Origin of the sequence: Ancylobacter vacuolatus (assembly GCF_030813595.1) — a bacterium.
Lineage (GTDB): Bacteria > Pseudomonadota > Alphaproteobacteria > Rhizobiales > Xanthobacteraceae > Ancylobacter > Ancylobacter vacuolatus.
Genome location: NZ_JAUSUH010000002.1, coordinates 678,945 through 791,820 on the forward strand (window position 1 = coordinate 678,945; position 112,876 = coordinate 791,820).

General features: G+C 68.3%; 98 protein-coding genes, 1 tRNA gene and 2 pseudogenes (2 of these 101 only partly in view). 62 read left to right on the top strand and 39 right to left on the bottom strand.

What is annotated here, in order from left to right:
• From infB to pnp, 5 genes are all read left to right on the top strand, one after another.
• On the top strand, positions 1-2,455 hold the 3' portion of the coding sequence (gene infB, locus J2S76_RS07165) for a translation initiation factor IF-2 (RefSeq protein ID WP_307058888.1). The gene continues 431 nt to the left of window position 1, outside the view; only the last 2,455 of its 2,886 coding nucleotides appear in the window; its start codon lies beyond the left edge, outside the window; it ends in the stop codon at positions 2,453-2,455.
• 145 nt (positions 2,456-2,600) lie between these two features.
• On the top strand, positions 2,601-3,038 hold the full coding sequence (rbfA, locus tag J2S76_RS07170) for a 30S ribosome-binding factor RbfA (protein ID WP_307058890.1): 438 nt from the start codon (positions 2,601-2,603) through the stop codon (positions 3,036-3,038).
• Positions 3,035-4,060 (top strand): tRNA pseudouridine(55) synthase TruB, encoded by a 1,026-nt coding sequence (gene truB / locus J2S76_RS07175; RefSeq protein ID WP_307058892.1) that lies wholly within the window; start codon positions 3,035-3,037, stop codon positions 4,058-4,060. The genes rbfA and truB overlap by 4 nt, the downstream gene beginning before the upstream one ends.
• Before the next feature lie 202 nt (positions 4,061-4,262).
• Complete coding sequence (gene rpsO, locus J2S76_RS07180; RefSeq protein ID WP_018388643.1) at positions 4,263-4,532, top strand: 30S ribosomal protein S15; 270 nt, start codon at positions 4,263-4,265, stop codon at positions 4,530-4,532.
• A 283-nt stretch (positions 4,533-4,815) separates the two neighbouring features.
• The gene (gene pnp / locus J2S76_RS07185; protein ID WP_307058895.1) at positions 4,816-6,975 is read left to right on the top strand and encodes a polyribonucleotide nucleotidyltransferase; all 2,160 of its coding nucleotides are present in this window, start codon (positions 4,816-4,818) and stop codon (positions 6,973-6,975) included.
• Positions 6,976-7,179: 204 nt separating this feature from the next.
• On the opposite strand, the gene J2S76_RS07190 is transcribed toward pnp, so the two are convergent.
• The 6 genes from J2S76_RS07190 to J2S76_RS07215 form a co-directional block, all read right to left on the bottom strand.
• Entirely contained in the window at positions 7,180-9,195 is a 2,016-nt protein-coding gene (locus tag J2S76_RS07190; RefSeq protein ID WP_307059144.1) for a methyl-accepting chemotaxis protein, read from the bottom strand.
• Positions 9,196-9,352: 157 nt separating this feature from the next.
• A complete protein-coding gene (locus J2S76_RS07195) occupies positions 9,353-10,342 on the bottom strand; it encodes an asparaginase (RefSeq protein WP_307058897.1) in 990 nt (329 codons plus the stop codon).
• A gap of 67 nt (positions 10,343-10,409) precedes the next feature.
• On the bottom strand, positions 10,410-11,729 hold the full coding sequence (gene glcF, locus J2S76_RS07200) for a glycolate oxidase subunit GlcF (protein ID WP_307058899.1): 1,320 nt from the start codon (positions 11,727-11,729) through the stop codon (positions 10,410-10,412).
• Between the two features lie 3 nt (positions 11,730-11,732).
• Positions 11,733-12,965 carry an FAD-binding protein gene (locus tag J2S76_RS07205; protein WP_307058902.1) on the bottom strand — a complete coding sequence of 411 codons (1,233 nt, stop codon included), beginning with the start codon at positions 12,963-12,965 and terminating at the stop codon, positions 11,733-11,735.
• 2 nt (positions 12,966-12,967) lie between these two features.
• The gene (locus tag J2S76_RS07210; protein WP_307058904.1) at positions 12,968-14,389 is read right to left on the bottom strand and encodes an 8-oxoguanine deaminase; all 1,422 of its coding nucleotides are present in this window, start codon (positions 14,387-14,389) and stop codon (positions 12,968-12,970) included.
• A complete protein-coding gene (locus J2S76_RS07215; RefSeq protein WP_307058906.1) occupies positions 14,389-15,885 on the bottom strand; it encodes an FAD-linked oxidase C-terminal domain-containing protein in 1,497 nt (498 codons plus the stop codon). The genes J2S76_RS07210 and J2S76_RS07215 overlap by 1 nt, the downstream gene beginning before the upstream one ends.
• A 303-nt stretch (positions 15,886-16,188) precedes the next feature.
• Here J2S76_RS07215 and J2S76_RS07220 point away from each other — a divergent pair, with 303 nt between their 5' ends.
• Positions 16,189-16,599: a hypothetical protein gene (locus tag J2S76_RS07220; RefSeq protein WP_307058908.1), complete on the top strand. Its 411-nt coding sequence runs from the start codon at positions 16,189-16,191 to the stop codon at positions 16,597-16,599.
• Between the two features lie 72 nt (positions 16,600-16,671).
• On the opposite strand, the gene J2S76_RS07225 is transcribed toward J2S76_RS07220, so the two are convergent.
• A complete protein-coding gene (locus tag J2S76_RS07225) occupies positions 16,672-17,520 on the bottom strand; it encodes a class III extradiol ring-cleavage dioxygenase family protein (RefSeq protein ID WP_307058910.1) in 849 nt (282 codons plus the stop codon).
• Between the two features lie 260 nt (positions 17,521-17,780).
• Here J2S76_RS07225 and J2S76_RS07230 point away from each other — a divergent pair, with 260 nt between their 5' ends.
• Entirely contained in the window at positions 17,781-19,112 is a 1,332-nt protein-coding gene (locus J2S76_RS07230) for a DUF3422 family protein (protein ID WP_307058911.1), read from the top strand.
• Between the two features lie 44 nt (positions 19,113-19,156).
• Here the strand turns inward: J2S76_RS07230 and J2S76_RS07235 are convergent, their stop codons facing one another.
• The 3 genes from J2S76_RS07235 to J2S76_RS07245 are packed head-to-tail and all read right to left on the bottom strand — an operon-like array spanning position 19,157 to position 21,845.
• Complete coding sequence (locus J2S76_RS07235; protein WP_307058913.1) at positions 19,157-20,008, bottom strand: NAD-dependent epimerase/dehydratase family protein; 852 nt, start codon at positions 20,006-20,008, stop codon at positions 19,157-19,159.
• The gene (gene queG, locus J2S76_RS07240) at positions 20,005-21,180 is read right to left on the bottom strand and encodes a tRNA epoxyqueuosine(34) reductase QueG (RefSeq protein WP_307058915.1); all 1,176 of its coding nucleotides are present in this window, start codon (positions 21,178-21,180) and stop codon (positions 20,005-20,007) included. The genes J2S76_RS07235 and queG overlap by 4 nt, the downstream gene beginning before the upstream one ends.
• Positions 21,156-21,845, bottom strand: coding sequence for a glutathione S-transferase family protein (locus J2S76_RS07245; RefSeq protein WP_307058917.1), 690 nt, complete (start codon positions 21,843-21,845; stop codon positions 21,156-21,158). Before J2S76_RS07245 ends, queG begins: the two co-directional genes overlap by 25 nt.
• Positions 21,846-22,026: 181 nt before the next feature.
• Between J2S76_RS07245 and J2S76_RS07250 the strand changes: the two genes are divergently transcribed.
• The 11 genes and pseudogenes from J2S76_RS07250 to J2S76_RS07300 all read left to right on the top strand — a co-directional run bounded on the left by J2S76_RS07250 (position 22,027) and on the right by J2S76_RS07300 (position 30,928).
• Positions 22,027-22,425: a VOC family protein gene (locus tag J2S76_RS07250; RefSeq protein ID WP_307058918.1), complete on the top strand. Its 399-nt coding sequence runs from the start codon at positions 22,027-22,029 to the stop codon at positions 22,423-22,425.
• A gap of 154 nt (positions 22,426-22,579) precedes the next feature.
• Positions 22,580-23,521: a sugar phosphate isomerase/epimerase family protein gene (locus tag J2S76_RS07255; RefSeq protein WP_307058920.1), complete on the top strand. Its 942-nt coding sequence runs from the start codon at positions 22,580-22,582 to the stop codon at positions 23,519-23,521.
• Between the two features lie 231 nt (positions 23,522-23,752).
• Entirely contained in the window at positions 23,753-25,648 is a 1,896-nt protein-coding gene (gene dnaK, locus J2S76_RS07260; RefSeq protein WP_307058922.1) for a molecular chaperone DnaK, read from the top strand.
• A gap of 211 nt (positions 25,649-25,859) precedes the next feature.
• Positions 25,860-27,008 carry a molecular chaperone DnaJ gene (gene dnaJ, locus J2S76_RS07265; RefSeq protein ID WP_307058924.1) on the top strand — a complete coding sequence of 383 codons (1,149 nt, stop codon included), beginning with the start codon at positions 25,860-25,862 and terminating at the stop codon, positions 27,006-27,008.
• 178 nt (positions 27,009-27,186) lie between these two features.
• Positions 27,187-27,822 carry a class I SAM-dependent methyltransferase gene (locus J2S76_RS07270; protein WP_307058926.1) on the top strand — a complete coding sequence of 212 codons (636 nt, stop codon included), beginning with the start codon at positions 27,187-27,189 and terminating at the stop codon, positions 27,820-27,822.
• Positions 27,823-27,859: 37 nt separating this feature from the next.
• A complete protein-coding gene (locus tag J2S76_RS07275; protein WP_307058929.1) occupies positions 27,860-28,444 on the top strand; it encodes an NADPH-dependent FMN reductase in 585 nt (194 codons plus the stop codon).
• A gap of 75 nt (positions 28,445-28,519) precedes the next feature.
• Positions 28,520-29,230, top strand: coding sequence for an orotidine-5'-phosphate decarboxylase (gene pyrF / locus J2S76_RS07280; RefSeq protein WP_307058931.1), 711 nt, complete (start codon positions 28,520-28,522; stop codon positions 29,228-29,230).
• Between the two features lie 24 nt (positions 29,231-29,254).
• Positions 29,255-29,554, top strand: a pseudogene (locus J2S76_RS07285) (DUF1330 domain-containing protein); the annotation flags it as partial.
• A 51-nt stretch (positions 29,555-29,605) separates the two neighbouring features.
• Entirely contained in the window at positions 29,606-29,875 is a 270-nt protein-coding gene (locus J2S76_RS07290) for a DUF1330 domain-containing protein (protein WP_307059146.1), read from the top strand.
• 244 nt (positions 29,876-30,119) lie between these two features.
• Complete coding sequence (gene rpsU / locus J2S76_RS07295; RefSeq protein WP_018388665.1) at positions 30,120-30,362, top strand: 30S ribosomal protein S21; 243 nt, start codon at positions 30,120-30,122, stop codon at positions 30,360-30,362.
• Between the two features lie 101 nt (positions 30,363-30,463).
• On the top strand, positions 30,464-30,928 hold the full coding sequence (locus J2S76_RS07300) for a GNAT family N-acetyltransferase (RefSeq protein ID WP_307058934.1): 465 nt from the start codon (positions 30,464-30,466) through the stop codon (positions 30,926-30,928).
• 27 nt (positions 30,929-30,955) lie between these two features.
• Here the strand turns inward: J2S76_RS07300 and J2S76_RS07305 are convergent, their stop codons facing one another.
• The 3 genes from J2S76_RS07305 to J2S76_RS07315 all read right to left on the bottom strand — a co-directional run bounded on the left by J2S76_RS07305 (position 30,956) and on the right by J2S76_RS07315 (position 32,299).
• Positions 30,956-31,228, bottom strand: a complete 273-nt coding sequence (locus J2S76_RS07305; RefSeq protein WP_018388667.1) for a hypothetical protein — start codon at positions 31,226-31,228, stop codon at positions 30,956-30,958.
• A 168-nt stretch (positions 31,229-31,396) separates the two neighbouring features.
• Positions 31,397-31,804 carry a TIGR02301 family protein gene (locus J2S76_RS07310; RefSeq protein WP_307058936.1) on the bottom strand — a complete coding sequence of 136 codons (408 nt, stop codon included), beginning with the start codon at positions 31,802-31,804 and terminating at the stop codon, positions 31,397-31,399.
• A 51-nt stretch (positions 31,805-31,855) separates the two neighbouring features.
• Positions 31,856-32,299: an NUDIX hydrolase gene (locus J2S76_RS07315; protein ID WP_307058938.1), complete on the bottom strand. Its 444-nt coding sequence runs from the start codon at positions 32,297-32,299 to the stop codon at positions 31,856-31,858.
• Positions 32,300-32,438: 139 nt separating this feature from the next.
• On the opposite strand from J2S76_RS07315, the gene J2S76_RS07320 reads away from it, so the two are divergent.
• The gene (locus J2S76_RS07320) at positions 32,439-32,741 is read left to right on the top strand and encodes a hypothetical protein (protein ID WP_307058940.1); all 303 of its coding nucleotides are present in this window, start codon (positions 32,439-32,441) and stop codon (positions 32,739-32,741) included.
• Between the two features lie 7 nt (positions 32,742-32,748).
• Here the strand turns inward: J2S76_RS07320 and dapE are convergent, their stop codons facing one another.
• The 4 genes from dapE to argB form a co-directional block, all read right to left on the bottom strand.
• Entirely contained in the window at positions 32,749-33,960 is a 1,212-nt protein-coding gene (dapE, locus tag J2S76_RS07325) for a succinyl-diaminopimelate desuccinylase (RefSeq protein WP_307058942.1), read from the bottom strand.
• Between the two features lie 180 nt (positions 33,961-34,140).
• Positions 34,141-34,983 carry a 2,3,4,5-tetrahydropyridine-2,6-dicarboxylate N-succinyltransferase gene (gene dapD / locus J2S76_RS07330; RefSeq protein ID WP_307058944.1) on the bottom strand — a complete coding sequence of 281 codons (843 nt, stop codon included), beginning with the start codon at positions 34,981-34,983 and terminating at the stop codon, positions 34,141-34,143.
• Positions 34,984-35,227: 244 nt separating this feature from the next.
• Entirely contained in the window at positions 35,228-35,941 is a 714-nt protein-coding gene (locus tag J2S76_RS07335; protein WP_307058947.1) for a pyrimidine 5'-nucleotidase, read from the bottom strand.
• Between the two features lie 180 nt (positions 35,942-36,121).
• Positions 36,122-37,015 (bottom strand): acetylglutamate kinase, encoded by an 894-nt coding sequence (gene argB, locus J2S76_RS07340; protein WP_018388674.1) that lies wholly within the window; start codon positions 37,013-37,015, stop codon positions 36,122-36,124.
• Between the two features lie 210 nt (positions 37,016-37,225).
• Between argB and J2S76_RS07345 the strand changes: the two genes are divergently transcribed.
• The 6 genes and pseudogenes from J2S76_RS07345 to J2S76_RS23225 all read left to right on the top strand — a co-directional run.
• Positions 37,226-38,698, top strand: a complete 1,473-nt coding sequence (locus J2S76_RS07345; RefSeq protein WP_307058949.1) for an MATE family efflux transporter — start codon at positions 37,226-37,228, stop codon at positions 38,696-38,698.
• A 9-nt stretch (positions 38,699-38,707) separates the two neighbouring features.
• Complete coding sequence (locus tag J2S76_RS07350; protein WP_307058951.1) at positions 38,708-39,196, top strand: MmcB family DNA repair protein; 489 nt, start codon at positions 38,708-38,710, stop codon at positions 39,194-39,196.
• 59 nt (positions 39,197-39,255) lie between these two features.
• Entirely contained in the window at positions 39,256-41,994 is a 2,739-nt protein-coding gene (gene mutS / locus J2S76_RS07355) for a DNA mismatch repair protein MutS (RefSeq protein ID WP_307058953.1), read from the top strand.
• Between the two features lie 94 nt (positions 41,995-42,088).
• Complete coding sequence (locus J2S76_RS07360) at positions 42,089-42,334, top strand: type II toxin-antitoxin system Phd/YefM family antitoxin (RefSeq protein ID WP_307058955.1); 246 nt, start codon at positions 42,089-42,091, stop codon at positions 42,332-42,334.
• On the top strand, positions 42,324-42,605 hold the full coding sequence (locus J2S76_RS07365; protein WP_307058956.1) for a type II toxin-antitoxin system RelE family toxin: 282 nt from the start codon (positions 42,324-42,326) through the stop codon (positions 42,603-42,605). Before J2S76_RS07360 ends, J2S76_RS07365 begins: the two co-directional genes overlap by 11 nt.
• Positions 42,606-42,635: 30 nt before the next feature.
• Positions 42,636-42,758: pseudogene (locus J2S76_RS23225) on the top strand (hypothetical protein); the annotation flags it as partial.
• A 4-nt stretch (positions 42,759-42,762) separates the two neighbouring features.
• On the opposite strand, the gene J2S76_RS07370 reads toward J2S76_RS23225, so the two are convergent.
• Together J2S76_RS07370 and ppdK are read right to left on the bottom strand one after the other, a co-directional pair.
• Positions 42,763-43,317 carry a cysteine hydrolase family protein gene (locus J2S76_RS07370; RefSeq protein ID WP_307058958.1) on the bottom strand — a complete coding sequence of 185 codons (555 nt, stop codon included), beginning with the start codon at positions 43,315-43,317 and terminating at the stop codon, positions 42,763-42,765.
• A 159-nt stretch (positions 43,318-43,476) separates the two neighbouring features.
• The gene (gene ppdK, locus J2S76_RS07375) at positions 43,477-46,155 is read right to left on the bottom strand and encodes a pyruvate, phosphate dikinase (RefSeq protein WP_307058960.1); all 2,679 of its coding nucleotides are present in this window, start codon (positions 46,153-46,155) and stop codon (positions 43,477-43,479) included.
• 293 nt (positions 46,156-46,448) lie between these two features.
• Here ppdK and J2S76_RS07380 point away from each other — a divergent pair, with 293 nt between their 5' ends.
• The gene (locus J2S76_RS07380) at positions 46,449-46,847 is read left to right on the top strand and encodes a DoxX family protein (RefSeq protein WP_307058962.1); all 399 of its coding nucleotides are present in this window, start codon (positions 46,449-46,451) and stop codon (positions 46,845-46,847) included.
• Positions 46,848-47,028: 181 nt separating this feature from the next.
• On the opposite strand, the gene J2S76_RS07385 is transcribed toward J2S76_RS07380, so the two are convergent.
• Positions 47,029-47,104: transfer RNA gene (locus J2S76_RS07385), tRNA-Ala, on the bottom strand.
• Positions 47,105-47,270: 166 nt separating this feature from the next.
• A complete protein-coding gene (locus tag J2S76_RS07390) occupies positions 47,271-47,672 on the bottom strand; it encodes a TIGR02300 family protein (RefSeq protein ID WP_018388683.1) in 402 nt (133 codons plus the stop codon).
• A 244-nt stretch (positions 47,673-47,916) separates the two neighbouring features.
• Here J2S76_RS07390 and aroA point away from each other — a divergent pair, with 244 nt between their 5' ends.
• From aroA to J2S76_RS07415, 5 genes are all read left to right on the top strand, one after another.
• Positions 47,917-49,281 (top strand): 3-phosphoshikimate 1-carboxyvinyltransferase, encoded by a 1,365-nt coding sequence (gene aroA / locus J2S76_RS07395; protein ID WP_307058964.1) that lies wholly within the window; start codon positions 47,917-47,919, stop codon positions 49,279-49,281.
• Positions 49,278-49,904, top strand: a complete 627-nt coding sequence (cmk, locus tag J2S76_RS07400) for a (d)CMP kinase (RefSeq protein ID WP_307058966.1) — start codon at positions 49,278-49,280, stop codon at positions 49,902-49,904. The genes aroA and cmk overlap by 4 nt, the downstream gene beginning before the upstream one ends.
• 15 nt (positions 49,905-49,919) lie before the next feature.
• Positions 49,920-50,330 carry a carboxymuconolactone decarboxylase family protein gene (locus tag J2S76_RS07405; protein WP_307058969.1) on the top strand — a complete coding sequence of 137 codons (411 nt, stop codon included), beginning with the start codon at positions 49,920-49,922 and terminating at the stop codon, positions 50,328-50,330.
• A 3-nt stretch (positions 50,331-50,333) separates the two neighbouring features.
• Positions 50,334-51,107 carry a precorrin-6A synthase (deacetylating) gene (cobF, locus tag J2S76_RS07410; RefSeq protein WP_307058971.1) on the top strand — a complete coding sequence of 258 codons (774 nt, stop codon included), beginning with the start codon at positions 50,334-50,336 and terminating at the stop codon, positions 51,105-51,107.
• 87 nt (positions 51,108-51,194) lie between these two features.
• On the top strand, positions 51,195-51,494 hold the full coding sequence (locus J2S76_RS07415) for a hypothetical protein (protein WP_307058972.1): 300 nt from the start codon (positions 51,195-51,197) through the stop codon (positions 51,492-51,494).
• Positions 51,495-51,788: 294 nt separating this feature from the next.
• Here the strand turns inward: J2S76_RS07415 and J2S76_RS07420 are convergent, their stop codons facing one another.
• Complete coding sequence (locus tag J2S76_RS07420) at positions 51,789-53,210, bottom strand: ATP-binding protein (RefSeq protein WP_307058974.1); 1,422 nt, start codon at positions 53,208-53,210, stop codon at positions 51,789-51,791.
• Between the two features lie 572 nt (positions 53,211-53,782).
• On the opposite strand from J2S76_RS07420, the gene rpsA reads away from it, so the two are divergent.
• A complete protein-coding gene (gene rpsA, locus J2S76_RS07425) occupies positions 53,783-55,489 on the top strand; it encodes a 30S ribosomal protein S1 (protein WP_026221234.1) in 1,707 nt (568 codons plus the stop codon).
• Positions 55,490-55,626: 137 nt separating this feature from the next.
• Here rpsA and J2S76_RS07430 read toward each other — a convergent pair whose 3' ends face one another.
• A complete protein-coding gene (locus tag J2S76_RS07430) occupies positions 55,627-56,535 on the bottom strand; it encodes a DMT family transporter (protein ID WP_307058976.1) in 909 nt (302 codons plus the stop codon).
• A 117-nt stretch (positions 56,536-56,652) separates the two neighbouring features.
• Here J2S76_RS07430 and J2S76_RS07435 point away from each other — a divergent pair, with 117 nt between their 5' ends.
• Both J2S76_RS07435 and J2S76_RS07440 read left to right on the top strand, forming a co-directional pair.
• A complete protein-coding gene (locus tag J2S76_RS07435; RefSeq protein ID WP_307058979.1) occupies positions 56,653-57,468 on the top strand; it encodes an ArsR/SmtB family transcription factor in 816 nt (271 codons plus the stop codon).
• Between the two features lie 79 nt (positions 57,469-57,547).
• The gene (locus J2S76_RS07440) at positions 57,548-58,111 is read left to right on the top strand and encodes a YqhA family protein (RefSeq protein WP_307058981.1); all 564 of its coding nucleotides are present in this window, start codon (positions 57,548-57,550) and stop codon (positions 58,109-58,111) included.
• A 6-nt stretch (positions 58,112-58,117) separates the two neighbouring features.
• Here the strand turns inward: J2S76_RS07440 and J2S76_RS07445 are convergent, their stop codons facing one another.
• Positions 58,118-58,708 carry a sugar O-acetyltransferase gene (locus J2S76_RS07445; RefSeq protein WP_307058983.1) on the bottom strand — a complete coding sequence of 197 codons (591 nt, stop codon included), beginning with the start codon at positions 58,706-58,708 and terminating at the stop codon, positions 58,118-58,120.
• Positions 58,709-59,052: 344 nt separating this feature from the next.
• Positions 59,053-60,162, bottom strand: coding sequence for a ferrochelatase (gene hemH, locus J2S76_RS07450; RefSeq protein WP_307058985.1), 1,110 nt, complete (start codon positions 60,160-60,162; stop codon positions 59,053-59,055).
• Positions 60,163-60,321: 159 nt separating this feature from the next.
• Here hemH and J2S76_RS07455 point away from each other — a divergent pair, with 159 nt between their 5' ends.
• The 3 genes from J2S76_RS07455 (at position 60,322) to J2S76_RS07465 (ending at position 62,738) form a co-directional block, all read left to right on the top strand.
• Positions 60,322-61,128 (top strand): pyrroline-5-carboxylate reductase family protein, encoded by an 807-nt coding sequence (locus tag J2S76_RS07455; RefSeq protein WP_307058987.1) that lies wholly within the window; start codon positions 60,322-60,324, stop codon positions 61,126-61,128.
• Positions 61,129-61,250: 122 nt separating this feature from the next.
• Complete coding sequence (locus J2S76_RS07460) at positions 61,251-62,105, top strand: hypothetical protein (protein ID WP_307058989.1); 855 nt, start codon at positions 61,251-61,253, stop codon at positions 62,103-62,105.
• A gap of 9 nt (positions 62,106-62,114) precedes the next feature.
• A complete protein-coding gene (locus tag J2S76_RS07465; RefSeq protein WP_307058990.1) occupies positions 62,115-62,738 on the top strand; it encodes a hypothetical protein in 624 nt (207 codons plus the stop codon).
• Between the two features lie 4 nt (positions 62,739-62,742).
• Here J2S76_RS07465 and J2S76_RS07470 read toward each other — a convergent pair whose 3' ends face one another.
• Both J2S76_RS07470 and J2S76_RS07475 read right to left on the bottom strand, forming a co-directional pair.
• Positions 62,743-64,170, bottom strand: coding sequence for a homospermidine synthase (locus tag J2S76_RS07470; protein ID WP_307058992.1), 1,428 nt, complete (start codon positions 64,168-64,170; stop codon positions 62,743-62,745).
• Between the two features lie 200 nt (positions 64,171-64,370).
• Positions 64,371-65,588 carry a polyhydroxyalkanoate depolymerase gene (locus J2S76_RS07475; RefSeq protein WP_307059148.1) on the bottom strand — a complete coding sequence of 406 codons (1,218 nt, stop codon included), beginning with the start codon at positions 65,586-65,588 and terminating at the stop codon, positions 64,371-64,373.
• A gap of 442 nt (positions 65,589-66,030) precedes the next feature.
• On the opposite strand from J2S76_RS07475, the gene J2S76_RS07480 reads away from it, so the two are divergent.
• Positions 66,031-66,789 (top strand): glutathione S-transferase, encoded by a 759-nt coding sequence (locus tag J2S76_RS07480; RefSeq protein WP_370874711.1) that lies wholly within the window; start codon positions 66,031-66,033, stop codon positions 66,787-66,789.
• Positions 66,790-67,263: 474 nt separating this feature from the next.
• On the opposite strand, the gene polA is transcribed toward J2S76_RS07480, so the two are convergent.
• On the bottom strand, positions 67,264-70,224 hold the full coding sequence (gene polA, locus J2S76_RS07485; RefSeq protein ID WP_307058994.1) for a DNA polymerase I: 2,961 nt from the start codon (positions 70,222-70,224) through the stop codon (positions 67,264-67,266).
• A gap of 173 nt (positions 70,225-70,397) precedes the next feature.
• On the opposite strand from polA, the gene truA reads away from it, so the two are divergent.
• On the top strand, positions 70,398-71,150 hold the full coding sequence (gene truA, locus J2S76_RS07490; RefSeq protein ID WP_307058996.1) for a tRNA pseudouridine(38-40) synthase TruA: 753 nt from the start codon (positions 70,398-70,400) through the stop codon (positions 71,148-71,150).
• On the opposite strand, the gene J2S76_RS07495 is transcribed toward truA, so the two are convergent.
• The 3 genes from J2S76_RS07495 to J2S76_RS07505 form a co-directional block, all read right to left on the bottom strand.
• Entirely contained in the window at positions 71,147-71,569 is a 423-nt protein-coding gene (locus J2S76_RS07495) for a RidA family protein (RefSeq protein WP_307058998.1), read from the bottom strand. The two genes, truA and J2S76_RS07495, sit on opposite strands and share 4 nt — an antisense overlap.
• A 147-nt stretch (positions 71,570-71,716) precedes the next feature.
• Complete coding sequence (locus J2S76_RS07500) at positions 71,717-73,051, bottom strand: dihydroorotase (protein ID WP_307059001.1); 1,335 nt, start codon at positions 73,049-73,051, stop codon at positions 71,717-71,719.
• Positions 73,052-73,288: 237 nt separating this feature from the next.
• Positions 73,289-74,392 (bottom strand): sensor histidine kinase, encoded by a 1,104-nt coding sequence (locus tag J2S76_RS07505; RefSeq protein ID WP_370874704.1) that lies wholly within the window; start codon positions 74,390-74,392, stop codon positions 73,289-73,291.
• A 245-nt stretch (positions 74,393-74,637) separates the two neighbouring features.
• Between J2S76_RS07505 and J2S76_RS07510 the strand changes: the two genes are divergently transcribed.
• From J2S76_RS07510 to J2S76_RS07520, 3 genes are all read left to right on the top strand, one after another.
• Entirely contained in the window at positions 74,638-75,453 is an 816-nt protein-coding gene (locus J2S76_RS07510) for a Crp/Fnr family transcriptional regulator (RefSeq protein ID WP_307059004.1), read from the top strand.
• Between the two features lie 83 nt (positions 75,454-75,536).
• The gene (locus tag J2S76_RS07515) at positions 75,537-76,415 is read left to right on the top strand and encodes a TIGR01459 family HAD-type hydrolase (RefSeq protein ID WP_307059006.1); all 879 of its coding nucleotides are present in this window, start codon (positions 75,537-75,539) and stop codon (positions 76,413-76,415) included.
• A gap of 113 nt (positions 76,416-76,528) precedes the next feature.
• Positions 76,529-77,491 (top strand): bifunctional riboflavin kinase/FAD synthetase, encoded by a 963-nt coding sequence (locus J2S76_RS07520; protein WP_307059008.1) that lies wholly within the window; start codon positions 76,529-76,531, stop codon positions 77,489-77,491.
• Positions 77,492-77,516: 25 nt separating this feature from the next.
• On the opposite strand, the gene J2S76_RS07525 is transcribed toward J2S76_RS07520, so the two are convergent.
• Positions 77,517-78,422 (bottom strand): LysR family transcriptional regulator, encoded by a 906-nt coding sequence (locus J2S76_RS07525; protein ID WP_307059010.1) that lies wholly within the window; start codon positions 78,420-78,422, stop codon positions 77,517-77,519.
• 106 nt (positions 78,423-78,528) lie between these two features.
• On the opposite strand from J2S76_RS07525, the gene J2S76_RS07530 reads away from it, so the two are divergent.
• The 7 genes from J2S76_RS07530 to J2S76_RS07560 all read left to right on the top strand — a co-directional run bounded on the left by J2S76_RS07530 (position 78,529) and on the right by J2S76_RS07560 (position 88,537).
• On the top strand, positions 78,529-79,554 hold the full coding sequence (locus tag J2S76_RS07530; protein WP_307059012.1) for a zinc-dependent alcohol dehydrogenase family protein: 1,026 nt from the start codon (positions 78,529-78,531) through the stop codon (positions 79,552-79,554).
• Between the two features lie 88 nt (positions 79,555-79,642).
• The gene (ileS, locus tag J2S76_RS07535) at positions 79,643-82,714 is read left to right on the top strand and encodes an isoleucine--tRNA ligase (protein ID WP_307059013.1); all 3,072 of its coding nucleotides are present in this window, start codon (positions 79,643-79,645) and stop codon (positions 82,712-82,714) included.
• Positions 82,715-82,856: 142 nt separating this feature from the next.
• On the top strand, positions 82,857-83,354 hold the full coding sequence (gene lspA / locus J2S76_RS07540) for a signal peptidase II (RefSeq protein ID WP_307059015.1): 498 nt from the start codon (positions 82,857-82,859) through the stop codon (positions 83,352-83,354).
• An 85-nt stretch (positions 83,355-83,439) separates the two neighbouring features.
• Positions 83,440-84,120: a hypothetical protein gene (locus J2S76_RS07545; protein ID WP_307059017.1), complete on the top strand. Its 681-nt coding sequence runs from the start codon at positions 83,440-83,442 to the stop codon at positions 84,118-84,120.
• 315 nt (positions 84,121-84,435) lie between these two features.
• Positions 84,436-85,827, top strand: coding sequence for a M16 family metallopeptidase (locus J2S76_RS07550; protein ID WP_307059019.1), 1,392 nt, complete (start codon positions 84,436-84,438; stop codon positions 85,825-85,827).
• Positions 85,824-87,188, top strand: coding sequence for a M16 family metallopeptidase (locus tag J2S76_RS07555; RefSeq protein ID WP_307059021.1), 1,365 nt, complete (start codon positions 85,824-85,826; stop codon positions 87,186-87,188). Before J2S76_RS07550 ends, J2S76_RS07555 begins: the two co-directional genes overlap by 4 nt.
• Positions 87,189-87,463: 275 nt before the next feature.
• On the top strand, positions 87,464-88,537 hold the full coding sequence (locus J2S76_RS07560; RefSeq protein WP_307059023.1) for a hypothetical protein: 1,074 nt from the start codon (positions 87,464-87,466) through the stop codon (positions 88,535-88,537).
• A gap of 170 nt (positions 88,538-88,707) precedes the next feature.
• Here the strand turns inward: J2S76_RS07560 and J2S76_RS07565 are convergent, their stop codons facing one another.
• On the bottom strand, positions 88,708-89,406 hold the full coding sequence (locus J2S76_RS07565) for a TetR/AcrR family transcriptional regulator (protein WP_307059025.1): 699 nt from the start codon (positions 89,404-89,406) through the stop codon (positions 88,708-88,710).
• A 574-nt stretch (positions 89,407-89,980) separates the two neighbouring features.
• Here J2S76_RS07565 and J2S76_RS07570 point away from each other — a divergent pair.
• Both J2S76_RS07570 and J2S76_RS07575 read left to right on the top strand, forming a co-directional pair.
• The gene (locus J2S76_RS07570) at positions 89,981-91,864 is read left to right on the top strand and encodes a potassium transporter Kup (protein WP_307059027.1); all 1,884 of its coding nucleotides are present in this window, start codon (positions 89,981-89,983) and stop codon (positions 91,862-91,864) included.
• A 200-nt stretch (positions 91,865-92,064) separates the two neighbouring features.
• The gene (locus tag J2S76_RS07575; RefSeq protein WP_307059029.1) at positions 92,065-93,138 is read left to right on the top strand and encodes a putative bifunctional lysylphosphatidylglycerol flippase/synthetase; all 1,074 of its coding nucleotides are present in this window, start codon (positions 92,065-92,067) and stop codon (positions 93,136-93,138) included.
• Positions 93,139-93,160: 22 nt separating this feature from the next.
• Here J2S76_RS07575 and J2S76_RS07580 read toward each other — a convergent pair whose 3' ends face one another.
• Together J2S76_RS07580 and ppk2 are read right to left on the bottom strand one after the other, a co-directional pair.
• On the bottom strand, positions 93,161-93,766 hold the full coding sequence (locus tag J2S76_RS07580) for a hypothetical protein (protein WP_307059031.1): 606 nt from the start codon (positions 93,764-93,766) through the stop codon (positions 93,161-93,163).
• Between the two features lie 17 nt (positions 93,767-93,783).
• Positions 93,784-94,794 carry a polyphosphate kinase 2 gene (gene ppk2 / locus J2S76_RS07585; protein WP_307059033.1) on the bottom strand — a complete coding sequence of 337 codons (1,011 nt, stop codon included), beginning with the start codon at positions 94,792-94,794 and terminating at the stop codon, positions 93,784-93,786.
• A 170-nt stretch (positions 94,795-94,964) separates the two neighbouring features.
• Between ppk2 and J2S76_RS07590 the strand changes: the two genes are divergently transcribed.
• The 7 genes from J2S76_RS07590 to phoB all read left to right on the top strand — a co-directional run bounded on the left by J2S76_RS07590 (position 94,965) and on the right by phoB (position 101,744).
• Positions 94,965-96,257 (top strand): ATP-binding protein, encoded by a 1,293-nt coding sequence (locus J2S76_RS07590; protein WP_307059035.1) that lies wholly within the window; start codon positions 94,965-94,967, stop codon positions 96,255-96,257.
• Between the two features lie 172 nt (positions 96,258-96,429).
• Positions 96,430-97,473, top strand: coding sequence for a phosphate ABC transporter substrate-binding protein PstS (gene pstS / locus J2S76_RS07595; protein WP_307059037.1), 1,044 nt, complete (start codon positions 96,430-96,432; stop codon positions 97,471-97,473).
• A 145-nt stretch (positions 97,474-97,618) separates the two neighbouring features.
• The gene (pstC, locus tag J2S76_RS07600) at positions 97,619-98,593 is read left to right on the top strand and encodes a phosphate ABC transporter permease subunit PstC (RefSeq protein WP_307059039.1); all 975 of its coding nucleotides are present in this window, start codon (positions 97,619-97,621) and stop codon (positions 98,591-98,593) included.
• A gap of 10 nt (positions 98,594-98,603) precedes the next feature.
• Entirely contained in the window at positions 98,604-99,437 is an 834-nt protein-coding gene (gene pstA, locus J2S76_RS07605) for a phosphate ABC transporter permease PstA (protein WP_307059041.1), read from the top strand.
• An 8-nt stretch (positions 99,438-99,445) separates the two neighbouring features.
• Complete coding sequence (pstB, locus tag J2S76_RS07610; RefSeq protein WP_307059044.1) at positions 99,446-100,267, top strand: phosphate ABC transporter ATP-binding protein PstB; 822 nt, start codon at positions 99,446-99,448, stop codon at positions 100,265-100,267.
• Between the two features lie 26 nt (positions 100,268-100,293).
• A complete protein-coding gene (gene phoU, locus J2S76_RS07615) occupies positions 100,294-101,007 on the top strand; it encodes a phosphate signaling complex protein PhoU (RefSeq protein ID WP_307059046.1) in 714 nt (237 codons plus the stop codon).
• Positions 101,008-101,042: 35 nt separating this feature from the next.
• On the top strand, positions 101,043-101,744 hold the full coding sequence (gene phoB, locus J2S76_RS07620; protein WP_018388729.1) for a phosphate regulon transcriptional regulator PhoB: 702 nt from the start codon (positions 101,043-101,045) through the stop codon (positions 101,742-101,744).
• Positions 101,745-101,765: 21 nt separating this feature from the next.
• On the opposite strand, the gene J2S76_RS07625 is transcribed toward phoB, so the two are convergent.
• Both J2S76_RS07625 and J2S76_RS07630 read right to left on the bottom strand, forming a co-directional pair.
• The gene (locus J2S76_RS07625; protein WP_307059048.1) at positions 101,766-102,869 is read right to left on the bottom strand and encodes a bifunctional transcriptional activator/DNA repair enzyme AdaA; all 1,104 of its coding nucleotides are present in this window, start codon (positions 102,867-102,869) and stop codon (positions 101,766-101,768) included.
• Between the two features lie 69 nt (positions 102,870-102,938).
• Positions 102,939-104,294, bottom strand: coding sequence for a polyhydroxyalkanoate depolymerase (locus tag J2S76_RS07630; RefSeq protein ID WP_307059050.1), 1,356 nt, complete (start codon positions 104,292-104,294; stop codon positions 102,939-102,941).
• Between the two features lie 190 nt (positions 104,295-104,484).
• Here J2S76_RS07630 and J2S76_RS07635 point away from each other — a divergent pair, with 190 nt between their 5' ends.
• From J2S76_RS07635 to J2S76_RS07650, 4 genes are all read left to right on the top strand, one after another.
• The gene (locus J2S76_RS07635; RefSeq protein WP_307059052.1) at positions 104,485-105,861 is read left to right on the top strand and encodes an ActS/PrrB/RegB family redox-sensitive histidine kinase; all 1,377 of its coding nucleotides are present in this window, start codon (positions 104,485-104,487) and stop codon (positions 105,859-105,861) included.
• A gap of 134 nt (positions 105,862-105,995) precedes the next feature.
• Positions 105,996-106,544, top strand: a complete 549-nt coding sequence (locus J2S76_RS07640) for an ActR/PrrA/RegA family redox response regulator transcription factor (protein ID WP_307059054.1) — start codon at positions 105,996-105,998, stop codon at positions 106,542-106,544.
• A gap of 103 nt (positions 106,545-106,647) precedes the next feature.
• Entirely contained in the window at positions 106,648-109,380 is a 2,733-nt protein-coding gene (locus tag J2S76_RS07645) for an HAD-IC family P-type ATPase (RefSeq protein ID WP_307059056.1), read from the top strand.
• A gap of 63 nt (positions 109,381-109,443) precedes the next feature.
• The gene (locus J2S76_RS07650; RefSeq protein ID WP_307059058.1) at positions 109,444-110,451 is read left to right on the top strand and encodes an aldo/keto reductase; all 1,008 of its coding nucleotides are present in this window, start codon (positions 109,444-109,446) and stop codon (positions 110,449-110,451) included.
• 45 nt (positions 110,452-110,496) lie between these two features.
• Here the strand turns inward: J2S76_RS07650 and J2S76_RS07655 are convergent, their stop codons facing one another.
• Entirely contained in the window at positions 110,497-111,378 is an 882-nt protein-coding gene (locus tag J2S76_RS07655; protein ID WP_307059060.1) for a carbohydrate ABC transporter permease, read from the bottom strand.
• Positions 111,379-111,607: 229 nt separating this feature from the next.
• Positions 111,608-112,876 carry the 3' portion of an extracellular solute-binding protein gene (locus J2S76_RS07660; RefSeq protein ID WP_307059062.1) on the bottom strand. The gene runs 9 nt beyond the window's last position, so only the last 1,269 of its 1,278 coding nucleotides appear in the window; its start codon lies off the right edge, out of view; its stop codon occupies positions 111,608-111,610.

A 112,876-nucleotide genomic window follows, 5' to 3' on the forward strand; every position in this document is an offset into this window, starting at 1 on the left:
CCGGCCGCCGCTGCGCACCCAGCCCTCCCCGGGCGCCAATCTGTCTAGTCCCCGTCCGGCGCCGCAGGGCAGCCGCCCGGGTGGCGTGGTGCTGCGCACCCTGACGGAAGAAGAGGCTCGCGCCCGCACCGCCGCCCTCCAGGATGCCCGCATCCGCGAGGTCGAGGATCGCAAGCGCGCCGAGATCGAGGCCGTTCGCCGCGCCGAGCGCGAGGCGCGCGAGAAGATTGAGCGCGAGGCCGCCGAGGCCCGCAAGCGCGAGGAAGACGCGCGCCGCGCCTTTGACGAGGAAGCCAAGCGCAAATCCGAGCAGGAGGCCCGCAAGCGCTTCGGCGAGGACCAGCCTGCCGCCACTTCGGCGTCGGTCGGCAATGCGCCGCGCGCCACGACGCCCGCCAGCCCGTCGGCGGCGCCCGCCGCCCCCGGCGCGCCGCGCGTCGCCACGCCGCGTGGGCCGATGGATGCCGAGGAGGACGATCGTCGTCCGGTCCGTCGCGGTCCCGGTGGCGCCCCCGCGCGTCCCGCCGCCCCGGCCAAGCCGACCCGTCCCGCCGGCCCGGAAAAGAGCCGCGGCCGCCTGACCGTCGTCACCGCCCAGTCGGCCGATGACGAGCGCCAGCGTTCCGTCGCCTCGTTCCGCCGCCGCACCCAGCGCATGAGCGGCCATCGCCATGTCGAGGCGAAGGAAAAGATCGCCCGCGAGGTCATCATCCCGGAGACCATCTCCATTCAGGAGCTGGCCAACCGCATGGCCGAGCGCGCGGTCGACGTCATCCGCATGCTGATGAAGCAGGGCCAGATGGTGAAGATCACCGACGTGATCGACGCCGACACCGCCCAGCTGATCGCCGAGGAACTCGGCCATAGCGTGCGCCGCGTCGCCGAATCCGACGTGGAAGAAGGCCTGTTCGACACCACGGACACCGAAGAGCACCTGGAGTCGCGTCCCCCGGTCGTGACCATCATGGGCCATGTCGACCACGGCAAGACCTCGCTGCTGGACGCCATCCGCAAGGCCAATGTCGTCTCCGGCGAGGCTGGTGGCATCACCCAGCATATCGGCGCCTACCAGGTGACCTCGCCGCTCGGCGGCAAGATCACCTTCATCGATACGCCCGGCCACGCCGCCTTCACGGCGATGCGCGCCCGTGGTGCCAAGGTGACGGACATCGTGGTGCTGGTGGTGGCGGCCGATGACGGCGTGATGCCTCAGACCATCGAGGCCATCAACCACGCCCGCGCCGCCAAGGTGCCGCTCATCGTCGCGATCAACAAGATCGACAAGCCCGATGCCAAGCCCGAGCGCGTGCGCAGCGAGTTGCTGCAGTACGAGGTTCAGGTCGAAAGTCTCGGCGGCGACACGCTGGAAGTCGAGGTCTCGGCCAAGGCGCAGACCAATCTCGACAAGCTGCTGGAGCTCATCACCCTGCAGTCGGAAGTGCTCGATCTCAAGGCGAACCCCAACCGCGACGCGGAAGGCACCGTCATCGAGGCCAAGCTCGACCGTGGCCGGGGTCCTGTCGCCACTGTCCTCGTCCAGCGCGGTACGCTGCGTGTCGGCGACATCGTGGTCGCCGGTGCCGAGATGGGCCGCGTGCGCGCCCTGATCGACGACAAGGGCGCCAACGTCACCTCGGCAGGCCCGTCCTTCCCGGTCGAGGTGCTCGGCTTCAGCGGCACGCCGGAGGCGGGCGACCGTCTCGCCGTGGTCGAGAACGAAGCCCGGGCCCGCGAGATCACCGATTATCGCCAGCGCCAGAAGCGCGAGAAGGCGGCGGCCCGTTCCGCCACCGTCCGCGGTTCGCTGGAGCAGATGATGAGCCAGGCCAAGACGGCCGGGCGGAAGGAATTCCCGCTTATCATCAAGGGCGACGTGTCGGGTTCCATCGAGGCGATCACCTCCTCGCTGGAGAAGCTCGGCACCGACGAGGTGCAGGCCCGCATCATCCACTCCGGCGCGGGCGGGGTGAACGAGAGCGACGTGACGCTGGCCGAGACGGCCGGCGCGGCGATCATCGCGTTCAACGTGCGTGCCAATAAGGAAGCCCGTGACGCGGCCGAGCGTGCCGGCATCGAGATCCGCTACTACAACATCATCTACGACCTGGTGGATGACGTGAAGGCGGCGATGGGCGGCCTGCTGGCCCCGATCAACCGCGAGACCATGCTCGGCAATGCCCTCATCAAGGAGATCTTCGCGGTCTCCAAGGTGGGCAAGGTCGCAGGCTGCCTGGTCACCGACGGTGTCGTCGAACGCGGCCAGCATGTGCGCCTCATCCGCGACAACGTGGTCATCCACGAAGGCAAGCTGTCGACGCTCAACCGCTTCAAGGATGCGGTCAACACGGTGCATTCCGGCCAGGAATGCGGCATGTCCTTCGAGAATTACCAGGACATGCGCGCCGGCGACGTCATCGAATGCTACCGCGTCGAGGTCGTGCAGCGCACGCTCTGAGCGCACAAGGTGCACGCAACGCTTTGGCCGTTCCCGCACGCGGGGGCGGCCTTTCCACGGGAGCGCGCGGTCCAAACCCGTTCGCTCCGGTCGCGGCCGGCCCCGAAGCCCCCAGGTGCGGGCGGGGCCTTGAAGGTTTGAACGCATGAAGAACAAAGCGAGCTCGGGCGGCGGCCCGAGCCAGCGCCAGCTGCGCGTGGGCGAGCTGGTGCGCCACGCCCTTTCCGATATCCTGTCGCGCGGCGATCTGCCCGATCCGGCGCTGACGCGGGTGGTAATCACCGTGCCCGAGGTTCGCATGAGCCCGGACCTGAAGATCGCCACCTGCTATGTCATGCCGCTTGGCGGCAAGGACCCGAAGGCGGCCATCGACGCGCTCGCGACCAATGCCAAGCCGCTGCGCGGCGAGATCGGCCGCCGCCTCGCGCTGAAATCCATTCCCGAGCTGCGCTTCCGCATCGATACGTCGTTCGAGGAAGGCTCGCGCATCGATGCGCTGCTGCGCCTGCCGCAGGTGCGGCGCGACCTCGGCGGCGCTGACGGCGACCCGAACGACCCGAACGACCAAGAGGACGCGGTATGAACGCCCCGCTCGACCCCACCCGCCTTCCTGACGACGCCCCTGAGGCCGACGTGGAGATCGTCGCCGCCCCTCCTGCTGCCGAGGACGTGCGCGATGCCCCGCGCAAGCGCCGGCCCAAGCGGGATGTCGATGGCTGGGTGCTGCTCGACAAGCCGGTCGGCATGACCTCGACCCAGGCGGTCGGGGCGGTGAAATGGCTGTTTCAGGCCAAGAAGGCCGGCCATGCCGGCACGCTCGACCCGCTCGCCTCCGGCTGCCTGCCGATCGCGCTGGGCGAGGCGACCAAGACCGTTCCCTTCGTCATGGACGGGCGCAAGGTCTATCGCTTCACCGTGCGCTGGGGCATCGAGACCGACACGGACGACAGTGAGGGCCAGCCCACTGAGACCTCAGATCTGCGCCCAACGCGCGAGGCGATCCTCGACCTGCTGCCCGCCTATCGGGGCGAGATCGAACAGGTGCCGCCGAACTATTCCGCGCTCAAGATCAATGGCGAACGGGCCTATGATCTCGCCCGCGACGGTGTCGAGGTCAATCTCGCCGCCCGCACCGTCGTCATCCATTCGCTGGAGCTGGTCGACCAGCCGGATGCCGACCATGCGGTGTTCGAGGCCGAATGCGGCAAGGGCACCTATGTGCGCTCGCTGGCCCGCGACTTCGGCCGGGCGCTGGGCGCGCGGGGGCATATCAGCGCCCTGCGCCGCACCCGCGTCGGCACCTTCCCCGAGGAGGAGCTGATCCCGCTGGCCAAGCTGCGCGAAGTCTCCGAGGCGATGGACGATGCGCCGCCGAGCTACGCCCTGCGCCCGGTGGAGATCGGGCTGGAGAGCTTGCCGGCGCTGCGCGTCTCGTCCTCCGATGCCGCCCGCCTCGCCCATGGTCAGCCGATCATCCTGCGCGGGCGCGACGCGCCGGTGCTGGAAGGCCCGGTCGCTATCACCGCCGGCGGGCGCCTCATCGCGCTTGGCGAGGCCGAAGCCGGCGAAATCCATCCCAAGCGGATCTTCCATTCCGGCAAGTGAGAGTGCGGGCGGGTGCCTGCACCCGCCACTAGCACCTGCGGCGTTTTCGTGTATGGTGCGCGCGCGTCGCGGACCCCTCGTCCGCGCGAACCCATTGTTGCATCGACCGTGCTGGACGACATCCCGGCTCGGCCCGCGTCAATGGCCCGAAGCGGCGCGCAAGCGCTTCTTCATCCCCTCCCTTATGGAAAAGGAGTTTCCGATGTCGATCACTGCCGAGCGCAAGCAGGCGCTCATCAAGGAATATGCCACCAAGCCGAACGACACCGGCTCGGCGGAAGTACAGGTTGCGATCCTCACCGAGCGCATCGCCAACCTGACCGGCCACTTCAAGGGCCACGCCAAGGATAACCATTCCCGCCGCGGCCTGCTCAAGATGGTGTCGGCCCGTCGTGGTCTTCTCGACTACCTCAAGAAGACCGAGGAAGCCCGCTACAAGTCGCTGATCCAGCGCCTGGGCATCCGCCGCTGATCTGAGATGCGAGGCTCGCGCCGTGCCGGTGCGGGCCTCGCGTGCTGAAAGACGGCGCGGGCGGATGACCCGTCGCGCTGAAGACGCAAGATGCGGCGGGCATGGGGCTCGCCGCGACCGATAGTGAAGCGGCGCGCCATGGCAGGATCGCCGGAGACTCGTGGCCCGACACCCGTGGTCCCATAATCTTGGTCCCATGGCGCCGCCTTTCTGAAGGCGGCCTGATCGCCGGAGTCTCTAGCCGTCTTGCCCATGGCCCCGCTTCGGAAAGCCAGAGACAGACATGTTCGATATTCACCGCGAGGAACTCGACTGGGGCGGGCGCACGCTCACCCTCGAGACCGGCCGCATGGCGCGTCAGGCCGATGGCGCCGTGCTCGCGACCTATGGCGACACCACCGTGCTCGCCACCGCCGTTTCCGCCAAGTCGGCGAAGCCCGGCCAGGACTTCTTCCCCCTGACCGTGAACTACCAGGAAAAGACCTACGCCGCCGGCCGCATCCCGGGCGGCTACTTCAAGCGCGAAGGCCGCCCGAGCGAGAAGGAGACCCTCGTCTCCCGCCTGATCGACCGTCCGATCCGCCCGCTCTTCGCCGACGGCTACAAGAACGAGACCCAGGTCGTCGTCACCGTGCTCTCGCACGACCTTGAGAACGACCCCGACATCGTGGCGCTGGTCGCCGCCTCCGCCGCGCTCACCCTGTCGGGCGTGCCTTTCATGGGCCCGATCGGCGGCGCCCGCGTTGGCTTCATTGACAATGAGTATGTGCTGAACCCGACCACCGACGAGGTCAAGGAATCGGCGCTCGACCTCGTGGTCGCCGGCACCGCCGACGCCGTGCTGATGGTCGAGTCCGAGGCCAAGGAGCTCTCCGAGGAGGTCATGCTCGGCGCGGTCATGTTTGGCCACCGCCACTTCCAGCCGGTGATCGACGCCATCATCCGCCTGGCCGAGAAGGCCGCCAAGGAGCCGCGCGACTACACCGCGCCGGACCATTCGGCGCTTGAAGCCGAGGTCCGCGCCCTGATCGATGGCGATCTGCGCGCCGCCTACAAGATCGTTCGCAAGCAGGACCGCTACGAGGCGGTTGGCAATGCCAAGTCCAAGGCCAAGGCGCATTACGCCGCGCTGGCCGCCGAGGGCAAGCCGGTGCCGGACGCCCAGGTTCTGGCCGAGGTGCTGAAGGAGCTCGAGGCCAAGATCGTGCGCTGGAACATCCTCGACGAGGGGATCCGCATCGACGGCCGCGACACCAAGACCGTCCGCCAGATCGTCGCCGAGGCGAGCGTTCTGCCGCGCGCCCATGGCTCGGCGCTGTTCACCCGCGGCGAGACGCAGGCCCTTGTGGTCGCCACGCTGGGCACCGGCGAGGACGAGCAGTTCATCGACAGCCTGGAAGGCACCTACAAGGAGCGCTTCCTGCTGCACTACAACTTCCCTCCCTTCTCGGTCGGTGAGACCGGCCGCATGGGCTCGCCCGGCCGACGCGAAATCGGCCATGGCAAGCTCGCCTGGCGCGCCATCCGTCCGCTGCTGCCGCCCGCGCACGAGTTCCCCTACACGCTGCGCGCCGTCTCGGAGATCCTGGAGTCGAACGGCTCCTCCTCCATGGCGACCGTCTGCGGCACCTCGCTGGCGCTGATGGACGCCGGGGTGCCGATGCGCCGCCCGGTGGCCGGCATCGCCATGGGCCTCATCCTCGAGGGTGAGAAGTTCGCCGTGCTCTCCGACATCCTCGGCGACGAGGATCACCTCGGCGACATGGACTTCAAGGTGGCCGGCACCGACAAGGGCGTCACCGCCCTGCAGATGGACATCAAGATCGCCGGCATCACCGAGGAGATCATGAAGGTCGCCCTCACCCAGGCGAAGGACGGCCGCATCCACATTCTCGGCGAGATGAACAAGGCGCTCACTGGCGCCCGTTCCGAGCTCGGCGAGCATGCCCCGCGCATCGAGGTGATCCAGATCCCGGTCGACAAGATCCGGGAAGTGATCGGTTCGGGCGGCAAGGTGATCCGCGAGATCGTCGAGAAGACCGGCGCCAAGATCAACATCGAGGACGACGGCACGGTGAAAGTCGCCTCCGCCTCGGGCGAATCGATCAAGGCGGCGCTGAACTGGATCAAGTCCATCGCCTCCGAGCCCGAGATCGGCCAGATCTATGAGGGCACGGTGGTGAAGGTCGTCGATTTCGGCGCCTTCGTGAACTTCTTCGGCGCCAAGGACGGCCTCGTGCACGTCTCGCAGCTCGCCAAGGAGCGGGTGGCCAAGCCCTCCGACGTCGTCAAGGAAGGCGACAAGGTGAAGGTGAAGCTGCTCGGCTTCGACGAGCGCGGCAAGACCCGCCTGTCGATGAAGGTGGTCGACCAGGAGACTGGCGAGGACCTCGAAGCCAAGGGCAAGCCGGCGGATGACGCCGAGGCTGGCGCCGCCGATTGAGCGCGCCTGCGAGGCGGCGTGCCGCCCCGCTAGAGCGTTTTCGAGCGAAGAGACTACCGGTTCGCGTGAAGAAAACGCGACAAGACAAAGAATTAGATCACTTCACTGTTTCCGTGAAACAGTGAAGTGATCTGGCACCGAATGCAGAAAGGGCGGCCTCACGGCCGCCCTTTTCATTTGGGTGGAGCGACCGGAAGGGGCCGTTCAGCCCGCTCGCACCATGTCGACGAAGCTGTGCACCTCGCGGCGCAGCGTCACCGCCTGCTGGGACAGGTCGCGGGCCGAGGTCAGCACCCGGTGAGCGGCGGCGGCGGAGGCCTGCGCCGTGCGCTGGACGGCGGAGATGTTGCTGGTGACGTCCTGTGTCCCGCTCGCCGCCTGCTGGATCGAGCGCGCGACCTCGGAGGTGGTGGCGTGCTGCTCGGTCATGGCGGCGGAAATTGCGGCCGCCGCGTTGCGCAGCTCGGTGATGGTGTGGCTGAACCCGGCGATGGCGCCCTGCACGCCGCCGGTGGATTGCTGAATACCGGAAATGCGTTCGGAAATGCCGGCGGAAGCCTCCGCCGTCTGTCCGGCCAGCGCCTTCACCTCCTGCGCCACCACGGCGAAGCCCCTTCCGGCATCGCCGGCGCGGGCCGATTCGATGGTGGCGTTGAGGGCGAGCAGGTTAGTCTGGCCGGCAATGGAGCCGATGAGGCCGGTGATCGTGCCGATCTGCTCGGCCGAGGCCTTCAGCTCGTTCATCTGGCCGGTGGTGGCGGCAACCTCGCCGACCGCCCGCTCAGTCATCACGGTGGAATGCTGCAGCCGGTCGCCGATTTCCTGCGCGGCGGCCGAAAGCTCTTCCATCGCCTCTGCCACGGTCCGCACATTGGTGGTGGCGAGCTGCGCCGCCGCCGCGACCGCCTCGGCCTGGGTGGTGGCCTCCTCGGCAGTGGCGTTGAGCGCTTCGGAGGCGGCCTGCAGGTCGCTGGCGGCATTGGCGACCATGTCGACCACCGCCCCCACCGCCGTTTCGAACTGGTCGGCGAGCTGGCGCATTTCCGCGTGCCGGTTCTCGGCTGCGCGCAGCGACAGGCGGTGGGCTTCCTCGCGCAGCCGCTCCGCCTCGCGCAACCCGTCGCGGAAGACGGTCAACGCGCGGGCCTGTTCGCCGATTTCGTCGGTGCGCACGGCATGGGGAATGACGGTCTCCAGATCGCCGGCCGAGACCTGCTCCATCGCCTCGCTCACTTCGCGCACTGGACGGGCAATGCCGAAGAATGAGTAGGCACCGGCTAGCACCGCCGCGAGAATGGCGATGGACGAGAAGACGAGGATGCGCGTCATGCCGTCGCCCAGCGCCTCAGTGGCCAGCGCCTTGGCCTCCTCGGCCTGGCCTCGCGTCTCGCCCACGACCTGGTTGAGCACACGGGTGGTCTCGCGCATCAGCGGCGCGCTGCGGTCATTCACGAGCGCGGCTCGAGTGGCGAGTTCGGCGAGATTGGCGTCGATGAGCTGCTTGTAGACGTCAAAATCCTTGAGCGCGATCTCCACCGTCGCCACCACCTGAGCGTTGTCCGCCAGTTGCTGGCGGACATCGGCGAGGATGTTCGCCACCCGGTTCTGCATCGAGGTCAGGCGCTTGAGCTGCTTGGTGTCGCCCTCCAGCATATAGGTGGACGCGGCGAGGTTGATATTGTCGACCAGCTGTTCCAGCGGCTGCACGTTGCTGGCCATCTCCGTCTGGCCGAGCTCATGCATCTGCCCGACAAGCGTGGAAAAATGGGTGCGCGCCCGCATGGCGAGGGCGGGGCGCTCCTCGACCAGCCGCTGCTGCGTCAGCTCCGACTCGTGAACCTCGTCGGTGACGGCACCGATCTCGCCGAGCAGTAGCTTCAACTTGCGGAAATCCGCCCGGTCGTCCTCATGGGTTTCCAGCTCCATCAGCCGATCGAGCCGGCCCTGCGCCGCCTCAATATCCGTGTCGACGGCGCGGAGCAGCGCGTCATTGTTCGGATTGGCGAAGGACAGCCGCAGCTCGGTGGCGTTGAGCTGGATCCGGGTAAGCAACTGGCTCACGCTCTCACTTTCGCTCAGAATCGCGGCTTGCCGGTCCGAGGCCGCATTGGCTTCCTCGATACTCGACATTGCGTAATGCCGGCTGACCAGCACGCCGCACGACAAAAGAATCAGCAGCACGGACGCGATGCCGAGCTTCATGGCGATGCCCAATCGCATCGTACCCACGGAACACCTCCACAGAGCATTTAACCTGCCGTTAGAGGAGGTCATCTGGCTTGTGTGAGACTTGCCAAGGGACTAGTTGCCAAGGGACTCGCCGGGTGGCCTTTGGCCGGCCGGGTGCTGTCAGCGACGGCGCAATCGCGCGCCGGGCTCAGCCATAAGCGGCAAAGGCGCTAGCGAGTGCCGCGCGGTCCCAGCCGCCGGCCAGCGCCAGGGTGAGCAGCAGGCGGGCCTTCACCCCGGTAAGCAGCCCGGCGCAGAGCACGCCGCGCCCCAGAAGGTCGATCTCCGAGCCGGGATAGGCATAGGTGCGCTCGAATACCGGGCCGGCCAGCGTTCGGCTGGCCAGCACCACCGGCATCCGGGCCGCGACCTCGCCTACGCTCTCGGCGATTGCCGCCGGCACATGGCCCGCCCCGGCGCCCTCGATGACGAGGCCGGCAAAGCCAAGTTCAGGCACCGCCCGCAGCAGCCTTCCATCGTCGCCCATGGCGATCTTGAGCAGCGCCACCGGCGGCAGGGTCCCCGTGCCGGCTTCCAGCGCGGGAAGCGCCGGCCGCGCCACGCGAGCAAGCATCCGCACGCGCCCCTCCGCCACCAGCCCGAGCGGACCGGCCATATCGGAGACGAAGGCGGAGGTGAGCGCGGTGTGCGCCTTGCGCACGAAGCGCGCGGCATGGATCTCGTCGTTCAGCACGACGAGCGTGCCGAGCCCGCGCGCGGCCTCGCTCACGGCGACGAGGGCGGCGGCGTGGAGATTGGCCGGCCCGTCGGCGCCCGGCTGCTGCGGCCCGCGCATGGCGCCGACCACCACCACCGGGCGCTCATCACGCACCAGCAGGTCGAGCGCGAAGGCTGTCTCCTCGATCGTGTCGGTGCCCTGGATGACGATGGCGCCGTCCACGCCCTGGGCGAAGCCGGCGATTATCTCGGCGGCCACGGAGGCGATGTTCTCCAGCGTCAGCGAGGCGCTGCCGACCTTCAGCGGCGAGCGTGCCTCGATGTGCGCCACTTCGGCAAGGCCCGGCACGGCGGCCACCAGCTCGGCGGCCCCCAGTGTCGGCAGGATGCCCCCGCTGGCGCTCGCCGTCATGGTGATGGTGCCGCCGAGGGAAAGGACGAGAAGACGGGGAAGCGGCATGGAAGACCCTGACGAAGCAGCAATGGGGCCGAGATCATAGCCGCCTGCCGCGCCTTCTGTCAGGTGCTCACGCCGCCGCGCGGATCCCCGTCAGCTCGGCCGGCATTGGCCCGCCGGTCGCCCAGTCCAGCAGTTCCACCGTGTGCACCACCGGCAGGTCCGTGCCGCCGCCAATCTGCGTCATGCAGCCAATATTGCCGGCGGCGATCACCTCCGGCTCGGTGCGCTCGATATTGGCCACTTTGCGCGAGCGCAGGCGCTCGGCGATCTCTGGCTGCAGGATGTTGTAGGTGCCAGCCGAGCCGCAGCACAGATGCCCCTCGGCCGGCTCCAGCACGGTGAAGCCGACGCTGGCCAGCAGCGTCTTCGGCGGGGTGCGGACCCGTTGACCATGCTGCAGCGAGCAGGCCGAGTGATAGGCGACGCGGATGCCCGGCGCGATGACCGGGGCCGGCAGCTCCTGCGCGGCCAGGAACTCGCTGACATCCTTGGCCAGCGCCGACACCTTGGCCGCGCGTTCGGCATAGGCCGGCTCGGTGCGCAGCATGTGGCCGTAGTCCTTGATCGTCGTGCCGCAGCCCGAGGTGGTGACGAGGATGGCGTCAAGCCCCTCGCCCTCGATCTCGCGCCACCAGGCGTCGACATTGGCGCGGGCATTGGCCAGCGCCAGCTCTTCCTTGCCCATGTGGTGGGTGAGCGAGCCGCAGCAGCCCCCGCCTATCGGCCGCACGATCTCCACCCCCATGCGGGTCATCAGCCGGATCGCCGCCGCGTCGATCTCCGGCCGCAGCACCGGCTGGGCGCAGCCATCGAGCAGGGCGACGCGGGCGCGGCGGACGCCCTGCGCCGGGAACCGGCGCACGCCCTCATCGGCGGAGCGGGTGGCCGGGCGGGCGGGGGCGAGGCGCAGCATGGCGGCGATGGGCCGCATCCCCGGCACCGCCGCGAACAGGCCGGCGAAGGGCCGCGCCAGCATCGCGCCGCCAATGGCGAGGCGGAACAGCGTCCGGTTCGGCAGGACCCGCGCCAGCAGGGCCCGTGTCAGCCGGTCCATCACCGGGCGATGATAGGTCTTCTCCACATGGTCGCGGGCATGGTCGACCAGGTGCATGTAGTGCACGCCGGAGGGGCAGGTGGTCATGCAGGAGAGGCAGGAGAGGCAGCGGTCGACGTGCTTGACGACCTCGGCCGTCGCCGGCCGGTCGTTCTCCAGCATGTCCTTGATCAGGTAGATGCGTCCGCGCGGGGAATCCAGCTCGTCACCCAGCAGCACATAGGTCGGGCAGGTGGCGGTGCAGAAGCCACAATGGACACACGCGCGCAGCACCTGCTCGGAGCGGGCGGTCTGCGGGTCGGCGAGCTGGGCGAGGGAGAAGTTGGTCTGCATCGCTCACACTCCCGCATACATACGGCCGGGGCTCAGCACCCGGCCGGGGTCGAAGCCGTTCTTCATCCGGGCGATCAACGCGCCGGTGATCGGGTCGAGCGGCTGGAACACCTCCTCGCGCGCCCGCGCTGCCGCCGAGGCGCGGATCAGCGTCGCATGGCCGCCCCCCGCGCCCGCCACCGCCGCGCGGACGCGCGCGCTGTGCGGCTCAGTGCCCGGCACCTCGACCCAGACCAGCCCGCCGGCCCAGTCATAGAGGCAGCGCGCGCCGATCTCGCGCAGCGCAGCGCCCACTGCGGGCCCGGCCATCGGCGCCACCGAGACGCGCCAGATGGCGGGGGCCGTGTCGAGAGCGCCACCCACCGGGAACGCAAACGGCTCCACATCGCGCACCCCCTGCCAGAAGGCGCGCGAGGCGTCGGCGTCGAGAAAGGACAGCGTGCCATGGGCGCGCAGCATCGCCTCCAGCTTGCCGCGCCGGTGGACGATGGAGGGCTTGACCCCCTCCAGCCGCAGCGCCGTCACCGCCACCCCAGCCCCGGCGACGGCCGGAATCCGGGCAGCGAGTTCGGCCGGCGCATGGGCGGCACCGGACACGTCGTAATAGGAGCCGACCGCTGCGCTCATCACGCCGGCGGCGGCAGCGTCGTCGAGGCCGAGAACCAGCAGCGTCTCCACTGTTTCCGGGCGTGGCAGCACCTTGATGGTAAGTTCGGTAAAGGCGGCGAGCGTGCCATAGGATCCGGAAAGCCCGCGCGGCAGGTCATAGCCGGTGACGTTCTTCACCACCCGCCCGCCCGCCTTGAACGCTTCGGCCCGGCCGGAGACCGCGCGCACGCCCAGCGCATGGTCGCGCGCCGCTCCGGCGCTCGGCCGGCGCGGTCCGGCGAGGTTGCAGGCGATCAGCCCGCCCAGCGTGCCCCCGCCCGGCGCCACGCCCAGCAGCGGGCCGAAATCCATCGGTTCGAAGGCCAGCATCTGCTTGGAAGCGGCGACCAGTCCCTCGATCTCCGCCACGGATGTGCCGGCCTTGGCGCTCAGCACCAGCTCTTCCGGCTCATAGAGGGTGACGCCGGAGAGGCCCTTCAGCTCCAGCGTGGCGTCGGTCTGGATGTGTCGGCCGAGGGGCGCCTTGGAGCCGGAACCGGCGACATCCAGCGTGCGGGCGTTGGAAACGGCCCAGCGCACGGCCTCGACCACATCGGCCTCGTCGCGCGGACACAGCCTCTCGCTCATCTTCAGGCACCTCCCGAAAGCGCGGCGATCCGCGCGGCATGCGTGTTGTGTTCCGCCACCACCGCCGGCTGGTCGATCGTCACCACCTCGCCATGGGCGACCACCGGCCGGCCATGGACATAGGTGAAGGCGGCGCGGCCGGGGGTGCAGAACAAAGCGGCGGCTACAGGATCGGAGAGCCCACCGGCAAAGGCGACATCGTCGAGCCGCAGGGCGAAGAAATCCGCGCACATGCGTGGCGCCAGCGCGCCAATATCTGAGCGCCCGAGCACCGAGGCGCCACCGAGCGTGGCCAGTTCCAGCGCCTGCCGGGCGGTCATCCATTCGCCATCGCGCGAGGGATCGGCGGTGGAGAGCGCGGTGTCCGGCCCCTCGGGCGGGCGCAGGCTGATCTGCAGCCGCGCCAGCAGCATCGCCTGGCGCGCCTCGGCGAGCAGGTTGTTGCCGTCATTGGAGGCCGAGCCGTCCACTCCGATCCCGACCTTCACCCCGGCGCGCCGATAGGCCATCACCGGGGCGATGCCGGAGGCGAGGCGCATATTGGAAGAGGGGCAATGGCACACGCCGACCCCGGCGCCGGCGAAGCAGGAAATCTCGTGGGCGTTGACGTGGACCGCGTGGGCGAACCACACATCCTTCCCCAGCCAGCCCAACTCTTCCATATAGGCGACGGGCCGTTTGCCGAAGTGCGCCAGGGTGAAACGCTCCTCGTCGATGGTCTCGGCCAGATGCGTGTGCAGCCGCACACCCTTTTCCCGCGCCAGCGCCGCGCTTTGGCGCATCAGCTCCGGCGTCACCGAGAAGGGCGAGCAGGGGGCGAGCGCGATCTGCAGCAACGCGCCGGGCGAGGCGTCGTGATAGCGGGCGATGACGCGGGCGCTGTCATTGAGGATCGCGTCCTCTTCCTCGACGCAATCATCGGGGGGCAGGCCTCCCCGGGACTGGCCGAGCGACATCGAGCCGCGCGAGACCATGAAGCGCATGCCGATCTCGCGCGCGGCGCCGATCTGGTCGTCCACCGTGCAGCCATTGCGGAACACATAGGCGTGGTCGAAGCAGGTGGTGCAGCCGGACAGGGCAAGTTCCGCCAGCCCGACCAGCGTCGCGGTGCGCGAGGCCTCCGGCGTGCGCGCCGCCCACAGCCGGTAATGAGCGGCAAGCCAGCGGAACAGATTGACGTTCTGCGCGGCGGGCAGGGCGCGGGTCAGCGTCTGGTCGAGATGGTGATGGGCGTTCACCAGACCGGGGAGCACCACATGGCCGGAAAGGTCCAGCACCTCGTCGGCGCTGGCCGGCAGGCTCCCGCTCGGCCCGACCTCCACGATCATCCCGTCGCGCGCAAAAAGGCCGCCGCCGGCGATCTCGCGGCGGGCGCCGTCCATGGTGACGAGCACCGTGGCGTTGCGGACGAGGAGCGTGGCCATCAGAACCGCGGCAGGTCGGGGAAGGGCAGCTTGCCGCCCGAGACATGCATGCGCCCGAGTTCAGCGCAGCGGTGCAGCACGGGAAACACCTTGCCGGGGTTGAGCAGCGCCTCGGGATCGAAGGCGCATTTCAGCCTTTCCTGATGGGCGAGGTCGATCTCGTTGAACATGGAGGGCATGAGATCGCGTTTCTCGACGCCCACCCCGTGCTCGCCGGTGAGCACGCCGCCCACCTCGACGCAGAGCAGCAGGATGTCGGCGCCGAAGGCCTCAGCCTTTTCCAGCTCGCCGGGCGTGTTGGCGTCGTAGCAGATCAGCGGGTGGAGATTGCCGTCGCCGGCATGGAAGACATTGCCACAGCGCAGGCCGTATTTCTCCGACATCTCCTCCATGCGCTTCAGCACCAGAGGCAGCGCCTTGCGCGGAATGGTGCCGTCCATGCAGAGATAGTCCGGCGAAATCCGCCCCACAGCCGGGAAGGCCGCCTTGCGCCCGGCCCAAAAGGCGACGCGCTCCTCCTCGCTGGTGGAGGCGCGCAGCGTCATGCAGCCGAGCCCGTTGCCGATTTCGGCGACGCGGTCGATCAGATGGTTCACCTCGGCTTCCGGCCCGTCCAGCTCGACGATCAGCAGCGCCTCGACATCAAGCGGGTAGCCGGCGCCGAGGAACGCCTCGGCCGCGTGGACCATCATCTTGTCCATCATCTCCATGCCGCCGGGAATGATGCCGGCGGCGATGATGGCGGCGACGCAGGCGCCGGCCGCCTCGGAAGAGGGAAAGCCCAGCAGCACGGCGCGCGCCGTCTCCGGCTTCTTCAGGATGCGCACCGTGACTTCCGTCACCACGCCGAGCAGGCCTTCCGAGCCAACGATGAGGCCGAGCAGGTCCAGCCCGCCGGAATCGAGGTGCTTGCCGCCGAGGCGGATGACCTCGCCCGTGATCAGCACCATCTCGACGCCAAGCACATTATTGGTGGTGAGGCCGTATTTCAGGCAGTGCACGCCGCCGGAGTTCTCGCCGACATTGCCGCCAATGGTGCAGGCGATCTGCGAGGAGGGGTCGGGGGCGTAATAGAAGCCCTCATGCGCCACCGCTGTGGTGATGCCGAGATTGGTCACGCCCGGCTGGGCGACGACGGTGCGGTTGGCGAAGTCGATGTCGAGGATGCGGTTGAACTTGCCCATGCCGAGCAGGATGCCGTCTTCCAGCGGCAGCGCGCCGCCGGACAGCGAGGTGCCCGCCCCGCGCGGCACCACGGGAATGCCATTGGCATTGGCATAGGCCAGCACCTTGGAAACCTGTTCGGTGGTGGAGGGCAGCACGACGACGAGCGGCAGCTGGCGATAGGCCGTCACCCCGTCGCTCTCGAAGGGGCGCATCTCGGCCTCGGTGTCGATCACCCCCTCGCCGGGGACGATGGCGCGCAGATCGGCAATGATCCGGGCGCGGCGGGCCAGCACATCGGCCCTCGGCGCCGGCATGACGAGACCGGACATGGCGCTCCTCCCAAAGAACGTCTTTTGCGACCGGAACGGGCGAGGTCTGGGCGAGGCCAATGCCGGTCGTTTACGATTTCGAGCCATTCTAGGGAAAAGCGAGGCGCCTTCCTATGGTAAAAAAACTAGACCAAGGATGAATGTTGCGTGTTCTCCCATCGCCAGGGGAGCGCGCGCGTCGGCGCGGCCGCTTCTGTGCGCGATCCAGTCCTTGCGCGCGATCAAGGCAGCGCGCACCTCTAGCACCTAAGGCCAATGCCAAAGGCCGCGCATCACCGCCCGGCCAGGAACAGGGAGACGCGCATGAACGAGGTCACAGCCGGCGCCACCACACGGGCGCTCAGCCGCATCCGCCTGCACCTCGCCCGCTCGAAGGAATTTCCCGAAGGCAGCGCCCGCCATGGCTACGAGTTCATCGCCCCGCTTGATGACGAAGGCCATATTGACGCCGAAGCGTGGAAGGATCTGCGCCCCGCCTGCACCGTCACCCGCTTCTGGGCCAATGAGGCCCCCGAGCATGGCCGGCTGGTGCACCGTGCCGGCGGCGTCGGCGGGTCGAGTTGGGTGTTCGACTATGAGGAGGACGCGAGCGACGACGACGAGACCGGCTATCGCTTCGGCGACCATGCCTTCGTGCCGGGCGAGTATGTCTCGCTGCGCGACGAGGACGGCGACATGCACACCTTCACCGTATTCTCGGTGGTGCCGGCCTGACCGCAGGCCCTCAAAAGGCGACGGCGCGGATGCCCTCTCGGGCCCGCGCCGTTCTCGTCCGCCGCGGGTCGGTCAGTTCGAGGTGCCGGTTCCGGCCGGAGCGGTCGGGACGGCGCTGGGGGCCGAGGCGGTTTCCGTGCCGCCGACCGGCGCCACGGCGCCGCTCTGAGTCGCGGCGGCCGGCGCGGGAATGGCGGGAACGCTCGCAGGGGTGGTGGCCGGGGTCGCCGAGGGAGCGGCCGCTGGGGTCGCCACAGGAGCGACCGGCGCAGCGGCCGAATCGGCGGGCGCCGAAACCGGCTTGGGCACCGGCTTGGCGGCCACGGCGCGCGGGCGCGTAGGGCGCTGGATCATGCCGATGACCCTGTTGTGCAGCTCGGCCGCCTTGTCGATGTTGAAATGGCTGAGCGCGCCCGAGCCCGTCAGGTCGATATTCTCCACACGCGGGCCGGAGACCGCCTTGCCCGAGCCGCCGGCCTGGTAATAATTCACCACCTTGCCGATCTTGGACGAGGCGGTCATGGCGGTCACCGGGTCGAACGTCACCACCAGCGGCACCGGCACGCCGGCGGCGCTCACGCGGTTGCCCATAGTGACGGCGGCGTCGGCGCCGAGGGAATGACCGATGATGATGACGGGCGAGGGACGGCGCTTGCCCATGCTGGCCTGCTCGACCGCGTAGCGGGTGAGCGTTTCCAGATCGACATAGGAATGCACGCTCGCCTCGATGCCGCGCGCGCGCAGCTTGGTGGCGAGGTCGTCCATGCCGAGCGAGAAGATATTGGCCAGCCCGCGCAGCAGATAGACTCGGGGCTGGTTCGCCTGCGCCGGCTTGGACTGCGCATGAGCGGGGGCAGCGAGAGCAAGGGCGAGCACGGCGACAACGGCGAGGCACACGGCCAAGACCCGCGAAAACTTCATGTCACAAATCCCGAAAAGACCGTCTGACTTCATGCTCTGGGGCCCCGACCCTTGCAAATAGATTCTAAATCGCCGCCGCTTTGCCGACGTCCTGATGCCGATGGGCAACAGTGGCGGCGGGACGCTTCGCCGCGCGTCCTGCGAGTGCCGCGGGCCCGGCGCCCCCTTGCCAGCTTCTCGCGAGCATGCAACCCACTTGGCGGCGCGGAGTTCCCCCGCAGCGGTGGTAGACGGCGGGGTCAGGTGAGGGAGCAGGCCCGGTGACAGCGAATGCGACGGCCCCGGCCGCCGGCAAGGCCTTTTACGATCATCCGCTGCGCGCCCCGGTGCTGGCGGAGCTGCATGCCCGCCCCTTTGTGGCGGTCTCGACCCCGGCCCGCATCCTGCACGTCGCCTTTCTGGTCGACCGCGCCCAGGCGATCGCCGACCGCGCCGCCTTCGCCAGCCTGTGCCTGGCGCGCGGCCAGCCGGCGCCGGGTCGCGACGCCAAGCAGCACCGCGTGGCCTTCGGCCGCTTTGTGCTGCGCTGGGAGCGCCACGCCGAATTCACCACCTACACCTGGGAAGTGCCGGCCGAGGATGTGGTGGAGGGCGGCCTGCCCTTCCAGCCCTCCGGCGCCAGCCTTGCCGATGTGCTTACCCAGCTGCCCCAGCCGGGGCCGCTGCTGGTGGCGGTGGACCTGCATCTGGTGACGGACACCGCCGATGCGCTCCCGCTCGACCGGTTGTTCGACCGCACCAGCCTCGCCCGTTCGGATGTCGAGGACGGCTTTGCCGAGATCGCTACCGATTTCCAGCCCGACCCCTCCGGCTTCGTCCGGATCCTGGTGCGCGATCGCGGCATGACCGACGATGCCGCCGGCGCGCTGGTGCAGCGTGTGCTGGAAATCGAGACCTACCGCACCCTCGCCTTGCTCGGCCTGCCGGAGGCGCAGCGCCTCGCCCCCACCGTGGCGCATAGCGAGAACGAGCTTTCCACCCTCACCGAGCAGATGCGCCAGAGCGAGGGGCTCGCGGCCAACAACAAGCTGCTCAACGCGCTGACCGGCCTTGCCGCGCAGTTGGAAGCGGACGCCGCCGCCTCGCTGTTCCGCTTCGGCGCCACCCGCGCCTATGAGGAGATCGTCTCCTCGCGCCTGCGCACCATCGGCGAGCGGCCCATTTCGGGCTATCCTACCTGGCAGCAATTCCTGTTGCGCCGGCTGCAGCCGGCGATGCGGACCTGCCAGGCGATCGAGCAGCGCCAGGCCAATCTGTCGGTCAAGCTCACCAGCGCCGCCAATCTGCTGCGCACCCGCGTGGACGTGGAGCTGGAACAGCAGAACCGCGATCTGCTGCGGAGTATGAACGCCCGCGCGCGGATGCAGCTGCGCCTGCAGCAGACCGTCGAAGGGCTCTCCGTTGCCGCCATCTCCTATTATGTCATCAGCCTGCTGCACTACGCGCTGGAGGGGCTGCACACGCGCGCCGAGGCAGCCGGGCTGCATTACGATGTCGGCGTCGCTACCGCCGTCGCCGTGCCTCTGGTGGTGCTGCTGATCTGGTCGGTGGTGCGCAGCATCCGCCGCGGCCATGCCGAGGACGACGCCTGAGCCGACAGGCCTTCACGAAACGTCGGTGCCAACGCCGGCAGACCTTAGCGCACCGTCGGTGCCAGCGCCGACAGGCCCTCGCGAAAGGTTGGGTAGCGCAGCGCGCCGCCGAGCAGCGCATGCAACCGGCCATTGCTCACCCGCCGGTTGTCGGACCAGAAGGACAGCGCCATGGCGGACATACGCGGGGCGGCCTCCTCGAATCTCTCCGGCGCCGGCGGCGGCAGGTCGAGCAGTGCCGCGGCAAAGCGGACCGGCGCACAGGAGGGCGAGGGCTCGTCGTCCACCACATTCACTACCCCGTCGAAATGCCGCGCGATGGCGGCATGGATGGCGCCGGCGATGTCGTCGACATGGATGCGGTTGAACACCTGCCCCTCGCGCTCGATGCAGCGAGCAGTGCCGTCCGCCACGTCGATCAGCGCATTGCGGCCGGGGCCGTAAATGCCGCCGAGCCGCAGCACCGCCACCGGACGCCCGGCGCGGCGGCCGAGATCCTGCCAGCCGGCCTCCGCCTCAATGCGGCGGCGGGCGCGCGGGGCGGTGGCGGCGGCGGGCGCGTTCTCGTCGATCCACGCGCCGCTGGAATCGCCATAGACGCCGATGGTGGAGAGATAGACCAGCGGCCCCTTTCCTTCCGCCAGCGCCTCCCCGAGCGGTCCGAGAAAGGGATCGCCCGCCTCCCCCGGTGCGGCCGAGACAAGCACGGCATCGGCGGTTCCGGCCGCCTCAAGCAATGCCGGCGACGGCGGGCCATCGACGCGCAGCATTTCCATGCCGGGGAAGGGCTCTTCACTGCGGCTGGTGCCGATGCGCCGGGCGAAGGCGTAGCCATGCAAGTCAACGAAGCGCTGGGCGCAATAGCCGTGCCCCAGGCAGAGCAAGGTTCCGTTCATGATTGCTCTCCCGTTCCACAGGCCCGTGCCTGTCGCCATTCCTCGCGCACGTCTCCGTCCGTCTCGCCGGCATAGGCGGCGCGAAGGGCGGTGAATTCGGTCGGCGGCAGTAGGCGGGATAGCGCCCACACCGCCGCGCCCCGCACCAGCGGGTGCGCGTCGTCCAGATGCCGCTCGGCTTCCGCTGCGAGGCTGGCGTCGCCGGAATTACCGATCGCCACCAGCACGTTGCGCAGGAATCGGGCTCGGCCGATGCGCTTGACCGGGCTCTTCGAGAAGCGCGTCCGGAACGCGGCATCGTCGAGCCGGGCGAGTTCCGCCAGTGCGGGGGTGCGGTTTTCCGCGCGCGCGGAAAGTCGCACCTCGCGGCCCAGCGCGGCGAACTTGTTCCAGGGGCAGGCGGCGAGACAATCGTCGCAGCCATAGATGCGGTTGCCGACCAGCGGGCGTAGCTCGCGGGGAATGGCGCCCTTCAGCTCGATGGTGAGATAGGAGATGCAGCGGCGCGCGTCGATCTGGTACGGCGCCGGAAAGGCCCCAGTCGGGCAGGCGTCGAGGCAGGCGCGGCAGGAGCCGCAATGGTCGACCTCCGGCACATCTGCAGGCAAGGCTAGATTGGTGGCGATGGCGCCGAGGAAAAGCCAGGAGCCCTTGTCGCGCGAGACGAGATTGGTGTGCTTGCCTTGCCAGCCGAGCCCCGCCGCCTGCGCCAGCGGCTTTTCCATCAGCGGTGCGGTATCGACGAACACCTTGACCTCGACCGCGCCCGGTGCCCCGGCGCGCGGCACGAAACGCGAGGCGATGCGCTTGAGCTTGCCCTTGATCAGCTCGTGATAGTCGTCGCCGCGGGCATAGACCGAGATCGCCCCGCGCGCGCGTTCCGCAAGGATGACGCGCGGGTCCTCGTCCGGCCCGTAATTCAGCCCCAGCATCAGGAGCGAGGCGACATCCGGCCACATATTGGCGGGCGCGGCGCGGCGCACCGCAGTTTCGGGCATCCAGTCCATGTCGCCATGCGCACCCTCGGCGATCCATTGCTGAAGGCGCGGGCCAGCTGCGGGAATGGCATCGGCAGCCGCGATCCCCATCGCGTCGAAGCCTTCCTCGCGGGCCAGCGCGAACAGATAGTCCCTGGCCGCTTCCGGCGTCAGAAATCCAGATCCGCGTAGCACGGCGCCGGCGGCATGCCCGCCATGGTCAGCGCGAGCAGGGGCCGGAACGCGGGACGCGACTTGATGCGCGCGTACCAGATCTTCGCTCCCTCATCCTCTTCCCAGGGCACGTCGCCGAGATAGTCGACACTGGAAATATGCGCGGCGGCGGCGAGGTCGGCATAAGTCATCCGCTCGCCAGCGAGCCAGTTCCGCGCCTTCAGCAGCCAGCCGATATACTGCAGATGATAGCGGATATTGGCCCGCGCGGCACGGATGATGGCCATGTCGGGCGGACCGCCGCCGAGTTCGCGCGGGGTGTAGCGCTTGTACACCTTCTCGCGCACCAGCGGCTCGGACACTTCGGCGAAGAATTTGTGGTTGAACCAGGAGGAGAGCCGGCGCACCTCGACCCGCTCGCCAATATGCACGGGCAGCAGGCGCCGCGTGCCCAGTGCGCTGCCGCGGGTCTCGTCGAGATATTCGGTGATCGGGTCGATGCCCGGCACCACGAAGCCGTCATCCTCCACCAGAACGGGGGTGGCGCCCGCCGGGTCGAGCATCAGGAAATCGGGCCGGCGTTCCCACACCCGCTCTTCGATCAGTTCCGGCTCGATGCCCATCTCGCCGAGGGCGAGGCGCACGAGACGCGAATGGGCGCAGAAGGGATGGTGATAGAGCTGCATTTTCCGGGAGGGTTTTCGCGGACCGTCGGCAGGCGGCGCCTGAAATCGGTCTAGAAGGGTTCGCGCCTCATCGCAAGCCATAGCGGCGTCAACATGGCGGGCGAGGCCGGCGGCGGCGATGAACCCAGCGGCCGTTTTCGGGTTATGGTGTCCACAGGGTTAACGGGGGAGGCCAAACGCCATGGACGGCACGGGGCAAACTGGGCGGCCGAACGGCATCTTTATCTGGAACGAGCTGAACAGCCGCGACATCCCGGCCGCCAAGGCATTCTACGCCGCCGCGCTGGGCTGGAGCTTCACACCGATGCCCATGCAAGGGAGCACGGACTACTGGATCATCCGCCAGGGCGAGGCGCAGATTGGCGGCATCTTTCCTTTGGAGGGGCCGGAATTCGACGGGGTGCCGGAGCACTGGCTGTCCTATATCGCGGTCGACGACGTCGATGCGCGGTGCGAGAAGGCGCTGGCCGCCGGCGGTACCGTGCTGCGCGCGCCGTTTAATGTGCCGGATGTCGGCCGCATCGCCATCGTGCGCGATTCGCAAGGCGCCGTTGCCGGCTGGATGACGCCGATGACGTGACCTCATCCGGCGGGTTGGACACCTCTAACCTACCGTTATTCCAGACGATTCGGTCGATCCGTTACGTCTGTGCCATATATGTGCCGCTATCTGGCCGTGCGCCGCGCGGCGGTCGCCCTCGTTCCATGCCTAATTCCTGGGGAAGATCGACACGATGCAGTTCCATATCCCGGTTCCCGCCATTCGCGCCTGCGGCTTCTCCCTTCGCGAGGGGAGTCCCGAATTCGACGATGTGGGCACCGGGCTCGACGAGGCGGAAGCGCTGGGCGTCGATATGGTGGAGCTACCGGTCTATGCTTGGCACCTGGTGGTGAACGGGCGCATCCTCGACAATCGGCTGAAGGATCTGGTCCAGGCGCTCCAGGGACGCCGGCTCGGCTACAGCGTGCACGGCGCTCTGGCGGTCAACCTGATGGACTTGCCCGAGCGCCTTTCGCGCCATGAGCAGGTGCTCGCCGCTCATATCGACATCGCGGCCGCCATTGGCGCCCAGCACCTCGTCGTCCACACCGGCTTCGTGCGTGACCCGGATGACGACCTCGAAGTCGCCTATTCCCGCCAGCGCGACGCTCTTGCCCGCGCCGGCGACCATGCGGCGGCCAATGGGGTGACGCTGTGCGTGGAGAACATCTTCCGTTTTGTTCACGCTCGCGAGACGGCCACCCCGGCCAAGCTCGCCGGCGAGCTCTCGGCGATCGACCACCCGGCGGTGAAAGCGACGCTCGATGTGAGCCACGCCTATATCCGCTGCACCGATGCCCGGCTTGATCCCATCGCCGAGATGGCGGCGCTGGCGCCGCATGTCGCCCATTTCCACCTGCACGATTCCTTCGGCCGCCCCAATGAGCGCCGGCCGGGCGACCTGTGGTTCTACGACCCGGCCGAGGCGGTGGCCTTTGGCGAGGGCGATCTGCACCTGCCGATCGGCTGGGGTGGCATCGACTGGGACGCGGTTGTGCAGATGGTGCGCCCCCCTGCCGGCGCTGTCGCGATGCTGGAGCTGAACCCCCGCCACTGGCGCGAGCTGAAGGACCAGGTGGCCGTGCTGCGGGCTCTCGCCGGGCGCTTCCAGCCGGCATTCGTGCCCGCCTTGTGAGAGCCGCGCCGCCCCCGGCGGCCCCCGCGCCGGGCGAGGCTTTCGCGCGGCGCATCTTTTCCCCGCACGCTGCTTCTTGCGGCGGAAACGGCCGCCCCCTATATCGGCCACGAACGGCGCGGATAGCGTCGTACCCAATTGTTTGGGGGCCGGTCCGGGGGCACGGCATACAGTCCGTTCCTCTCCGGGTGCTTCAAGAAGGTCCGGCCGGCCTGCCGGAAGGAGAAACATATGTCTAAAGTCATCGGCATCGATCTCGGCACGACCAATAGCTGCGTCGCGGTCATGGAAGGCTCGACCCCAAAGGTGATCGAGAATGCGGAAGGCGCGCGTACCACGCCCTCCATCGTTGCCTTCACCGAGGATGGCGAGCGCCTCGTCGGCCAGCCGGCCAAGCGCCAGGCGGTTACGAACCCCGAGCGCACCTTCTTCGCGGTGAAGCGCCTCGTCGGGCGCCGCTATGAAGACCCGATGGTCGAGAAGGATAAGAAGCTCGTCCCCTACCAGATCGTTCGCGGCGACAATGGCGATGCGTGGCTGGAATCGGACGGCAAGAAGTATTCGCCCTCGCAGATCTCCGCCTTCACGCTGCAGAAGATGAAGGAGACGGCCGAGGCCTATCTCGGCGCCAAGGTCGACAAGGCAGTCATCACCGTCCCGGCCTATTTCAACGACGCCCAGCGCCAGGCCACCAAGGACGCCGGCCGCATCGCCGGCCTCGAAGTGCTGCGCATCATCAATGAGCCGACCGCGGCCGCTCTCGCCTATGGCCTCGACAAGAAGCAGGCCGGCACGATCGCGGTCTACGACCTCGGCGGCGGCACCTTCGACGTCTCGATCCTGGAGATCGGCGACGGCGTGTTCGAGGTGAAGTCTACCAATGGCGACACCTTCCTGGGTGGCGAAGACTTCGACATGCGGCTCGTCACCTATCTCGCCGACGAGTTCAAGAAGGAGCAGGGCATCGACCTGCGCAACGACAAGCTCGCCCTGCAGCGGCTGAAGGAAGCCGCCGAAAAGGCCAAGATCGAGCTGTCGAGCGCGGCCCAGACCGAGATCAACCTGCCGTTCATCACGGCGGATGCCTCCGGCCCCAAGCACCTGACCATGAAGCTCACCCGTGCCAAGTTCGAGGCGCTGGTGGACGACCTGATCCAGCGCACCATGGAGCCCTGCAAGAAGGCGCTCAAGGATGCCGGACTCACCGCCGGGCAGATCGACGAGGTCGTTCTCGTCGGCGGGATGACCCGCATGCCCAAGGTGCAGGAAGTGGTGAAGCAGTTCTTCGGCAAGGAGCCCCACAAGGGCGTCAACCCGGACGAAGTGGTCGCCATCGGCGCCGCGATCCAGGCCGGCGTGCTCGCGGGCGACGTGAAGGACGTGCTGCTGCTCGACGTGACCCCGCTCTCGCTCGGCATCGAGACGCTGGGCGGTGTGTTCACCCGCCTGATCGATCGCAACACCACCATCCCGACCAAGAAGAGCCAGGTCTTCTCCACCGCTGAGGACGGCCAGACGGCGGTGACGATCCGCGTCTTCCAGGGCGAGCGTGAAATGGCGGCGGACAACAAGATCCTCGGCCAGTTCGATCTCGTCGGCATCCCGCCGGCGCCGCGCGGCGTGCCGCAGGTCGAGGTCGCCTTCGACATCGACGCCAACGGCCTGGTCAATGTGTCGGCCAAGGACAAGGGCACCGGCAAGGAGCAGCAGATCCGCATCCAGGCCTCGGGCGGGCTGTCGGATAGCGACATCGACAAGATGGTGAAGGACGCCGAGGCGCACGCCGAGGAAGACAAGAAGCGGCGCGCCGCCGTCGAGGCCAAGAACCACGCCGAGGCGCTGATCCACTCGACCGAGAAGTCGCTCGCCGATTATGGCGACAAGGTCGGCGCGCCCGAGAAGGCCGCGATCGAGACCGCCCTTGCCGATCTCAAGGCGGCGATGGAAGGCGATGATGGCGAGGCGATCGTCGCCAAGACCAACACGCTGGCGCAGGCCTCCCTCAAGCTCGGCGAGGCGATGTACGCCTCCCAGCAGGGCGATGCCGGCGGCGACGAGGCGCCGAAGGACGATGTGGTGGACGCCGAGTTCACCGAGGTCGACGACGACAAGAAGAAGTCGGCCTGATCGACATCTGAGCACCGCCCCCGGACTCCGTTCCGGGGGCGGATTTCTTTCCGTGGCCGCGCGGCCGGTGCCGCAGCCGCCACGGGTAGCATAAGCCCGGCACGCAGGATCATCGCTGGGGCGTCCTCCGGCAGCTTTCCTGCATGGCGGCCGGGACCGCCCGCCGCGGGAAGCGCCGGCGGCGGCCAAGGATGCGACGGCACAGCGACCCATGTCCAAACGCGACTATTACGAACTCCTCGAAGTCACCCGGACCTGCAGCGATGGCGAGCTGAAGAGCTCCTATCGCAAGCTGGCGATGAAGTGGCATCCCGATAAGAATCCCGGCAATGGTGACGCCGAGGTTCGGTTCAAGGAAATCAGCGAGGCCTACGACGTCCTCAAGGACCCGCAGAAGCGGGCCGCCTATGACCGTTTCGGCCACGCCGCCTTCGATGGCGGCATGGGCCAGCCCGGCGGGCCGGGCTTCGGCTCCGACTTCGCCTCGACCTTCTCCGACATTTTCGATGACCTGTTCGGCATGTCCGGCGGCAGGCGCGGCGCGGCTAGCGGCGGCGGACGCGGCGGGCGCGAGCGCGGGGCGGATCTGCGCTACAACATGGAAATCACGCTGGAAGAGGCGTTCTCCGGCAAGGACGCCACCATCCGCCTGCCGACCTCGATCGTCTGCGAAACCTGCTCGGGCACCGGCGCCAAACCGGGCACCCAGCCCACCACCTGCCGTACCTGTTCTGGCTCCGGGCGCATTCGCCAGGCCCAGGGCTTCTTCACCCTGGAGCGTACCTGCCCGACCTGCCAGGGACGCGGCCAGGTGATCGAGGACCCATGCCCGGCCTGCGACGGCGCCGGTCGCACCACCAAGGAGCGCACACTGGAAGTGGGCATTCCGGCCGGGGTCGAGGACGGCACCCGTATCCGTCTCGGCAATGAGGGCGAGGCCGGGGTGCGCGGCGGCCCGCCGGGCGACCTCTACATCTTCCTGTCGCTCGCCCCGCACGATTTCTTCCAGCGCGACGGCGCGGACCTGTTCTGCCGGGCGCCGATCTCCATGGTCACCGCCGCGCTCGGGGGCACCTGCGAGGTGCCGACCATTGATGGCGAGACCACGAAGGTCAAGATTCCCGAGGGTACGCAGTCAGGCAAGCGTTTCCGCCTGTCCGGCAAGGGGATGCCGGTACTTCGTAGCCGCACGCGCGGCGACATGTATGTTCAGGTTGTCGTCGAAACGCCGCAGAACCTGACGCGACGTCAGCGCGAACTTCTGAGCGAGTTCGATGCCGAATGTTCAAAGGACACCCATCCGGAATCGAGCGGCTTCTTCGCCCGGGTGAAGGATTTCTTTGCCGGGGATGCCGAATAAGCGGCGAAACGTAATCAGCGCGTCATCGCGAGGCCTTAACAGGAGGCCGTCCGGCCTCTAATGTTGGCTCCGGTCTCCTGTCGCGCGTCCCTTGCCTCTTCGCGTCGCCTCGCTGCCCTCGCCTCGCCACCGTGCGTTGCCGCGCCTTCCCGCCACGGCTTACCGGAATCGAAGTCGCATGCTCCATCGTTCTGCCTGCCCCTCGCCGAAAGAGCGCCCCGACGAAGTCCGCTTCCTCCAGTCCTGGCTGCAGAACCCGCTTCGTACCGGCGCTGTCTCGCCCTCCGGCCGTGCCCTTGCGCGTACCATGGCGAGCTTCGTCGACCCCGAGCAGGATGGTCCGGTGATCGAGCTTGGGCCAGGTACCGGCCCGGTGACGACGGCACTGATCGCCCGCGGCGTCGCGCCCGAGCGGCTGGTGCTGATCGAGTACAACCCGGAATTCTGTAAGCTGCTGCGCCTGCGCTTCCCCGCTGCCACCGTCATACAGGGCGATGCCTATAACATGGCGCGCACGGTTGAGAGCCATCTCGACCGGCCCTCGGCGGCCGTGGTGTCCAGCCTGCCGCTGTTCACCCGCCCGGCCCCCGAGCGCCATGGCCTGCTGGACCAGGCCTTCGGCCTGTCCGTGCCGCGCGCGCCCTTCATCCAGTTCACCTATGCCGTCGTCTCGCCCGTGCCACTGGCGCCGGAGCGGTTCGACGCCCATGTCAGCCAGCGCATCTGGGCCAACCTCCCGCCCGCCCGCGTCTGGGTGTATCGTTCCAACACCCACCACGCGCCGACGCCGGAGCTGAGCGCGGCCGAGGCGTAAGACTGGCCGCACCGGCCGCGTCATCGCAGGAGCTCCCATGCGCCAGCCCCGTATTCTCGTCTTCGCCGGCTCCATCCGTACCGGCTCTTTCTCCGCCAGCCTTGCCGCGCTGGCGGCGAAGGAACTGGCGCTGATGGAATGCGAGCCGGTGCTGCTGTCGCTGGCCGACTACCCGATGCCGATCTATGACGGCGACCTCGAAGCCAGCGAGGGCGTGCCTGCCGCCGCCAGGCAGCTGCGCGACCAGCTGGCCCGCGCCGACGGCGTGTTCATCGCCACCCCCGAATACAATGCCGGCCTGCCGCCATTGCTGAAGAACGCGCTCGACTGGGCGAGCCGGGTGCGCGATGGCGAGGGCGACGCCTTCAAGGGCCCGGTCTACGCCATCGGCTCCTCCTCGCCCGGCGGGATGGGCGGCTATCGCGCCGCCATGATGCTGCGACAGACGCTGGCGCTCGGCCTCGGCTGCCTCGTCCTGGGCGAGCAGGTGATGCTGGCGGGCGCGTCCAGTGCCTTCGATGCGCGCGGCGACTTCAAGGACGAGAAGGCGCGCGAGAGGTTGCGCGCGGTGATGACAGCGCTTATCGAGCAGGCGGCGCTGCGGGCGGGTCTGCGCGCCTAGATAGGCCGGAGCATTTTCTCCTCGCAAGAGTCAGCCAATTTTTGCGGAAGATGCTTAAGCGCGGAGACCGTCTTCATGCACGCCCCTGTTTCCGATCCGCGCGACCGGCTCATTGTCGCGCTCGACCTGCCCTCGGTCGGGGCGGCGGAACGCATCATCTCCCGTCTCGGCGACACGGTGAGCTTCTACAAGATCGGCTATGAGCTCGGCTTTGCCGGCGGCCTCGGCCTTGCCCGCGAGCTGGTCGCCGATGGCCGCAAGGTGTTCATCGACTTCAAGCTGCACGACATCGGCAACACGGTGGCGCGCGGCGTCGCCAGCCTCGCTGCGCTCGGCGCCAGCTTTGCCACCGTCCACGCCTACCCCCAGACCATGCGCGCGGCGATGGAAGGCAAGGGGGCGAGCCCGCTGCGCATTCTCGCCGTCACCGTGCTCACCTCCTATGACGAGGCCGACCTCACCGAGGCCGGCTATGGCGCCGGCGTCGCGCAAACGGTGGCGCGCCGGGTGGCGCAGGCGCGCGAGATCGGCATTGACGGCATTGTCTGCGCCCCCACCGACGCCGCCTCGGTGCGCATGGCGCTGGGCGAGAGGGGCGCCATCGTCACCCCCGGGGTGCGTCCGGACGGCAGCGATGTCGGTGACCAGAAGCGCATCGCCACGCCGCTCGCCGCCATCCGCGCCGGGGCCGACCATCTGGTGGTCGGCCGGCCGATCGTCGCCTCGCCCGATCCCGCTGCTGCCGCCCGTGCCGTGCAGGCCGAGATCACCCGCGCGCTTTCCTGAACCCACGCAGAAGGACCGAGAACAATGGCCAAGGGCTACTGGATCAGCCGCCTCGATGTGCACGATACCGACGGTTACAAGCCCTATCTGCAGGGCGCGGAGCCGGCGATCGCCGCCTTTGGCGGCCGGTTCCTGGTGCGTGGCGGCACGCCGGAGGCGCTGGAGGGGACCGCCCGCGCCCGCAATGTCGTGGTGGAGTTCAAGGATTACGAGACCGCGCTCGCCTGCTTCCATTCGCCGGAATACCAGGCTGCCTATGTCAGCCGCGTCGCCGCCTCGCAGGGCGAGCACCTCATTATTGAGGGCTATGAGGGCGACCAGCCGGCGGCCGCGACGATTGAGGGGCCGGCGGCTGGGCCCGGCACCGGCTATTGGGTGATGCGGATCGACGTGCACGACATGGAAACCTACAAGTCCTATGTCGCCGCCGACGCCATCGCCATTGCCAAGTACGAGGGCTGGTTCGTGGTGCGCGGCGGGCGGCACGAGGGCGTGCACGGCGAGGCCCGCTCGCGCAATGTGCTCGTCGCCTTCAAGGATCTGGCGACGGCGCTGGCCTGCTACCATTCGCCGGAGTACCAAGCGGCGCTGGCCTTCCGCAGCAAGGCGGCGGTGGCCGAGGTGATCGCTATCGCCGGCCTGTGACGGGCGCCCGCTCTTGCGCAAAATGAGGCGGGTGCTTCGGCGAGAGCGTGCAGGATGGGCAAATGCGCAAGCTCGCGGGGCTTTGTGAGGTTGGTCGATGCGTCGGCGATGGACAACCCGAAAGAGTCCTGCTATGTGCCCTCACCCTGATTGGCTGCCCGCCATCCCGTAGGTTTCGGGAGACCCGCGCCAATCGCCAGAATTCAACGATGCGCGATACGCGAAGCACGAAAGAGGAAGACACGTGCAGGTTCTCGTTCGGGACAACAACGTCGATCAGGCCCTCAAGGCGCTGAAGAAGAAGATGCAGCGCGAAGGCATCTTTCGCGAGATGAAGCTGCGCGGGCACTACGAGAAGCCGTCCGAGAAGCGCGCTCGCGAGGAGGCCGAGGCCGTCCGTCGCGCGCGCAAGCTGGCCCGCAAGCGCGCCCAGCGCGAAGGTCTGCTGCCCTCGAAGCCCAAGGTCGTTCCCGGCGGTCCCCGCTGAGACGACGCTGCGCGGTCCCGCTCGGGGCTGGCAGGATCGGAGAGATTTCCAAGCGCGGTGACGCCAGTCGCCGCGCTTCTTGCGTTGGGAGAATGGGCCGCATGACCTTCCCTTGCACCGTGTCGGACCTGCGCGAGGTTCCGGCTTTTGCCCCCGTCGTGGCCGACCGCGTCTGGCGGGCTTGGTGGGAGGCGCAGGGCGTACCGCTGGCCGCCTTGCGCGCCCGGCTCGACGAGAGCCTCGGGCCGAGCCCGGTGCCGACCACCTTCGTCGCGCATGAAACCGAACGTTTCCTCGGCTGTGTCGCGCTCATCGCCAGCGATGTCGACCAGCGCCCCTTGCTGACGCCGTGGGTCGCCGCGCTCTGGGTGGAGCCGGACGTGCGCAGGCATGGGATCGGCGACGCGTTAATGGCGCGCGCGACGCAGGCAGCCTTCGGCGCGGGCCACGAGCATGTGTACCTGGCCGCAGAGGCGCAACTGGCGCCCTACTATGTGGCGCGCGGCTGGGCGCTCATCGAATCCGATGTCGACGGGCTGGAGATCTTCGTCCGGCGAAACGGCTAGACGCGCTGCCTTCGCCCGGCGTGGCGACTACTGGCGGTTATAGGGGATCGTGTACTCGCCGGCGCGGATGCGCTCGGCCAGGCGCTCGGCAAAGCCGGCGGCGGCTTCCTCGCCATAGGTGGCGACCATGGAGCGGATGGCGGTGAACAGGGCCGCCTGGGCAAGGCAGTCCTCGTCAAGACCGTCATAGACGGCCTCGTTCCACGCCTCATCGAGGTAGGCGAGCGCGGCATGGCGCTCGTCCTCGTGAGCCTGGTCGGCCTTGTCGTCGATATCGAGCGTTCCAGGAAGCTGAGACAAACCAAACCCTCCGCGTGCCGGGTTCCCGCCCCGCGGGGCACGCAACGCCGAAACCTTAGCATGCCCCGGCGGCCCGTCCGCTCAAGAATTGAAGGACGGTTAATTTGCCGCGGCATAAATGCGACAGGTGTGACATAATCGTTCCGCCGGATGGCAGCGGGGCGCGGTTCAGTTGCTGCCGTAACGGGTTGCAACATCACGGGCGAGCTTGGCGCCGGTCTCCAGATAGCGCTGGCTGGCCAGTTCCGCCGAGGGCGTGCACACGCGGTAGACTTGGCGGTAGCTTTCATAGCCGGTGTTGAAAGCGCTGGTGAGCTGGCCGCGACGGTCGCCCGATGACGCCTCGATGTCGAGCATGGCCTGCATCTCGTCGCGCCAGCGCGTCGCTTCGGCGGCTCCGCACAGGGGGCGCAGATAATGTAGCGCGCCGAGAATTTCGGCCAGATGCAGCAGTTCGGCCTCGTAGGGCGGGGCACCGCCCTGGGTCGCCTGCGCCAGTGCCGGTCGTGGCGAGGCGAGGACAAGCCCCGCCAGCAGGGCGGCAGACAACAGGGGGGCGAGCGGGGAGCGTAGCATCCGCCTGTGGTGCGCCGGCGCCGCGCGGGCGTCAAGAGCCGCCGTCGCGGCCTATTGCGACTCCGGCGTGTCCGTGGCACGCGCCAGCAGGAAGGCGGCTGCGACGATATCAGCGAGGCCGGGCGTGGTCTCCTGCGGCAGGGCGGCCGGATGGAACCAGCCGACTTCCGACGCTTCCGGCCCCTCCTGAGGCTCGCCCTGGACCCAGCGCGCGGCATGGCTGACCACGACGAAATGGGCGGCAAGCGCGCCGTCCGGATCGCGCTGGATGATGTCGAGCGCGCCGGCGACGCCGAGAATCTCGCAGGCGACGCCCACCTCCTCCATCACCTCGCGCGCGGCGGCTTGCGCCAGCGTTTCGCCCGGCTCCACCCGTCCGCCCGGCAAGGTCCACAGCCCCAGCGAAGGGGGGCGGCCGCGCCTGGCCAGCAGCAGCCGTCCGTCGCGAAAGACGGCGGCGCTGGTGGCGAGCACGGGGCGGGGCGTGTGCGGCATGTCGGGCGTCCGGTGAGCGATTCGCCGCCATCCTATCCGTTTTCGCGCCCGGTGCTCTAAGCGGCGGGGCTTGACCGCGCCCGATTGGAGCCGCATTCGAATCGGAAGGTCGGCAAGGATTCACGTGGCGGAGTAAACCATGGGCAAGACGGCGAAGGACGGACACTGCGCCCGGCACCCGCGCGTCCCGGCCCTGCTTCTCGCCGGGGTGACGCTCCTCGGCAGCCTGGCGGCGGCGCAGGCCACCACGCCCGCCCGCCCGCCCGCCGCGCCCGAGAAGAGCGACCCCGCCTGCGCATCCTATGGCGCCGGCTTCACTCGTCTGGCCGGCTCCTCCACCTGCGTGAAGATCAGCGGCAGCGTGCAGACCGACCTCTATTCCACCGATGTGAACAGCACGAGCCGGGTCGACGCCCTCGCGCCGGGGCTGAAGAGCAAATAGCCGCGCATCAGCGCCCGAACAGAGCAAAATAACGCGCGATCACTCCGGCGTACGTCCGGGTGAGCGCTGCGACCTCGTCGATGGGTGTCGATTCGTCCACCGCATGCATGCTGGTGCCCACCAGACCGAATTCGACCACCGGGCAGCAATCCTTGATGAAGCGGGCATCCGAGGTGCCGCCCGTGGTGGAGAGCTCCGGCCGGCGGCCGGTCGCCTCCGCGATCGCCTCGACCACGAGATCGACGAAATCGCCCGGGGCGGTGAGGAAGCTGTCGGAGGAGCGGGCCTCGAAGGCGAGGGTGAAACGCACCTCATTGCCGGCCGCCGCCACCATGCGGCGTTCGATTTCGGCGGCGAGCGTGTCGGGCGTCCACAGGTCGTTGAAGCGGATGTTGAAGCGCGCCCGCGCCTCGGCAGGAATGACGTTGAAGGCCGGGTTGCCGACATCGACCGAGATGACTTCGAGATTCGACGCCTGAAAATGCGCGTTGCCGCCGTCGAGCGGCTCGGCCTTCAGCGCGGCGAGCAGCTTTACCATGCCGGGGATGGGGTTCTCGGCGAGATGGGGATAGCCGACATGGCCCTGCCGGCCGTGCACGAAGAGCGTGCCGGAGAGCGAGCCGCGCCGCCCGATCTTCACCATGTCGCCCAGTGCTGCCCGCGAGGTGGGCTCGCCCAGCACGCAATGCTCGATGCGTTCGTCGCGATCCGCGAGCCAGCGCAGCAGCTTCTCTGTGCCGTTGATGGCCGGGCCTTCCTCGTCGCCGGTGAGCAGGAAAGAGATCGAGCCGGGCAGGTCCGCATGGTCGGGGTCGTGGCCATGGGCGCCGGCGAAATCGAGCCCGGCGGCGATGAAGGCGGCAACGCCGCCCTTCATGTCCACGGCGCCGCGGCCATAGATCAACCCGTCCTGGATCGCCCCCTCGAAGGGCGGAAAGCGCCAGTGGGTGGGATCACCGGGCGGCACCACGTCGGTATGGCCGGCAAAGCACAGATTGGGACCGCGCGTGCCGAAGCGGGCGTAGAGATTTTCCACATCCGGCGTGTCAGGGCTGGTGAGCGTCACCCGGTGGGTGGCGAAGCCGGCATTGGAGAGCAGAGCGTCGAGATAGGCCAGCGCGCCTCCCTCAGCGGGTGTCACCGAGGGACAGCGGATGAGCGTACGCAGTATGTCGACGGGGTCAGCCGGGGCATGGAAGGAAGGCGCGGTGGCGGTCATAAAACGTCCTCTGGCGGAGTCTCCGGAGCCGGCAACCATCTGTTTAGCGGTCATCCCCGGGCTTGTCCCGGCCATCCACGCCTTCCTGCGGAGCCGAAGACATGGATCCCCGGGGCAAGCCCGGGTATGACGGCCAGGGACACGACCGCCTGACGAGAGCGGCCCACGGGCCGCCCGTCCTCAATCGCGCAGCAGGTCGTTGATCGAGGTCTTGGAACGGGTCTGCTCATCCACGCGCTTGACGATCACCGCGCAATAGAGCGAGGGCCCCGGCTGGCCGTTCGGCAGCGGCTTGCCGGGCAGGGCGCCGGGCACGACGACCGAATAGGCCGGCACTTCGCCGATGAAGACCTCGCCGGTGGCGCGGTCGATGATCTTGGTGGTGGCGGAGATGAACACGCCCATGGAGAGCACCGCGCCGCGGCGGACGATGACGCCCTCGACCACTTCCGAGCGGGCGCCGATGAAGCAGTCATCCTCGATGATGACCGGGCCGGCCTGCAGCGGCTCCAGCACGCCGCCAATGCCGACGCCGCCGGACAGATGTACGTTCTTGCCGATCTGCGCGCAGGAACCGACGGTGGCCCAGGTGTCGACCATCGAGCCGGCATCGACGCGGGCGCCGAGATTCACGAAGGAGGGCATCAGCACCACATTCGGCGCGATGAAGGCGGAGCGGCGGACGATGGCGCCGGGCACAGCGCGGAAGCCTGCCGCGCGGAACTCGCCCTCGCCCCAGCCCTCGAACTTGGAGGGCACCTTGTCCCACCAGTGCGCGCCGCCGGGAGCGCCGGGAATGGCGGTCATGTCGTTGAGGCGGAAGGAGAGCAGCACTGCCTTCTTCAGCCACTGGTTGACCGTCCAGTGGCCGTCCGCGCCCGGCTCGGCGACGCGCGCCTTGCCGGCATCGAGCAGGGCCAGCGCCTCGTTTACCGCGTGGCGAATGTCGCCGCCGGTCTCGAAGTTAACCTCGGCCCGGTTGTCGAAGGCGGTCTCGATGATGCTCTGAAGCTGGCTCGACATGTCACTCTCCGCTGTTCGCCGGTCTTGTCCGGTCGCGGGGCGCTTCTGTCAACGGGGATGTGGGGCGGGAGTGTTGGGCGAATCGCCTGCGCGCCGTCATCCTGAGGTGCGAGCACAGCGAGCCTCGAAGGATGGATCTCGGATGGGGCAGCTGAATATCCTTCGAGGCCCAGCGAAACGCCGGGCACCTCAGGATGACGGACCTCAAGGTTGGAGCCGTCAGGTTCTGCCAACGATGGGCCTCCTAGACCCGAAGGCTGTTGAGGAACGCCGTCAGATCGTCCGTCACCACGTCGATATGGGCGCCGTCGCGGCCCTCATGCTCCCATGCCTCGCGATCGGCGGGGTTCACGGCGAGGCCCGGTGGCACCACCAGCACGGTCCGCATGCCCAGCATGGCCGGCACTTCGAGGTTGCGGGCGAGATCTTCGAACATCGCCGCGCGGGTGGGATCGACATCGAAACGAGTCAGGAAGCCGCGATAGGCGGTCTCCTGCGGCTTGGGGTGAAACTCGGCGGCGACGATGTCGTGCACATCGGCGAAATGCTCGGAGATGCCGAGCTTGTCGAGAACCTGGTCGGCATGACCGCGCGAACCATTGGTGTAGACCAGCTTGCGGCCCGGAAGCGCGCCGAGCGCCTCGCCCAGCGCGGGGGCGGCCTCCAGGCTGGCGAGGTCGATGGCGTGGACATGGGCGAGGAAGTCGTCCGGGTCCATCGCGTGCTCGATCATCAGCCCGCGCAGCGACGTGCCGTATTTTTTGTAATAGCCCTTCTGCAGTGCGAAGGCCTCGTCCAGCGTCAGGCCGAGGAAGTTCGCGATATAGGCGCGCATCTTCATGTCGATCTGCCGCCACAGGTCGAGCCCGGGCGGGTAGAGCGTGTTGTCGAGGTCAAACACCCAGGTCTCGACATGGGAGAAGTCGACAGGTGCGGCGGCGGCGGGGGATGTCGTCATGGCGTCCTCATTAGCGAAGACCGAGCCGCGGGGCGAGGCCTTCGTCATCCCGGCCGTAGCGCAGCGAAGAGCCGGGACCGTGTGCGGGACGTCATGCCCGGGCTTGGTCCGGGCATCCACGACGTCGTTCCCGCGCGTCCGCCAAAGACGTGGATCCCCGGGACGACGGCCATGATGCTCTCAGCGCGTGATCAGTGTGCCGGCGCCGTGGTCGGTCAGCAGTTCCAGCAGCACCGCATGGGCCACCTTGCCGTCGAGGATCACCACCCCCTCCACGCCCTGCTCCAGCGCATAGATGCAGGTTTCCACCTTCGGGATCATGCCGCCGGAAATGGTGCCGTCGGCGATCAGCGCGCGCGCCTGGGCGATGGTCAGTTCCTTGATGAGCTGCTTGTCGCGATCGAGCACGCCGGGCACGTCGGTCAGCAGCAGCAGCCGCTTGGCGCCCAGAGCCCCGGCGATGGCGCCGGCAAAGGTATCGGCATTGACGTTGAAGGTGCCGCCGCCCTTGCCGGTGGCGACCGGGGCGAGCACGGGGATCAATTCGCGGCCCAGGATCTGGTCGAGCACGGTGGTGTCCACCGTCTCGGGCTCGCCGACGAAGCCGAGGTCGATCACCTGCTCGATGTTCGAATCGGGATCACGCACCGAGCGCGTCACCTTGGAGGCGACGACCATGTTGCCGTCCTTGCCGGACAGGCCCAGCGCCTTGCCGCCGGCCTCGTTGATGAAGCCGACGAGAGATTTGTTGATCGAACCGGCCAGAACCATCTCGACGATTTCGACGGTGGCCTTGTCGGTAATGCGCAGCCCGGCGGCGAATTCCGACTTGATGCCGAGCTTGGCCAGCATGGCGCCGATCTGCGGCCCGCCGCCATGCACCACGACCGGGTTCACGCCCGATTGTTCGAGCAGCACGATGTCCTGCGCGAAGTCCCGCGCCACCTGCTCGTCGCCCATGGCGTGGCCGCCATATTTCACCACGATGATGGCGTCGTCATAGCGCTGCATGTGCGGCAGGGCCTGCACCAGCACGCGGGCCTTGGTGTGGTCGTCAATGGTCTCGGAGGTCATGGGCAGGTCCGTTCACACGGGAGCGGGAATGAGACAGGCGCGTGGCCGCGCGGGCGGCCGGATGGGGAGTGCCCTTCTAGCCGATTTCGATGACGCTTCTCAATCATCGCCTTGTGTCGGAGGGATGGCGGGCACAGAGGGCGGGCGTGCAAGAAATGGCTTGCACCGGCAAACCTGTCCGCCGGCATCCGCGCGTGCCATATCCAACCCATGCAAACGCCCACCACCCGCAAGCCCCTCAAGGCCCGCTTCGTCGAAGGCTCGACTCTCCGCCATGTCGCGACCATGACGGCGGCCGGTTCGGTCGGCCTGATGGCGGTGTTCGTCGTCGACCTGCTCAACCTGTTCTATATCTCGCTGCTGGGCGAGGAGGAACTGGCGGCGGCCATCGGCTATGCCGGCACGGTGATGTTCTTCACCACCTCGGTGGGCATCGGTGTCATGATCGCCGGCTCGGCGCTGGTGTCGCGGGCGATCGGCAGCGGAAGGCTCGGTGATGGGCGGCGGCTCTCCACCTCCTCGCTCATCTACATGGCGCTCGCCACCGGCCTGATGACGCTTGCCATGCTGCCCTTTCTCGGCCCGCTGCTTGCGCTGCTGGGCGCCACCGGGCGGACGCTTGAGCTGGCGCGGAATTTTCTGCTGATCGTGCTGCCTTCCACGCCCCTGCTTGGTCTTGGCATGGCGGCGTCGGGCACGCTGCGCGGCATCGGCGACGCGCGGCGCTCGATGTGGGTCACGCTGTCCGGCGGCCTCGCAACGGCCGTGCTCGACCCGCTGCTGATTCTCTGGCTCGGCCTCGGTGTCGAGGGTGCAGCCATCGCCACGGTGATCGCCCGCGTGGTGATGACCGCCTACGGGCTTAACGCGGTGATCCGGGTACATCGGCTCGCCGCGCGGCCGAAGCTGGCAGATTTCCTCACCGATATCGGCCCGCTCTCGGCCATCGCGGTGCCGGCTATCCTCACCAACATCGCCACCCCGGTCGGCAATGCCTATGTCACCTATGCGCTTGCCCCACATGGCGATGCGGCGGTGGCAGCCTGGGCGGTGATCGGCCGGCTGATTCCGGTCGCCTTCGGCCCGCTCTTCGCGCTCACCGGCGCCATTGGCCCGGTGATCGGCCAGAATGTGGGAGCCCAGCGCTATGACCGGGTGCGGCAGACGGTGCGCGACAGCCTGAAGCTCACCATCGCCTATGTGCTCGGCGTCTGGCTGGTCCTGGCGCTGGCACGCCAGCCGCTCGCCGGCCTGTTCGGCCTGTCGGCGGAAGGCGTGGCGCTGGTCGAGTTCTTCTGCCTCTACGCCGCCGGGGCCTATGTGTTCTTCGGTGCGCTGTTCGTCGCCAATGCCACCTTCAACAATCTCGGCGCGCCGCTGCTCTCCACCTTGTTCAACTGGGGGCGGGCGACGCTCGGCACCATTCCCTTCGTCTGGCTCGGCAGCCGCTGGTATGGCGTCGAGGGGGTGCTCGCCGGGCAGGCGCTGGGCTCGGTCGCCTTCGGCGTGGCGGCGCTGATCTGCGCCTTCGCCGTGGTTCGCCGGCTGCACGCCGGCATGCCGCCGCCGGCACCGGGAACGCCGCTGGCGGGGCCAGAACTGCCGCCCTTCTCGCGCGGCGAGGACGCTCCGGCCATCGAGACCGCCGCGGGGGTCTTTCCTCGCGAGGAGGAGAACGGATAGAGTACGGGAATGAGCGATACCAGCTTTCCCGACCTCGTCCTGCCCCCCGATGGGCGCCAGTCCGAGACCGCCCGCGGCATCCAGCGTGGGGCGCTGCGCTATCTGGTGGCGCGCGGGCTCGTCGGCGTGCCGGAGTTCAGCCTCGCCTCCGGCAGGCGGGCCGACATCGCCGCGCTCGACACGCGCGGAGAGGTGTGGGTGGTCGAGATCAAGTCCTCGGTGATCGACTTCCGCACCGACCGCAAATGGACCGAGTACCGGCTCTATTGCGACCGGCTGTTCTTCGCCGTCGGACCGGATTTCCCGCTCGAGATCCTGCCCGAGGATACCGGCATTCTCGTCGCGGACATGTTCGGCGCCGGGCTGGTGCGCGAGGCGCCGCGCCACCCGATGGCGGGCGCCACCCGCAAGGCGCTCACCCTGCGCTTCGCCCGCGCCGCTGCGGGGAGGCTGATGGGGCTGATGGACCCCGACGCCTTGCGGGGCATCGCGCTTTAGAGGGGATAACCGGCCATAACGCTTGAAAGGCGGGCCCCGCCTCTGCCAGCGTCCCCTTCATGGATCAGCCTTTGAACAGCACCGCGCCCAAGGCGCCCGGCGACGCCGAGCGCGTCACGCCGATGATGGCGCAGTATATCGAGATCAAGGCCGCCAATCCCGGCAGTTTGCTGTTCTACCGGATGGGCGACTTCTACGAGCTTTTCCTCGAAGACGCCGAGATCGCGGCGCGCGCGCTCGGTATCGTGCTCACCAAGCGCGGCAAGCACCAGGGCGAGGACATCGCCATGTGTGGGGTGCCGGTGGACCGCGCCGAGGAGTATCTGCACAAGCTGATCGCCGCCGGCTATCGCGTTGCCGTGTGCGAGCAGATGGAGCCGCCGGCCGAAGCGAAGAAGCGCGGGCCGAAAAGTGTGGTCAAGCGCGACGTCATCCGCCTCGTCACCCCCGGCACGATCACCGAGGATGCGCTGCTCGACGCGCGGCGCGAGAACGTGCTGGCGAGTCTCGCGCGGGTGAAGGGCGGCGCGGGCGAAGAGGGCGACGGCTATGTCTATGCGCTGGCCTTTGCCGACATCTCCACCGGCTCCTTCCGCGTCGCCGAGACCGACAGCACAAGGCTTTCCGCCGACCTCGCCCGCATCGAGCCGGCCGAATTGCTGGTCGCCGATTCGGTCTATGAGGATGCCGAGCTGCGCCCGCTCTGGCGCACCCTGCCGGCCGTCACGCCGCTGCCGAAGGAGAGCTTCGACGGCGCCACCGCCGGACGCCGCATCGCCGGCTTCTTCCAGGTGGCAACGCTTGATTCCTTTGGTGTTTTCTCCCGCGCCGAACTGGCCGCTGCGGGGGCCATCGTCGCCTATATCGAGCGCACCCAGCTCGGCGCTCGCCCGCCGCTGGGCCGGCCGCAGCGTGAGGCCTCCAGCGAGGCGATGATCATCGACCCGGCGACCCGGGCGAACCTTGAAATCCTGCGCACCACCACCGGCGAGCGCACCGGCAGCCTCTGGGCGGCGGTGGACCGCACCGTCACTTCGGCCGGCGCGCGCCTGCTCGCCCGCCGCCTGGCCGAGCCGCTGACCGACCCGAAGCGGGTGGCCGATCGGTTCGATGCGGTGGAGTGTCTGGCCAATGAGACCAGCTTGCGCGCCCAATTGCGCGACCGCCTTGCCGGCGTGCCCGACCTTGCCCGTGCCCTCTCGCGCGTCGCGCTGGGGCGCGCCGGCCCGCGCGACCTTGCCGCCATCGGAAGGGGGCTCGGCGAGGGCATGGAGATCGCCGCGCTGCTCGCCGCCTCCCCCGCACCCGCCGAGCTGACGCGGGCCGCCGCCGCGCTCACTGGCGTCGACCCGGCGCTGGCGGCGACGCTCAGCGCCGCGCTCGCCGACGAGCTGCCGCTGAACCGCCGCGACGGCGGCTTCATCCGCGCCGGCTATCAGGACGAACTCGACGCCACCCGCGCCTTGCGCGACGAGAGCCGGCGCGTGGTGGCGGCGCTGGAGCGGCGCTATGTCGAGGAAACGGGGGTGCGCGCCCTCAAGATCCGGCACAATGCCGTGCTCGGCTATTTCGTCGAGGTGAGCCAGCAGAATGCCGACCGGCTGCGCGAGCCGCCCTTCGACGCCGTCTTCCTGCACCGCCAGACCATGGCGGGCGCCATGCGTTTCACCTCCACCGAGCTGGCGGAGCTTGAGGCGAAGATATCAAGCGCCGGCGAGCGGGCGCTGGCGCTGGAGCAGCTGCTGTTCGATGAACTGGTCGGCGCTGTCATGGGCCAGACCGAGGCGATCCGCGCCTGCGCCGAGGCGCTCGCCGTCATCGACGTCACCGCCGGCCTCGCCAAGCTGGCGGTGGACGAGCGCCATGTGCGCCCGGAGGTGGATGACGGGCTCGATTTCCGCATCGAGGGCGGGCGTCACCCGGTGGTAGAGCAGGCGCTGCGCCGGGATGGCGGGCCGTTCGTCGCCAATGAGTGCGAGCTCTCCCCGCCCGAGGGCGCGCGCGCGGGCCGGATCTGGCTGGTCACCGGCCCGAACATGGCGGGCAAGTCGACCTTCCTGCGCCAGAACGCGCTGATCGCCATCCTCGCCCAGGCCGGCGCCTTCGTGCCGGCGACGCTGGCCCGCATCGGCGTGGTCGACCGGCTGTTCTCGCGCGTCGGCGCCGCCGACGACCTCGCGCGCGGGCGCTCCACCTTCATGGTCGAGATGGTCGAGACCGCCGCCATCCTCAACCAGGCAACGGAGCGCTCGCTGGTCATTCTCGACGAGATCGGCCGTGGCACCGCGACCTTTGACGGCCTCTCCATCGCCTGGGCAAGCCTCGAACACCTGCATGAGACCAATCGCTGCCGCGGCCTGTTCGCCACCCATTTCCACGAGCTCACCGCGCTGTCGCAGCGGCTTTCCCGCCTCGTCAACGCGACGGTGAAGGTGAAGGAGTGGGAGGGCGAGGTGATCTTCCTGCACGAGGTGGTGCCGGGCGCGGCCGACCGCTCCTATGGCATCCAGGTCGCCAAGCTCGCCGGCCTGCCGCACGTGGTAGTGGAGCGCGCCCGCGCGGTGCTGACCGAGCTGGAATCCGCTGACCGCGCCGCCCCCACCCAGCGCATCCTCGACGACCTCCCGCTGTTCGCCGCGCTGAACCGAGCCCCGCCGCCCGCCGCCCCCGTGGCGAAGGCCGACCCGGTGGCGGCAGCAGTGAAGACGGCGCTGGAAGGTCTCCACCCCGACGAGATGACCCCGCGCGAGGCGCTGGAGGCGCTGTACCGGCTCAAAGCGGCGGCGAAGGGCGGGTGAGGGGTGGCGGCGCGTGGCGGGGCTAGCGGGCCCTTAAAAAAGGGCTATATTTGGTGCTGATTTCCGCACCGAACGGGCCGTGGAGGAGGAGCTTATGCAGCGCGTCGAAGCCGAGATCGCCGTCAGCGTCTCCGATCTCAAGAAGAATCCCACGGCTATTGTCGCCGATGCGCGCGGCGCTGCCGTCGCGGTGCTGAACCACAACCGGATCATGGCCTATATGGTGCCGGCGGCGACCTATGAGGCGATGGTCGACGCGCTCGACGAACGGGCGCTGGTCGAGATCGCCAGGGCGCGGGCGGGCGAGACGGGCGTGCCGGTCGCCCTCGATGACCTATAGCCTCGAATTCCTGCCCTCCGCGCGCAAGGAATGGGACAAGCTGGGCGCCACCTTGCGCCAGCAGTTCAAGAAGAAGCTGGCCGAGCGCCTGGGCCATCCGCGTGTCGAGGCCGATGCCCTGCGCGGCCTGCCAGACCACTACAAGATCAAGCTGCGCGCCGCCGGCTATCGGCTGGTCTACCGGGTGGAAGACGCGCGGATCACCGTGGTGGTCGTCGCGGTCGGCAAGCGCGAGCGCGGCGAGGTGTATGAGGCGGCGGGGAAGAGGTAGGGGTCAGGTCACCTCTGTCGCCCGCACCATGCGCCGTCTGCTGCGAAAGCCGACCCGCTGGCGGCGCTCGCCGGCATCTACCCCGACGAGATGACCCCGCGCGAGGCGCTGGAAGCGCTGTACCGGCTCAAAGCGGCGGCGAAGGGCGGGTGAGGGGCTACAGAACCTCGACCGCCCGCACCACGGTGCAGTATTCGCCGTCCATGATGGCAAGCGACATCGCATGCACCTCCTCGGCGCTGCGCATCGTTCCGGCATGGTCGGGGCGGGGGAAGGTGAAGCAGGCGTCTTCCACAAGGTGCACCGCAAAGCCGAGATTGGCGGCCATGCGCACCGTGGTCTCGACGGAATTATTGGTGATGACGCCGCAGACCACCACTGTGGCGATGCCGCTCGCGCGCAGCCGGGCTTCCAGATCCGTGCCAATGAAGGCGCTGTGGACGCTTTTGGCGACAACGGCTTCGTTTCCGAGCGGCGCCGCCTCGGGCTTGAACGGGCTTCCGGGACCCAGACGGTAATAGGACGAGTCCGGGTTGGGCGATTCGTGGCGGATGTGGAACACCGGCCGTCCGGCCTCGCGCCAGGTGGCAAGCAGGCGGGCAACCACCTGCTCCGCTCCGGGATTGTTGCGCGGGCCGTGGACCGTCCATTTCGGATGGTCGATGGCGTTTTGCAGGTCGATGACAAGCAGCGCGGCGTTGAACGGCAGCATAGCGGCCTCTCCCGGGCACCAGTCGAGACGAGACGGGCGCGCCCCGGCCCCACGCTGTCATCCCCGGCCCTGGGCCGGGATCGACGATCCTGCGTCACGCTGGCGAGAAGGCGTGGATGCCCGGGCCAGGCCCGGGCATGACGGTTCTTTTCAGCCCCCTCACGCCTGGCTGGCGGCCTTGATCTTCAGCGCGGCCTGGGCGGCGGCGAGGCGGGCGATGGGGACGCGGAAGGGCGAGCAGGAGACATAGTCGAGCCCGACTTCCTCGCAGAAGGCGACCGAGGCCGGATCGCCGCCATGCTCGCCGCAAATGCCGAGCTTGAGCTTGGGCCGCACCGCGCGGCCGCGCTCGGTGGCGATCTTCACCAGTTCGCCCACGCCCTCGGTGTCGATCGACACGAAGGGGTCCACCGCGAAGATGCCCTTGGCGAGATAGGTGCCGAGGAAGGTGCCGGCATCGTCGCGCGAGATGCCATAGGTGGTCTGGGTGAGGTCGTTGGTGCCGTAGGAGAAGAACTCGGCGGTCTGCGCGATCTCGCCCGCCATCAGCGCGGCGCGCGGCAATTCGATCATGGTGCCGACCTGGTACTCCAGCGTCACCCCGGTCTCGGCCTCGACCTGCTTGGCGACCGTGTCGATGTCGTGCTTGACGAGGTCGAATTCGCGCTTGCCCGTGATCAGCGGCACCATGATCTCCGGCACCACTTTCTTGCCGGTGGTCTTTTCCGCCGCTACCGCCGCCTCGAAGATGGCGCGCGCCTGCATCTCGGCGATCTCGGGGAAGGCGATGGCAAGGCGGCAGCCACGGAAGCCGAGCATCGGGTTGAACTCGTCGAACTCGCGCTTGCGGGCGGCGAGCTTGGCGGCGCTGACCCCGAGGCCCTGCGCCACCTCGGCGATGTCGGCCTCGGTGTGCGGCAGGAATTCGTGCAGCGGCGGGTCGAGCAGGCGGATGGTGACCGGCAGGCCGTCCATGATCTCGAACAGCTGCTGGAAATCCGAGCGCTGGGCGGAGAGCAGCTTGGCGAGCGCGGCGCGGCGGCCCTTCTCGTCATCCGCCAGAATCATTTCGCGCACGGAACGGATGCGGTCACCCTCGAAGAACATGTGCTCGGTGCGCGAGAGGCCGATGCCCTCGGCGCCGAAATTCTTCGCGGTGCGCGCGTCCAGCGGGGTCTCGGCATTGGCGCGCACCTTGAGGCGACGCACGCCATCGGCCCAGCCCATCAGGGTGGCGAACTCGCCTGACAGTTCCGGCTGCAGCGTCGCCACCGCGCCGGCGATCACCTGGCCGGTGGCGCCGTCAATGGTGAGGATGTCGCCCTTCTTCAGCGTCACCCCGCCCGAGGTGAGGGTGCCGGCGGCATAATCGACGCGGATGGTGCCGGCGCCGCAGACGCAGGGCTTGCCCATGCCGCGCGCCACCACGGCGGCGTGCGAGGTCATGCCGCCGCGTGTGGTGAGAATGCCCTGCGCCGCATGCATGCCGTGAATGTCTTCCGGCGAGGTCTCGATGCGGACCAGGATGACCTTGCGGCCTTGAGTCTTCAGCAGTTCCGCCTCGTCGGCGGAGAACACGATCTCGCCGGAGGCGGCGCCCGGCGAGGCCGGTAGGCCCGAACCGATCACCTTCTTGTCGGCCTTGGGGTCGAGCATCGGGTGCAGCAGCTGGTCGAGCGCGGCGGGGTCGACGCGGCCGATCGCTTCCTCGCGGGTGAGGACGCCGGCATGGGCGAGTTCCACCGCGATGCGCAGCGAGGCCTTGGCGGTGCGCTTGCCCGAGCGGGTCTGCAGCATCCACAGCTTGCCACGCTCGACGGTGAATTCGAGGTCCTGCATGTCGCGGTAATGGCCTTCGAGCACGCCGGCGATGCGGACGAACTCGGCATAGACCTCCGGCAGCGCCTTCTCCATCGAGGGCTTGTCCGAGCCGGCGCCGATGCGGGCGACCTCGGTGATGTTCTGCGGCGTGCGGATGCCGGCCACCACATCCTCGCCCTGGGCGTTGATCAGGAACTCGCCATAGAGCGCGTTCTCGCCGGTGGAGGGGTTGCGGGTGAAGGCGACGCCGGTGGCGGAGGTCTCGCCCATATTGCCGAACACCATCGCCTGCACGTTCACCGCCGTGCCCCAGCTTTCCGGGATCTGGTTCAGCCGGCGATAGACGATGGCGCGCTGGTTCATCCACGAGCCGAACACGGCGCCGATGGCGCCCCAGAGCTGGTCGTGCGGGTCCTGCGGGAAGGGGGTGCCGAGTTCATGCAGCACCAGCGCCTTGTAGCGGGCGACGATTTCCTTCCAGTCATCGGCATGCAGATCGGTGTCGAGGCTGTAGCCCTGGTCGGCCTTGAAGGCGTCCAGCACTTCCTCAAAATGGTGGTGGGGGAAATCCAGCACCACGTTGGAATACATCTGGATGAAGCGGCGGTAGCTGTCATAGGCGAAGCGGGCGTCACCCGAGGAGGCGGCCACCGCCTCGACGGTGACGTCGTTCAGGCCGAGATTGAGCACCGTGTCCATCATGCCGGGCATGGAGGCGCGGGCGCCCGAGCGCACCGAGACCAGCAGCGGGTTGGCGGGGTCGCCGAAGGTGCGGCCGGCGAGCGCGCCGACATGGGCGAGCGCGGCGTCGACATCCCCCTTCAAGCTGTCCGGGTAGACATTGCCATTGGCGTAATACCAGGTGCACACCTCGGTCGAGATGGTGAAGCCGGGAGGCACCGGCAGACCGAGATTCGACATTTCCGCGAGGTTCGCGCCCTTGCCGCCGAGCAGGTTGCGCATCTCCGCCGCACCTTCCGCAGTGCCGTCGCCGAAGGTGTAGACCCATTTCGTCATTTCAGATGCCCTGTTGGGTGGAGCCGATGCGGACCCCGACGCCGTGATGGAAATTCAGCCATGGCTGAAATGTACGCAACGCCAACGGGTTGGCCCAGTCCCCGCGAGAGGTCCCGTGCCTTTTCCCACGCTTGGTCTAGCGTTTTGAGGTCTTGCCTTCAATCCATCATTCGCAGTTGCGTCATGAACTTTGTGCCACGCACCGTTGACGCGCCCGCGCGTGCATTGAAGCGGCAGGGCGGTTGGGGCAGGCTGGCGGGCCGGCAATCCCTGACCCCCGAGAGGACGACCCCATGAATGGCACGTTGACACGACTGGCCCCGCACATTCTCAGCCTGCTGCGAATCATGGCGGCGCTGCTGCTGATGCAGCACGGAACCACCAAGGTGCTGGGCTTTCCGGCGACGCCGATGAGCGGCGTCAGCCTCACCTCCATGCCCGGCATGGCCGGCATCATCGAGCTGGTTGGCGGCGCGCTGCTGCTGATCGGGCTGTTTTCGCGCGCGACCGCCTTCATCCTCTCCGGCATGACGGCGGTGGCCTATTTCCTGGTCCATGCGCCGAAGGATTTCTACCCGCTGGTCAATGGCGGCGAACTCGCGGCGCTGTACTGCTTCGTGTTCTTCTATCTCGTCTTCGCCGGCCCCGGCCCGTGGAGCGTCGATGCGCTGCGCGGCGCCGAGAGGCGCTGAGCCGGGCTTGGGTATAAACTGAGAAAGGCCTTGCCCGGCTGCCCCGGGCAGGGCCTGCCGCCTCCACATTCACCACGGAGCGGAAGGTAGTGCGGGGGCGTCAACAGGCGTCGCGCGGGCGCAGGCCGTCAACAGGCGCCTAGCGTCGATAAGGCTGAAATGCCGTTTACAGGGAGAGATTTGGTGGAGCCAGGCGGAATCGAACCGCCGACCTCTTGAATGCCATTCAAGCGCTCTCCCAACTGAGCTATGGCCCCACCGAGGGTGCCGGATGCGTGAAGCGCCGGGGCGCTGCACCTTGGGTTCTCATCCGGACTTGCCGACCCGGATCAACCCGGGGCGGAGTGGTCGTAAAGCATATGGCGGATCGGACTGCAAGCCTCGATTTTAAATCGAGTGATCCATCCCCAGAGCTTTCCTCGTTCAGCTTTCCTCGTCGTCCTCGATGCCGTCGCCGATCAGGTCGGTCACGTCATCGTCGCCATCCTCGTCTTCTTCGAGGAAGGTGTCGTCATCGTCGGTGGCGACCTCGTCGTCGTCGATCTCCAGGTCGTCGTCGACAACCGCCGCCTTGGTGGTGCCGGCGGCTTCCTCGTCGGCGTCCTCGAGCGAGACCAGCTCGACCTCGGCGACCTCTTCCAGATCAGGGTCGACCACCGCCGCCACGGGGGCACGCGGCGCTTCCGCGCGGCCGCGCGTCACTGGCAGGGTGATCGGGACGATCTGGCCGGTATAGGGCGAGATCACCGGATCCTTGTTCAGGTCGTAGAACTTCCGCCCCGTGACGGGGCAGACGCGCTTGGTGCCTAATTCAGGTTTCACCACGGTTTCGGACCTCGGGGTGGTGATGGAAAGGGTGCTCCCATTGAACCGCTCGCGGGGCGGAGTCAAGCCGCATCTGCGAGGGCCGTGGCGGCAGCAGCGCCCGCATGCTAGGAGGGGCGCCCACTGCGCCGCCGGGGAAGGGTTCTGCCGGCGTTGCGCGTTACCGCTCCCCGCCGGGGGCCCCGAACGTCGCGACACATCTACCCTCACACGACATCTCACTTCACAAGACAAGGCTTGAGTGATGAGCAGCACCGGTCACGCCGCCCTCCCCGTTCCCGCCCTCGCCCGCCGCTCCCCGGCGCTCAAGGGCCGGGTGCGCGTTCCCGGCGACAAGTCGGTCTCGCACCGCTCGCTCATCTTCGGCGCGCTCACCATCGGCGAGACCCGCATTTCCGGCCTGCTGGAGGGCGAGGACGTGCTCAACACCGCCAAGGCCTGCGCCGCGCTGGGGGCGGATGTCGAGCGGGTGGGCGAGGGCGAATGGCGGGTGCACGGGCTTGGCGTCGGCGGGCTGCGCGCGCCCGAGGGCGTGCTCGACTTCGGCAATGCCGGCACCGGCTCGCGGCTGATGATGGGCATGGTGGCCGGCAACCCGATCACCGCCACCTTCGACGGCGACGCCAGCCTGCGCCGCCGGCCGATGCGCCGCATTCTCGACCCGCTGGAGCAGATGGGCGTGGTGGTGGTGGACGCCGCCGAGGGCGGGCGCCTGCCCCTCACCCTCAAAGGCCCGCAGGAGCTGGTGCCGATCACCTATGAGAGCCCGGTCGCCTCGGCGCAGATCAAGTCCGCCGTCCTGCTCGCCGGCCTCGGCGCGCCGGGCGAGACGACCGTGATCGAGAAGGAGGCGAGCCGCGACCACACCGAGCGCATGCTCACCCATTTCGGCGCCGAGGTGACGGTGGAGCCCTATGGCGAACACGGCCGCAAGGTGACGCTGAAGGGCCGCCCGGAGCTGAAGCCGGCCCCGATCCATGTGCCGGCCGACCCTTCCTCCGCCGCCTTCCCGCTGGTGGCGGCGCTGATCGTGCCCGGCTCGGACGTTGTGATCGAAGGGGTGATGACCAACCCGCTGCGCACCGGATTGCTGATCACGCTCAAGGAGATGGGTGCCGACATCACCTTCGAGAACGAGCGGGTGGAGGGCGGCGAGAGCGTCGCCGACATCCGCGTGCGGGCTTCCGCGCTGACAGGCGTTTCCGTTCCGGCCGAGCGGGCGCCCTCGATGATCGACGAGTATCCGGTGCTGGCGGTGGCGGCTTCCTTCGCCACCGGGGAGACGCGGATGAACGGGCTCTCCGAGCTGCGGGTGAAGGAATCCGATCGCCTGGCCGCCGTTGCCGACGGGCTCGCGCAGGCCGGCGTCGCCTATCGGATCGAGGGCGACGACCTGATCGTCGAGGGCACCGGCGCGGCGGCGGGCGGCGGCACGGTCGCCACCCATATGGACCACCGCATCGCCATGAGCTTTCTGGTGATGGGGCTCGCCACCGACACGCCCCTGAAAGTGGACGATATTTCCTTCATCGCCACCTCCTTCCCCACCTTCCTGCCGCAGATGCGGGGGCTGGGGGCTCTCATCGACACCGAGGCTCTCGCGGCATGATCATCGCCATTGACGGGCCGGCCGCCTCGGGCAAAGGCACGATCGCGCGGTCCTTGGCGGCGCATTTCGGCCTGCCGCATCTCGACACCGGGCTTCTGTACCGCGCGGTGGGCGCCAAGGCCCTGGCGGATCACGTCGATTTCGAGGACGAGGCGGCGCTGGCGCAGCTTGCCGGCGCGCTGAACCTTGCCGCTCTCGATCCCGAGGCGCTGAAATCGGGCGCCGTGGGCGAGGCGGCCTCGCGGGTGGCGGTGCTGCCGCAGGTGCGAGCCAAGCTATTGACCTTGCAGCAGGATTTCGCCTGCCAGCCGAGCGGCGCGGTGCTGGACGGGCGCGATATCGGCACTGTCATCGCGCCCGAGGCCGAAGTGAAGATCTTCGTCACGGCGACGCCGGAAGCACGCGCCGAGCGTCGCTATCGCGAATTGGCCGGGCGCGGCGAGCCGGTCACCTATGAGCAGGTTCTCGCCGACATCCTCCGGCGCGACGAGCGCGACAGTGGCCGCGCCAGCGCACCGCTGATTCGGGCGGCGGACGCCGTGGTGCTCGACAACACGGCCCTGGGCCGCGACGCCAGTATCGCCCGCGCGCTGGAGATCGTCGCCGCGCGCACGGGCCGCTAAAGGGAGAGACGGGCAATGACAGCCGACACATCGGACGACACGGATCGCCTCACGCGCGGCCAGGCGCGGCTGTCGGAAATCACCGGCCGCTCCGGCGAGGAGGTGATGGCCGCGCTGGGCGATGTCGCGCCCGATTTCGCCCGCTATATCTTTGAGTTCGGCTATGGCGACGTCTATTCCCGCCCCGGGCTCGACCTGCGCGCCCGCATGCTCGCCACCGTCGCCGGGCTGGTCTGCCTTGGCCATGCGGCGCGGGAATTGCGGGTGCATATCGGCTCGGCGCTGAATGTCGGGGCCACGCGCGAGGAGGTGGTGGAGGTGATCATGCAGATGGCGCTCTATGCCGGCTTCCCCGCCGCGCTCGACGCGCTGATGATCGCCAAGGAGGTGTTTGCCGCGCGTGGTCTCGCTGCAAAGGCGGACTAGGCCATGCGGCGGCTGCTGGTCATCGGCATCGGCATGGGCGAGGCGGAGGGGCTCACCGGCCACGCCCTGTCAGCGCTCGGCCGAGCCGATGCGTTCTTCCTGCTCGACAAATCGGAGGGCGCCGGCGAACTGGTGCGCGCCCGCGAAGAGCTGATCGCCCGCTTCGGCAAGCCGGGCCACCGGGTGGTGCGCGCCCCCAGCCCGCCCCGCCGCCCCGCCGCTCTCGAGGGCGCGCGGAAGGATTACGAGGGCGTGGTGGCGGACTGGCACGGCGCCCGTGCGGCGCTGTTAGCCGGGCTGATCGCCGGCGAGCTGGGCGAGGACCAGACCGGGGCGATGCTCGTCTGGGGCGACCCGATGCTCTATGATTCCACCCTGCGGGTGCTCACGCGGGCGCGGGCGCGGGCGCAGGCTGACTTCGCCGTCGAGGTGTTTCCGGGGATCACCGCGCTGCAAGCGCTGTGCGCGGCGCACGCCATGCCGCTCAACGCCATTGGCGAGGAAGTGCTGCTCACCACCGGTCGCCATGTGGCTGCGGCGACGCCCAACGCCCCCGCCTTCGCCGTGCTGCTGGACGATGGCACCGGGCTCGCCGCGCTGGCCGCGCGCGGGTTCAAAGGCCAGCTCTGGTGGGGGGCCAATCTCGGCACGGCGGGGCAGGTGCTGCACGCCGGCGCCTGCGCCGAGATCGCCGGGGCGATTGCGGAGACGCGGGCGCAGGTGAAGGCGGCGCGCGGCTGGGTGATGGATGTGTGGCTGGCGCGGCGGCAGGGGTAGAGCCGCGACGCGCAAAGCCTCGACGGGTAAAGCCTCGACGGCCCGCCGATCCGGTTCATAATCGCGCCTCCGCTGGAGGAGACGCCGATGCCGCCCGTTCCCGCCTTGTCCCACGCCACCCCGCCGGACACCGCCCGCCCGGCAGACACCATCCGCCCGGCGGCCCCCGCCCGCGTGGCGGGCCGCGAGGCGTCCCCCGCGCTGGACTGGCTGGCCGCACCCCCGACCCATCCTGAGGAGATGAAGGCAGCCTATGAGGTGCGCCTCGGCCCGCTGCGCCTTGCCGGCGGCGCCCGCATGACCCCCGCCGCTATCATCGCCAGCGGGGTGTGCACCGGGCTCATCCTGCTGGGCGTGGCGGTGGTGGTGCGGGCGGGGAGGCGGTGAGGAGGCTTCTCCGGACTGGGGGCGGACCGCGCCGGACGCCCGTCCGGCCGGGAGCCTGCTTGAAAACGTTTCCGCCGACGTCATCCCGGAAGGACCGCAGGTCCTGTCCGGGATCGCGTCCCTGTTCAGGTGGACGATCCCGGCTCTCCGCCTTCGGCTGCGGCCGGGATGACGGACTTCCAGGGCTCGTGCCTCGGCCAGATGCGCCTCGCCGGCATCGCCCGCGGCACCCCCGCTGGCGTCATCGCGAGCGGGGTATGCACCGGGCTCATCCTGCTGGGCGGCGGTGAGGGGCTAGCCCAATGTGTCTTTTGGTCTAGCCCGAGGCCTTACTGAGCTATGCCGGTCTTTGAACAAACGTGCGGCTTTGATTAGGTTGTTGAACGAACTCAGTCTTTCAGAATCCGCTTCGGACCATTGATTTTTAATAAGTATTTCGAAAAAATCAAGCTGGACATTTGGTGTATTCTTCGGACTTCTCCATCTAACATAAAATAAAAATGACGGCTCAACAATATACAACACCTCTTCATTTGGTAGCCACTCTAGAAGTTCAAAATTTCTTCTCTCTTGAAATTTCTTTAAAGCGCCAAACGTTGAGTTCATTGAGGCTGCGGGAGGAATTTCAGATACTTCGCACAGCTTGGCTACACGCCTATCTATTTCGGTTCTAGAAAGAGAAAATTTTATTGGATCTAATGTAAAACATCCAATTATCAATTCATAAGTACGGTATTTTCGAGATTTTTCTCGTGGGCCTTTAATTAATGTGTCGTAGTGAGATTTAAACTGGCTGTATCTTTGAGACGCTACATTGTGAAGCGCTGCCTCGATTTCCGAGTTATTGAATTTTATACCACTTTTAATGGATCCACTAATGCTCCTAATGCCCTTGCTTTGCGCCAATTCTAAACAGCACTGCTGAACTATTATAGGAAGGCCGACAGCTTCTTGACAAATAGACGTAGCAAATTCTTTTTCAAAACTAACCCCTAGATAGCCAAATCCAAGATGGCAAATTGCCTCTAGATCAGTTTGGCTCCATTGAGCAATGTCGATCTGTCTAATTCGACCAATTAGATCTTTATTGCTATTAGCGATATCAACAGCTCGATGAGTAGTGCCTAGAACAACTATAGAAATTTCATTGTCAATGAATCTTTTCCATTGTTGAAATAAAAGAACCTTTTCTTTGTCTGAAATATAATGAAAATCTTCAATAATCAATACGTAATTTGTATAACTAAGTATTGGAACAAGTAGGTCTGGGCCGGGATCTGCTAAAACCTTGTTTCTAATCTCAGTTTCTGTGGAGTCAATAGATACGACAGCTTTAAGCTTGGCGGAAGCCTTAGCGAGCCATTTCCAGCCGACATCGGTAGATAGCTCTAACTCGCCGCTAGCGCTCTTTGACGACGCCCGGCTCCGCGTTTCCACGCGGTCGAAATCGACAGCTTCAAGCGCCTTTCTCCATAATTCGTTGCATGTTAAGCTCTTGTCGCACCGAACAATCAAAGGGCGCGCCCCCCGATCATCCAGTACTTTTCGGTATAAGGTCGTTTTCCCGGTCTTTGATGGGCCCGTAATTAGGCACAGCTGACCTCTTTCGCTCAGGGCGGAGTCAAGCGCCCGCTCGAGCTTTCCGTTATCCCGTTGAACATAGGTCACGGTCGGTTGGCCGACAGTACGAAAGATGTCCGCAATATCGGTGATCACGTCCAATCTCCAAATTCTAAGAGCCCGTGCCGATATCATATAACGGATAATTTTGGTTCGCCTAAATCCTGAATGTCGGTCCCATTGGTGTGGGTCGGTACCAGTTTCCAGTTCGGTTAGCTGAGCGAATAAGGCGTCTTCGACTAAGTCCGCTTTTGCTCAAGAACCAGCGAGGGAGTGTTTCACCACTCCCTCCCTCCCGCTTGCCCCCCACCCTTGCCCTTCCCCTCCCCTTGCGCTATTGCACGCGCTTGTCCGGGCCACCATCTCATCGAGGCGGTCCATCGGGAGGGCCGGGGGCGCGGGATGCGCGCTCTCCGTGCTTGGAGGCCAGTCCTCCGATCCTGCCTCGCGGCGTGCCCCGGACAGTACCGCGTGCCCATGCGTGATCGCTCCTTTCAAGGGGCCGCGTCCGGGCGGCGTGGCGTAGAGCTTTCAAAGCCTTGTCCCTCACGGCCAGCGCGCCGGGTTCGCCTTTGCGGGTGGACAGCGCCGGGCCTGCCAGTCCCGGCGCCCGTGGAGGAGGAGGCTCATTCAACCCAATCCGGCGCAGATCCTGGCAAGGAGCATCTATGTCCGCTACTCAAACGCTTGCCGCCGCTCGTGACGATTTCGCCGCCATGCTCGAAGAGAGCTTCGGTGAATCGGAGCTCGCCGAAGGTTCAGTCGTCAAGGGTATCGTTGTCGCGATCGAGAAGGATCTCGCGATCATCGATATCGGCCTGAAGACCGAAGGCCGCGTGGCACTGAAGGAATTTGCCGGCCCCGGCCGCGACCAGGAAATCAAGGTCGGCGACGAGGTCGAGGTCTATCTCGAGCGCGTCGAGAACGCGCTGGGCGAAGCCGTGCTCTCGCGCGACAAGGCCCGCCGCGAAGAGAGCTGGGTCCGCTTGGAGAAGGCGTTCAACGCCACCGAGAAGGTCACCGGCGTGATCTTCAACCAGGTCAAGGGCGGCTTCACCGTCGACCTCGACGGCGCCGTGGCCTTCCTGCCGCGCTCCCAGGTGGACATTCGCCCGATCCGCGATGTCGGCCCGCTGATGCACAACCCGCAGCCCTTCCAGATCCTCAAGATGGATCGCCGCCGCGGCAACATCGTCGTCTCGCGCCGCACGGTTCTCGAAGAGACCCGCGCCGAGCAGCGTCACGAGCTGGTGCAGAACCTCGAAGAGGGTCAGGTCATCGACGGCGTGGTCAAGAACATCACCGATTACGGTGCGTTCGTTGATCTCGGCGGCATTGACGGCCTGCTGCATGTCACCGACATCGCCTGGCGCCGCGTGAACCACCCGACCGAGGTGCTCTCCATCGGCCAGACGGTCAAGGTGAAGATCATCAAGATCAACCACGAGACCCACCGCATCTCGCTCGGCATGAAGCAGCTGCTGGGCGATCCGTGGGAGGGCATCGAGGCCAAGTACCCGGTCGAGGCCCGCTTCAAGGGTCGCGTCACCAACATCACCGACTACGGCGCGTTCGTGGAACTGGAGCCGGGCATCGAAGGCCTGATCCACGTCTCCGAAATGAGCTGGACCAAGAAGAACGTCCACCCCGGCAAGATCGTCGCCACGTCGCAGGAAGTGGAAGTGGCGATCCTCGAGGTGGATCCGGTCAAGCGCCGCATCTCGCTCGGCCTCAAGCAGACGCTGCAGAACCCCTGGGACGCCTTCGCCGAGAAGTATCCGGCCGGCGCGGTGGTCGAGGGCGAGGTCAAGAACAAGACCGAGTTCGGCCTGTTCCTGGGCCTCGACGGCGACGTCGACGGCATGGTCCACCTGTCGGATCTCGACTGGAACCGTCCCGGCGAGCAGGTGATCGAGGAGTTCAAGAAGGGCGACATGATCAAGGCGGTCGTTCTCGACGTGGATGTCGAGAAGGAGCGCATCTCGCTCGGCGTGAAGCAGCTCGGCGGCGACCCCTTCCAGGATGCCGGCGAACTGCGCAAGGGCGCGATCGTCACCTGTGAAGTGATCGACGTGAAGGATGGCGGCGTCGATGTGAAGATCATCGGCTCCGACATGACCGCCTTCGTCAAGCGCTCGGAACTGGCCCGCGACCGCGGCGACCAGCGTCCGGACCGCTTCGCCGTCGGCGAGAAGTTCGACGCCCGCGTCACCCTGTTCGACCGCAAGGCGCGCAAGGTGCAGGTCTCGATCAAGGCGCTGGAAATCGCCGAGGAAAAGGAAGCCGTGGCCCAGTTCGGCTCGCAGGATTCCGGTGCCTCGCTCGGCGACATCCTCGGCGCCGCGCTGAAGAAGCAGGCCGAGAAGGCGGATTGATCCGCCTCTCCGGAGAAGGCCGTTTGAACAGCCTCTCCGAGAAGGCGGCCTGAGCCGCCTGACCCGGCCCGCCTGAGCGCGGATCGACAAAGCTAAAGACGGCCGGCGTGGTGACACGCCGGCTGTTTTGTTTGGGCTCACCGCCCGGCGGGCCACACCCTCGGCAGCGTCATCGCCGCGACGCCGATCACCACTGCGATCAGCCCGAGGCTGGCGGTGGGTGCCAGAGTCTCGCCGAGGAAGACGACGCTGATGCCGACGCCGATCGGCACGCGGAGATAAGCCTGCGCCGTCGCGCCCACCGGGCCGAGCGTGCGCAGCAGGCGGAAATACAGCACGAAAGCCAATGCGGTGCAGGCGAGCGCCAGCGCCACCAGTGCCGTCAGCGAGGCGGGCGAGGGGGAAAGCGTCCAGGGCCGGTCGACCACCAGCGCCAGCGGCACCAGCAGCCCCGTGCCGCACAGCAGCGAGCCGCAGGCTGGCAGCATCGGATCGAGCCCGGCAAAGCGCGCGCCGAACAGCGCCGCGCCGGCATAGCAGGCCGTGGCGAGGAGGATGGCGAGCGGCGCCAGCACCGCCCCCGGCGTCGCGAAGGCGTCCGCACTGAGCGCTTCCGTTCCGACCACGAGGCCCGTCCCCACCAGCCCGCAGGCGACGCCCACCAGCCGCAGCACCCCGCCGGAGGGATGCCGCCCGCTGAGCGCCGCCATCAGGAAGGCGAAGATCGGCGTGGTGGCGTTGAGGATCACCGCCAGCCCGGCGCCGAGCCGCGTCTCCGCCCAGGCGATGAGGGTGAAGGGCACCGCGCTGTTGAGGCAGGCCTGGATGAGGAAGGCGCGCCATGTCGCCCGGTCCGCCGGCAGGCGCAGGCCGCGCCACGCCAGCACCGCCAACAGCGCCCCGCCCGCGAGCGCGGTGCGGCCGGCGATGAAGCTGAGCGGCGGGATCGTCTCCACCCCGATCTTGATGAAGCTGTAGGAGGCGCCCCACAGGGTCGACAGCAGCAGCAGCAAGGCGAGTTCAACCGCGAGGCGGGGCTTTTCCATGGGGCGTCCGGCAGGTGAGGGAGGCACTGTCTAGCCCGCCGCGCCGCGCCGATGTTTCGGCCGTGGCCGAAGCGTCATCGGCTGACGCGCGGCCCGCCGGCGGGTTAAGCTTGCGGCATGAACGCCCCCGGCTCCCATCCCGCCACGCCCTTCGCCGCCGGTGCCGGCATCGCCGAAATCGCTGCGCTGCTGGGCGATCCGGCGCGCGCCAACATGCTGCTGGCGTTGATGGGCGGGCCGGCGCTGACCGCGGGCGAGCTGGCTCGCCATGCCGGGGTGAGCGCGCCCACCACCAGCGGGCACCTCGCCAAGCTCGTCGCGGCCGGCGTGGTGGCGGCGCGGGCGCAGGGGCGGCACCGCTATTACCGGCTGGCCTCGCCCGAGATCGCCGGGGTGATGCACGCGCTGATGGTGGCGGCCGCCATGGGCCCGCCGCGCCATCGCCCACCCGGCCCGCGCGACGAGGCGCTGCGGCTCGCCCGCAGCTGCTACGACCACCTTGCCGGCCGGCTGGCGGTAGCGCTGCTGGCCGCGCTGGAGGCGCAGGGGCATGTGCGGCTCGCCGACGAGGGCGAGGCGGTGGAGCCGACGCCGCAGGGGCGGGTGTTTATGGCCGAATTCGGCCTCGACCTCGATGGGTCGGGCGAGAGCGCCGGCAAAGGCGGCCGCGCCCGCCCGCCGGGCCGCCCGCTGTGCCGCCCGCTGTGCCGCACCTGCCTCGACTGGAGCGAGCGGCGCCCACACCTCTCCGGCCGGCTCGGCGCCGGGCTGCTGGAGCGGCTGCTGGCGCTCGGCTGGCTCGCCCGCGTGCCCGGCAGCCGCGCCCTCACCCTCACCCGCGCCGGCGAGGCCGGGCTGATCGCCACCTTCCATCTGCCGCCGGACTGGCGGGAGGGGGAGACGTCGTCGAGGGAGTGCGGCCGAGGCGTTTGATGGTGTCACTTTCCTCCGCTAGACTCGGCTCTCTCCCGGCGCTTCCCGCGACCTGGACGCCAGCGCGGAGGCGCGGAGCATGATGTCAGACCCGCCGCGCGATGCCCCGCCGGCACCGGCGACCGCGAATTCGGCCTGGCCGGGGCGCCTTATCGTCCGGGTCGTGCTGCTCAGCCGCTGGGCGATGGTGCCGCTGTTTCTCGGGCTGTCGATCGGGCTGGTGCTGCTGGTCATCGCCTTCGCGCTGCGGCTGTGGAGCTTCGCGTTCCAGCTGCCCAGCCTCACCGAGACCGCAGTGATCATGGAATTGCTGACCCTGATCGACCTCGTGCTGGTCGGCGGGCTGATGGTCATCATCATCCAGTCCGGCTACGAGAATTTCGTCGAGCAGATCGACCGTCGCCACGCCCCGGACTCGCCGGCCTGGATGATGCGGATCAGCTTTTCCGGGCTGAAGCTCAAGCTGTTCGCCTCGCTGATGGCGATCAGCGCCATCACCCTGCTGAAGGCGCTGATGCGGCTGGAAACCGATGTGAGCGAAACGCAGGTGCGCTGGCTGATGGCGGCGAGCGTGCTGTTTCTCGTCGCCTATGCCGTGCTGGCCTTCACCGACCGCTTCGCCGGCAGCGGCCGCGAGGAGTAGCGCGCCTCACCTCACCCGCGCCGGGTTGCCGACCGCCGTGGCCCCGGCCGGCACGTCCTTCGTCACAACAGCGCCGGCGCCGATCACCGCATTGTCGCCAATGGTGACGCCGGGCAGGATGATCGCCTTGCCGCCGATCCACACATTGCGGCCGATGGTGACGGGGCGGCCGAATTCGAGGCCGGAGCGGCGCGCGTCCGGGTCGCGCGGGTGGTCGGCGGTGTAGATGTGGGTGCCCGGCCCGATCTCGGTGCCATCGCCGATATGGACCGGCACCACGTCGAGGATGACGCAGTCGAAATTGAGGAAGACGCCCGTGCCGAGATGGATGTTGAAGCCGTAATCGCAGTGGAAGGGCGGGCGGATGCCGGTGCGCTCCCCCACCGTGCCGAGCCCTTCCGCCAGCAGCGCCCGCCGCTCGGCGCGCGAGAGCGTGAGCGAGGCGTTGAACCGCGCCAGCCAGGCGAAATTGGCCCGCTCGGCGGCCTGAATCTCCGGATCGCTGGCGCGGTAGAGATCGCCGGCCAGCATGCGCTGCATCTCGCTGCGCGGATCGTCGGCGGCGGGCAAAGCGGGTTCGCTGCGGGTAGGGGACATCTCCGGCGCTCCGTGGCACATCGCGGGCCCCCTGCATCCGCGATGGCCGTCGAGGCGGCAAGACACGTTCGGTTTCGGGAGGTGACAGGGAGGCCCTGCGTCCTTCGAGGCGCGTTTTGCGCGCACCTTGGGATGACGAGGGTTCGCCGGAAGAAGAGGCCGTCAGGCTGAGGTGCCGGCCGCGAGGCCGGCTTTGAGGCCCGCAGGCTGTTCCCGGCGGGCGCTCCACTCCCGCACATCCCTCATGGCCGGGCTTGACCCGGCCACCCCGGCTTCGTGCCGGAGACGGCGGCGAGGCTGCGTCCCCGGGCCAAGCCCGGGGATGAGGGCGCTCGTGGGCGCCCCTACAGCTCCACCCAGCCCTTCAGCTCGCGCTTCACCACCGCTTCCAGCACCTTGATGCCATCGGGTGAGTCGTTGAGGCAGGGGATGAAGTGGAACTTCTCGCCGCCATTATGGTGGAAGATCTCGGCGTTCTCGCCGGCGATTTCCTCCAGCGTCTCCAGGCAGTCGGCGACAAAACCGGGGGTGAGCACGGCGAGGCGCTTCACGCCGGATTTCGCCAGCGCTTCCACCGTCTTGTCGGTGTAGGGCTGCAGCCATTCGGCGCTGCCGAAGCGCGACTGGAAGGTGAGGCGCAGCTTGCCCTCCGGCCAGCCGAGCCGCTCGCGCACCAGCCGGATCGTCTTGTAGCAGTAGCAGTGATAGGGGTCGCCCTTGTCGAAATATTCCTTCGGAATGCCGTGGAAGGAGGCGAGCACCAGCTCCGGCTCCCAGTCCAGCTTGGCCAGTTCCGAGGTGATGGAATTGGCCAGCGCCTCGATATAGGCCGGCTCGTCCGGCCAGTGCGGGGCGACGCGCAGCACCGGCTGCCAGCGCATCTTCTTCAGCGCGTCGAAGGCGGCATCGCACACCGTGGCGGAGGTGGCGGCGGCGTATTGCGGGTAGAGCGGGATGAGCAGCAGCCGCTCGCAGCCCTGCGCCTGCAGCGCTTCGATGCGCGAGGCGATGGAGGGCTGGCCGTAGCGCATCGCCCAATCGAAGACGAGGCGGCCGTCGCGCGGGGCGAGCGCGGCGCCGAGCTTTTCCGACTGCGACCGGGTGATGGTGCGCAGCGGGCCCTCATTGCGCTCCTTGTTCCAGATCGTCGCGTAGTCCTTGCCCTTGGCCTGCGGGCGGATGGACAGGATGATGACGTTGAGGATGAACCACCACAGCACGCGGTTGACCTCGATCACCCGGCGGTCGGAGAGGAACTCCTTGAGGTAGCGCCGCATCGACCAGTAGTCGGTGCCGTCGGGCGTGCCGAGATTGACGATGAGCACGCCGATCTTGCCGAATTTGACAGGCGGATGGCCGGCGGGCAGCCCGCCATCGGGGCCGCGGCGGAGGGCGGGGGTGAGGGCGGGGGCGAGAGCCACGTGTGCCGCGTCCACCGGAACAGGCTTGGTCATCGGTACTCCCTCGACGGATTGCTGCCGGCAACTTCTGCCGTGCTTATAGGGGGATGGGCGGCGCATTCCAACCGGACGCATGTCGCAGGCGCGCGCAGGTTTCGGCCCGTGTGTTGTACGCTGCCCGGCGCGCCGGGGTTCAGCGCGGGAGGGGGCGACATGGACAAAATGACGGGAACGTTCGGGCTTGTCGGCTGCGGCCAGCTCGGCGCGGCGATCGCGAGCGCGCTGCTGCGGGCGGGGGCGGTGGACCCGGCGCGGATGTGGATCGCCAATCGCTCCGGCCCGGTGCCGGCCTTGGCCGCCACTCCCGGGCTGAACTGGACCGCCGATATCCAGACGCTGGCGGACGCATGCGACACCATCCTGCTCGCCTTGCCGCCCGCCATCGGCCGCAAGCTGCGCTTTGAAGGCGCGGGGCGGCTGGTGGTCTCGGTGATGGCCGGGGTGAGCGTCGCGGAACTGGGCGCGATCAGCGGCGCGGCGCGGGTGGTGCGGGCAATGTCCTCACCGGCCGCCGCCATCGGCATGGCCTATTCGCCCTGGTTCGCCGGGGAGGGGGTGAGCGAACACGACCGGGCGATAGTGCGGGCGCTGTTCTCCGCCTGCGGGGCGAGCGACGAAGTGCCTGATGAGAGCCAGATCGACGTGTTCACCGCCATTACCGGGCCGGTGCCGGGCTTCGTTGCCGCCTTCGCCGCCAGCGTGCAGGACTATGCGCAAGCGCAGGGCGTCGCCCCGGATGTGGCGCGGCGGGCGGTGGGGCAGCTGTTCCATGCCGCCGGCGCGCTGCTGGCGGGAAGCGAGCGGCCGGCGGCTTATTTCGTGGCTGAGATGGTGGACTATGCCGGCACCACGGCGGCCGGGCTGGAGGCGCTGCGCGCCGCCGGCCTCACCGAGATCGTCGCGCAGGGTCTGGAAGCCGCCCGCCTTCGCTGCCTCACCATCGGGCGGGAGGAGGGCTGAGGCGAGGAGAGGGGGCGGAACGGGCGCCACCGGCTTGCCACGCTCATCGCCAAAGTTCGGTTGTACTGCAATCATAAGAGGTATATTCTTAAATAATCGTCTTATGATTGTAGGAGGACGGCATGACCGGAGCATCGCGCGCGCTGCTGAGCGTCTTCGCGTGCCTTTTGCTGGCGGGGCAAGCATTGGCCGCCGCGTGCCCGGTCCCCGATGCTGTGGCAGCAAAATTGGCTGGCCGGCCGGCCCTGTTCGTTGAGGAGGGCGGCAAATGGAAGGAAATGAGCAGCCGGCGCAAAACAACTCTCCCGCCCGGCCGCACGCGCTTTGCTTATCTCTTTCCAAGTACTGACGCCGGCGCAATGGCGATTAAGTTCGTTAATATGCGAGCCAATAACGACTACCGCGCCACTCAGGTGCGGATCATTCGGCCGGGCTTTTCCGAATGCGGGTTCGTGCCTTTGCTGCGCGCGCTATACTTGATCCCGAGAGACTTTTCCGGCTTCGGCACCACGGTCGATCTGGCCGCCTATGTCAGCTTCCACATGGCGCCGCGCGACCAACCGGCGGTTTTGGTCGGCTTCCACCGAACGTACCCGGGCCCCGGCAATAATTGCCGACGCACAGACGACGTACGCAGCGGCAATCGTGAGCAGTTCCTGTTCGAAGACCGCTTCACCGACATCAAGGTTGTGACGCGGGATATGCGGCTGGTGGGCCAGGCGGTGGCCGACGGAAAGTTCGATCCGGACGACCAGGTGGACGCGGCCCTGCAGAAATACACGCGCTATGCTCACATCGAAACCCAGATGCGCCAATATGCGGGGGGCAGGCCGTCCTGCATCGACTTCGTTCTCGCGGGCGAGCCGGGAGCAAGCTCGCGGCTCTGGCTCAATGATCTCGACCTGCGCGAGGCCTCCGGTCGTCGACCTCACACGGAGCCCAGCTGGACGATCACATGGCTCGCCGATTCACCGTGAGGTCGACCGATGGAACTCCTGATCAAGTATCTCAGCGACATCTTGGGCGCCTACAAGAAGATGCTGATCTCGTCGCAGATCCCTCCGGAGAAGATTCCCGGGGCGTCGGCGAACATGAAGAACAACGTCGCCGCTCTCATTGTTTCGGGCATCTTTTTCGCCATCGCGCGCAGCCTCGTCGGCACGCAAGGCGGCCTTTTCGCCGTGGCAGCGCTGAATTTCGGCCTTATCGTCGGCGTTATGGGCACCATCATGCTGGTGCAGACCGTCGGGCTGCTGATCCCCCGCAACACCACCTCTAACGCGCGGCGGGTCGACCAGTGGGGAACGTTCCTGGTCTTCGTCTGGACGTTCTCGCTGGTCGCCCTCGTGGCCGATCACCTGCTGATGACGCTGGGCTGGATTCCTGGCATCCACTCTCTGGCCGGCCAGTTGACCGATGGCGGCAGCATGGCTGCGCCCATGGCCTCAGCCGCGATCTACTCTCTTTTCGCGCTGGCGTTGCTCACCTTCAAGACGCACCGGCAAAACCCGGGCTTTCGCCCGGGCAGTTATGCCGTCGCCGCCATTACGGCGCTCTGCAGCAACACGGCGCTGGTCTACTTATTCGTCTACCAGCTGCGCGACGTCTGATCCCTCACCGCACCAGGATGTTGCGGAACAGCCAGGGGTCGGTGGGGTCGATGTCTTCCGGGAACAGGCCGGGGCGACCGTCCAGCGGGGTCCAGTCGGTGTAGTAGCCCTGCACCGTGCCGAGATAGGGCTTCTGGATCTCCAGGCAGCGGCGATAGTCCATCTCGTCGGTCTCGACGATACCGGCCTGCGGGTTTTCCAGCGCCCACACCATGCCGGCGAGCACGGCGGAGGTCACCTGCAGCCCGGTCGCGGTCTGGTAGGGGGCGAGGTTGCGCGCTTCCTCGATAGTGAGCTGCGAGCCGAACCAATAGGCGTTCTTGGCGTGGCCATAGAGCAGCACGCCGAGCTCGTCGCGCCCGTCGACGATCTCGTGCTCGGTCAGGATCGACCAATTGCCGTCGAACCGGCCCTCATTGCCGAACATCTCGTGCCAGGACAGCAGCGCGTCATTGCAGGGATGGTAGGCATAGTGGCAGGTCGGGCGGTAGGCGACCTGGGCGCCGTTGCGGACGGTGAAATAGTCGGCGATCGAGATCGATTCGTTATGGGTGACGAGGAAGCCGTGCTGCGGGCCCAGCGTCGGGCACCAGGTGCGCACCTTGGTCGCCGCGCCGGCCTGCATCAGGTAGATCGCCGCGCCGGAGCCGAAATTATGGGTGTGGCCGTTCTCCGGCATCCAGGTTTCGTGCGTGCCCCAGCCGAGCTCGGCCGGCTGCAGCCCCTCGGAGACGAAGCCCTCCACCGACCAGGTGTTGACGAACATGCCGAAGGGGCGCGGGTCGCGGGCGCGCTGGGTGTCGCGCTCGGCGATGTGGATGCCCTTGACGCCGACGCGGCTCATCAGCTCCGCCCAACCCTCGCGGCTGGTCGGCTCGGTGAAGGCGAGGCCGGTATCGGTGGCGAGGTTGACCAGCGCCTGCTTGACGAACCAGGACACCATGCCCGGATTGGCGCCGCAGCAGGAGACGGCGGTGGGCCCGCCGGGATTGGCCCGCTTGGCCTTGAGCATGGATTCGCGCAGCGCATAATTGGAGCGGCTGGCGGGGGTGGCGTCCTTGTCGAAATAGAAGCCGAGCCAGGGCTCGACCACCGTGTCGATGTAGAGCGCGCCGAGCTCGCGGGCGAACAGCATCAGGTCGACCGAGCCGGTATCGACCGAGAGATTGATGACGAAGCCGCGCCCGCCCGTGGTGAGCAGGGGGGTGAGCACCTCGCGGTAGTTTTCCTGGGTGATGGCAAGCTGCAGGAAGCGGATGCCGCGCTCGTCCAGCAGGGCGCGGTGGTCGTCCACCGGGTCGATGACGGTCAGGCTTTCCTTGTCGAAATCGAAGTGCCGCTCCAGGAGAGGCAGGATACCGCGCCCGATCGAGCCGAAGCCGATGAGCACGAGGGGACCGTCGATTTTTCCGTAGACCGGCCAGACTGACATTCGCGGGGACACTCCTTTGGTTCCAAAAGGCACAGATGCGCGCGCACCATGGGACGCCGCAGCCTGCCGCGTCAATGGTGACGGGCGCGTGACGGGGTTGCGGGGGAGGCGGCGCGACGTGGGCTGCATGCTTCGAGGCCGGCCTTCCGGCCGGCACCTCAGCATGACGGAGGCTCCCTCACCTTGGGCGGGGGGGCCCCTCACGCATCCGCGGCGAGGATGTGGTTGCGCACCAGGGGGTAGACCTGGCCCTTCCAGCGGCGGCCGGAGAACACGCCGTAATGGCCGACGCCGGCCTGCATGTGGTGGCGCCGCAGATGCGGGCGCAGCCCCGTGCAGATGTCCTGCGCCGCCACCGTCTGCCCGACGGCGCAGATGTCGTCGCGCTCGCCTTCCACGGTGAGCAGGGCGGTGCGGCGGATGGCGCGGAAATCCAGGCTGCCGCCGCGATAGGTGAGCACGCCGCGCGGCAGCTCGTGCTGCTGGAACACCTTGTCGATGGTTTCCAGATAGAACTCGGCGGCGAGGTCGAGCACGGCGAAATACTCGTCATAGAAGGTCTTGGTGGTGTCGGCCTTCGCCTGCTCGCCCATGGCGAGGTTCTCATACAGCCCGACATGCGCCTTCACATGGCGCTCCAGATTCATCGCCATGAAGGCGCTGACCTGCAGAAATCCGGGATAGACCCGCCGCCCCGCGCCCTTATAGCCGGGCGGGACGGTGGCGATGAGGTTCTGCTCGAACCATTCCATCGGCTTGGAGGTGGCGAGCTCGTTGACCTTGGTCGGGTTGATGCGGGTGTCGACCGGCCCGGCCATCAGCGTCATCGACAGCGGCTGGGCGGGGTTGTTCTCCTGCGCCATCACGGCGCAGGCGACGAGCACCTGAACGCAGGGCTGGCACACGGCCAGCACATGCCCGCCCGGCCCGATCTCCTCCAGGAAGCGCACGACATGGCCGACATAATCGTCGAAGCCGAAGCCGCCGGCGGAGAGCGGCACGTCGCGGGCATTGTGCCAGTCGGTGATGTAGACGTCGTTCTCCGGCAGCAGCGTCTTCACCGTGTCGAGAAGCAGCGTGGCGAAATGGCCGGACAGCGGGGCGACCACCAGCAGGCGCGGCTGTGGCTGGTCGACATCCTTGGCGAAATGCAGCAGCGAGCCGAAGGGCAAGGTGAGCGCCACTTCCTCGCGCACCTCCACCTCGCGATTGCCTGAGGTGACGGTGCCGATGTCGAAGGCCGGGCGCTCATGGCTGAGGCCGGCGCGCTCGATCATCTCGCAGGCGGCGGTGACATTGCGCAGCAGTGGCGTGTCGCCGAAGCCGCCCATCGTGCCGATCATCTGCCGCGACAGGCGCGCGGCCAGGCGGATCGGATCGAGGAGGTCGGACTGGGCCTGATAGGCGGCATAGATCATCGGCGGGGAATCTTCCGGCAAAAGCCTGCGCGGCAGCAGCTCGGGCGACGACAAGGTGGGCGGCGAGAGGTCATGCGCGCTCCGGCAGAGGGTCCATGTGCGGCGGTCGGTGCGGGGCGCACGGTTCGCCAGCAATGGGGCCTGCCGGACCTATCCTAGAGCGGATGCAAGGCCGCTGCCAAGACGGTTGCGGAGTAGCGGGCACGCACCCGGCCAGCGCACCCAGCGATCATTCTGCTACCCCTGGCTTGCGCGGGGATGCCGGTGCGGAAAAGGCGGGCGTCATACCTGCGTCAGGAATGGCACGAAGTGTGATTGCCGCCTGCGGGCCGCACAATGGACGCCGCGCCGGAACAGGAAGCCTGCCATGCCCGCCTCGACCTCCAAACCTGCCTCCAATTCTGTCTCCAAGGCCGCCGCCAAACCCGCCGCGCGCGGGACGATGAAGGCTCCGGGCAAGGCGGCGGGGGTGAAGGCCGGCGCTAAACCTGCGGCCAAAGCTGTGGCGAAACCAGCGAAAGTCGCCGCCGCTGCAGAGGCCGCCGCACCGGCGGCGGTGCTGACCATCAGCAGCAAGAACTATTCGTCCTGGTCGCTGCGCGGCTTTCTGCTCTGCCGGCTGGCGGGGCTCGATGTGGCGGAGGCGCGCGTCTCCGCCGACGACCCGGCGATCCGGGCCGAGCTGCTGCTGCAATCCTCCTCCTTCCTGGTGCCGCGGCTCGACCATGAGGGGCTGCGGATTTGGGACACGCTGGCCATTGCCGAATACCTGCACGAATTGAAGCCAGAGGCCGGGCTTCTGCCCACGGATCGCGCAGCGCGGGCGCATTGCCGCTCGATCAGCGGCGAGATGCATTCGGGCTTCGCCAATCTGCGCTCGGCGCTGCCGATGAACCTCAAGGCGCACCATCCCGGCTTCAAGGTGTGGAGCGGCGCGCAGGGCGACATCGTCCGCATCCTCGCCATCTGGACCGAATGCCTGAAGACCTATGGCGGTCCCTATCTGTTCGGGCCGGCACCGACCCTGGCGGACGCGATGTACGCCCCGGTCTGCGCCCGCTTCACCACCTATGACGTGCCGCTGGACGCCAGGAGCCGCGCCTATTGCAAGGCCATGCTGGCCCTGCCCGCGATGAAGGAATGGGTGGCGGCGGCGCGGGAGGAGCCGGACGAGATGGAGGAGCTGGACGTCGAGTTCTGAGGGGGGTGTCGGAGTGCTGCGGCGGACTATCCAGACCTTCCCTCATGGCCGGGCTAGACCCGGCCACCCGGGGCCCGCGCGGAGCGACTGGGCTGGGTCCCCGGGTCAAGCCCGGGGATGAGGGCTGGCGCGGGGCTTTGCGGCCTGCCCGACCGCCGAGCGACGTCATCCTGAGGTGCCCGGCCGAATGGCCGGGCCTCGAAGGAGGCTCGCAGGCGCGACGCTCTTCTTCGCCCATCCTTCGAGGCTCGCTGCGCTCGCACCTCAGGATGACGGCGCGCATTCGGCCGGGGAGAGCCTCCGTCATGCTGAGGTGCCGGCCGAAAGGTCGGCCTCGAAGCACGCAGGCCGTTCCCCTCGCACCTGCTCAAGACGCCCGTCAGGAAGACGTGGAGGACCGGGTCAAGCCCGGCGCTGACGGCGCCCATGCGGGGGAGAGCATCCCCATGGCGCCAGCTGTCCGCCGCCCGCCCCTCAATGCGCCTCGTCCCAGTTCTCGGCCGCGCGGGCGTCGACTTTCAGCGGCACTTTCAGCGCCACCGCCGGGAAGGGGGCGAGCTCCATAACCTCGCGCACCACCGGGATGGTGGCGGCGACTTCCTCGTTCGGCACTTCGAAGATCAGTTCGTCATGCACCTGCAGCAGCATGCGGGCGGAAAGGCGGGCCTTCTCCAGCGCCGCATCCATCCGCACCATGGCGCGGCGGATGATGTCGGCGGCCGAGCCCTGCAGCCGGGCATTGATCGCCGAGCGCTCGTTGAAGGCGCGGATCGAGGGGTTCTTGGCGTTGATATCAGGGTAGTGGCAGCGCCGGCCGAACAGCGTTTCCACATAGCCATGCTCGCGGGCGAACAGGCGGGTCTCGTCCATATAGGCGCGGATGCCGGGGAAGCGCTCGAAATAGCGCTTGATATAGGCCCCCGCCTCCTCGCGCGGGATCGAGAGCTGGTTGGCCAGCCCGAAGGCGGAGATGCCGTAGATGATGCCGAAATTGATCGCCTTGGCCCGCCGCCGCACCTCGCCCGGCATGCCCTCGATCGGCACGCCGAACATTTCCGAGGCGGTCATGGCGTGAATGTCGAGCCCGTCCTGGAACGCCTGGCGCAGCGAGGGCGTGTCGGCGATCTCGGCCAGCAGGCGCAGCTCGATCTGGGAGTAGTCGGCCGAGATCAGCTTGTGGCCGGGGGCGGCGATGAAGGCCTTGCGGATCTTGCGGCCTTCCTCCGAGCGCACCGGGATGTTCTGCAGGTTCGGCTCGGAGGAGGAGAGCCGGCCTGTCGTGGTGGCGGCCAGCGCGAAGGAGGAATGAACCCGGCCCGTCTCGGGGTGGACATAGGAGGGCAGGGCGTCGGCATAGGTCGATTTCAGCTTCTGCAGCTGGCGCCAGTCGAGAATGCGGCGGGGCAGCTCGTGCCCCTGCTCGGCCAGTTCCTCCAGCACGTCGGCCCCGGTGGACCACGCGCCCGTCGGCGTCTTCCGCCCGCCGGGAATGGCCATCTTGCCGAACAATATGTCGCCGAGCTGCTTGGGCGAGCCGGGGTTGAAGCTCTCCCCCGCCATCTCGGAAATATCGGCCTCCAGCCGGCCCATGCCCTGCGCGAACTCGCCCGACAGCCGCGAAAGCATCTGGCGATCGATCATGATGCCGCGCGCTTCCATGCGGGCGAGCACGGCGACCAGCGGGCGCTCCAGCGTCTCGTAGACGGTGGCCTTGCCCTCGCTGGCGAGGCGGGGCTTCAGCACCCGCCACAGCCGCAGCGTGACGTCCGCATCCTCGGCGGCGTATTCGCTGGCCTTGTCGAGCGGGGCGCGGTCGAAGGTGATCTGCCCCTTGCCCTTGCCGCACACCTCCTCGAACTTGATCGGGGTGTGGCCGAGCCAGCGCATGGAGAGCGGGTCCATGCCATGCGGCGAGGCGCCGGCGTCCAGCACATAGGAGAGCAGCATCGTGTCGTCGTAGGGCGCGACCTCGATGCCGGCGCGCTTGAGCACCAGCCAGTCATATTTCAGGTTCTGGCCGATCTTGAGGACAGACGGGTCCTCCATCAGCGGCTTCAGCGCGCCGAGCGCCTCGCGGGGCGGAATCTGGCCGGGCAGCAGCCCCTCGCTGAACAGGCCCTCATCGCCGCCTTTGTGGGTGAGCGGGACATAGCAGGCCGCGTTCGGCCCGGTGGCGAGCGAAAAGCCGACCAGCTCCGCCTGCATCGGGTCGAGGCCGGTGGTCTCGGTGTCGACCGCGACAATGCCGATCTGCGTGGCGCGGACGATCCATTCCTGCAGCCGGGCGAGCGTCGTCACTGTTTCATAGCGTGAACGGTCGACCGGGGTGGCGGTGGCCTCCTTCTGCCGCGCGGCGGCGAGCGCCTGCGGGGTGAAGCCGTCGGCCGCGCTCGGTGCGTCGTCCAGCGGCGAGGCCGGCTCCTGCGTGTCCGGGTCCAGCCCAGCCAGCAGCGAGGTTGTGTCCCCGCCCCCCGCCTTCAGCCCGGGATCGGGGTCGATGGCGGCGATGTCGATTTCATAGGCCTCGCCGACGCGGCGGGTCAGCGTGGTGAACTCCATCGCCTTGAGGAAGGCGATCAGCTTGCGCCCTTCCGGCTCGATCACGGCGATATCGTCGAGCGGCACATCGAGCGCCACGTCGCGCTTGAGCGTGACCAGCTGGCGCGACAGGCGGGCTTGGTCGGCGAATTCGATCAGGTTCTCGCGGCGCTTGGTCTGCTTGATCTCGCCGGCGCGGGCCAGCAGCGTGTCGAGGTCGCCATATTCCCCCAAGAGCTGGGCGGCGGTCTTGATGCCGATACCGGGCACGCCGGGCACGTTGTCTACCGAATCGCCGGCCAGCGACTGCACGTCCACCACCTTGTCGGGGGCGACGCCGAACTTCTCGAACACCTCCTCGACGCCGATCGCCTTGTCCTTCATCGGGTCGTACATGCGCACCAGCCCATCGACCAGCTGCATCAGATCCTTGTCGGAGGAGATGACGGTGACGAGGGCGCCCTTGGCCTTGGCCTGTTCGGCATAGGTGGCGATGAGATCATCGGCCTCGAAGCCGGACTGCTCGACGCAGGCGAGATCGAAGGCGCGGGTGGCCTCGCGGATCAGCGGGAATTGCGGGCGCAGATCCTCCGGCAGCTCCGGCCGCTGCGCTTTGTAGAGGGGGTAGATGTCCTTGCGGAAGGTCTGCTCAGACTTGTCGAACACCACGGCGAGATGGGTCGGCTTCGGCGCGAATCCGCCGCCATTCTGCCCGGCCCGCACCAGCTTCCACAGCATGTTGCAGAACCCGGCCACCGCGCCGACCGGCAGCTTGTCGGAGGAGCGGGTGAGCGGGGGCAAGGCGTGATAGGCGCGGAAAATATAGGCCGAGCCGTCGATCAGGACGACATGGTCGCCGGCGTCGACGGTTTCATCAGGGGCATCATGGGCGGGCATTGCGGGCTCCGTTTGCGGCCGCACGATGCCCCCGCCGCCGCGCCGGGGCAAGGGGCGTGAGAGGAGGGGTGACACCCGCTCCCTCATCCCCGGGCTTGAGGGCGTGACGGGGCATTGGGCTGCGCAGGTGACGCGCCGGCGTTCGGGCGCTACAGAGCGCGCAGGAAAACGCCATGCCCCGTTACAAGCTCACCATCGAATATGACGGCACCCCCTTTGTCGGCTGGCAGGTCCAGGCGGCGGGGCGGACCGTGCAGGGCGTGCTCGCCGAGGCGGTGCGCCGCTTTTCCGGCGAGGAGGTGGTGGTGCACGGCGCCGGGCGGACGGATGCCGGCGTGCACGCCACCGGGCAGGTCGCCCATATCGAACTCGCCCGCGACTGGAAGCCGGACACGGTGCGCGACGCGATGAACGCGCATCTGCGCCCGCATCCCGTCGCGGTGCTGGAGGCCGAGCCGGCGGCCGAGGATTTTCACGCCCGCTTCTCCGCCACCGGGCGGCGCTATCTCTACCGCATCATCGCCCGCCGGCCGGACCTGGTGCTGGAGCGCAACCGGGCCTGGCGGGTGCTGCGGCCGCTCGACACACAGGCGATGGCGCTGGGCGCCGCGCGGCTGATCGGCCGGCACGACTTCACCACCTTCCGCGCCATTGGCTGCCAGGCGGCCTCGCCGGTGAAGACGCTGGACCGGCTGGCGGTGGAAACCGTGCCGCTGGAAGGGCCGGGGATGGAGATCCGCGTCCATGCGCAGGCGCGCTCCTTCCTGCACCACCAGGTGCGGAGCATGGTCGGCACGCTGGTAAAGGTCGGCGAGGGGGCGTGGACGCCGGACGATGTGAGCGCCGCGCTGGAGGCGGCCGATCGCACGCGCTGCGGCCCCATGGCGCCCTCGGCCGGGCTCTATCTGGCGGAGGTCAGCTATTAGCCAGCACCGCCACCGCTAGCCAGCACCGCGACCGCATCGACCTCGACGAGATATTCCGGCTGGGCGAGGGCGTCGACGCCGATCCAGGTCGAACTCGGCGGGTTTTCCGTGCCGAACACCTCCGCCAGCACCCGCCCGACGAGGTCGGCCTCCGGGCCGGAGTGGAAGCCGGGCATATAGAGCCGCAGCATCTGGATGTCGTCGGCGGTGCCGCCGGCGGCCTCCACCGCCAGAATCACCTGGCGCAGCACCTGCCGCAGCTGCGCCTCGCGCCCCACCGCGCTCACCTTGCCGTCGGCATCCCACGCCACCTGCCCGGCGACATGGACGAGGGTTCCCGGCGGCGAGACGCTGACCTGCGAGAAGCCCCAGGGGCGGCTGTCGAACAGTTGCGGCGGCTGGAGCGTGCGGCGGGGCATGGGGTGGGCCTGTGTCAGGGAGACGGAGGGGAGGCAGGTGTTCGCGCGCCGCCGCACCGTCATCCCGGCCGACGCGCAGCGGAGAGCCGGGATCGTCGCCCGGCGCTGCGATCCCGGATCGGCCTTCGCCGTCCGGGATGACGGGCCTCACGCCTTCGCCAGCGTCTCCAGGAAGCGGATGGCCTCGCCCTGCGCGGGGGCGACCAGCTCGCCTTCCCACATCACACGGTGGCCGCGAATGAGCGTGCCGACCGGCCAGCCCGTCACTTCCACCCCGTCATAGGGGGTCCAGCCGGCCTTGGAGGCGATCCATTCATTGCGGATGGTCTGGCGCCGCTTCATGTCCACGATAGTGACGTCGGCGTCATAGCCGACCGCGATGCGGCCCTTGGTGGCGATGTTGAAAATGCGGGCCGGGCCGGCGCTGGAGAGGTCGACGAAGCGCTCCAGCGTCAGCCGGCCGGCATTCACATGGTCGAGCATGGTGGGCACCAGCGTCTGCACCCCGGTCATCCCCGAGGGGCTCGACGGGTAGGGCTTGGCCTTTTCCTCAAGCGTGTGCGGGGCATGGTCGGAGCCGAGCACGTCGACGACGCCCTCGGACAGGCCGCGCCACAGCGCCGCCTTGTGCCGCGCCTCGCGCACCGGCGGGTTCATCTGCACCAGCGTGCCATGCGAGGCGTACCAGGAAGCGTCCATGGTGAGGTGATGCGGCGTCACCTCGACGGTGGCGACATCCTTCTGGCCGCGCAGATACTCGATCTCCTCCTGGGAGGTGACGTGCAGCACATGCACGCGCTTGCCCTCAGAGCGGGCGAGGTTGACCAGCCGGGTGGTGGCGGTGAGCGCCGCGATCTCGTCACGCCACACCGGGTGAGAGGAGGCGTCGCCGGCAACCCGCAGGCCCTTGCGTTCTTCCAGCCGCGGCTCGTCCTCGCAATGGAAGGCCGCGCGGCGGCGGATGACCTTGAGGATCGCCCGCACGCCGGGATCGTCCGCCACCAGCAGCGAGCCGGTGGAGGAGCCGATGAACACCTTGATGCCGGGCACGCCGGGCAGCATTTCCAGCTCCGGCAGGTCCTTCACATTGTCATGCGTGCCGCCGACGAAAAAGGCGAAGTCGCAATGCATGCGGTGATGGGCGCGGGACAGCTTGTCCTCCAGCGCTTCCGCCGAGGTGGTGAGCGGGTTGGTGTTCGGCATCTCGAACACGCCGGTGACCCCGCCCATGACGGCGGCACGCGAGCCGGATTCGAGGTCTTCCTTGTGGTCGAGCCCGGGCTCGCGGAAATGCACCTGGGTGTCGATGACGCCGGGCAGCAGATGCAGGCCGGTGCAGTCGATCGTCTCGCCCGCCTGCGCGGCATCGAACGATCCGATGCCGGCGATGCGCCCGGCGCGGATGCCGACATCGCGGGCAGAGGTGCCGTCCTGGTTCACCACCGTGCCGCCCTTGAGGAGAAGATCGAAAGTCTCAGTCATGCTGTCCCCGCCGGTGATGAAGCTGCCTGCGTCCGCTCTTACGCCAATCGGGCGGCGAGGTGAACGCCTCCCGTCCCGGCCCCGCGCAGCCGGAGGCGGAGCGTGGCGCCGGGACCCAGGAGAAAATCCTCGGCCGTATGCTTCGCGGAGGATGAAGCCGCTGCGCGGCGTCTCTGCGGGGTCCCGGATCGGCACCGCGCGAGGCGCGGCGTGTCCGGGACACGGCGCCATCGGCGCTCAGGTGAGCGCGAACTGCACCCGCACCGCCGTGCCGCGGCTGGGTTCCACCCGGCTGGCCAGCTCCACCTTGCCGCCGAGCTGGGCGGCCAGGCTCTGGATGATGCGCCAGCCGAGCCCGTCGCTGCGCGAGAGGTCGGCATCGGGCGGCAGGCCGCGCCCGTCATCGGCGATGGTCATCTCGTAGCGGCCCGGGCCGGCGGGCAGCACGGTGATGAGGATCGTGCCGGAATCGGCCTCGACGAAGGCGTGCTTGAGCGAATTGGTGACGATTTCCGCCACCAGCATGGACAGTGTGGTGAGCTGGGTGACGCTGAGCGGCAGGTTCGGCGCATCCACCGTCGAGGTGATGCCGGCCGTGCCCGAGGCGGTGACGAGATCGCAGCACAGCTGGCGCAGATACTGGTCGGTCGGCAGATCGAGCCGCTCGGGCGCGTAGAGCTGGCGGTGGATGCGGGCGATGGTGTCGAGCCGCGAGCGCGCCTCGTCCAGCGCGGTGATCGCCTGGCGCGCATCCTGCCCCACCTTGCGCTTCTGCAGCGTGAGCAGGGCGGCGACGAACTGCATGTTGTTGGCGACGCGGTGCTGCAGCTCCTGGAACATGGTGCGCTGGTTCTCATAGAGCCGGGCGGTCGTCTCCTTCTCCGTGCGCAGCCGGTCGGCGGCGCTGAAGGTGAAGTGGATCAGCGTGATGTCGATCGCGGCGATGACGACGAAGAAGCCGAGCGCCAGCAGCGTCTGGCCGTCCAGCCGCATGTCGTTGGCCGGGCCGATGAAGAAGAACCAGGCGGCGAAGGTGGACAGCACCGCGCAGGTGATCCCCGGCCGCAGCCCGCAGAAGAAGGTGGTGAGGATCACCGCCGGGAAGAAGGTGAGGAAGGGAAAGCCGGGCGGCAGCTCGCCATCCACCGCGAAGCGCAGCACCAGCGCCACGGCGAACATCGCCACCCCCACCGCATCGGCCAGCCAGGGATGGCGGCGCAGCGGCTGGGCGGCGCGCACCAGCGACCAGAAGAACGACCCCCCCCTGCTCCCTTGCGTGACTGATTCGCCCTCCCCGACGGCGCTTGCCGAGTCCCGCTGACGGGCTACCCCGTCATTCATGGGCAAGTGCCGCGCCGAGGGTGCCTGTCGCAACAGGCCGGCTGGCGGCGCTCGCCGCGGGAACAGCTGCCCGCGCCGGATCGCCCGCCAAGGAAGTCGCACACATCGAACAGGACTCCCCCAAAGCGCTGCGATTTCCGCTGGTGCGCGAGTGTGCCTGTTTGTACCCAACTCGTCACCTCAGTTCTGTCCGCTTGTGAACATTTCGCCGGCCCGTGCGTTGACGCGGCAAAGGGGAGAAGTTCATGCGCGTCGACACCAGCGAAGAAGCCGGCGGCCATGGCGTTGCCGTCACCTCGTCGGGCGGCAACAATCTGCTGGGGGCTCTGCGCCCGGCCGATTTCGCCCTGCTGCGCGGCCATCTGCGCCGCATCGACCGGCCGGCCGGCGCCGTGCTCTACGAGCCGGGCGACGATGTGCGCCATGTCTATTTTCCCTGCGGGCAGGCGCTGCTGTCCTTCATGGTGCTGCTGGAGGACGGCCGGCAGGTGGAGATCACCAGCATCGGCCGCGAGGGCGCGGTGGGCGGCATCGTCAGCCAGGGCCGGCTGCCGGCCTTTTCCCGCGCCGTGGTGCAGATGGAAGGCCCGCTGCTGCGGCTCGACGGCGTCGAGCTGGAGCGCGCCAAGGAAACGTCGCCGCCGCTGCGCAACCTGTTCGCCCGCTATGCCGACTGCCTGCTGGCGCAGGTGTTCCAGTCGGTCGCCTGCAACGCCACCCATACTATCGACCAGCGCACCGCCAAATGGCTGCTCGCCGCCTATGACCGCACCGGCGACGAAACGCTGACCCTTACCCAGGAGCAGCTGGCTTCCATGCTGGCGGTCGGCCGGCCCTATATCAGCCGGGTGCTGGGGCAGATGAAGGAGGCCGGCGCGGTCGATCCGCTGCGCGGGCGCATCCGCATCACCGATGCCGACCGGCTGCGCTCCCTGTGCTGCGGCTGCCACGCGGCGGTGAAGCGGCATTTCGACGAGGTGCTCGGCGGCGTCTATCCCCGCGCCAACGAGGTCGCCGGCCATGGCATGGTCATCACCAACGGCCCTTCCTTCCGCCCGTGAGGCCGGTGCCGAAAAGTTCCCGCAGCCCTGCTTTGCCGGGGCGGGCCTTGTGCCGCGCGCGCGCGCATGGCATGCGCGCCGTCATGGAACACGAAAACACCCCGCCCCTCGTCTCGTCCTTCGCCACGCTAGCGCCCCGCTACGACCTCGTCCTGTGCGACGTGTGGGGCGTGCTGCATAATGGCGTCCTCGGCTCGCAGGCGGCCGCGCAGGCGCTGATGCGCGCCCGCGAGGCCGGCGCCACGGTGATCCTGGTCTCCAACGCCCCGCGCGAGCCGGAAGGCGTCGCCCGCATTCTCGACGGCTTCGGCATTCCGCGCAGCGCCTATGACGCCATCGTCACCTCGGGAATGGTGACAACCGCGCTGCTGGCCGGGCGGCCGGGGGTGAAAATGTGGCATCTCGGCCCTGAGCGTGACCTCGGCATCTATAAGGGCCTCGACCTCTCCCTCGCTTCCTTCGAGGAGGCGGAGCTGATCGTCTGCACCGGCCTGTTCGACGACACCGTGGAGACGCCGGACGACTATGCCGAGACGCTGGCGGCGGCGCGGGCGCGGGGGCTGCCCTTCATCTGCGCCAACCCGGATATCGTGGTCGAGCGCGGCGGCGACCTGATCTGGTGCGCCGGCGCCATCGCCGAGGCCTATGCGGAGCTGGGCGGCGAGGTGGTGTTCTGCGGCAAGCCGCACCGGCCGATCTACGAGACCGCCTTCGCCACCGCCGAAAAGCTGCGCGGCGCTCCGGTGGAGAAGGCGCGCACCCTCGCCATCGGCGACGCGCTGCGCACGGACCTGGCCGGCGCGCTCGGCCATGGCGTCGACTGCCTGTTCGTGGCGGCCGGCATCCATGCCGGCGAGCTGGGCCTCGAACAGGGCGCCGAGGTGGATCCGCGCGCGCTCGCCCGGCTTCTGGCCGACGGGCCGGGCCGCCCGGCCGCCGTGACGACGCGCCTCGCCTGGTAGCGCGCAAGCGCACGCCCCCGGATTGACGCCGGGCCGGGACGGGGCCACTTAACAGGCCTCTTCCTTGCCGGCCCGCCGTTCCCCGGGCGGCCTTCCCGTTGCGTAGCGCTGACATGACCCACGCCGCCGCCGCCCCGCATCCCTTTCCCGTCCTGCGCAAGGACGACGCGCTGCCGGCGGGCCTTGCCGTCCCGGTGGTGGCCATCGGCAATTTCGACGGCGTGCATCGCGGCCACCGGGCGGTGATCGGCACCGCCATCGACCAGGCCCGCTCGCTGGGCAAGCCGGCGCTGGCGGTGACGTTCGAGCCGCATCCGCGCGCGTTTTTCCGCCCGTCCGAGCCGATCTTCCGCCTCACCCCGGAGCCGATGAAGCTGAAGCGGCTTTGCGAGACCGGGCTCGACGGCGCGGTAGTGCTGGCCTTCGACGCCGCCATGGCCGGGCGCGAGGCGGAGGACTTCGTCGCCGACATCCTGGTCGGGCGGCTCGGCGTCTCCATGGTGGTGGCCGGCTACGATTTCCACTTCGGCAAGGGGCGCGGCGGCTCGCCGCTGTTTCTGCGCGAGGCCGGCAAGCGGCATGGCTTCGGGGTGGAGATCGTCGCGCCGCTGCTGGACGAGGGCGCGCAGATTTCCTCCAGCGTCATCCGTGCCGCGCTGGCGCAGGGCCGCGTCGAGCAGGCCGCCCACATGCTGGGGGCGCCGTTCGAGATCGCGGCGGAGGTGATCCACGGCGACAAGCGCGGGCGGGAGCTCGGCTACCCCACCGCGAATATGCGGCTCGACCCGGCGGTGACGCTGGCGCACGGCATCTATGCGGTGACGGTGGAGATCGACGACGTGCGCCACAAGGGCGTGGCGAGCTTCGGCCGCCGCCCGACCTTTGACGACGGCGCGCCGCGGCTGGAAACCTTCGTGTTCGATTATGCCGGCGACCTTTATGGCCGCGTGCTGCCCGTCGCCTTCCATGCCTGGCTGCGGCCCGAGCTGAAATTCGACGGCATCGAGGCGCTGATCGCGCAGATGGACCTCGACAGCGTGCGGGCGCGGGTGGCGCTCGAGCGGGTGGCGGTCTAGCGGCCGCGCCCCACCCGAGACCCCTTTAGAGTTCGGCGCTGCCGGGCAGCTCGGCGGCCAGCGCGTCGAGGGCGAGGCGGGTCTTCAGCGGCAGATGCGTCGTGGCCGGCCACAGCGCCTGCGTTGAAAAGACGAGGGGAGGCACCTGCGCCAGCAGCGGCACCAGCGTGCCGGCGCTCACCCGGTCGCGGATCAGCCAGCAGGGCAGCCACGCCAGGCCGTGGCCGGCTTCGGCCGCATCGGCGAGGGCGTCGAGATCATCCATGCGCAGCCGGCTCGGAGGCGTTGCCACCCTGGGCGGCCCGCCGGCCCGGGGAAAGTGCCACGCCCGCACCCGGCCGTCCCGGGCATAGGTCACGGCGTGATGGCGGGCGAGGTCGTCGAGGCTGTCGGGCGTGCCATGGGCGGCGAGATAGGCCGGCGCCGCGCACACCGTCATGCGTTGCAGGCCCAGTGTGCGGGTCATCAGCCCGCCGCCCCCACCAGGGTCGCCATTGCGGATGGCGAGGTCGTAGCCGTCCTCCGCCACATCCACCAGCCGGTCGGACAGAGCGAGATCGATCTCGAGCCGGGGATGGCGGGCGGTGAGCCGCGCCAGCACCGGGGCGACGCAGCGCCGCCCGAAAAGCAGCGGCGCGGCGACACGCAGCCGCCCCACCGCCTCGCGCTGGCCTGATTCGAGCGTCGCGCGCCCGGCGCGCAGCTCCTCCAGCGCCCGCACGCAGCGCTCATAATAGGCCTGCCCATCCGCCGTGAGGCTCTGCCGGCGGGTGGTGCGGTGAAACAGCCGCACGGCCAGCCGCGTCTCCAGCCGCGCAATGGTTTTGGCCACCGCCGAGCGGGTCAGCCCCACCCGTTCGGCGGCGGCGGCGAAGCTGCCGGTCTCCACCGCGGCGACGAAGACGTCGATGCCGGCCAGAATGTCGTTCATGATTGGTGCCTCATGGGCGGCAATGTCGGGAAAACCTATCGCAACTGGCGCTTCACCTTCAACGGTAATGTCCATCCGCTTTCAGATGCCGCCAGGGAGACTGCGGATGAACGATCGGATGCGACGCTGGGAAATGGACAGCTATGGCCGGCCGGCGCTGGCCATGCGGCAGGTGCCGGTGCCGCGCCCCGGCGCGGGCGAGGTGCTGGTGAAGGTCGCGGCGGTGGCGCTCAATTTCCGCGACACGCGGGTGATCGCCGATGGCATGGGCGCGCCGCTCGCCTTTCCCTTCACCCCCGGCTCGGACCTTGCCGGCACGGTGGTGGCGGTGGGGGAGGGGGCCACGCGCCTTGCCGTCGGCGACAAGGTGATCTCCACCTTCTTTCCCGACTGGATCGACGGGCTGCCGGGCGGCGATTCCGCGCGACTGCCCTATGAGGCGCTGGGCGGCGCCTATCCCGGCGTGCTGGCGGAGTATGTGGCGCTGCCGCAGGCCTGGCTGGTGCACGCCCCGCGCAGCCTTAACGCCGAGGAGGCCAGCACCCTGCCCTGTGCCGGGCTCACCGCCTGGTTCGGCCTCGTCGAGCGCGGCGGGCTCAAGGCGGGCGACACCGTGCTGGTGGAGGGCACGGGCGGGGTCGCCCTGTTCGGCCTCGCCCTTGCCCGGGCACACGGCGCGCGCACCATCGTCGTCTCCGGCAGTGCCGCCAAGCTGGAGCGCACCCGTGAGCTGGGCGCCGATATCGCCATCGACCGCACCAAGGGCGACTGGGTGGCGGCGGTACGGGCGGCCACCTCTGGCTATGGCGCCGACCATGTGCTGGCGCTGGCCGGCGGCGCCGCGCTCGGCCGGGCGGTGGAGGTGGCGGCGATCGGGGGGCGCATTGCCCAGATCGGCATCATCGAGGGCTTTGATGCCAGCCTGCCGCTCGGCCCGCTGATGCTCAAGCAGCTCACACTCAACGGCATCGGCGTCGGTCATCGCCGGTCGCTGGAGGATCTGGTGCGGGCGGTCGACGCGACGGGGCTGAAGCCGGTCATCGATGCCCGCTATGGCTTCGAGGACCTGCCGGCGGCGCTCGACCATCTGGAGCGCGGCGCCTTCGGCAAGATCGTGGTCACGCCCGGCTGAGCGCGGCGGGCTCTCCCCTTGCGTGCCGCCCTCCCTTGCACGCGCCCGGCGCTGCGCTTAAACCGGGCGCGAAGGCAAGGAGCGCGTCATGACGAGCCGCAACAGCGATGGTCGCACTGGGAATGAGCCCGCCGGGGAGCCGGCCGGCGAGGGGACGGCGCACGATTATTCCGCCACCCTGTTCCTGCCGCAGACCGAGTTTCCCATGCGCGCGGGCCTGCCGCAGCGCGAGCCGGAGCTGCTCGCGCGCTGGGAGCGGATCGATCTTTACGGCCAGCAGCGCAAGGCCGGCGAAGGTCGCCCGCGCTTCGTGCTGCATGACGGTCCGCCCTATGCCAATGGCAACATCCATATCGGCCACGCGCTCAACAAGATCCTGAAGGACGTGGTGGTGCGCTCTCAAGGTGCGCTCGGCCATGATTCCAACTATGTGCCGGGCTGGGACTGCCACGGCCTGCCGATCGAATGGAAGATCGAGGAACAGTACCGCGCGCGCGGCAAGAACAAGGACGAGGTGCCGGTCGTCGAGTTCCGCCAGGAATGCCGGACCTTTGCCGAAGGCTGGGTCGACGTGCAGCGCGCCGAGTTCAAGCGGCTCGGCGTCGAGGGCGACTGGTCGCACCCCTATGTGACGATGAGCTATGACGCGGAAGCGCAGATCGCCCGCGAGATCGTGAAATTCGCCGGCAACGGCCTGCTCTATCGCGGCTCCAAGCCGGTCATGTGGTCGGTGGTCGAGCGCACCGCGCTGGCCGAGGCGGAGGTCGAGTATCACGACCACCAGTCGACGACGATCTTCGTCAAGTTCCCCGTCACCGGCTATCGCAAGAGCGCGGCCACGGCCGGCGGCCTGCCCAAGGGGCTGGAGCCGGCGGACGAGGCGGCCGACATCCACCTCTTCCCCTCCTATGAGGGCGCGTGCGTCGTCATCTGGACGACCACGCCCTGGACCATCCCCGGCAACCGCGCCATCGCCTTCTCGCCCAACGTGACCTATGCGGTCTATGAGGTGACGGAAGCCCCGCACGACAATTGGGCCAAGGTCGGCGAGCATTTCATTCTGGCCGACAAGCTGGCGGAAGAGGTGTTCAAGGCCGCCCGCGTCACGGCTTACGAGCGCCACCGCGAGGTCGACCCGACGCATCTCGTCTGCGCCCATCCGCTGAATGGCGTGGAGGGCGCGCAGGGCTATTTCGACTTCCGCGTTCCCGTCGTGCCCGGCGACTTCGTCACCGATGACACCGGCACCGGCTTCGTCCATATCGCCCCCGGCCACGGCGCCGACGACTTCAACCTGTTCATGTCCGCCCATCTGGGCGAGGTGCCGCACACGGTCGGCCCGGACGGGCGCTATTACGACCATGTGCCGCTGTTCGCCGGCGCCCGGGTGATGGACGACAAGGGCAAAGACGGCGACGCCAATGACGCTGTCATCAAGGCGCTGATGGGCGCCGACAAGCTGCTGGCGCGCGGGCGGCTGAAGCACCAGTACCCGCACAGCTGGCGCTCCAAGGCGCCGATCATCTTCCGCAACACGCCGCAATGGTTCATCGCGATGGACAAGGACATCGCGGCGGCGGACGGTTCCTCGACGCAAGGCGACACGCTGCGAGCGCGCGCGCTCGACGGCATCGCCAAGGTGCAGTGGGTGCCGGCCTCCGGCCAGAACCGCATCACCGGCATGATCGAGAACCGGCCGGACTGGGTGGTCTCGCGCCAGCGCGCCTGGGGCGTGCCGATCGCCGTCTTCGTCAAGGACAAGGGCGACGGCACGGTCGAGATCCTGCGCGACGAGCGGGTGAATGCCCGCATCGCCGAGGCTTTCGCGGCCGAGGGCGCCGACGCCTGGTACCAGGCGGGCGCGGCCCAGCGCTTCCTCGGCACCGACTACAGTTCCAATGAATGGACCAAGGTCGACGACATTCTCGACGTGTGGTTCGATTCAGGCTCCACCCACGCCTTCACGCTGGAAGTGCGCGACGACCTCAAGGCCAACCGCGCCTTTGCCGGCGGGCCGGACCGGGTGATGTACCTCGAAGGCTCGGACCAGCATCGCGGCTGGTTCCACTCCTCGCTGCTGGAGAGCTGTGGCACGCGCGGGCGCCCGCCCTATGACGTGGTGCTGACGCATGGCTTCGTGCTCGACGAGCAGGGCCGCAAAATGTCGAAATCGGTCGGCAACGTGGTCGCCCCGCAAGAGGTGATCAAGAATTCCGGCGCCGACATTCTGCGCCTGTGGGTGTGCGCCTCCGACTATTCCGACGATCTGCGCATCGGGCCGGAAATCCTGAAGACCACGGTCGAGACCTACCGCAAGCTGCGCAACACGCTGCGCTGGCTGCTGGGCTCGCTGCACCATTACCGCGAGGCCGAGCGCGTCGCCTATGCCGACATGCCGGCGCTGGAGCGCATGGTGCTGCACCGTCTGGCCGAGCTCGACACCACGGTGCGCGAGGCCTATGCCGCCTTCGACTTCAAGCGGGTGAACGCGGCGCTGACCGCCTTCATGACCAGCGAATTGTCGGCCTTCTATTTCGACGTGCGCAAGGACTCGCTCTATTGCGACCCGATCTCCTCGGTGACGCGGCGGGCGTGCCTGACCGTGCTGGACGAGGTGTTCGCGCGGCTGGTGGTGTGGCTGGCGCCGATCCTGCCCTTCACGGCGGAGGAAACCTGGCTGGCGCGCTTCCCCTCCGAGACCGGCTCGGTGCATCTGGAAACCTTCCCGCAGACACCGTCGAAGTGGCGCGACGACACGCTGGCCGATGAGTGGCGCAAGATCCGCCAGGTGCGGCGCGTGGTGCTTGGTGCGTTGGAAGTGGAGCGCGCGGCCAAGCGCATCGGCTCCAGCCTGGAAGCGGCGCCGGTGGTGCATGTGTCCGACCCGAACCTGTTCGCGGCGGTGAGCGCGGTGGACCTCGCGGAAGTGTGCATCACCTCCGACGCGCATCTGATGCCCGACGAGGGCCCGAAGGACGCCTTCCGCCTGCCGGACGTGCCAGGCGTGGCGGTGGTGCCGAACCGGGCGGTCGGACACAAATGCGCCCGTTCGTGGAAGATCTCGCCGCTGGTGGGGACGGATGCGGACTATCCCGACGTGACCCCGCGCGATGCCATGGCGCTGCGCGAACGGGCGCAGGCCCGGCGGGCGGCGGAATGAGGGATCCGATTGTACGTCATCCCGGAACGGCCGCGAGGCCGGGTCCGGGGGCGCGTGCCGGCGGGGGAGGCCGTTTCGATCTCAACGCCATCCCGGCGCGCGCGTGCCGCGTCTGTGGGATGACGGGTCTGGCAGAACCTTCATGAAGCTGCGCCTCGCCGGCCCGTTCACCCTTTATGGCGGCGCCTTCGCGCTGGCCGCGCTGGTCGCCGACCAGGCGTCCAAGCTCGCCGTGCTGGGCGGGGTCGATTTCGGCCCTGACGGCATCGTGAACGTGGCGCCCTTTCTCGACATCGTCTGGGCGTGGAACACCGGCATCAGCTACGGCCTGTTCTCGCTGGGGGCGGAGGGCTGGTGGCTGCTCGGCGGGCTGAAAGTGGCGGCCGCCCTGCTGTTCTGGCTCTGGCTGGCGCGCATCGACAACCGGCTGGAAGCGGCGGCGCTGGGGCTGCTGATCGGCGGCGCGCTCGGCAATGCCATCGACCGCGCGGCCTATGGCGCGGTGTTCGACTTCATCTCGCTGCACGCTTTCGGCTTCTACTGGTACGTGTTCAACCTCTCCGATGTCGCCATTGTTGCCGGGGTGGGCGTGCTTTTGTATGCTTCTTTCTTCGGGGGCGCCGCAAAATCGCCGCCCTGAGGTGAGATCGGATCTTCCGCACGCTTGAGCGGTCGCGCGGGGGCGGCATCTCGCCCGCCTCACCCGACCGGCAGGAGACGACCGGATGACGAAACGAGTTCATGCCACCCGCGCCGCGCTTCTGCGGGGCGCCATGGTCTGCACGATGGCGGGCGCTTTCGGCGTCGCGCCGGTTTTTGCCGCCGACGACCCGCCGGAAATGAACTTTACCGGCCAGCTGCTGACCGGCCTCGGCCTGGTGGCGCCGCCGCCGCCGCAAATCGACTATCGCGAGCGCGCCCCGCTGGTGGTGCCGCCGACCGGCGACGTCCTGCCGCCGCCGCGCGACGCCGCCGCTATCTCGCAGAACCCGGCCTGGCCGAAGGACCATGACGCGGTGGTCCGCGCGCAGTCGGAAAAGACCGACTGGTCCGAGGCGTGGGAATCGGTCGCCCGCGACGGCACCACGGGCGGGCGCTCGCTCACCCCGGCGCAGCTCGAAAAGGGCTACAAGTCCGGCAAGGTGACGGGTTCCGGCTTCAAGAACCAGCGCACCAATGACGATAACCGCCTGTCGCTGAACCAGCTCGACTTCTTCGGCTGGGACAAGAAGAAGGACCAGGCGGTCCCGTTCGAGGGCGAGCCGGACCGTGAATCGCTGGTCCAGCCGCCGCCCGGCTACCAGACGCCCGCCCCCGGCGCCAAATATGGCGTGGTGTCGGATCGTCCGGAAGACAAGGACTGGAAGATGCCGAGCTGGTTCGACCGCACCCAGCAGAACAAGTGACCGCCTGACGGCGCGCGGCGCCCGCGCGCCGACGCCATGGACGGCCCGCCGGCAAGGCGCTTGGAAGCGCGACTTGGATGCGACTTGGAAGCTCGCCTTGGAAGCTCGCCATCGATGCGTCGCATCGATGTGTGACTTGCCACCGCCGCGGGCCTCTCACTTCGCGGTGAAGCATACCGGCCGCGCGTCGCGCCGCGCACGCTTCGTCGCTACATTGGTGGCGTTCCCCGCCCTGCGCGGCCCGATTCCGGGCCGTGCGCCCCCGGCGCCCCCCGGGCGGTCGCCGAAACGGATGAAGCTGTGACTGGAAGAATCATGCCCGCTCTGATGCTGCTGGCCGGCGCCGCCGCCGGCCTCGCCACGGCCCCCTCGCGCGCCGAAGCTACCGAAGTGTCGGAATTCACCCTGGGCAACGGCCTGCAGGTGGTGGTGGTGCCCGACCATCGCGCGCCCGTCGTCACCCATATGGTGTGGTACCGCGTCGGTTCGGCCGACGAGCAGCCGGGCAAGTCCGGCATCGCCCATTTCCTCGAACATCTGATGTTCAAGGGCACCGCCACCCACCCGGCGGGCGAGTTCTCGCAGGTGGTGGCCAAGCTCGGCGGGCAGGAAAACGCCTTCACCTCGCAGGACTACACGGCCTATTTCCAGCGCGTGGCCAAGCAGAACCTCGCCACCGTGATGGGCTTCGAGGCCGACCGCATGACCGGCCTCGTGCTCACCGACGAGGTGGTGCTGCCCGAGCGCGACGTGGTGCTGGAAGAGCGCCGCATGCGCACCGACAACGACCCGGCCTCGCAGCTCTCCGAGGCGGCGCAGGCGGCGATGTTCGTCAACCACCCCTATGGCCACCCGATCATCGGCTGGGAAGACGAGATCCGCCAGCTGAACCGGCAGGACGCGCTCGACTTCTACCGCCGCTTCTACACCCCCAACAACGCCATCCTCGTGGTGGCCGGCGATGTCCAGCCGGAAGAGGTGAAGAAGCTCGCCGAGGACACCTATGGCAAGGTGGAACGGCGCGCCGAGACCGCCGAGCGGGTCCGCCCGCAGGAGCCGTCGCCGCGCGCCGAGCGCCGCCTGGTTCTGGCGGATGGGCGCGTCGGCCAGCCGAGCCTGTCGCGCAGCTATCTCGTGCCGTCCTATAAAGGCGACAAGCAGGAGAGCGCCGCGCTTGACGTGCTGTCCCAGGTGCTGGGCGGCGGTTCGACCGGCCGGCTCTACCGCACGCTGGTGGCCGACAAGGCCGTCGCCGCCAATGCCGGGGCCTGGTATCAATCCACCGCGCTCGACGACACCCGTTTCGGCCTCTCTGTCACCCCCCGCCCGGAAGTGACGATGGAGGCGCTGGAGACCGCGCTGGACGAGACCATCGCCGCCCTCGCCAAGGATGGTCCGGACCCGGCGGAGCTGGAGCGCGCCAAGACGCGGCTGGTGGCCGAGGCGATCTATGCCCAGGACAACCAGGCGACGCTGGCGCGCATCTATGGCGCCGCGCTCGCCACCGGCTCCACCGCGCAGGACGTGAAGATCTGGCCCGATCTGGTCAAGGCCGTGACCGCCGAGCAGGTGCGCGATGCCGCCCGCCGCTGGCTGGTGCCGGCCCGCGCCGTGACCAGCCAGCTGCTGCAGGTCAAGCCCGCCCCCGCCGCCGCTTTGCCCGAGCCGGGCACCGACAAGGCGGCCCCGGCGGAGGACCGCTCATGACCGGCGCCGCCACCCCGCGGCGCGCCGGCCTTTCCCGTTCCCTCCTGTCCCTCGCCGCGGCCACCCTCATGACCATCGCCCTCGCCCCCGCCTCCCTCGCCCAGTCCGAGACCACGCGCATCCAGCGGGTGATCAGCCCGGGCGGCATCGAGGCCTGGCTGGTGCACGACACCACCCTGCCGCTGGTGGCGATGGAGATTGCCTTTCTTGGCGGCGCGGCGCAGGACCCCACGGAAAAGCCCGGCGTCGCCAGCCTGACCTCCTCACTGCTGGACGAGGGCGCCGGCGATCTCGATTCCCGCGCCTTCCAGGACCGGATGGCGGAGAAGGCGATCGAGCTGCGCTTCGATGCCTCGCGCGACAGCCTCGGCGGCTCGCTGCGCACCCTTTCGGAAAATGTCGATGATGCCTTCGCGCTGATGGCGCTGGCGGTGAACGCGCCGCGCTTCGACGACGAGGCGGTGGAGCGCATCCGCCAGGGCCAGCTGGCCCAGCTGCGCCGGCGGCTGAACGACCCTTCATCGCTGGCGAGTCTGGGCTGGTCGGCCGCCGCCTTCCCTGGCCATCCCTATGGCCGCCCGGTGGCCGGCACGCTGGAAAGCGTGCCCACCATCAGCCGCGACGACCTCAAGGCCTTTGTCGGCCGCACCTTGGCGCGCGACAATCTGAAGATCGCCGTGGTCGGCGACATCACGGCGGAGAAGCTCGGCCCGGCGCTCGACGCCATGTTCGGCGCCCTGCCGGCCAAGGCCCAGCTGACCCCGGTGGCGGATGTGGAGCCGCAGGGCCTCGGCACCGATGTGGTGAAGACGCTCGACGTGCCGCAGACTTCCATCGTCTTCGGCGGCATCGGCCTCAAGCGCGACGACCCGGACTTCATCCCCGCCTTCGTGCTCAACCATATTTTCGGCGGCTCGGCCTTTTCCTCGCGCCTGTTCAGCGAAGTGCGCGAGAAGCGCGGGCTGGCCTATTCGGTCTACAGCCATCTCGCCCCGCTCGACCATACGGCGCTGATCCTCGGCGGCACCGCGACCAAGAACGAGCGCGCTGGCGAGAGTGCCGAGCTGATCCGCTCGGAATATCAGCGCCTGCTCACCGTCGGCCCGAGCGAGGAGGAGCTGGAGGATGCCAAGAGCTACCTCATCGGCTCCTTCGCCCTGCGCTTCGACAGCTCGGCCAAGGTCGCCTCGCAGCTGCTGCAGATCCAGATCGACAATCTCGGCATCGACTATATCGACATCCGCAACCAGCTGGTGGCGCAGGTGACGCTGGACGACGTGAAGCGGGTCGCGGCCCGGCTCAATGAGCATCCCGCGCTGTTGTTCAGCCTGGTGGGCAAGCCCGAGGGGCTGACCCAGTGACGGCCGGCCGGCGCGGGCGGCCGCGCCAAGTGGCGGGCAACAGCAGTGACGGCGGCAGCGGGCCGGGCGTTTGCGCCCCCCGCGCCTGTGCGGACGCTTGACGGGAGGGCGTCAGGGCATGTTCCCTGTCGGCGATCCCCTGCTATAAGAGCGTCCGGGAACGTATGGATCAAGCACATCGGCCATCCGGCGCTGCGGGGGAAGGCGCCGGGGCCCATCCAGCCGCCACGGCGGGGAGTATGCGTATGGGTATCGGGGACGTTGGGAGCCGGAACGTGGTGAACGCCGAACAGGTGAACGGGCCGGCCGGTGGGGTCAGGCGCGGGCGGACGCACAGGGGGCGTGCCCACCATTGGCTTGCCCTCCCGGCGCTCGCCTTGCTGCTGGCGGGCTGCGCCGGCAACGGCATTGGCGGCGGCGACGGCAATGAGGGCCCGATGGGCTCCGGCAATGCCGGCGACCAGGGCATCTTCGGCTCGACCATGCAGACCACCACCGTGGCCCCAACCGGCGGCAGCGCGGCGGCGGGCGGCGCGGTGGGCGCCGGCACGGCGGCGGTCGCAGCAGGCAATCCCGATCTTTCCGAATTCACCTGCCCGCCGATCCAGGTGCGGGCCGGCGCGGCGGCCTGGCAGGTGACGGAACCCTCCGATGGCGGCGTGCGCTACCAGGCGACGCTCGGCCAGTTCTCGCGCGAATGCCGCTTCTCCGCCCCCGACATGAACATGCGTATCGGCATTCAGGGCCGGGTGCTGCTCGGCCCCAAGGGCGGCCCGGGCAAGCTCACCGTGCCGATCCGCCTCGCCGTGGTCGAGGAAGGGCCGGCGCCGAAATCGGTGTGGACCAAGTTCTATGCCGTGCCGGTGGAAGTCGGCCCGGGCGTCATGCAGGTCGATTTCGGCCTGGTGGCGGATGACGTGAACTTCCCGCGCCCGACGCCCGGCCTCTCCGAGCGCTATGTCGTCTATGTCGGCTTCGATCCGCAGGGCAAGGAAGAGAAGCCCACGCGGGCGCGTCCGGCCACGCCGCGCGCCCAGCCGCAGGCCCAGCAGGCGCCGCGCCCGGCCCCCGCCGCCACGGCGGCGCCGCGCGCGACCCCGGTGGTGACGCCCGCGCCCACCGCCACGCCGCGCCAGATCTCGCCCACCGTCGCGCCGGCCGCCAGCGCCGCGCCGCGCACCAGCCCTTCGGCGCCGACCTCCACCGTGCAGACCGCCCCCGCCACCCCGGCGCCGGCGGCCACCGCTCCCGCAGCGACCGCGCCGGCCGCCAGCGCGCCCGCCCCGAACAACAGCGACACCCAGTGGATCGGCGCCCCGGCCCCCTCCACCGGGGGGTTCTCGCAATAGAGGATGGTGCACCGGTCAGGCTGAATCAGCCGGATCGGTGGATCGCCCTTTGGCGAGAGACGCGCGCGGCCTGCGCGCCGCAGGCGGTGCCGGCATGTCGGCGGGTGTTCTCGACGACTTGCTTCCGACGCCGTGCTCTCAACGGCGTGGACCGGCGCAGGCAAGGGCGCCTAGGCCGGCTTCGTGCTGGCGAAGGCGCTGAGGAAGGAGCGCACCGTCTGGTCCACCACATTGCGGATCATCGCGGCGTCCGGGTGGGCATTGTCGCCGAAGATCATCGGTATGACGAGCTTGCCCTGGCAGCCCAGCATGAACTGCCAGGCGGCCATCTCGACATCCTCGATGACGAATTCGCCCTGCGCGATCTTGGCGCGCAGCCAGTCGGACAGCCGGGCGACACCGGCTTCCTGCCCCGCCTGCAGGAAGGCGCGGCCGATCTCGGGCAGCTTCTCGGCGACGCCGATCACCATGCGGACGGTGCGGATATGGCCGGGCTCCAGCATGGCGTGGACATAGCGGCAGGCGAGCGCGCGCAGCGTCTGCTCGGTGGGACCCTCGGGATCGAGGTCGAAACAAGCCTCGGCCGTGCGCTTGCATTCATCCGTCACCAGGGCGGTGAACAGGTTCTCCTTCGAATCGAAATAGACGTACAGCGTGCCCTTCGAGACGCCGGCGGCGCGGGCGATTTCGCCCATACTGGCGCCGTCGAAGCCCGAGGCGAGGAACACCTCCCGGGCCCCGCGCAGGATCTGGTCGTGCTTGGGGGAGGCGGGGCCGGCGGCCGTTTCCGTGCGCCCCGGCTCGGCGTGCCGTCCACCGGCCGTCCGGCGCTCGATCCGTTGATGGGCGAAGTCCGGTAATGAGGCCATGAACAATCTGATCGGGAGGAGCAATTATGACTTCTTCACAACAGCATTTTGAAGCGCCGGGCGGCTTTAAGCAATGTGGCAGACGGCTCCGGACGGGCGCTCAAACATATTGACCGAACGGTTCGGTCGACGTTGATCGCGAGCGATGAACCGTTTAATGATCCAGACGCGCCAGCGGATCTGGTCCCAAGGAGCCCGCAAGCCTTTGGACAACACGGGCCCGCTGGTAGAGGGAGGGGGATTAAACCGCCCCCCAATCCCCCTCCCTCATCCCGATCGGCCCGCCCGATCGATCGTCCGGGGCGTCTTCACATTCGCGTGGCCTTAGGCGCCGATGCGCCCGCTGCGACCCCGAGAGAGCGCTTGGCGCAAGGGGCGCGGCAGAGTATTGCTGCAACGCCCCCCGATGCCACGGCATTGCTCTGCGCACATCCGGCCCTCATGCACCCTCCCGTCGCGTCTTCTCCCTTGATCTCCCGTCCCGCCGGCGTGCACAGCGCCGGCCGGCCGGGTCCTGCAGGCCACTCCCTTCCCGGCCCGTGCCGGGATGGCGCGTGCGGCGAGCGGGGGTCCCATGGCTGAGCGTCGCCCCACGGGACGCCGGACGATTCCCTTCGCTGCCGAGATGGCGGCGCTGGGGGTGGTGTTCGGCGATATCGGCACCAGTCCGCTCTATGCCTTCAAGCAGGGGCTCAACGCGGTAGGTGGCCCGGCGATCTCCGATGCCGACGTGTTCGGCCTGCTGTCGCTGATCACCTGGGCCATCATCCTCTCCATCACGCTCAAATACGTCACGCTGGTGCTGCGGGCGGACAATGACGGCGAGGGCGGCATCCTTGCCCTGGTCACGCTGCTCGACCTGCAGCGCTCGGCCAATGGCAAGCGGCTGTTCCTGCTGGTGGCCGGCCTGGTCGGCGCCGCGATGCTGATCGGCGATGGCGTGCTGACCCCGGCCATCTCGGTGCTGTCGGCCATTGAAGGGCTGGAGGTGATCGCCCCCGCGCTCGACCACTGGATCGTGGCGGCCACGGTGCTGGTGATCCTGCTCGTCTTCATCTCGCAGCGCGCCGGCACCGAGCGCATCGGTGCCTTCTACGGCCCGGTGATGCTGGTCTGGTTCCTCTCGCTGGCCGCGCTCGGCCTGCATGGCATCGTCCAGGCGCCGCAGGTGCTGGCAGCGTTCGATCCGCGCCATGGCATCGCCATCCTGGCCGACCATCCGCTGCTCGCCGGCGCCATTCTCGGCGCCACCTTCCTGGCGATAACCGGCGGCGAGGCGCTCTATGCCGATCTCGGCCATTTCGGCCGGCCGGTCATCACCCGCGCCTGGCTCATCGTCGCCATGCCGGCCCTGCTGCTCAACTATTACGGCCAGGGCGCCCATGTGCTGGTGCACCGCGACTCGGTGCGCAACCCGTTCTACGATCTGGCGCCCGACATGTTCGAGGTGCCGCTGCTCATCCTCGCCACGCTGGCGACGGTGATCGCCTCGCAGGCCATCATCACCGGCGTGTTCTCGCTGGCCAAGCAGGCCATCGAGCTCGGCTACCTGCCGCCGATGCGGATCCGCTACACCAGCGAGCACAATGACCAGCACATCTATGTCGGCCGGCTGAACTGGATCATGATGACGGCCTGCGCCGCCATCGTGGTGTCCTTCGGCTCATCCGACCGGCTGGCCTCCGCCTATGGCATCGCCGTGGCGATGGCGATGGTCTCGACCACCATCCTGTTCGTCGCCCATGTGCGCCGGCGCTGGCACTGGCCCTGGCCGGCGCTGGTCGGCCTTGCCGGCGGGCTGGCGGTGATCGACCTGTCCTTTGCGGCCGCCAACCTCACCAAGCTGCACGATGGCGGCTGGCTGCCGGTGACCATCGCCGCGCTGGTGCTGGTCATCATGGTGTCGTGGCGCCGTGGCCTCGAAGGGCTCGGCATCCAGCAGCGCCGGTTCACCCAGCCGCTGGACGAGTTCGTCGCCAAGGGCCGCCCGCCCGGCTGCGCGGTGAGCCCGCGCACCGCCATCTTCCTCTCGCGCGGCGCCGCCGTCACGCCGGTGGCGCTGGGGCGCCTGTCGGAACTGCTCAATGTGCAGTTCACCCGCGCCGTCATCGTCTCGGTGTGGATCGCCTCGCGCCCGCGCGTGCCGGTGGACGAGCGGGTGCGCGTCCTGCCGCTCGACCCCGCCCATCTGCGCGTCGATGTGCGCTTCGGCTATATGCAGCAGATCGACGTTCCGGCCGTGCTCGGCCCCGCCCTCTACGCCCAGGGCATCGATCCCGACGAAGCGGTCTATGTCATCGGTCACGAGCGGGTGATGCCGCCCGACGACATTCTCGGCGTGCGCGACGTTCTCGCCCACATCTTCGCCTTTCTCGCCCGCAACGCGGAGCGTTCGGTCGACCGCTTCGGCCTGCCGCGCCCGCGCACCATCGAGATTGGCTACCCGGTCCGGCTCTAGCCGAAGAACCGGTTCACGCCGGCGTGACTGTCATTGTGTCGTCGCACCCGCGCCGCCATCTGGCGTCAGACAGGCGCGAGAATCGACGCAACGGAGCGGGTGCGTTAATGCGCCGCCGGTTTGCTGAACGTGTTTCGCAAGCCGGCCGGGTCTGCTAGGGGTGCCCGGCACACTGGCATAACAGCGGGGACAGGCACGCAATGAACGGACTGAAGCTGATTCCCGGCTGGCTGCGCGCGCGGCTCGGCTGGCACACGCTCGGTCTGGTCGCGAGCCTGGTCATCATCGGCATCGCCGTTTTCGTTCTCTACGAGATGCTGCGCCATATCCGGCCGGGCGAAGTGCTGGAAGCGATCTCCGGCACCGAGCTCTGGCGCATCGGGGTGGCGGCGCTGTTCGTGGCGGGGGCCTATTTCACCCTCACCTTCTATGACTGGTTCGCCCTGCGCACCATCGGCAAGCCGCAGGTGCCCTACCGGGTCGCGGCGCTGGCCTCCTTCACCTCCTATTCCATCGGCCACAATATCGGCTTCTCCGCCTTCACCGGCGGCACGGTGCGCTACCGCATCTATTCCGCCCACGGGCTCGGCGCGGTGGATGTGGCCAAGCTGTGCTTCATCACCGGGCTCACCTTCTGGCTCGGCAACATCGCCATTCTCGGCCTCGGCATCACCATCGAGCCCTGGGCCGCCAGCGCGGTCGATCATCTGCCGCCCTGGGTGAACCGGCTGATCGGGCTCGCCCTGCTCGGCGGCCTTGCCGCCTATGTCGTCTGGGTCGGGCTCAAGCCGCGCCGCATCGGCGTCGGCAAGGGGCACTGGACTGTCACGCTGCCGGGCTGGAAGCTCACCCTGCTGCAGATCGTGATCGGCATCATCGATCTCTCTTTCTGCGCCGCCGCCATGTATGTGCTGATGCCGCAGCAGCCCTATATCGACCCGATCGCGCTCGGCGTGGTGTTCATCTCCGCCACCCTGCTCGGCTTCGCCAGCCATGCGCCGGGCGGCCTCGGCGTGTTCGATGCGGCGATGCTGGTGGCGCTGCCGCAGTTCGAGACCGAGCCGCTGCTGGGCGCGCTGCTGCTGCTGCGCCTGCTCTATTATGTGACGCCCTTCGCCATCGCGCTGATCCTGATGGGCAGCCGCGAGCTGATGATGAGCCGCCGCCGGATCGCCGCCACAAGGGGCCTCTCGGTCGACCCGCTGGCCGCCCTGCCGGTGATCGAGCCGGACGACAGCTCCAGCAAGCCCGAACGCCGCCGCGCCGCCGGCTGAAGCCGGGGACGACCTGCTCCGCTCAGCGGATGAGCTCGGGCATCAGGCTGCGCATGCTGGGCGGCAGTTTGCGCGCCTTCATGCCCTTGGGCAGGGTGAACTGCGCCGGGTCCTGCGGGCCGCGCGTGAGTTCCGTGACCTCGAACAGCACCAGCGGCTTGCCGCCCATCGAGGTGGTGGTCCTGAGCACGATGCCGTCGGCGGTGATGCAGCTCTCCACCGGCTGGTTCAGGGCCTTGGCCTCGAAGCGCCACAGCTCGCACGCCTCTCCCAGCGCCTCGCCGGTGCCGGTGCGGGTGCCCTGCCGGTTGGCGTCGGAAAAGCCGAAGCCGGGCGGCATGTCCATCTCGACGGCGATGCGGTCCATGCCGGGCACGTCCATCAGCACCACCATGCCGTGCCGGTTGAGGTCGATCAGGCTGACCATGCCGTTGGGCAGGTTGCCCGTGGCGACCTCGACGCGCAGCTGCCCCTGGTGATGCGCCACGCTCATCTCCACGCCCTGCGCCGCGCGCGCCTTGGCACGATAGTCGGCGGCGGGCGCCGGCATGGGTTCGGCGGCGAGACCGGCAATGTCGAACGACATGCCGATGCCCAGCATCAGGCTGACGATCCCACAGCGGCGCATTCGGATCCCTTCGCGATTCATCGAGCGGGGCGACGGCCGAGAAAGGCGCGCCCATCGAGCACGATGGCCGGGTCGGGAATCCCGACGGCGCCATCATCCCTGCCCTCATACGGGATTTGGGCGAGGATTTGACGAATGACCCCGATTCGCGCCCGCATTTTGTCATTGGCCAGGACCACCGACCACGGGACCGGGGCCTGGCTCGCCTCGATCATCGTGTCGCGCGCCTCGGCGATGGCGTCCCAACGCGCGGGCGCGGCGAGATCGACCGGCGAAAGCTTCCAGCGCTTGAGCGGGTCCTGATGGCGCTCATGCAGGCGCAGCAGCTGCATTTCACGCCCGATGTCGAGCCAGATCTTGAACAGCCTGATGCCGTCATCCCGCAGCATCTTCTCGAAAATCGGCACCTGGGTGAGAAAATGCGCGCTTTCCGCCGGGGTGCAGAAGCCCATCACCGGTTCGACGACGGCGCGGTTGTACCAGGAGCGGTCGAACACCGCGATTTCACCCCGGCGCGGCAGATGGGCGATGTAGCGTTGGAAATACCATTGCCCGGCTTCCACCTCGGTCGGCTTGTCGAGCGCGACGACATGCACGAAGCGCGGGTTGAGGTGCTGCGTCAGGCGGTGGATGGTGCCGCCCTTGCCGGCGGCATCGCGCCCCTCGAAGACGATCACCACCCGCTCGCGCTGGGCCTTCACCCATTCCTGCAGCTTCAGCAGCTCGATCTGCAGGGCGCGCAGTTCCTTCTCATAGGTCTTGCGCTTGGGCCGGTCGCTATAGGGGTAGCCGCCACTGCCATAGGCGTGCGCGGCGATGAGCGGCGGCAGCTCCGCCGCCTCCACCGAGAAGGCGGCCACGGCGGCCGACAGCTCCGCTTCCCGGCGCCCAGGCTCCGGCGTGGCGTCGTTGCTCGTGGTGACGCTGCCCTTGGAGACACTTGCCTTGGCGGCACTGCCCTTGGCGACTTTTTCCTTCGCGGCTTTCCCCTTGGGGGCGGGCGCTGGCGTCGCCGGCTTCTTCGTCATATGGAAGCCTTTCAACTGTACAATAAGAGCCAACGTGCCGACCTGCAAAAGGTTCGGCCGCGAGGCGATTCGCCTTTCGGCAGGCGCGGCAGAAGCATATCAGGAAACAACGGCGCGCCTGGAAGGGCGGTGGCAACGTCGTCCACGATTGTCGGGCAGGAAGTGCGGGCATGGCCCTCGGTGAATCGCAGCAACTGGCGGAGGATACGCTGCGTGAGCGCCTCATCGGCGCGCGCTGGATCATCGCCGCCGCCGCGCTGGGCCTCAGTGGCGCGAGCTGGGCCGGCACGATGACGCCGGGCGCGGCCCTGGCCATCGGCCTGCTGGTGGCGCTGGGGGCGATGCTGCCGGCGCGCCGGCGCCCGGTCGCGGCGGCCCTCGCCCGCTTCAGTGGCGAGCCCAAGCCCTCCCCGCGCGCCGAGGAGCGGCTGCCTGCGCTGGTGCGCGCGCTGCCCGAGGCGGCGCTGCTGCTCGACGCGCGCGGCACCGTGCTCACCGCCAATGCCGGCGCGGTCGCCCTTCTCGCCAGTGTGCGGGTCGGCGATCCCGTCTCCTTCGCCGTGCGCGTGCCTGAAGTGCTGGAAGCGCTGCGGACCTCGATCGCCGACGGTGTCGCCCGCCGCATCGAATTTGCCGAGCGCGTGCCGATCGACCGCTGGCTGCGCGCCGACATCGTGCCGATCCGTCCCGGCCTGCTGCGCGAGGGCGCGCCGACCGAGGCGGTGCTGCTGAGCTTCATCGACCTCACCCCGCAGCGCCGGGTCGAGCAGATGCGCGTCGACTTCGTCGCCAATGCCAGCCATGAGCTGCGCACGCCGCTGGCCTCGCTCTCGGGCTTCATCGAGACGCTGCAGGGCCCGGCCCGCAACGATGCCAGTGCCCGGGAGCGCTTCCTCAAGATCATGAACGAGCAGGCGCGGCGCATGTCGCGGCTGATCGACGACCTGCTCTCGCTCTCGCGCATCGAGCTCAACGCCCATCTGCGCCCTGAGGCGGCGGTGGACCTCATCGCCGTGGTCAGCCACGTGCGCGACGCGCTGGCTCCGCTCGGCCGCGAGCGCGGGGTGGAGATCGCCTTCGAGCACCCGGCGGACCCGGTGGAGGTGCGCGGCGACCGCGACGAGCTGATCCGCGTCTTCGAGAACCTGGTTGAGAACGCGCTGAAATATGGCGCCACCGGCGGCCGGGTCGAGATCGCCATCGCGCGCGAGGGCACGGACGCGCTGGTGACGGTGCGCGATTTCGGCCCCGGAATCGCCCCCGAGCATGTGCCGCGCCTGACCGAGCGCTTCTACCGCGTCGACACCGCCCATTCGCGCGAACAGGGCGGAACCGGGCTCGGGCTGGCCATCGTCAAGCACATCGTCGCACGCCATCGCGGCAAGATGGGCATTGAAAGCGTGCCGGGCGCGGGCTCCACATTCTCGGTCCGCCTGTCGACGGGTCCGGCGACAAAGCGATAAAGCAAGCCTTATCAATGGCTTGCGCTGTCATCAAGACTTCATCGAAGGGTCATAGAACCTTGGTGCCCGGGCGGTAAGACTCCCGTGTGAAACGTCCACCGCCCTTCGGCCAATCGCGCATCCGGGCCTATCACCGCGATGCCGCCGATCTCCCGACCTAAGGAGAAGACCCTTGAAATTCACCCATTTGCTCGGCGCTGCGGCGCTGTCGTTCGGCGCCGTATTCTCGGGCGCCGCCTTCGCCGCTGACATCACCGGCGCTGGCGCCACCTTCCCGGCGCCCGTCTACCAGGCCTGGGCCGTCGCCTATAAGGAAAAGTCCGGCACGGGCCTCAACTATCAGTCGATCGGCTCCGGCGCCGGTCAGACCCAGATCTTCAACCGCACCGTCGATTTCGGCGCCTCCGACGCTCCGGTTGCGGCCGAGAAGCTCGAAGCCCAGAAGCTGCTGCAGTTCCCGGCCGTCATCGGCTCGGTCGTCGCCATCGTGAACCTGGACGGCGTCTCCGCCAACCAGATCAAGCTGACCGGCCCGATCATCGCCGACATCTATCTCGGCAAGATCACCAAGTGGAACGACCCGAAGATTGTTGAGGTCAACAAGGGTTCGCAGCTTCCCGATCTCAGCATCGTCCCCGTGTACCGTTCGGACGGGTCGGGCACGACCTATGTCTTCGCGACCTACCTCTCGACGGTGAGCCCGGAGTGGAAGTCCAGTGTCGGCGCGGCGACCTCGGTCCAGTGGCCGGCTGGCGCGGGCGGCAAGGGCAATGAAGGCGTGGCCGGCACGGTGAAGAACACCAAGGGTGCCATCGGCTACGTCGAGTACATCTATGCCTCGTCGAACAGCCTGATCACCACCGAGCTGCAGAACAAGGCCGGCAAGTTCGTCTCGCCGACCGTCCCGTCCTTCCAGGCGGCGGCTGCCAATGCCGATTGGGCTGGCGCGAAGAACTTCGCCGCCTCGATGATCGACACTCCCGGCGACACCACCTGGCCGATCACCTCCGCCACCTTCATCCTGCTGCCGAAGGAGCCCAAGTCGGGCACCCAGGCCGCCGAAGTCATCAAGTTCTTTGACTGGGCGTTCAAGGATGGCGGCGCCATCGCCGAGAAGCTCCACTACATCCCGCTTCCCGAGGACGTTGCCAACCGCGTCCGTGAAGCCTGGAAGACCGAAGTGAAGGCCGACGGCAAGCCGGTCTGGACTCACTGACATCTTTGATCGGCGGGGAGGGATGCGTGCATTCCTCCCCGTACTTTTGCGCCGGGCGCCCCCGCGCGCCGGCCAGATTGCGTGATATCTTCCCGGCCGCTTCAAGGGCCGCTGTTTCCGTCTGTTCCCGAGGGACCTTTCGCACATGGACGCCACACTGAGCGGCAACGCTGACCCGGCGCTGGTATCTGCGCGCAAGCCGACCGGCCGCGTCAGCGACCCGGTTTTCGTCGGCATACTCTGGGGCAGCGGCATTTTCGTGCTGATCCTGCTCGGCCTCATCATCGCGATGCTGTTCGAGGGTGGCCTGCCCGCTCTGCAGGAATTCGGCATTTCGTTCCTCTGGAACACGACCTGGAACCCGGTGACCGAGGTGTTCGGCGCCGGCGTGATGGTGTTCGGCACCATCTTCAGCGCCGTGATCGCCGTGGTCATCGCCCTGCCGCTGTCCTTCGGCATTGCCTTCTTCCTGACCGAGATCGCCCCCGGCGTGCTGCGCCGGCCGATCGGCGTCGCGATCCAGCTGCTCGCCGCGATCCCGTCGATCATCTATGGCATGTGGGGCTTCTTCGTCATCGTGCCGCTGATGGCCGCCTATGTGCAGCCGCCGCTGATCGAGTGGCTCGGGCCGCTGCCGGTGATCGGCGCGCTGTTCCAGGGCCCGCCGCTGGGTGCGGGCATGCTGACCGCCGGCCTGATCATGGCGATCATGATCCTGCCCTTCATCACCGCCATGTTCGTCGAGGTGCTGGAATCGGTGCCGCCGATGATCAAGGAATCCGCCTATGGCGTCGGCGCCACCACCTATGAGGTCTACCGCAACGTCTCGGTGCCCTATGGCCGCACCGCCATGGTCGGCGCCGTCATGCTCGGCCTCGGCCGCGCCCTGGGCGAAACGATGGCCGTGACCTTCGTCATCGGCAACGCCACGCGCATGTCGGCCTCGCTGTTCGCGCCCGGCTCCACCATCGCCTCCACCATCGCCAACGAATTTCCGGAGGCCGCGCCCGGCTCGCTCAAGCTGGAATCGCTGCTCGAACTTGGTTTCATCCTGTTCGTGATTTCGTTCATCGTGCTCGCGCTGTCGCGCCTGCTTGTTCGCTCCAGGCTGAAGGGCTGAGGTCGCATCCATGTCATCGCTCGCCCGCCGCCGCGCGACAGATTACACCGTCAAGGCCATCAGCACGGCGTTCGCCGCGCTGGCCCTGCTCCTCCTCGCCTGGATCCTGTGGACCCTGGTGATCCGCGGCCTGCCCGCGCTAGGCCCGCACGTCTTCACCCGCATGACACTGCCGCCGGGTGCCGGGGGCGGCCTGCTCAACGCCATTGTCGGCTCGCTGATCCAGATCGGCATCGCCCTTGTCGTCGGCACGCCCATCGGCCTGATGTGCGGCACCTTCCTGGCCGAGCAGGGCCGGAACACGCAGGTCGGCAACGCGGTGCGCTTCGTCAATGACGTTCTGCTCTCCGCTCCGTCGATCCTCATCGGCCTGTTCGTCTACCAGATCCTGGTGATGCCCTTTGGCGGGTTCTCCGGTTGGGCTGGCGCGGTCGCGCTCGCCATCATCGTCATTCCCGTGGTTGTGCGCACCACCGAGGACATGCTGAACCTGGTGCCGATCGGCCTGCGCGAAGCCGCCTTCGCGCTCGGCGCGCCGCAGTGGAAGGTCGTCACCTTCATCACCTGGCGCGCGGCCCGCGCCGGCATTGTCACTGGCATTCTGCTGGCCGTGGCGCGGGCGGCCGGTGAGACCGCGCCGCTGCTGTTCACCTCGCTCGGTAACAACAGCTGGTCGCTCGACATGAACAGCCCGATGGCCAGCCTGCCGATCGCCATCTATCAATACGCCGCCAGTCCCTTCGAGGACTGGGTCGCCCTGGCCTGGGCGGGCGCCCTCATCATCACCGTCGGGGTTCTGACCCTGAACATCCTTTCCCGCCTCGTCCTGGCGAAGATGAAGTGAGACGGACCATGAATTTCGCACCCGAGACGTCGATCGACATCGCCTCCGCCGTGAACCGCGCCACCGCGCCCTCGGCCGAGTCCAAGCTCAAGGTCGAGAAGCTCAATTTCTTCTACGGCGACAACCACGCGCTGAAGAACATCAATTTCGAGATCCCGGAGAAGCGCGTCACCGCGATGATCGGGCCCTCGGGCTGCGGCAAGTCCACGCTGCTGCGCATCTTCAACCGCATGTACCAGCTCTATCCGGGCCAGCGCGCGGAAGGGAAGATCCTGTTCGACGGCGCCGACCTGCTCAGCAAGGACCTGGATTCCACCGTCGTGCGCTCGCGTATCGGCATGGTGTTCCAGAAGCCGACCCCGTTCCCGATGTCGATCTATGACAATATCGCCTTCGGCGTGCGCCTGCATGAGCGCCTCTCCAAGGCGCAGATGGACGAGCGCGTCGAGTGGTGCCTGCGCAAGGCGGCGATCTGGGAGGAGACCAAGGACCGCCTGCACACCTCGGCGCTCGGCATGTCCGGCGGTCAGCAGCAGCGCCTGTGCATCGCCCGCACCATCGCGGTGCGGCCGGAAGTGATCCTTCTCGACGAGCCCACCTCGGCGCTCGACCCGATCTCGACCTCGAAGATCGAGGACCTGATCGACGAGCTGAAGCAGGAATTCACCATCGTCATCGTGACGCACAACATGCAGCAGGCGGCGCGCTGCGCCGACATCACCTCGTTCTTCTATCTCGGCGAGCTGATCGAGGTCGCCGCCTCGAACGAAATCTTCACCAACCCGCGTGAAGCCCGCACCCGCGACTACATCACCGGCCGCTTCGGCTGAGCCCGCGACGAGAGAGGCCTGCCCCCATGACCGAACATATCGTCTCGTCGTTCGACACCGACCTCAAGGAACTCGGCCGCAGCGTGGTGGAGATGGGCGGCCAGTCCGAGCGTCTCGTCGCCGACAGCGTCCAGGCGCTGGTCAAGCGCGACAGCGAGCTCGCCCAGAAGGTGATCGTGCTCGACGGCCCGGTCGACCTGCTGCAGCGGGAGATCGAAGAAAAGGCGGTGCTCATCATCGCCCGCCGCCAGCCGCTGGCCGGCGACCTGCGCGAGATCGTCGCCGCCATGCGGATCGCCAATGATCTGGAGCGCATCGGCGACCTCGCCAAGAACACCGCCAAGCGCGTGCTCGCCCTCACCGGCGAATTCCACCCGCAGAAGCTGGTGCGCGGCGTCGAGCACATGTCCAACATCGTGCTCGAGCAGCTGAAAGTGGTGCTGGACGCCTATGCCACCCGCGACGAAGTGCGGGCGCTGGAAGTCTGGCAGCGCGACGGCGAGGTCGACGTGCTCTACACCTCGCTGTTCCGCGAACTGCTCACCTATATGATGGAAGACCCGCGCAACATCTCGCTGTGCACGCATCTGCTGTTCTGCGCCAAGAACATCGAGCGCATCGGCGACCACGCCACCAATATCGCGGAAACCATCCACTATCTTGTGACCGGCCAGCTTCTCACCGAAGAGCGGCCCAAGCAGGACACCAGCAGCCTGACCAGCGTCGCGTTCCCGGCCTGACACCCCACGGCCCGCGAACGCTCGGGATCAAGATCATGCCCACCAACATACTGATCGTGGAGGATGAGGAGCCCCTCACCCTCCTGCTCCGTTACAATCTCGAATCCGAAGGCTATTCGGTCGATAATGTCGGGCGGGGCGACGAGGCGGAGACCCGGCTGCGCGAAAGCGTGCCGGACCTTCTCATCCTCGACTGGATGCTGCCGGGCCTGTCCGGTATCGAGCTGTGCCGGCGCCTGCGGGCCCGACCCGAAACCGAGCGCATGCCCATCCTCATGCTCACCGCCCGCGGCGAGGAGACCGAGCGCGTGCGCGGCCTCGCCACCGGTGCCGACGACTATGTGGTGAAGCCCTTCTCGGTGCCCGAGCTTGTCGCCCGGGTACGGGCACTGCTGCGCCGGGCCAAGCCCGAGCACATCTCCACCCTGCTGCGGGCCGGCGACATCGAGCTCGACCGCGAGACCAAGCGCGTGCACCGCGCCGGCCGCGAGCTGCATCTCGGCCCCACCGAGTTCCGGCTGCTGGAATTCCTCATGCAGTCGCCGGGCCGCGTCTATTCGCGCGAGCAGCTGCTCGACGGGGTGTGGGGACAGGACGTCTATATCGACGAGCGCACGGTCGACGTGCATGTGGGCCGGCTGCGCAAGGCGCTCAACCGCCCCCGCCAGCCCGACCCGATCCGCACCGTGCGCGGCTCCGGCTATTCCTTCAACGAGATGTTCGCCCGCGCGCATTGAGCGCGCGGCACGCCCGCCGCGTCACCCCGCTTGCACTGGCGCCGGCGGGGTGCGGTACTGTGCCTCGATCTCCAGCAGCCGCTGCTTGCGCCACAGGCCGCCGCCATAGCCGGTGAGGGCGCCGTCCGTGCCGACGACGCGATGGCAGGGAATGACCAGCGCGAGCTGGTTGGCGCCATTGGCCCGCGCCACCGCGCGGATGGCGGAGGGCGCGCCGATCCGCCGGGCGATCTCGGCATAGCTCGCCATTTCCCCGGCCGGTATGCGCCGCAGCTCCGCCCAGACCGCGCGGGTGAAAGCGCTGCCCTCCAGCGCCAGCGGCGTCGCGAAAGCCGCCGACCGGCCAGCGAAATAGGCCGCGAGTTCGGCGCGGATGCGCTCGGTCGGCGCGGCGCTGCCGATGCCGAGCTCCCCCTTCACGCCCTTGCGCAGCCGGGCGATTTCCGCCGGCAGGCCACGCCGCTCGATGAATTCCAGCAGATGCAGATGCGTGGCGCTGGAAATCGCGATCATGTCGCCGAGCGGCGTGCCGATCCAGTCGGCGAGCAGCCGGCCCTCGCCGGCGATCTCGCCCGGCGCGCAGCCGAGCAGCCTGGCAAAGGCGGCGCGGAAGGCGCTGGCGGACTGGAAGCCGGCCTCCTGCTGGGCGGCGATGACCGAGCTGCCGAGCGCCAGCGTCTCGAAGCCCTCGCGCAGCCGGCGGTGGCGGGCCATGTCGAGGAAGGTCATGCCGAACTGCCGCTTGAAGGCGCGGCGGACGGTGGAGAGGTCATAGCCGAGGCGCGTGATGTCCTCTTCGCCGAAGCGGTAGGCCGGGCGCGCGTCCAGGGCGGCGAGCAGCCCGGCGATCATCGGGTCCGCCTCCGCCGCCGGCCTGAGCGGATGGCAGCGCTTGCAGGGGCGGAAGCCGGCCTCGATGCAGGCGCCGATCGTCGGCCGGAAGGTGCAGTTCTCCGCCAGCGGCTTGCGGGCCGGGCAGGTCAGGCGGCAGAAGATTCCGGTGGTGGCGACGCACACATAGGCGCGCCCCTCGTAGCGCGCATCGCGCGCCAGCAGCGCCTGGTGCAGCGTGGCCGCATCCGGCAGAGCGAGGTCGAACAGGTCGCGGGGCGCATCGGTCAGCATGCGGCGAAGCTAGCATCGCGCCCGCGCCAGCGCCGCCGGAAAACGGGCGGTTATTTCCCGCCCGCCGGCTCAGCCTTCCGGCCGGTTGTGGCCCTTCTTCGGCCAGTTATGGCTGAGCACGAAGTCGGAGATGCGCGGGGCGATCTCGGCGCGGAAGCGCGAGCCGTTGAACACGCCGTAATGGCCGACGGTCGGTTGCAGATAATGCGCCTTCATGTCCTCCGGCAGGCCGGAGCAGAGCGTCTGCGCCGCCCGCGTCTGGCCGACGCCGGAAATGTCGTCATTCTCGCCCTCGACGGTGAGCAGCGCGACATTGCGGATCTTCGACGGGTCCACCCTGGCGCCGCGATGGGTCATCGTGCCGCGCGGCAGCGCGTGGTCGATGAACACGGTCTGCAGCGTCTGCAGGTAATATTCCGCCGGCAGGTCCATGACGGAGAGATATTCGTCGTAGAACTCGCGATGCTTGGCGGCGGAATCGCCGTCGCCCTTCACCAGATGGCCGAACATGTCGGCATGGGCCTTCAGATGGCGCTCCAGATTCATCGCCATGAAGCCGTGCAACTGGAGAAAGCCGGGATAGACCTGGCGCATCACCCCAGCATTGGGCCAGGGCACGGTGGTGATGACATTGCGCTGGAACCACTCGATGCCGCGCTCCTGCGCAAAATGGTTCACCGCCGTCGGGCTCTCGCGGGTGTCGATCGGCCCGCCCATCAGCACCATGGAGGCGGGCACGTCGGGGTCGCCCATCTCCTCCATCCGCGCCACGGCGGCCAGCACCGGCACCGCCGGCTGGCACACGGCGAGCGCATGCACCCCACCGCCGAGATGGTGGAAGATCTCGATCACATAGTCGATATAGTGGTCGAGGCTGAACGGCCCCTCGGCGGCCGGGACGTTGCGGGCGTCGACCCAGTCGGTGATGTAGAGGTCGTGATTGGGCAGCAGGGTCTGCACCGTGCCGCGCAGCAGCGTGGCGTAATGGCCCGACAGCGGCGCGACGATGACCATGCGCGGCTGCGGCCGGCGCGGCTTGTTCGTGAAATGACGCTTGAAATGCAGCAGCTTGCAGAAGGGCCGCTCCCACACCGTCTCGATCTCGACGGGCACGGAAACACCGCCCACCGTCACCTCGTCAATGCCCCAGTCCGGCTTGCCATAGCGCCGCGTGGTGCGCTCGAACATCTCCAGCGAGGCCGACATCGTCTTGCCAAAGCCGGTGTGGCTGAGCGGGTTGGCAGGGTTGCGGTAGAACAGCCGGCCGGCATCGGCCATCATGCGCAGCGGGTCGAGCGCGGCGTGGCCGAGCTCGAACATCCAGTACATCGGCCGCGCCAGCGCCGAGGCCGCTTCAAGCGTCACCTCGGGTGCCACCACCACGTCTTCCGCATCGGGAACATCGCCGAAAACGCCGATCGCCATGCAAGCCTCCCTAGCCCGTTCCGCCCGTTCGGCGCTGTCGCGTCGTTCGCGCGCGTCGCTCTTGTGCGTTGCAGCATAAATAGGCTCTTTCGCGCCCGCGTCAACGCGGCTCCACTCTCGCACCACAGCCACAGGAAAGGCTATAGAGGGCCACTCCTCACCCGTGAGGGGCGTGCGCAGGGGCCCTTTCATGTCGCTCTCCCTCGACCATCCCATCGGCGAACGCTTTTTCGGCCTGCGGCTGGATACGCTTATCCGCCTGCGCTGGCTGGCGATTTCCGGCCAGACCGTCGCCATTGTGGTGGTGCAGTGGCTGCTTGGCTTCTCGCTGCCGATCGGCGCCAGCCTCGCCGTGGTCGCGCTTTCCGCCTGGCTCAATCTGGCGCTGCGGCTGCGCAATCCCGGCGCGCGGCGGCTGTCGGATGTGGAGGCGGCGTGGCTACTGGCCTATGACATTCTGCAACTGGCCGCGCTGCTCTTCCTCACCGGCGGGCTTTCCAACCCCTTCGCGCTGCTCTTTCTCGCCCCGGTGCTGATCTCGGCGACGGCGCTCTCCCCGCGCACCACCATCCTGCTCGGCGTGCTGGCGGCGGCCTGCGCGGCGCTGGTCGGCTTCTGGCAGATGCCGCTGCCCTGGGCCACCAGTGGCGCGCTGGGCGATGTGCCGGAGCTGCCGACGCTCTATCTCGTCGGCATCTGGCTGGCGCTGGCCATCGCTATCGCCTTTATCGGCGTGCATGCCTGGCGGGTGGCGGAGGAAACGCGCGAGCTCTCCGAGGCGCTGGCGGCGACCGAGTTGGTGCTGGCACGCGAGCAGCACCTCTCGGCGCTGGACGGGCTGGCGGCGGCGGCGGCGCATGAGCTGGGCACGCCGCTCGCCACCATCACCGTGGTGGCCAAGGAGCTGGCGCGTGCGCTGCCGGCCGACAGCCCGATGAGCGACGACATCAAGCTGGTGAGCGAGCAGGCCGAGCGCTGCCGCGCCATATTGCGCAGGCTGACCACGCTCGATGCCGGCGAGGCGCCGTTCGACCGCATGCCGATCTCGCATCTGCTGGAAGATGTGGTGGCGCCGCACCGCAATTTCGGCATCACCATCGCCGTCACTTTGCCCAATGGCGCCCCCGGCGAGCCGATCATCGCCCGCAATCCCGGCCTGCTTTATGGCCTCGGCAACATTGTCGAGAACGCCGTCGATTTCGCCGAAGGGCGGGTCAACATCGTCGCCAGCTGGAGCGAGGAGGAGGTGACGATCTCCGTCACCGATGACGGACCGGGCTTTCCGATCGAGCTGCTGGACAGCATCGGCGCGCCCTATGTCACCAGCCGCGGCCGCAACCGCTGGAAGCGCGGCGCGGAATCGGATGGCGAGGACCAGAATGGCCTCGGCCTCGGCGTGTTCATCGCCAAGACGCTGCTGGAGCGCACCGGCGCCGGCCTCACCTTCGTCAACCGCCCGCCACCGGCGCATGGCGCCTCGGTGGGGGTGCGCTGGCCGCGCGCGCTGATCGACATATCAGGCGATCGTGAACCGGAGCCGGAGAACCGGGCCCTCGCCCGACCGTAGAAGGGTTGCGACATTTTGATCTCGCTGCCCACGGGGTATAAGCTGCGTCAAAAGTCGACTTGGCGACGCATCGCGGGTGGCGGTCTTTGACCGCGCCCGGGGATGCCGCAGCCGGCACATTGGAAAGCGTTGAGATGCTTGATATCGCCATGGAACCGCAGGATCGCACGCTGCTCATCGTTGATGACGACCGGGCGTTTCTGCAGCGCCTCGCCCGGGCGATGGAAACGCGCGGCTTCATGGTCACCACGGCGGAAACGGTGGCCGACGGCCTCGCCAGCGTCGAGGGCAGCGCGCCGGCCTATGCGGTGGTGGATATGCGCCTCGGCGATGGCAACGGGCTCGACGTGATCTCCGCCCTCAAGCGCCGCCGGCCGGAAGCGCGCGGCATCATCCTCACCGGCTATGGCAACATCGCCACCGCCGTGAACGCGGTGAAGATCGGCGCGGTCGACTATCTCGCCAAGCCGGCCGATGCCGACGACATCTGCGCCGCGCTGAACGCCCAGGGCGATTTCAAGCCGCAGCTGCCCGAGAACCCGATGTCGGCGGACCGGGTGCGCTGGGAGCATATCCAGCGCGTCTATGAGCTGTGCGGCCGCAATGTCTCGGAAACCGCCCGGCGCCTCTCCATGCACCGCCGCACGCTCCAGCGCATCCTCGCCAAGCGCGCGCCGCGCTGATAGAGGCCGGCGACGCTACACCATAGGGGAAACTCCGCTAGGCCGGGGGAGGGCGTGCCTTTAGGTTCCGGGCTAACGCAACGTCAGCGAGCGCCCCCGACCGATGCACGATGCCGCTTCCGCCAGGACTCCTGGCCCCCCGACGCCGCCCGTTCCCGCCACCGAACATTGGCACGCGATCCCCCATGAAGAGGTGGCCGGCCGTCTCGGCGTCACCAGCGCCGGGCTGACGCCGGAGGAAGCGCAGGCGCGCCTTGCCACCCATGGCCCCAATGCGCTGCCCGAGCCGCCCGGCCGCTCGCCGCTGCTGCGCTTTCTCGCCCAGTTCAACAATGCGCTGATCTATTTCCTGCTCGCCGGCGCGGCGGCGGCGCTCGCTCTTGGTCATTATGTCGATGCCGGCGTGATCGTCGCCGTGGTGCTGGTCAACGCCCTGGTCGGCTTCATCCAGGAGGGCAAGGCCGAACAGGCGCTGCGGGCCATCCGCAACATGATCGCGCCGCATGCCACTGTGATGCGGGCCAGCCGGCGCCAGAGCGTGCACGCAAGCGACCTCGTCCCCGGCGATCTCGTGCTGCTGGAGGCCGGCGACCGGGTGCCGGCGGATACGCGGCTGATCCGCGCGCGCGGCATGCTGATCGACGAGGCGATCCTCACCGGCGAATCCGTCGCCGCCGCCAAAAACGAGGCGCCGGCCGCCGTGGAGGCGGCGCTGGGGGATCGCCATTCGATGGCGTTTTCCGGCACCACCATCGCCGCCGGGCAGGGCGCCGGCATCGTCGTCTCCACCGGCCCGCACACCCAGATCGGCCGCATCGGCCGGCTGATCGCCAATGTCGAGCCGCTGGCGACGCCACTGCTGCGGCAGGTCGATGCCTTTGCCCGCCGTTTCACCTGGCTCGCCCTTGGCGGGTCGGCGGCGCTGTTCCTGTTCGCCGTCGCGGTGCGCGGCTATGACTGGAGCGAGGCCCTGATTGCGGTGGTAGCGCTGGCGGTGGGCCTGGTGCCGGAGGGGCTGCCGGCGGTGATCACCGTCACGCTGGCCATCGGCGTCCGGCGCATGGCCCTGAAGCATGCCGTCATCCGCCAGCTGCCGGCGGTGGAAACGCTGGGCGCGACCTCGGTGATCTGCTCCGACAAAACAGGCACGCTGACCCGCAACGAGATGACCGCCCGGCGGCTGGTGATCGCGAAGGGCGATCTCGTCGACATCGCGGTATCCGGCATCGGCTACGACCCGCAGGGCGCGCTTAGCTGGGCGGGCGAGGGCGCGACGGAAGCCCCGGCCGCGGCGGCGGCGCATCTGCTGCGCTGCGGGGTCTTGTGCAACGACGCGCATCTGCATGCCGAGAACGGCGTCTGGCGGGCGGAAGGCGACCCGATGGAGGGGGCGCTGGTCGCCCTCGCGCTGAAGGCGGGCCTGAGCCCGGAACAGGAGCGCGCCGCCTTTGCCCGGCTCGACGAGATTCCCTTCGATGCCGCCTACCGCTTCATGGCCAGCCTGCATCGCCGCCCGGAGGGCGGGGCGGTGGTGTTCGTCAAGGGCGCGCCGGAAGACGTGCTGCGCCTTGCCGGCGCGCAGGGGGCGGGGACGTGGGAGGCGGCGATCGCCCGCGCGGCGGCGGCCGGCGAGCGGGTGCTGGGCTTCGCGATGAAGCGGCTCGCGGTGGCGCCGGCGCGCCTTGCCTTCGACGATGTGCGCGAGGGTTTCGCGTTTCTCGGCCTCATCGGCTTCATCGACCCGCCGCGCCCCGAGGCGGTGGCCGCTATTGCCGAATGCCGCAGCGCCGGCATCGGGGTGAAGATGATCACCGGCGACCATGGCGTCACCGCCGGCGCCATCGCCCGCCAGCTCGGCCTCGCCGAGACTCCGGTGGTGGTGACGGGCGCGCAGGTGGATGCCGTGTCGGACGAGGAACTGGTCGACATGGCGGCGCGCACCAGCGTGTTCGCCCGCACCAGCCCGGAGAACAAGCTGCGCATCGTGCGGGCGCTGCAATCCACCGGCGCGGTGGTGGCGATGACCGGCGACGGCGTCAATGACGCGCCCTCGCTCAAGCAGGCCGATGTCGGCATCGCCATGGGCCGCAAGGGCACGGAAGCGGCCAAGCAGGCGGCTGAAGTGGTGTTGCTCGACGACAATTTCGCCTCCATCGTCGCGGCGGTGAAGGAAGGGCGCACCGTCTACGACAATATCCGCAAGATGATCGCCTGGACGCTGCCGACCAATGGCGGCGAGGTGCTGGCGGTGATCGGCGCCATTCTGCTCGGCATCGTCATGCCGATGTCGGCGGCGCATATCCTCTGGATCAACCTGGCGACGAGCGCGACGCTCGGGCTGGCGCTGGCCTTCGAGCCGACCGAGCCCGGCGTGATGCAACGCCCGCCCCGGCCGGCGCGCGCCGGGCTTCTCACCCGCTTCATGCTCTGGCGGGTGGTGCTGGTCTCGGTGCTGTTCGCCCTGATTTCCTTCGCGATGTTCTTCCTCTCGCTCTGGCGCGGGCAGGGGGTGGAGATGGCCCGCACCATCGTCGTCAACACGCTGGTCGTGATGGAGATCTTCTATCTGTTCAATGTGCGCTTCCTGCACATGCGGTCCATCACCTGGCGCGGGGCGCTGGGCACGCCGGCGGTGCTGCTGGCGCTGGCGGCGGTGGTGGCCGGCCAGCTCGCCTTTACCTATCTGCCGGTCATGCAGGCGATCTTCGACACCCGCCCCATCGCCCTGCTCGATGGGGTGATGATCATCGGCGTCGGCGTGGCGCTCATGGTGCTTCTCGAAATCGAGAAGACGCTGCTGCGGCGCTTGGGTATCTTCTCGGCGGCGCAGATGTGACCCTGCCGCGAGGCGCCGGAAGGGCTATCAAGGAGGCGCCTGATGAGGCCGAGGGAGAACAGCATGCACACGCGCACACTTGGAACGGGCGGCCTCGTGGTTTCCGAACTCGGTTTCGGCTGCATGGGGCTCACCTCCTCCTATGGCACCGCGCCGGCCCGCGCCGACGCGGTGGCTCTGCTGCGCGCGGCGGTGGAACGGGGCGTCACCCTGTTCGACACCGCCGAGTTCTACGGCCCCTTCGTCAATGAGGAACTGGTCGGCGAGGCGCTGGCGCCGCTGCGGGCGCGGGTGAAGATCGCCACCAAGTTCGGCTTCAAGATGGAGCCGGGCACCCATAAGCGCATCGGCGTCGACAGCCGGCCCGCACATATCCGGGAGGTGACGGAGGCCTCGCTCAAGCGGCTGCGCACCGACCATATCGACCTGCTCTACCAGCACCGCGTCGACCCCGATGTGCCGATCGAGGAGGTCGCCGGCACGGTGGGCGAGCTGATCCGCGAAGGCAAGGTGCTGCATTTCGGCCTGTCGGAGGCCGGCGTCGGCACCATTCGCCGCGCCCATGCGGTGCAGAAGGTGACGGCGCTGCAGAGCGAATATTCGCTGTGGTGGCGCGAGCCGGAAGAAGAGATCTTCCCGGTGCTGGAGGAACTGGGCATCGGTTTCGTGCCGTTCAGCCCGCTTGGGCGCGGCTTCCTCACCGGGGCGATGGACGCCTCGACCACCTTCGCCAAGGGCGACATGCGCGCCAGCCAGCCGCGCTTCACCGCTGCGGCGCTCGCCGCCAACCAGGCGCTGATCGAGGTGCTGCGCGCGGTGGCGGCGGCGCGGGGCGGGGAGGGCGGCGCCGCCACCCCGGCGCAGATCGCGCTCGCCTGGATCCTGGCGCAGCGGCCGTGGATCGTGCCGATTCCCGGCACCACCAAGCTGCATCGGCTGGAGGAGAACATCGCCGCCACCGCGCTCACCCTTACCCCGGACGAGCTTGCGGCGATCGACCGGTCGCTGGCCGCCATCGCGGTGGAAGGCGCGCGCTACCCGGAAGAGCATATGCGGATGATCGACCGCTGACCGGCGCTTACATTCGGCGCCGGCGTCGGGGCCTGTCTCCCCGGCTCAGCGCCGGCGTTCCAGCGTGGCGAAGAACAGGATGGTGAGGCCGAGCACGATCAGCAGCAGCACGAAGGCGGCGGCGGCGCCCTCATTCAGGTGCAGGCCGAGAAAGGCGCGGCGATAGGCGAAGAAGCTCAGCACCTCGGTGGAATTGCCCGGCCCGCCCTTGGTGAGGATATAGGGCAGGTCATAGGTGCGGAATTCATTGATCAGCTGGATGATGACCGCGATCGCCGCCACCGGGCGCAGCATCGGCAGGGTGATGTACCAGAACTGCTGCAGCGGCGAGGCGCCGTCCACCTCCGCCGCCTCATAGGGATCGCGCGGCAGCGAGGCGAGGCCGGCGGCCAGGATCAGGATGACGAAGGAGGTCTGCTGCCAGATGTCGATCGCCGCCATGGTCCACAGCGCGAAATCGGCATTGCCGAGCCAGTCGACGCGCGGCAGGCCGAGGCTTTCCAGCAGCTGGTTGGCGATGCCGAGATTGGGCTGCAGCAGCATCCGCCAGATCAGCGCCACGCTCACCGGCGACATCGCCATCGGAATGGTGAGAATGGCGAAATAGACCGGCTTCATCGTCACCGCGCGGTTCAGCATCAGCGCGACGCCGAGCCCGAGCACGAATTCGCCGGCCACGGTGATGACCGAATATTTGATCGTCAGCCACAGCGCGTCCCAGAACAGCGGGTCGCTCATCACGATGGCGAAGTTCTTGAAGCCCGTGAAGGGCTGCAGCATCGGCTTGAGCAGGGTGAGCGAGGAGACCGAGATCAGCGCCGCATAGACCAGAGGCAGGCCCATGACGATGGCGAGGGTGAGAAGGCCCGGTGCCGCGAAGGCCCAGCCGGTACGCCAGTCCCGATCCGCCAGTGCCGCAAAGCGCATGCGCGTCGTCCATCCCAGAGTATTTTCGAGCGAAGTGGGGCCCGGTTCGCGTGAAGAAAATGCGTAAAAGCAAAAACCCGGAGCACTGCCCGCGATCCGGTTTCCACCGGACCTGCTCCAGGAGAGCGTGTCGAGAAAAGAGACCGGCGCGCCAGCCAACGAGGGGGAAGGCTGGCGCGCCGTATGGCCGGGACGTTGCGGGGCTCACGCAGAGTCCCGGCCGATGGGGTTACTTGCTGAGCAGCTGGGTCAGGCCGTCGGCGGCCGCCTTCAGCGCGTCCTCGGGCTTGGCCTGCCCGCCGGCGGCGAGCGAGAGCTGGGCGCCCAGCACGTCCTCGTACTGCGCGGAATAGGCGAAGATCGGGAACGACTTGCCGGAGGCGACGACCTCAAGGCCGGTCTTGTAGAAGGGGTACTTCTTCAGCACCGCCGCGTCCTCGAACACGTCCGAGCGCACCGGGGCATGGCCTTCCATGGCGCGGGCGACCGAGATCTTCTTGCCCTGCACCCATTCGATGAACTTCCAGGCCGCGGCCTTGGATTCATCCGAGGTGTTCTTCGGGATGCCCCAGCCCCAGCCGCCGCTTTCGCCATGGCCACCGGGCATGACGGAGAGCGCCAGCTTGCCGGCCACTTTCGGGCACTTCTCCGCATTGTCGAGCTGCGGCAGCATCCACCAATAGGTGACCATGCTGAACGTGTCGCCGGCGCACATCAGCCGCATCGTGTCGTCGAGCGTGGCGGAGAGGGCGCCCTGCTGCGCGCCCTTCTGCACGTTCTCGGCATAGAGCTTCAGCGCGGTCAGGCCCTGCGGGCTGTTCAGCACCACCTTGCGGTCGGCATCGAGATAGGCGCCGCCGACGGCGAACAGGTAGTTGGAGAATTCCATCGCGTTCGGGTCGCCGCGCTGGCCCTGCATGGCGGCGCCGACGACGGGGGTGTTCGCCTTGAAGAAGGCGGAGAGCGCGACATAGTCGGCCAGCGTGGCCGGCAGAGCCAGCTCCTTGCCGGTCTTGGCCTTGTAGTCGGCCTTGATCTTGGGGTCGTTCAACAGGTCCGTGCGGTAGATCAGACCCATGGAGTAATTGTACATGGGCAGGATCGGCGTCGCGTCCTTGGTCTGGCCGAGCAGGTCCAGCATGGACGGGATAAAGGGCTTCAGGTCGAAGCCGGACTTGGCGATATAGGGGTTCAGGTCTTCCAGCCAGCCGGCGGCGGGGAATTCGCCCGCCCACAGGAAGTCGACTTCGAGCAGGTTGTAGTAGCTCTCGGGCGAGACCAGCTGGGCCACCAGCTTGTCGTGCATGTCGCCATAGCCGATCTTCTCGAACTCGACCTTGATGCCGGTTTCCTTCTCGAATTCCGGCAGCAGCTTCTCGATGATCTGCGTCTCCGGCACGTCCTCCATGAGGGCGCGCAGGGTGACGTTCTGCGCCTGGGCCGAGCCGGCCGCCGCAAGCAGGGTGGCGCCGAGCAGCGCCGCCTTGAGGCTACACTT

What these genes read in the sequence shown, in the direction of transcription:
- rbfA (WP_307058890.1), top strand. Translation starts at nt 2,601, where the DNA reads ATGAAGAACAAAGCGAGCTCGGGCGGCGGCCCGAGCCAGCGCCAGCTG.
- truB (WP_307058892.1), top strand. Translation starts at nt 3,035, where the DNA reads ATGAACGCCCCGCTCGACCCCACCCGCCTTCCTGACGACGCCCCTGAG.
- rpsO (WP_018388643.1), top strand. Translation starts at nt 4,263, where the DNA reads ATGTCGATCACTGCCGAGCGCAAGCAGGCGCTCATCAAGGAATATGCC.
- pnp (WP_307058895.1), top strand. Translation starts at nt 4,816, where the DNA reads ATGTTCGATATTCACCGCGAGGAACTCGACTGGGGCGGGCGCACGCTC.
- J2S76_RS07190 (WP_307059144.1), bottom strand. Translation starts at nt 9,195, where the DNA reads ATGCGATTGGGCATCGCCATGAAGCTCGGCATCGCGTCCGTGCTGCTG.
- J2S76_RS07195 (WP_307058897.1), bottom strand. Translation starts at nt 10,342, where the DNA reads ATGCCGCTTCCCCGTCTTCTCGTCCTTTCCCTCGGCGGCACCATCACC.
- glcF (WP_307058899.1), bottom strand. Translation starts at nt 11,729, where the DNA reads ATGCAGACCAACTTCTCCCTCGCCCAGCTCGCCGACCCGCAGACCGCC.
- J2S76_RS07205 (WP_307058902.1), bottom strand. Translation starts at nt 12,965, where the DNA reads ATGAGCGAGAGGCTGTGTCCGCGCGACGAGGCCGATGTGGTCGAGGCC.
- J2S76_RS07210 (WP_307058904.1), bottom strand. Translation starts at nt 14,389, where the DNA reads ATGGCCACGCTCCTCGTCCGCAACGCCACGGTGCTCGTCACCATGGAC.
- J2S76_RS07215 (WP_307058906.1), bottom strand. Translation starts at nt 15,885, where the DNA reads ATGTCCGGTCTCGTCATGCCGGCGCCGAGGGCCGATGTGCTGGCCCGC.
- J2S76_RS07220 (WP_307058908.1), top strand. Translation starts at nt 16,189, where the DNA reads ATGAACGAGGTCACAGCCGGCGCCACCACACGGGCGCTCAGCCGCATC.
- J2S76_RS07225 (WP_307058910.1), bottom strand. Translation starts at nt 17,520, where the DNA reads ATGAAGTTTTCGCGGGTCTTGGCCGTGTGCCTCGCCGTTGTCGCCGTG.
- J2S76_RS07235 (WP_307058913.1), bottom strand. Translation starts at nt 20,008, where the DNA reads ATGAACGGAACCTTGCTCTGCCTGGGGCACGGCTATTGCGCCCAGCGC.
- J2S76_RS07245 (WP_307058917.1), bottom strand. Translation starts at nt 21,845, where the DNA reads ATGCAGCTCTATCACCATCCCTTCTGCGCCCATTCGCGTCTCGTGCGC.
- J2S76_RS07250 (WP_307058918.1), top strand. Translation starts at nt 22,027, where the DNA reads ATGGACGGCACGGGGCAAACTGGGCGGCCGAACGGCATCTTTATCTGG.
- J2S76_RS07255 (WP_307058920.1), top strand. Translation starts at nt 22,580, where the DNA reads ATGCAGTTCCATATCCCGGTTCCCGCCATTCGCGCCTGCGGCTTCTCC.
- dnaK (WP_307058922.1), top strand. Translation starts at nt 23,753, where the DNA reads ATGTCTAAAGTCATCGGCATCGATCTCGGCACGACCAATAGCTGCGTC.
- dnaJ (WP_307058924.1), top strand. Translation starts at nt 25,860, where the DNA reads ATGTCCAAACGCGACTATTACGAACTCCTCGAAGTCACCCGGACCTGC.
- J2S76_RS07270 (WP_307058926.1), top strand. Translation starts at nt 27,187, where the DNA reads ATGCTCCATCGTTCTGCCTGCCCCTCGCCGAAAGAGCGCCCCGACGAA.
- J2S76_RS07275 (WP_307058929.1), top strand. Translation starts at nt 27,860, where the DNA reads ATGCGCCAGCCCCGTATTCTCGTCTTCGCCGGCTCCATCCGTACCGGC.
- pyrF (WP_307058931.1), top strand. Translation starts at nt 28,520, where the DNA reads ATGCACGCCCCTGTTTCCGATCCGCGCGACCGGCTCATTGTCGCGCTC.
- J2S76_RS07300 (WP_307058934.1), top strand. Translation starts at nt 30,464, where the DNA reads ATGACCTTCCCTTGCACCGTGTCGGACCTGCGCGAGGTTCCGGCTTTT.
- J2S76_RS07310 (WP_307058936.1), bottom strand. Translation starts at nt 31,804, where the DNA reads ATGCTACGCTCCCCGCTCGCCCCCCTGTTGTCTGCCGCCCTGCTGGCG.
- J2S76_RS07315 (WP_307058938.1), bottom strand. Translation starts at nt 32,299, where the DNA reads ATGCCGCACACGCCCCGCCCCGTGCTCGCCACCAGCGCCGCCGTCTTT.
- J2S76_RS07320 (WP_307058940.1), top strand. Translation starts at nt 32,439, where the DNA reads ATGGGCAAGACGGCGAAGGACGGACACTGCGCCCGGCACCCGCGCGTC.
- dapE (WP_307058942.1), bottom strand. Translation starts at nt 33,960, where the DNA reads ATGACCGCCACCGCGCCTTCCTTCCATGCCCCGGCTGACCCCGTCGAC.
- dapD (WP_307058944.1), bottom strand. Translation starts at nt 34,983, where the DNA reads ATGTCGAGCCAGCTTCAGAGCATCATCGAGACCGCCTTCGACAACCGG.
- J2S76_RS07335 (WP_307058947.1), bottom strand. Translation starts at nt 35,941, where the DNA reads ATGACGACATCCCCCGCCGCCGCCGCACCTGTCGACTTCTCCCATGTC.
- argB (WP_018388674.1), bottom strand. Translation starts at nt 37,015, where the DNA reads ATGACCTCCGAGACCATTGACGACCACACCAAGGCCCGCGTGCTGGTG.
- J2S76_RS07345 (WP_307058949.1), top strand. Translation starts at nt 37,226, where the DNA reads ATGCAAACGCCCACCACCCGCAAGCCCCTCAAGGCCCGCTTCGTCGAA.
- J2S76_RS07350 (WP_307058951.1), top strand. Translation starts at nt 38,708, where the DNA reads ATGAGCGATACCAGCTTTCCCGACCTCGTCCTGCCCCCCGATGGGCGC.
- mutS (WP_307058953.1), top strand. Translation starts at nt 39,256, where the DNA reads ATGGATCAGCCTTTGAACAGCACCGCGCCCAAGGCGCCCGGCGACGCC.
- J2S76_RS07360 (WP_307058955.1), top strand. Translation starts at nt 42,089, where the DNA reads ATGCAGCGCGTCGAAGCCGAGATCGCCGTCAGCGTCTCCGATCTCAAG.
- J2S76_RS07365 (WP_307058956.1), top strand. Translation starts at nt 42,324, where the DNA reads ATGACCTATAGCCTCGAATTCCTGCCCTCCGCGCGCAAGGAATGGGAC.
- J2S76_RS07370 (WP_307058958.1), bottom strand. Translation starts at nt 43,317, where the DNA reads ATGCTGCCGTTCAACGCCGCGCTGCTTGTCATCGACCTGCAAAACGCC.
- ppdK (WP_307058960.1), bottom strand. Translation starts at nt 46,155, where the DNA reads ATGACGAAATGGGTCTACACCTTCGGCGACGGCACTGCGGAAGGTGCG.
- J2S76_RS07380 (WP_307058962.1), top strand. Translation starts at nt 46,449, where the DNA reads ATGAATGGCACGTTGACACGACTGGCCCCGCACATTCTCAGCCTGCTG.
- aroA (WP_307058964.1), top strand. Translation starts at nt 47,917, where the DNA reads ATGAGCAGCACCGGTCACGCCGCCCTCCCCGTTCCCGCCCTCGCCCGC.
- cmk (WP_307058966.1), top strand. Translation starts at nt 49,278, where the DNA reads ATGATCATCGCCATTGACGGGCCGGCCGCCTCGGGCAAAGGCACGATC.
- J2S76_RS07405 (WP_307058969.1), top strand. Translation starts at nt 49,920, where the DNA reads ATGACAGCCGACACATCGGACGACACGGATCGCCTCACGCGCGGCCAG.
- cobF (WP_307058971.1), top strand. Translation starts at nt 50,334, where the DNA reads ATGCGGCGGCTGCTGGTCATCGGCATCGGCATGGGCGAGGCGGAGGGG.
- J2S76_RS07415 (WP_307058972.1), top strand. Translation starts at nt 51,195, where the DNA reads ATGCCGCCCGTTCCCGCCTTGTCCCACGCCACCCCGCCGGACACCGCC.
- rpsA (WP_026221234.1), top strand. Translation starts at nt 53,783, where the DNA reads ATGTCCGCTACTCAAACGCTTGCCGCCGCTCGTGACGATTTCGCCGCC.
- J2S76_RS07430 (WP_307058976.1), bottom strand. Translation starts at nt 56,535, where the DNA reads ATGGAAAAGCCCCGCCTCGCGGTTGAACTCGCCTTGCTGCTGCTGCTG.
- J2S76_RS07435 (WP_307058979.1), top strand. Translation starts at nt 56,653, where the DNA reads ATGAACGCCCCCGGCTCCCATCCCGCCACGCCCTTCGCCGCCGGTGCC.
- J2S76_RS07440 (WP_307058981.1), top strand. Translation starts at nt 57,548, where the DNA reads ATGATGTCAGACCCGCCGCGCGATGCCCCGCCGGCACCGGCGACCGCG.
- J2S76_RS07445 (WP_307058983.1), bottom strand. Translation starts at nt 58,708, where the DNA reads ATGTCCCCTACCCGCAGCGAACCCGCTTTGCCCGCCGCCGACGATCCG.
- hemH (WP_307058985.1), bottom strand. Translation starts at nt 60,162, where the DNA reads ATGACCAAGCCTGTTCCGGTGGACGCGGCACACGTGGCTCTCGCCCCC.
- J2S76_RS07455 (WP_307058987.1), top strand. Translation starts at nt 60,322, where the DNA reads ATGGACAAAATGACGGGAACGTTCGGGCTTGTCGGCTGCGGCCAGCTC.
- J2S76_RS07460 (WP_307058989.1), top strand. Translation starts at nt 61,251, where the DNA reads ATGACCGGAGCATCGCGCGCGCTGCTGAGCGTCTTCGCGTGCCTTTTG.
- J2S76_RS07465 (WP_307058990.1), top strand. Translation starts at nt 62,115, where the DNA reads ATGGAACTCCTGATCAAGTATCTCAGCGACATCTTGGGCGCCTACAAG.
- J2S76_RS07470 (WP_307058992.1), bottom strand. Translation starts at nt 64,170, where the DNA reads ATGTCAGTCTGGCCGGTCTACGGAAAAATCGACGGTCCCCTCGTGCTC.
- J2S76_RS07475 (WP_307059148.1), bottom strand. Translation starts at nt 65,588, where the DNA reads ATGATCTATGCCGCCTATCAGGCCCAGTCCGACCTCCTCGATCCGATC.
- J2S76_RS07480 (WP_370874711.1), top strand. Translation starts at nt 66,031, where the DNA reads ATGAAGGCTCCGGGCAAGGCGGCGGGGGTGAAGGCCGGCGCTAAACCT.
- polA (WP_307058994.1), bottom strand. Translation starts at nt 70,224, where the DNA reads ATGCCCGCCCATGATGCCCCTGATGAAACCGTCGACGCCGGCGACCAT.
- truA (WP_307058996.1), top strand. Translation starts at nt 70,398, where the DNA reads ATGCCCCGTTACAAGCTCACCATCGAATATGACGGCACCCCCTTTGTC.
- J2S76_RS07495 (WP_307058998.1), bottom strand. Translation starts at nt 71,569, where the DNA reads ATGCCCCGCCGCACGCTCCAGCCGCCGCAACTGTTCGACAGCCGCCCC.
- J2S76_RS07500 (WP_307059001.1), bottom strand. Translation starts at nt 73,051, where the DNA reads ATGACTGAGACTTTCGATCTTCTCCTCAAGGGCGGCACGGTGGTGAAC.
- J2S76_RS07505 (WP_370874704.1), bottom strand. Translation starts at nt 74,392, where the DNA reads ATGAATGACGGGGTAGCCCGTCAGCGGGACTCGGCAAGCGCCGTCGGG.
- J2S76_RS07510 (WP_307059004.1), top strand. Translation starts at nt 74,638, where the DNA reads ATGCGCGTCGACACCAGCGAAGAAGCCGGCGGCCATGGCGTTGCCGTC.
- J2S76_RS07515 (WP_307059006.1), top strand. Translation starts at nt 75,537, where the DNA reads ATGGAACACGAAAACACCCCGCCCCTCGTCTCGTCCTTCGCCACGCTA.
- J2S76_RS07520 (WP_307059008.1), top strand. Translation starts at nt 76,529, where the DNA reads ATGACCCACGCCGCCGCCGCCCCGCATCCCTTTCCCGTCCTGCGCAAG.
- J2S76_RS07525 (WP_307059010.1), bottom strand. Translation starts at nt 78,422, where the DNA reads ATGAACGACATTCTGGCCGGCATCGACGTCTTCGTCGCCGCGGTGGAG.
- J2S76_RS07530 (WP_307059012.1), top strand. Translation starts at nt 78,529, where the DNA reads ATGAACGATCGGATGCGACGCTGGGAAATGGACAGCTATGGCCGGCCG.
- ileS (WP_307059013.1), top strand. Translation starts at nt 79,643, where the DNA reads ATGACGAGCCGCAACAGCGATGGTCGCACTGGGAATGAGCCCGCCGGG.
- lspA (WP_307059015.1), top strand. Translation starts at nt 82,857, where the DNA reads ATGAAGCTGCGCCTCGCCGGCCCGTTCACCCTTTATGGCGGCGCCTTC.
- J2S76_RS07545 (WP_307059017.1), top strand. Translation starts at nt 83,440, where the DNA reads ATGACGAAACGAGTTCATGCCACCCGCGCCGCGCTTCTGCGGGGCGCC.
- J2S76_RS07550 (WP_307059019.1), top strand. Translation starts at nt 84,436, where the DNA reads ATGCCCGCTCTGATGCTGCTGGCCGGCGCCGCCGCCGGCCTCGCCACG.
- J2S76_RS07555 (WP_307059021.1), top strand. Translation starts at nt 85,824, where the DNA reads ATGACCGGCGCCGCCACCCCGCGGCGCGCCGGCCTTTCCCGTTCCCTC.
- J2S76_RS07565 (WP_307059025.1), bottom strand. Translation starts at nt 89,406, where the DNA reads ATGGCCTCATTACCGGACTTCGCCCATCAACGGATCGAGCGCCGGACG.
- J2S76_RS07570 (WP_307059027.1), top strand. Translation starts at nt 89,981, where the DNA reads ATGGCTGAGCGTCGCCCCACGGGACGCCGGACGATTCCCTTCGCTGCC.
- J2S76_RS07575 (WP_307059029.1), top strand. Translation starts at nt 92,065, where the DNA reads ATGAACGGACTGAAGCTGATTCCCGGCTGGCTGCGCGCGCGGCTCGGC.
- J2S76_RS07580 (WP_307059031.1), bottom strand. Translation starts at nt 93,766, where the DNA reads ATGCGCCGCTGTGGGATCGTCAGCCTGATGCTGGGCATCGGCATGTCG.
- ppk2 (WP_307059033.1), bottom strand. Translation starts at nt 94,794, where the DNA reads ATGACGAAGAAGCCGGCGACGCCAGCGCCCGCCCCCAAGGGGAAAGCC.
- J2S76_RS07590 (WP_307059035.1), top strand. Translation starts at nt 94,965, where the DNA reads ATGGCCCTCGGTGAATCGCAGCAACTGGCGGAGGATACGCTGCGTGAG.
- pstC (WP_307059039.1), top strand. Translation starts at nt 97,619, where the DNA reads ATGGACGCCACACTGAGCGGCAACGCTGACCCGGCGCTGGTATCTGCG.
- pstA (WP_307059041.1), top strand. Translation starts at nt 98,604, where the DNA reads ATGTCATCGCTCGCCCGCCGCCGCGCGACAGATTACACCGTCAAGGCC.
- pstB (WP_307059044.1), top strand. Translation starts at nt 99,446, where the DNA reads ATGAATTTCGCACCCGAGACGTCGATCGACATCGCCTCCGCCGTGAAC.
- phoU (WP_307059046.1), top strand. Translation starts at nt 100,294, where the DNA reads ATGACCGAACATATCGTCTCGTCGTTCGACACCGACCTCAAGGAACTC.
- phoB (WP_018388729.1), top strand. Translation starts at nt 101,043, where the DNA reads ATGCCCACCAACATACTGATCGTGGAGGATGAGGAGCCCCTCACCCTC.
- J2S76_RS07625 (WP_307059048.1), bottom strand. Translation starts at nt 102,869, where the DNA reads ATGCTGACCGATGCGCCCCGCGACCTGTTCGACCTCGCTCTGCCGGAT.
- J2S76_RS07630 (WP_307059050.1), bottom strand. Translation starts at nt 104,294, where the DNA reads ATGGCGATCGGCGTTTTCGGCGATGTTCCCGATGCGGAAGACGTGGTG.
- J2S76_RS07635 (WP_307059052.1), top strand. Translation starts at nt 104,485, where the DNA reads ATGTCGCTCTCCCTCGACCATCCCATCGGCGAACGCTTTTTCGGCCTG.
- J2S76_RS07640 (WP_307059054.1), top strand. Translation starts at nt 105,996, where the DNA reads ATGCTTGATATCGCCATGGAACCGCAGGATCGCACGCTGCTCATCGTT.
- J2S76_RS07645 (WP_307059056.1), top strand. Translation starts at nt 106,648, where the DNA reads ATGCACGATGCCGCTTCCGCCAGGACTCCTGGCCCCCCGACGCCGCCC.
- J2S76_RS07650 (WP_307059058.1), top strand. Translation starts at nt 109,444, where the DNA reads ATGCACACGCGCACACTTGGAACGGGCGGCCTCGTGGTTTCCGAACTC.
- J2S76_RS07655 (WP_307059060.1), bottom strand. Translation starts at nt 111,378, where the DNA reads ATGCGCTTTGCGGCACTGGCGGATCGGGACTGGCGTACCGGCTGGGCC.